General features: G+C 72.6%; 74 protein-coding genes (2 of these 74 running past the window's edge). 36 read left to right on the top strand and 38 right to left on the bottom strand.

Annotation, left to right across the window (positions count from 1 at the left end):
* The 3 genes from POL25_RS11185 to POL25_RS11175 all read right to left on the bottom strand — a co-directional run.
* A protein-coding gene (locus POL25_RS11185; RefSeq protein WP_272085947.1) for a DUF3616 domain-containing protein crosses the window boundary here: on the bottom strand, positions 1–1,174 show its 5' portion. Its footprint begins 524 nt before the window's first position; 1,174 of the gene's 1,698 nt are visible here — the first part of the coding sequence; it begins with the start codon at positions 1,172–1,174; the stop codon falls past the left edge of the window.
* 408 nt (positions 1,175–1,582) lie between these two features.
* Complete coding sequence (locus POL25_RS11180) at positions 1,583–1,975, bottom strand: hypothetical protein (RefSeq protein WP_272085946.1); 393 nt, start codon at positions 1,973–1,975, stop codon at positions 1,583–1,585.
* Positions 1,976–3,035: 1,060 nt separating this feature from the next.
* On the bottom strand, positions 3,036–4,055 hold the full coding sequence (locus tag POL25_RS11175; protein ID WP_272085945.1) for a DUF4215 domain-containing protein: 1,020 nt from the start codon (positions 4,053–4,055) through the stop codon (positions 3,036–3,038).
* Here POL25_RS11175 and POL25_RS11170 point away from each other — a divergent pair.
* Together POL25_RS11170 and POL25_RS11165 are read left to right on the top strand one after the other, a co-directional pair.
* Positions 4,054–4,263, top strand: coding sequence for a hypothetical protein (locus tag POL25_RS11170; RefSeq protein ID WP_272085944.1), 210 nt, complete (start codon positions 4,054–4,056; stop codon positions 4,261–4,263). The genes POL25_RS11175 and POL25_RS11170 overlap by 2 nt on opposite strands.
* Positions 4,264–4,640: 377 nt before the next feature.
* Entirely contained in the window at positions 4,641–5,795 is a 1,155-nt protein-coding gene (locus POL25_RS11165) for a PQQ-dependent sugar dehydrogenase (protein WP_272085943.1), read from the top strand.
* Positions 5,796–5,977: 182 nt separating this feature from the next.
* Here POL25_RS11165 and POL25_RS11160 read toward each other — a convergent pair whose 3' ends face one another.
* The 4 genes from POL25_RS11160 to POL25_RS11145 form a co-directional block, all read right to left on the bottom strand.
* Positions 5,978–6,571, bottom strand: coding sequence for a protoglobin domain-containing protein (locus POL25_RS11160; protein ID WP_272085942.1), 594 nt, complete (start codon positions 6,569–6,571; stop codon positions 5,978–5,980).
* A 123-nt stretch (positions 6,572–6,694) separates the two neighbouring features.
* Positions 6,695–7,582, bottom strand: a complete 888-nt coding sequence (locus tag POL25_RS11155; protein ID WP_272085941.1) for an SRPBCC domain-containing protein — start codon at positions 7,580–7,582, stop codon at positions 6,695–6,697.
* A 592-nt stretch (positions 7,583–8,174) separates the two neighbouring features.
* Positions 8,175–8,768 carry an alpha-ketoglutarate-dependent dioxygenase AlkB family protein gene (locus POL25_RS11150; protein ID WP_272085940.1) on the bottom strand — a complete coding sequence of 198 codons (594 nt, stop codon included), beginning with the start codon at positions 8,766–8,768 and terminating at the stop codon, positions 8,175–8,177.
* Between the two features lie 120 nt (positions 8,769–8,888).
* Positions 8,889–9,662, bottom strand: a complete 774-nt coding sequence (locus POL25_RS11145; RefSeq protein WP_272085939.1) for a DUF72 domain-containing protein — start codon at positions 9,660–9,662, stop codon at positions 8,889–8,891.
* 114 nt (positions 9,663–9,776) lie between these two features.
* Here POL25_RS11145 and POL25_RS11140 point away from each other — a divergent pair, with 114 nt between their 5' ends.
* A complete protein-coding gene (locus POL25_RS11140; protein WP_272085938.1) occupies positions 9,777–10,496 on the top strand; it encodes a hypothetical protein in 720 nt (239 codons plus the stop codon).
* 95 nt (positions 10,497–10,591) lie between these two features.
* On the opposite strand, the gene POL25_RS11135 is transcribed toward POL25_RS11140, so the two are convergent.
* Positions 10,592–11,659 carry a fibro-slime domain-containing protein gene (locus POL25_RS11135; RefSeq protein WP_272085937.1) on the bottom strand — a complete coding sequence of 356 codons (1,068 nt, stop codon included), beginning with the start codon at positions 11,657–11,659 and terminating at the stop codon, positions 10,592–10,594.
* 128 nt (positions 11,660–11,787) lie between these two features.
* On the opposite strand from POL25_RS11135, the gene dusB reads away from it, so the two are divergent.
* A complete protein-coding gene (dusB, locus tag POL25_RS11130) occupies positions 11,788–12,954 on the top strand; it encodes a tRNA dihydrouridine synthase DusB (protein WP_276593735.1) in 1,167 nt (388 codons plus the stop codon).
* 231 nt (positions 12,955–13,185) lie between these two features.
* Positions 13,186–14,442 (top strand): radical SAM/SPASM domain-containing protein, encoded by a 1,257-nt coding sequence (locus tag POL25_RS11125; RefSeq protein WP_272085935.1) that lies wholly within the window; start codon positions 13,186–13,188, stop codon positions 14,440–14,442.
* A gap of 154 nt (positions 14,443–14,596) precedes the next feature.
* On the opposite strand, the gene POL25_RS11120 is transcribed toward POL25_RS11125, so the two are convergent.
* From POL25_RS11120 to POL25_RS11105, 4 genes are all read right to left on the bottom strand, one after another.
* Positions 14,597–15,154 (bottom strand): paraquat-inducible protein A, encoded by a 558-nt coding sequence (locus POL25_RS11120; RefSeq protein ID WP_272085934.1) that lies wholly within the window; start codon positions 15,152–15,154, stop codon positions 14,597–14,599.
* Positions 15,155–15,186: 32 nt separating this feature from the next.
* Positions 15,187–15,591 (bottom strand): hypothetical protein, encoded by a 405-nt coding sequence (locus POL25_RS11115; RefSeq protein WP_272085933.1) that lies wholly within the window; start codon positions 15,589–15,591, stop codon positions 15,187–15,189.
* A gap of 310 nt (positions 15,592–15,901) precedes the next feature.
* A complete protein-coding gene (locus tag POL25_RS11110) occupies positions 15,902–16,411 on the bottom strand; it encodes a hypothetical protein (protein WP_272085932.1) in 510 nt (169 codons plus the stop codon).
* 112 nt (positions 16,412–16,523) lie between these two features.
* Positions 16,524–17,675 (bottom strand): serine hydrolase domain-containing protein, encoded by a 1,152-nt coding sequence (locus tag POL25_RS11105; RefSeq protein ID WP_272085931.1) that lies wholly within the window; start codon positions 17,673–17,675, stop codon positions 16,524–16,526.
* Between the two features lie 47 nt (positions 17,676–17,722).
* Here POL25_RS11105 and pyrF point away from each other — a divergent pair, with 47 nt between their 5' ends.
* Positions 17,723–18,454: an orotidine-5'-phosphate decarboxylase gene (gene pyrF / locus POL25_RS11100; RefSeq protein ID WP_272085930.1), complete on the top strand. Its 732-nt coding sequence runs from the start codon at positions 17,723–17,725 to the stop codon at positions 18,452–18,454.
* 195 nt (positions 18,455–18,649) lie between these two features.
* Here the strand turns inward: pyrF and POL25_RS11095 are convergent, their stop codons facing one another.
* Complete coding sequence (locus POL25_RS11095) at positions 18,650–20,158, bottom strand: hypothetical protein (protein WP_272085929.1); 1,509 nt, start codon at positions 20,156–20,158, stop codon at positions 18,650–18,652.
* Between the two features lie 615 nt (positions 20,159–20,773).
* Here POL25_RS11095 and POL25_RS44240 point away from each other — a divergent pair.
* Positions 20,774–21,907, top strand: coding sequence for a PcfJ domain-containing protein (locus POL25_RS44240; protein ID WP_272085928.1), 1,134 nt, complete (start codon positions 20,774–20,776; stop codon positions 21,905–21,907).
* An 86-nt stretch (positions 21,908–21,993) separates the two neighbouring features.
* On the opposite strand, the gene POL25_RS11085 is transcribed toward POL25_RS44240, so the two are convergent.
* Positions 21,994–23,613, bottom strand: coding sequence for a hypothetical protein (locus POL25_RS11085; protein WP_272085927.1), 1,620 nt, complete (start codon positions 23,611–23,613; stop codon positions 21,994–21,996).
* Positions 23,614–24,239: 626 nt separating this feature from the next.
* Between POL25_RS11085 and POL25_RS11080 the strand changes: the two genes are divergently transcribed.
* The 3 genes from POL25_RS11080 to POL25_RS11070 all read left to right on the top strand — a co-directional run bounded on the left by POL25_RS11080 (position 24,240) and on the right by POL25_RS11070 (position 30,488).
* Positions 24,240–26,378: an SIR2 family protein gene (locus POL25_RS11080; RefSeq protein ID WP_272085926.1), complete on the top strand. Its 2,139-nt coding sequence runs from the start codon at positions 24,240–24,242 to the stop codon at positions 26,376–26,378.
* Entirely contained in the window at positions 26,375–29,824 is a 3,450-nt protein-coding gene (locus POL25_RS11075) for a protein kinase domain-containing protein (RefSeq protein WP_272085925.1), read from the top strand. Before POL25_RS11080 ends, POL25_RS11075 begins: the two co-directional genes overlap by 4 nt.
* A 100-nt stretch (positions 29,825–29,924) precedes the next feature.
* Positions 29,925–30,488: a hypothetical protein gene (locus tag POL25_RS11070; protein ID WP_272085924.1), complete on the top strand. Its 564-nt coding sequence runs from the start codon at positions 29,925–29,927 to the stop codon at positions 30,486–30,488.
* Positions 30,489–30,549: 61 nt separating this feature from the next.
* Here POL25_RS11070 and POL25_RS11065 read toward each other — a convergent pair whose 3' ends face one another.
* From POL25_RS11065 to POL25_RS11050, 4 genes are all read right to left on the bottom strand, one after another.
* Positions 30,550–30,765, bottom strand: coding sequence for a DUF5989 family protein (locus POL25_RS11065; protein ID WP_272085923.1), 216 nt, complete (start codon positions 30,763–30,765; stop codon positions 30,550–30,552).
* A gap of 47 nt (positions 30,766–30,812) precedes the next feature.
* Complete coding sequence (locus POL25_RS11060; RefSeq protein WP_272085922.1) at positions 30,813–32,522, bottom strand: carbamoyltransferase family protein; 1,710 nt, start codon at positions 32,520–32,522, stop codon at positions 30,813–30,815.
* A gap of 7 nt (positions 32,523–32,529) precedes the next feature.
* Positions 32,530–33,237: a ferritin-like domain-containing protein gene (locus POL25_RS11055; RefSeq protein WP_272085921.1), complete on the bottom strand. Its 708-nt coding sequence runs from the start codon at positions 33,235–33,237 to the stop codon at positions 32,530–32,532.
* A 313-nt stretch (positions 33,238–33,550) separates the two neighbouring features.
* On the bottom strand, positions 33,551–35,878 hold the full coding sequence (locus POL25_RS11050) for an alginate O-acetyltransferase AlgX-related protein (protein WP_272085920.1): 2,328 nt from the start codon (positions 35,876–35,878) through the stop codon (positions 33,551–33,553).
* A gap of 407 nt (positions 35,879–36,285) precedes the next feature.
* Here POL25_RS11050 and POL25_RS11045 point away from each other — a divergent pair, with 407 nt between their 5' ends.
* Entirely contained in the window at positions 36,286–37,458 is a 1,173-nt protein-coding gene (locus tag POL25_RS11045; RefSeq protein WP_272085919.1) for a hypothetical protein, read from the top strand.
* Between the two features lie 256 nt (positions 37,459–37,714).
* Complete coding sequence (locus POL25_RS11040; protein ID WP_272085918.1) at positions 37,715–38,470, top strand: hypothetical protein; 756 nt, start codon at positions 37,715–37,717, stop codon at positions 38,468–38,470.
* A 209-nt stretch (positions 38,471–38,679) separates the two neighbouring features.
* On the opposite strand, the gene POL25_RS11035 is transcribed toward POL25_RS11040, so the two are convergent.
* Entirely contained in the window at positions 38,680–40,302 is a 1,623-nt protein-coding gene (locus POL25_RS11035; protein WP_272085917.1) for an ABC-F family ATP-binding cassette domain-containing protein, read from the bottom strand.
* A gap of 192 nt (positions 40,303–40,494) precedes the next feature.
* Complete coding sequence (locus tag POL25_RS11030) at positions 40,495–42,675, bottom strand: serine/threonine protein kinase (RefSeq protein WP_272087248.1); 2,181 nt, start codon at positions 42,673–42,675, stop codon at positions 40,495–40,497.
* A gap of 151 nt (positions 42,676–42,826) precedes the next feature.
* Here POL25_RS11030 and POL25_RS11025 point away from each other — a divergent pair, with 151 nt between their 5' ends.
* The 3 genes from POL25_RS11025 to POL25_RS11015 all read left to right on the top strand — a co-directional run bounded on the left by POL25_RS11025 (position 42,827) and on the right by POL25_RS11015 (position 47,679).
* On the top strand, positions 42,827–43,540 hold the full coding sequence (locus tag POL25_RS11025) for a hypothetical protein (RefSeq protein ID WP_272085916.1): 714 nt from the start codon (positions 42,827–42,829) through the stop codon (positions 43,538–43,540).
* 40 nt (positions 43,541–43,580) lie between these two features.
* Positions 43,581–44,564, top strand: a complete 984-nt coding sequence (locus POL25_RS11020; RefSeq protein ID WP_272085915.1) for an aldo/keto reductase — start codon at positions 43,581–43,583, stop codon at positions 44,562–44,564.
* Between the two features lie 253 nt (positions 44,565–44,817).
* Entirely contained in the window at positions 44,818–47,679 is a 2,862-nt protein-coding gene (locus POL25_RS11015) for a carboxypeptidase regulatory-like domain-containing protein (RefSeq protein WP_272085913.1), read from the top strand.
* Positions 47,680–47,695: 16 nt separating this feature from the next.
* Here POL25_RS11015 and POL25_RS11010 read toward each other — a convergent pair whose 3' ends face one another.
* The 6 genes from POL25_RS11010 to POL25_RS10985 all read right to left on the bottom strand — a co-directional run bounded on the left by POL25_RS11010 (position 47,696) and on the right by POL25_RS10985 (position 63,079).
* Positions 47,696–48,205 carry a hypothetical protein gene (locus tag POL25_RS11010; RefSeq protein WP_272085912.1) on the bottom strand — a complete coding sequence of 170 codons (510 nt, stop codon included), beginning with the start codon at positions 48,203–48,205 and terminating at the stop codon, positions 47,696–47,698.
* Positions 48,206–48,282: 77 nt separating this feature from the next.
* A complete protein-coding gene (locus tag POL25_RS11005; protein ID WP_272085911.1) occupies positions 48,283–49,134 on the bottom strand; it encodes a 3'-5' exonuclease in 852 nt (283 codons plus the stop codon).
* A gap of 60 nt (positions 49,135–49,194) precedes the next feature.
* Positions 49,195–50,655, bottom strand: a complete 1,461-nt coding sequence (locus POL25_RS11000; protein WP_272085910.1) for a C2 domain-containing protein — start codon at positions 50,653–50,655, stop codon at positions 49,195–49,197.
* 335 nt (positions 50,656–50,990) lie between these two features.
* The gene (locus POL25_RS10995; protein ID WP_272085909.1) at positions 50,991–51,662 is read right to left on the bottom strand and encodes a hypothetical protein; all 672 of its coding nucleotides are present in this window, start codon (positions 51,660–51,662) and stop codon (positions 50,991–50,993) included.
* A 47-nt stretch (positions 51,663–51,709) separates the two neighbouring features.
* Entirely contained in the window at positions 51,710–52,768 is a 1,059-nt protein-coding gene (locus POL25_RS10990) for a hypothetical protein (protein WP_272085908.1), read from the bottom strand.
* Positions 52,769–53,581: 813 nt separating this feature from the next.
* Positions 53,582–63,079, bottom strand: coding sequence for a DUF1508 domain-containing protein (locus POL25_RS10985; protein ID WP_272085907.1), 9,498 nt, complete (start codon positions 63,077–63,079; stop codon positions 53,582–53,584).
* Positions 63,080–63,742: 663 nt separating this feature from the next.
* Here POL25_RS10985 and POL25_RS10980 point away from each other — a divergent pair.
* From POL25_RS10980 to POL25_RS44235, 3 genes are all read left to right on the top strand, one after another.
* Complete coding sequence (locus POL25_RS10980) at positions 63,743–64,171, top strand: ABA4-like family protein (RefSeq protein WP_272085906.1); 429 nt, start codon at positions 63,743–63,745, stop codon at positions 64,169–64,171.
* A gap of 250 nt (positions 64,172–64,421) precedes the next feature.
* Entirely contained in the window at positions 64,422–66,533 is a 2,112-nt protein-coding gene (locus POL25_RS10975; RefSeq protein ID WP_272085905.1) for a hypothetical protein, read from the top strand.
* Positions 66,534–66,681: 148 nt separating this feature from the next.
* Positions 66,682–69,588: a serine/threonine-protein kinase gene (locus tag POL25_RS44235; protein WP_272085904.1), complete on the top strand. Its 2,907-nt coding sequence runs from the start codon at positions 66,682–66,684 to the stop codon at positions 69,586–69,588.
* A gap of 104 nt (positions 69,589–69,692) precedes the next feature.
* Here POL25_RS44235 and POL25_RS10965 read toward each other — a convergent pair whose 3' ends face one another.
* The 6 genes from POL25_RS10965 to POL25_RS10940 form a co-directional block, all read right to left on the bottom strand.
* Positions 69,693–71,327 carry a glycosyltransferase family 87 protein gene (locus POL25_RS10965; RefSeq protein ID WP_272085903.1) on the bottom strand — a complete coding sequence of 545 codons (1,635 nt, stop codon included), beginning with the start codon at positions 71,325–71,327 and terminating at the stop codon, positions 69,693–69,695.
* 262 nt (positions 71,328–71,589) lie between these two features.
* Positions 71,590–73,431 (bottom strand): WD40 repeat domain-containing protein, encoded by a 1,842-nt coding sequence (locus POL25_RS10960; protein ID WP_272085902.1) that lies wholly within the window; start codon positions 73,429–73,431, stop codon positions 71,590–71,592.
* A gap of 178 nt (positions 73,432–73,609) precedes the next feature.
* The gene (locus tag POL25_RS44230) at positions 73,610–75,019 is read right to left on the bottom strand and encodes a sensor histidine kinase (RefSeq protein WP_272085901.1); all 1,410 of its coding nucleotides are present in this window, start codon (positions 75,017–75,019) and stop codon (positions 73,610–73,612) included.
* A 165-nt stretch (positions 75,020–75,184) separates the two neighbouring features.
* A complete protein-coding gene (locus POL25_RS10950; protein WP_272085900.1) occupies positions 75,185–78,475 on the bottom strand; it encodes an efflux RND transporter permease subunit in 3,291 nt (1,096 codons plus the stop codon).
* Between the two features lie 18 nt (positions 78,476–78,493).
* Positions 78,494–79,915, bottom strand: coding sequence for a heavy metal-binding domain-containing protein (locus POL25_RS10945; protein WP_272085899.1), 1,422 nt, complete (start codon positions 79,913–79,915; stop codon positions 78,494–78,496).
* Positions 79,916–80,184: 269 nt separating this feature from the next.
* Positions 80,185–81,480, bottom strand: a complete 1,296-nt coding sequence (locus POL25_RS10940; protein WP_272085898.1) for a TolC family protein — start codon at positions 81,478–81,480, stop codon at positions 80,185–80,187.
* Positions 81,481–82,066: 586 nt separating this feature from the next.
* Between POL25_RS10940 and POL25_RS10935 the strand changes: the two genes are divergently transcribed.
* Complete coding sequence (locus POL25_RS10935) at positions 82,067–83,323, top strand: VWA domain-containing protein (RefSeq protein WP_272085897.1); 1,257 nt, start codon at positions 82,067–82,069, stop codon at positions 83,321–83,323.
* 104 nt (positions 83,324–83,427) lie between these two features.
* Here POL25_RS10935 and POL25_RS10930 read toward each other — a convergent pair whose 3' ends face one another.
* From POL25_RS10930 to POL25_RS10920, 3 genes are all read right to left on the bottom strand, one after another.
* Entirely contained in the window at positions 83,428–84,564 is a 1,137-nt protein-coding gene (locus POL25_RS10930) for a hypothetical protein (protein WP_272085896.1), read from the bottom strand.
* Positions 84,565–84,786: 222 nt separating this feature from the next.
* The gene (locus POL25_RS10925) at positions 84,787–85,755 is read right to left on the bottom strand and encodes a hypothetical protein (protein WP_272085895.1); all 969 of its coding nucleotides are present in this window, start codon (positions 85,753–85,755) and stop codon (positions 84,787–84,789) included.
* A gap of 40 nt (positions 85,756–85,795) precedes the next feature.
* On the bottom strand, positions 85,796–87,130 hold the full coding sequence (locus POL25_RS10920; protein WP_272085894.1) for a hypothetical protein: 1,335 nt from the start codon (positions 87,128–87,130) through the stop codon (positions 85,796–85,798).
* Positions 87,131–87,213: 83 nt separating this feature from the next.
* Between POL25_RS10920 and POL25_RS10915 the strand changes: the two genes are divergently transcribed.
* From POL25_RS10915 to POL25_RS10900, 4 genes are all read left to right on the top strand, one after another.
* A complete protein-coding gene (locus tag POL25_RS10915; RefSeq protein WP_272085893.1) occupies positions 87,214–88,401 on the top strand; it encodes a lycopene cyclase family protein in 1,188 nt (395 codons plus the stop codon).
* A gap of 284 nt (positions 88,402–88,685) precedes the next feature.
* Complete coding sequence (locus POL25_RS10910) at positions 88,686–89,192, top strand: hypothetical protein (protein ID WP_272085892.1); 507 nt, start codon at positions 88,686–88,688, stop codon at positions 89,190–89,192.
* Positions 89,193–89,398: 206 nt separating this feature from the next.
* Positions 89,399–90,388, top strand: coding sequence for a DUF5914 domain-containing protein (locus POL25_RS10905; RefSeq protein ID WP_272085891.1), 990 nt, complete (start codon positions 89,399–89,401; stop codon positions 90,386–90,388).
* 316 nt (positions 90,389–90,704) lie between these two features.
* Positions 90,705–92,015 carry a serine hydrolase domain-containing protein gene (locus POL25_RS10900; RefSeq protein WP_272085890.1) on the top strand — a complete coding sequence of 437 codons (1,311 nt, stop codon included), beginning with the start codon at positions 90,705–90,707 and terminating at the stop codon, positions 92,013–92,015.
* A gap of 125 nt (positions 92,016–92,140) precedes the next feature.
* Here the strand turns inward: POL25_RS10900 and POL25_RS10895 are convergent, their stop codons facing one another.
* Positions 92,141–93,880 (bottom strand): IgGFc-binding protein, encoded by a 1,740-nt coding sequence (locus POL25_RS10895; RefSeq protein WP_272085889.1) that lies wholly within the window; start codon positions 93,878–93,880, stop codon positions 92,141–92,143.
* Between the two features lie 386 nt (positions 93,881–94,266).
* On the opposite strand from POL25_RS10895, the gene POL25_RS10890 reads away from it, so the two are divergent.
* The 6 genes from POL25_RS10890 to POL25_RS10865 all read left to right on the top strand — a co-directional run bounded on the left by POL25_RS10890 (position 94,267) and on the right by POL25_RS10865 (position 101,870).
* Positions 94,267–94,929, top strand: coding sequence for an SDR family NAD(P)-dependent oxidoreductase (locus POL25_RS10890; protein ID WP_272085888.1), 663 nt, complete (start codon positions 94,267–94,269; stop codon positions 94,927–94,929).
* Between the two features lie 128 nt (positions 94,930–95,057).
* A complete protein-coding gene (locus POL25_RS10885; protein WP_272085887.1) occupies positions 95,058–96,263 on the top strand; it encodes a hypothetical protein in 1,206 nt (401 codons plus the stop codon).
* On the top strand, positions 96,260–97,012 hold the full coding sequence (locus POL25_RS10880; protein ID WP_272085886.1) for a ferritin-like domain-containing protein: 753 nt from the start codon (positions 96,260–96,262) through the stop codon (positions 97,010–97,012). The genes POL25_RS10885 and POL25_RS10880 overlap by 4 nt, the downstream gene beginning before the upstream one ends.
* 328 nt (positions 97,013–97,340) lie before the next feature.
* Entirely contained in the window at positions 97,341–98,732 is a 1,392-nt protein-coding gene (locus tag POL25_RS10875) for an adenylosuccinate synthetase (RefSeq protein ID WP_272085885.1), read from the top strand.
* Between the two features lie 44 nt (positions 98,733–98,776).
* Positions 98,777–100,465, top strand: coding sequence for a hypothetical protein (locus POL25_RS10870; RefSeq protein ID WP_272085884.1), 1,689 nt, complete (start codon positions 98,777–98,779; stop codon positions 100,463–100,465).
* Between the two features lie 601 nt (positions 100,466–101,066).
* Positions 101,067–101,870: a PPK2 family polyphosphate kinase gene (locus POL25_RS10865; protein WP_272085883.1), complete on the top strand. Its 804-nt coding sequence runs from the start codon at positions 101,067–101,069 to the stop codon at positions 101,868–101,870.
* Between the two features lie 19 nt (positions 101,871–101,889).
* Here POL25_RS10865 and POL25_RS10860 read toward each other — a convergent pair whose 3' ends face one another.
* Positions 101,890–102,975, bottom strand: a complete 1,086-nt coding sequence (locus POL25_RS10860; protein ID WP_272085882.1) for a CapA family protein — start codon at positions 102,973–102,975, stop codon at positions 101,890–101,892.
* A gap of 842 nt (positions 102,976–103,817) precedes the next feature.
* Between POL25_RS10860 and POL25_RS44225 the strand changes: the two genes are divergently transcribed.
* From POL25_RS44225 to POL25_RS10830, 6 genes are all read left to right on the top strand, one after another.
* Positions 103,818–105,302, top strand: a complete 1,485-nt coding sequence (locus tag POL25_RS44225) for an NlpC/P60 family protein (RefSeq protein WP_272085881.1) — start codon at positions 103,818–103,820, stop codon at positions 105,300–105,302.
* Positions 105,299–106,018: a metallopeptidase family protein gene (locus POL25_RS44220; RefSeq protein ID WP_272085880.1), complete on the top strand. Its 720-nt coding sequence runs from the start codon at positions 105,299–105,301 to the stop codon at positions 106,016–106,018. Before POL25_RS44225 ends, POL25_RS44220 begins: the two co-directional genes overlap by 4 nt.
* A gap of 138 nt (positions 106,019–106,156) precedes the next feature.
* Positions 106,157–106,999, top strand: a complete 843-nt coding sequence (locus POL25_RS10845; RefSeq protein ID WP_272085879.1) for a bile acid:sodium symporter family protein — start codon at positions 106,157–106,159, stop codon at positions 106,997–106,999.
* Between the two features lie 287 nt (positions 107,000–107,286).
* Positions 107,287–108,873: a response regulator gene (locus POL25_RS10840; protein WP_272085878.1), complete on the top strand. Its 1,587-nt coding sequence runs from the start codon at positions 107,287–107,289 to the stop codon at positions 108,871–108,873.
* Between the two features lie 7 nt (positions 108,874–108,880).
* A complete protein-coding gene (locus tag POL25_RS10835) occupies positions 108,881–112,078 on the top strand; it encodes a response regulator (RefSeq protein ID WP_272085877.1) in 3,198 nt (1,065 codons plus the stop codon).
* Positions 112,079–112,225: 147 nt separating this feature from the next.
* Positions 112,226–114,769, top strand: a complete 2,544-nt coding sequence (locus tag POL25_RS10830; protein ID WP_272085876.1) for a DUF4185 domain-containing protein — start codon at positions 112,226–112,228, stop codon at positions 114,767–114,769.
* Positions 114,770–114,785: 16 nt separating this feature from the next.
* On the opposite strand, the gene POL25_RS10825 is transcribed toward POL25_RS10830, so the two are convergent.
* On the bottom strand, positions 114,786–114,929 hold the full coding sequence (locus POL25_RS10825) for a hypothetical protein (RefSeq protein WP_272085875.1): 144 nt from the start codon (positions 114,927–114,929) through the stop codon (positions 114,786–114,788).
* A 77-nt stretch (positions 114,930–115,006) separates the two neighbouring features.
* On the opposite strand from POL25_RS10825, the gene argS reads away from it, so the two are divergent.
* Positions 115,007–115,343, top strand: the 5' end (the start) of a protein-coding gene (argS, locus tag POL25_RS10820) for an arginine--tRNA ligase (RefSeq protein ID WP_272085874.1). The gene runs 1,475 nt beyond the window's last position; 337 of the gene's 1,812 nt are visible here — the first part of the coding sequence; the start codon lies at positions 115,007–115,009; its stop codon lies beyond the right edge, outside the window.

The following is a 115,343-nucleotide window of genomic DNA, read 5'->3' as shown; positions in this document are numbered from 1 at the left end:
TGGTCTTGCTCAGGTTGGTCGCGGCGGCCAGCGTGGCGATCACGCTGGCGTTCGGCGTCAGCCAGTTGGCGGCCTTGACCATGTCGTCGAGCAGCTTCGAGGTGTAGCCGACGGTCGAGAGCGACACGTTCGGCGCGGCGCCGGCGACGTCGAAGGCGAAGAACCGATAGCGCATGCGCTCGAGCTTGCCGCTCTTGTTGCGCCCGTGCGAGCTGACGACGTAGATCCGGTCGCCGATCCGCGCCGCGTCCTCGAGGTCGGCCTCGTCGGAGCTCGACAGCCCGATGCTCGCCGAGACGTCGATCGTCCTGGCGGCGTTGGCGTCGGCGCCGCGCCGGTAGACGCGCAGGCCCTGATTCTCGTCGTTGCCGTCGAGGAAGTAGGTGCCGTCGAGGGCGACGGCGAACGAGCCGTCGCAGCTCTGCTTGTAATTGCCGGGCGTCGGGTCGAGCGCGCCGTCGGTGTCGCCGGCGTCGGCCTCGTGCCAGGTCACGGTCAGCCTGGGGCGCTTGGCCCTGGTGCCGTACTCGCTGGCTCGGAACTCGAGGCGATTGCTGGTACCCGCGCCGTCGAGGAAGAAGCCGCGGTTGCTGGCGGGGCTCTCGACCCATTGCTGGACCAGCGCGACGCCGGCGGCGTTGAGCGAGAAAGTGACGGCGCCGGTGTCGGCCGCCGAGAACGAGCCGAGAGCGACGCTCCCGCGGTCAGCGGCGCCGTGGCCGCCCGCAGTCTGCCAGTTGCTGCCGGTGTTCCACACCTTCCAGGTCGCGTTCGCCTCGTTCCACGCGCGCCTGGCCTCGTACAGCGAGAAGACCTCCGGGCTCTTGTCGGAGATCTCGAGCGTGATGGTGACGGACTCGACGACGGCGGTGGTCGGGATCGCGGCGCTCAGATCCCACGACAGCAGGGCGACGAGCTCGGTGTCGGCCTCGACCGAAAGCGCGGTGTCGGTGCCGTGCGTGGCGCTCGGCGAGTCGCCGTCGAGCATCGTGTCGCGGGTGCCGGCGTAGCTGCTGGTCGGGGCCTGGCCGTCCTGAAAGCTGACGCTCACCGGGCCGCCGGCGCGGGCGAGCACGGCGTCGTCGTCGCCGTCCTCGCAGCCGGTGAGCATGAACGCGAGCGCGCCGCTGGCGACGAACGAGAGGACAGAGTGAATGCAGCGAGGATGATGCATGAGAGAATCGACCACCGGGCCGGACAGGCCGGCGCGGCGAGCATCATAAGGATCTCGCGTGAAGAATGCGGTGACATGTCGGTCACAGCGCAGCGGCGCCGCGTCACGGCGAGGTGAGCAGGTCGTCACGCGCCCTGGTGGGCGAGTGCGTCCTCGTGGTCGCGCTCGCGGGGGCATGAGGGTCGGCGAGGCCGAGGCTCACAGCCAGGCCGGGCCGCGCAGCAGCGCCAAACTGACGTGAGCGCGCGACGAACCGCGTCGTGATCAGTTCGGCCTCGAGGCGCTACCAGGCCTCTTGGAGGCTGGGCTCGCTGTTCGCGCGCGACGGCCTGGACGAGCGGTGCGATGGGCCTCGGTGAGCGAATTCGCCGGCACCCGTGCCGCATCTCGAGCCCGGGACGCTCCGGTCTAAGCTTGCTGTTTTGTGTTTAGATGTTTTAATAAGTTCTCCAGATCCTCTTGGAGATCCTTGTTGGTGGTTAATATATCTTTGATCGTATCTTCTATCGATTGCCTGAGTTCTTGCGGGTCGCCGAGGTTTGCTAGTCCGAGGGTAACCACGTTTTGAAAACAATGGACGATTTTTCTTAATTCATCCAGGAGTTTACTGGCGCCTTGGAGGCTGGTGACCTCTTTCATGAGAGATAGGAGTTCCGAAATGTGAGACTCCAGGTGTCGGAGTACATCTGGCACTGCGCCGCCGACCGCTGTCGTGGATAGACGCTCCAGGGCGTCAAGGAGTTTTTGAGCCTTCGCGATGATGGTATCGATGAGTGCTTGTGCGTCGATTCGTGACTCCATTGTTCTCTCCTCTTGAGATTCGGTCTGGAATGCGTGGGTGGGCTACGTACGGTGTGGTTAGCGGACCGACCCGGGGAGCGGGTCGCCGGGTGCCCCGGTGAGCGCACTCGCTGGCTTTGAGACCTTGGTGGCGCGCGCTACGTGGAAGGTCCCGCGTTGGCATGAAGGTGCTCCCGAACCGCGCGCCAGCGGGACTCCTCCGGTGTCGTGTGCTCTGTCTGCACCTACTGCGCCTATTTGGGGCATTTTTGGGGTTGTACACATTTGCCCGACTGGTTCCGGACAAACCCCGACTTGCAGAAGCAGGCGCTCACGCATTGCTGAGTGCATGGCCCCGGATTTAGAGCTTTACACGTGGGGGGGCACGCTGAACCACATTCTTTGTACTCCTCATTTTTTCCACAAGCCGGCGTTGCGCCCGCGGCAACAGCCAGGTCCAAGCCCGCCCCGACGTCCAGCACTGCGGGCGAGACGCGTTCCTCGCCGAAAGCGCGGGGGGCGGGGCCGTGCGGGCCGGTTTCGTGCACCGACAGCGCCGAGTCGAGGGTCTGGGCGGGTGCGCCGTACGCCGGCATCAGGAACAGCGAGCTGGATGCGAGCAGCAGGGAAACGATCAGAGTCTTGCAGAAAAGTGGCATGTTCTCTCTTTGGTCTCGGGCCCGCACAGAGGGTCGCCCACGGGCAGAATGAATGTCAAGAGGGCGGCGGATGCCTCAAGGTAGCGAAGCCCCTGGTCACCGAGCCGTGGGTCGTGGCGTCGCGCTTGGGGTTGAGCTGGCTCCCGCCTTCTGGAAGCAGACCCCGACCACGAGGACACTCAGCAGCGTCTCGCCGCCAACATCTCCCGCGCCGTCACGCTCGCCGACCACGCCCCGCCGGTGTAGTCCGAGCGCGGCCGTCCCGTCACGACGCGGTTCATCGTACGGATACAACTGACGCCGTGGCCGACCAACCACGCGAGCGAGCGCAGCGGGGCGATGTCGGCGAGGTAGAGCCCCGCTATCGTCTGGATGTTCGAGAGGATATGTCTATAAAGACATGTCCTCGCGGATATTTCGAATCACTGGCAGGTGATCGAGGAGATCTGGGTGCCGTCGTTGCACTGGTGGTAGTTCAGCGCCCCGTTGAGCCAGTTGCCGTCCTGCCAGTCGCACCAGTGCCACGCGACCTCGTCGTAGCCGGTGCAGCCGAACAGCCGGCCTTGCGGCGGGTCGCACGGGCGGCTGCCGTAGCCGACCTGGCCGCTCCAGCCGGAGAAGCCGAGCTGGACGCACCAGGCGTTGAAGTCGTTGCCGCCGTGCTGCGCGGGCACGCCGTTCTCGACGGTGCCGTACTTGATGAACGGGTTGTTGCAGGTCTTGTTGCCGTTCGACACGCTCTCGCAGCGGGTGAACTGCTGGTTGGTGCCGTTCTGCGGGCACCAGCCGGTGGTGAAGTTGCCGCCGCACTGGGGCGCCTCGACCTGGCACGAGGCGCTGCAGCCGTCGCCGCCGTTGGCGTTGCCGTCGTCGCACTGCTCGACGCCGGCGTGGATGAAGGTGTCGCCGCAGACGGCCGCCTGGCAATTGATGCAGGCGTCGGTGTTGTCGGCGTTGCCGTCGTCGCAGGCCTCGCCGACCTGGACCACGAGGTCGCCGCAGGTGGCGGCGATGCAGGCGTTGGAGCAGGCGTCGTTGTCGACGGCGTTGCCGTCGTCGCACGCCTCGCCGGGGCCGAGCGAGCCGTCGCCGCACTTCTGCAGGGTGCAGTTCGCCTTGCAAGTGGCGGTGTCGGCGTTCTCCGCCCCGTTGTCGCACTCCTCCATGCCGGCCAGCATGCCGTCGCCGCACACGGCCTCGGACTCCGGGACGCACAGGTCGTCCTCGCAGGCGAGGCCGGGGTCGCAGGTGGCGTCGTCGTTGCAGGGGCAGAACAGGCTGCCGTCGGGACAGCCGCCGGTGCCGGCGCTGGCCGTGGCCTCGGTGGTGCCGGTGGTGCCGGTGACGGGCTCGTCGGTGTCGGCGTCGGTGGTGGCGTCGGTGGTAGTGACGGGTTCGCCGGTGACCTCGCTGCCGCTGGACGGGCTGGAGGTCGAGCCCATGCCGTCAGTCGCAGGCATCGACGAGGCCATCGACATCGAACCCGACACCTGGGCGCTGGTGAAGCCGGTGCTCTGGGGGTCCTCGCCGCTGGCACAGGCGGTCGCCCCGAAGACGCACAGAACCAAGTTCAAGGGCCGAAATGCGCGCGTCACGACGATCGACGGTAGGGCGGAGCGCGAGCGAGGTCAACGTGAGGCGCGCGCTTGAAGTCGAGCGCGAGCGCGAAGCCGACCGCGCGCACGGGGGAGGATGTCCCGAAGGACAGGTCGTGCGTGCGCCCGCAGGCGCTCGTCCGACGCAGACCGGGGAGCGTCAAAGGGGCCGTTCGCGCGGCGCTGGGGGGTGTTCGGGGGCAGACGCGGGCGCGGGGGCCGAGACGTCGCCGTCGAGCAGGGGCTCAGGCCGGGACGGGGGATCTCGGCTGCGAGAGTCCGGCTCTCGCGTGCGCGCGGGGCCCGGGCGACCGCAGCGCGTGCACCGCGGCCGCACGCGAGCCCCGCGGCGAGCGCGAGGAACCGGGCCTGCCCCCGTACGAGGGGCTCGCGCTTGCCGGTCGGGCGGCATCTCCAATGCTCGCTTTGCCGATGTCTCTCACGCGCCGCTCGCTCGCCGTCCTCACGCTGCTCGTCGCCTGCAACGCCACGCAAAGCGACCTCACCGACGCGCCGACGCCGGCCGAGACCGCGGAGTTCCGCGTCGAGGAATTCGCGGTCGGCCTCGACCGTCCGTGGGCGCTCGAGTTCCTGCCGGACGGGCGCATCCTGCTGACCGAAAGGCCAGGTCGATTGCGGATCGTCGGGCTCGACGGGGCGCTGTCGGAGCCGCTGGCGAACGTGCCGGAGGTGTACGCCCAGGACCAGGGCGGGCTGCTCGACGTGGCGCTGGCCCACGACTTCGCGAATTCGAGCCGGATCTACCTGAGCTTCGCGGAGCCGCGCGAGGGCGGGTCGGGCACCAGCGTGGCCGCGGCGACGCTCGTGCTCGAGGGGACGCCGCGGCTCGAGGATGTGTCGGTGATCTTCCGCCAGCTGCCGACGTTCGCCAACGGCAAGCACTTCGGCTCGCGGATCGCGGTGGCGGACGACGGGGCGCTGTTCGTCGGCCTCGGCGAGCGCTTCACCGACGAGACCCGCGAGCAGGCCCAGACGCTCGACAATCACCTCGGGAAGGTGGTCCGGATCCGCGGCGACGGCTCGGTCCCGGACGACAACCCGTTCGTCGACGAGCCGGGCGCGCTGCCGGAGATCTGGTCGATCGGCCACCGCAACATCCAGTCGGCGGCGATCCACCCGGAGACCCGCGCGCTGTGGACGGTGGAGCACGGACCGAAAGGCGGCGACGAGGTCAACCTGCCCGAGGCGGGCAAGAACTACGGGTGGCCGCGCGTCAGCTACGGGGTCGATTACGACGGCTCGCCGGTCGGCAACGGCGAGTCGAGCGCGCCCGAATTCGTGGAGCCGAAGTACTACTGGGTGCCGTCGATCGCGCCGAGCGGGGCGATGTTCTACACAGGCGCGGCGTTCCCGGCCTGGCAAGGCGACCTGTTCGTGGGGGCGCTGGTCGAGGAGCACCTGAGCCGCCTCGAGCTCGAGGACGGCCGCGTGGTCGGCGAAGAGCGCCTGCTGGGCGACCTGGGCCAGCGCATCCGCGATGTGGCGCAAGGGCCCGACGGGCTGGTCTATGTGCTGACGGACAAGGAGAACGCGAAGATCCTCCGGCTGGCGCCGAAGAGCGAGTGAGCGGCTCGCCCCCATGCGCTGAATGGCTCCGCGTATTCGTGTCGCGAATCGACCCAGACACGCCTGCTGTCGTTATGGTCCTGGCCTGTGGGCGAATGCACCGTTCGTCGCACTCGCCCGAAAGTCGGGGAGCAGGCGGCGCGGCCTAATCCTACGTGTCGCATCGCCGATGCGCGAGCGGATCAGAACACCGAGGCGGCGACGTAGGGCTCGCTCCACAGCGTGACTTGCAGCGTCACGGCCTTGAACCACGCGGCGTGCATCGCCTCGACGTCGGCGGCGCTGTGGCCCTTGTTGGCCAGGAAAGGCTTGATGGTGGCGGTGATCGGGACGATGAAGGCGATGAGGTAGCGGAGGTGGATCTGCGGCGCGGCCGAGTTCACCGCGTCGGTGCGGTTCTTCTTGGCGGCGGTGTGGCGCAGGCCGATCTCGTGCTGGTAATCGAGCCAGGCGCGGTCGTACTGGGCGGCGCAGGTGTCCCGGATCCACTGGCCGAAGCGCAGGCGCACGCGGCCGAGGTACTGCGGGTCGGGCCGGCCGTCGGCGCCGCTGAAGTAGTGGACGAGGTGCGGGTGGGCGCCGACGAAGCCGTACCAGACGTCGAGGATCGCTTCGATCTGCTCGCCGAGCACGTCACCGGCCATGCGCAGGGAGCGGAGGTCGTCCTCGCCGAGCAGCACGGTCTGCTTGAGCAGCGCGAACTCGGCGTCGGTGACGGGGGAAGGCGCGACCTGCGGGGTGCCGTAGGTATAACCGGGGATCGAAGTCTGGCTCATGCTCGGTCGATATGTCCGAGTTCGTCGACGGCGAACATCCGACCAAGGTCGGGTGCTCGCGCGCGGGCGGTCCGGCAATTACCGAGAGCGATTTCTTGCGGTGATCCGCCGCGTGACGCGTCGTCAGCCATCGTCGGGGCGCAGGTCGAGCCTGGCCTGGGCGGTCGCGGGATCGTAGGGGAGCGAGACGTGTTGATGGACGAGCTGCCACGCGCCGCCCACTCGTTTGAACACCCGGGTGCCGCGCGACCAGCTCTCGACCGGCGGTTGGCCCGGCTGCTGGGTCTGCACGCGATCGAGGCCCCAAGTGACGGCGAGGTCGCCGGACACGTGGATCTGCAGGTCCGGCACGTCCCAGCGCAGGTCGCCCTCAGTCGCCTCGAAGCCGCGCCGGCACACCTCGCGCACCGCGTCGGCGCCGACGACCTGCAGCGGGGCCGCGTGCTCGTAGGAGACGACGCCGCGGGCGATCGGGGTCATCGAGGCTTCGAGGTCGCGGGCCGCGGTGGCGCGCCACCACGCCTCGAACAGCGCGCGCAGCTCGGCCGCGGTGCCGAGGTGGCCGACCAGGTGACGCGCGAGCTTGGTGAAGCAGCCGGACCAGCCCTCGGCGTTGCCGTCGCGCCGCTCCGCCGATTCGAAGCCGGTCTGGTGAAAGCGCATCTGCGTGGTCCCGCCGAGCTCGGTGAGCCCGAGGGTCACGGTGGTCTCGGGACCCGCGCTCTGCTCGCTGACCTGTGTCAACGTGAACGACAGCCGATCGGGCCGCGAGACCTCGATGAAACGGCCGTGCTCGCTGTACCGCGCGCCACGGTCGGAGCGGTAGTCGACGCGCCAGGCGCCGCCGGGGGTCGCGTCGACCTCGCTGTCGGTGGTGGTGTAGCCCGGAGGCGCGAACCATTCGCGCAGGTTCTCGGCGCGGGTCCAGTTCTCGAACACCAGCTCACGCGGGGCGTCGAACACGCGCACGATCTCGATCTCTCGGTCCTGAGAATCATCCGGTCGGGTCATGGTGCTAGGCTTTCTGCCGGCGCTCGGGCCATTCGTCCAGCCGAGCGCCCGGGCGATTCCACAACTGCCGGTAATTCGCCAGGAAGCGGGCAGAGGCTCGCGCCAGATCTGGCCCGGCCGTCGCGGCGCGTCGCACTCGCGCAGGACGAGGTCGGCGAGCTCAAGCACGCGGAGGTGCTGTCTGGCGTGATTCGGAAGCGGAAGGCTGGGCGCGTCGATGCGGCCCGGGCAGCGCGTGGGCGCGGGGTTCGCTGGCCCTTGGCGGCGCAGCGGTGGGGTCCGCGAGCGTCAGGCGATGCGGAGGAAGCGGCGAGCTCGGCCGCGTTCAGCAGAGGCACCCGCACTCACGCTCGCGGGCACGAGCTCGCGGCGACGGGCCCTGCGAGGCGTACGTACCTCGCAGGGCCGTCCGCGAGACCGGCGGGGCGCACGAGGCGGCGCATGAGACATGTCCCGATGATCATGTCGATCGGCCTTTGGTCTGGCACCGACCTTGCGGCGCGGGGTATGTGACGTGTCCTATCGAACACGTCTATCGAGACATGTTCAGAGAGACATGTTCAGAGAGACATGTTCAGAGAGACATTACGGCTCACGACGCGCGCACGTGGCGGAAGGTGACGTTGAAGCGGGACTCGGTCACGCCGCGCCGGCGCGGCAGGGCGTGCTTGTAAAATTGCTGGGTGGTGCCGCGCATGACCAGCAGGCTGCCGGACGCGAGCAGGACCTCGTGTTCGATGTCCTGCTGCTTGTGGCGCAGCTGGAACGGCCGCGCCGCGCCGAGGCTGAGGCTGGCGATCGCCGAGCCGGGGGCGAGGTCGCTGACCTTGTCGGCGTGCCAGCCGATGTAGTCGTCGCCGTCGCGGTAGAGGTTGACGAGGGCGTAGTTGAAGGGGTGACCGCAGAGGTCGGCGATCCGGTCGCGGGCGGCGCGGAGGTGCGGCGGCCACGGGTGGGTGGTGCGGTCGACGCCGGCGTAGCGGTAGTGCAGGCCGTCGTCGCCGAAGGCGCACACGAGCCGCGGCGAATCGAGGGTCTTGCCGTACATGCGCACGCGGTCGCGGTCGAAGCGGTCCTGGACCTGCGCCAGCTCGGCGAGCAGGGCCGACCGCGGACCCGGGTCGAGGAACCCGGGGTCGTACTCGACGATCGCGCCGTCAGCGTCGGCGATGATGATCTGGCTCATGGGACATGTCCTCGGGGGCAGAGGATACGCGCGCGGCGACGCGGCCATCGTACGCGTCGCACGGGCCGGTGGACAGGTCGAGCCGAGAAAGAACGCGCATGCCCGGGTCCGCGGTCGCGCTCAGCCGGGCGTGACGTCGCGCGCTTCGGGGGTGCGGGTGCGGTGGCGGCCGGCTGTGTCGGCGAGGCGGCCGAAGCGGGCCGCGTTGGCGACGGCGCACGCGCGTGGGTCATTGTTAAAAAACACGAAGACGTCGCGGCGGTCGGCGTAGAGCTGGGAGATCCGCACGATCCACGAGGACAGCGCGCCGTCGCCGTAGCAGGGGCGCGGGGCGGCGGTGCCGCGGTGCAGGCGGACGTAGCCCCAGTCGGCGGTGCGCTCGAGCGGGCCCTGCGGGCGACCGTCGACGTCGGTGAAGCACAGCGCGACGTCATGGCGGCGCAGCGCGGCGTAGGTATCGGCGGTGAACCACGACGGGTGTCGCAGCTCGAGCGCGAGGCGGTGGTCGTCGGGCCACACGGCGAGCAGGTGGGCGAGGCGGTCGGGGTCGCAGGCCATCGTCGCCGGCAGCTGGACCAGCACCGGGCCGAGCTTGGCGCCGAGGCGACGGGCGGCAGCGAGCAAGCGCGCGACCGGCTGCTCGGGGTCGCGGAGCCGCTTCATGTGCGAGAGGTAGCGGCTGGCCTTGGTGGCGAACACGAAGTCGGCGGGCGTGTCGCGGGCCCAGGCGGCGAAGGTGTCGCCGGCGGGCAGGCGATAAAAACTGCTGTTGAGCTCGACCGTGCGGAACGCAGCCGCGTAGTGCGAGAGCCATAGCCGCGCAGGCGAGCGTTCGGGGTAGAAGCGGCCGCGCCAATCGTCGTATTGCCAGCCCGAGGTGCCGATCCACAACACGCGACCGGGCCTGGTGGCACGGGTCGCGCGGGCGGCAAGGCGAAGTGATTGCGCGCCGGCATCGCGGCCCAGTTCGGTTGTCGCCGGCCCCGTGTTTGCTATCTCGAGCTCGTGATGGCGCGTGGTCTCTCGCTCGGGTTCGTCGCGTTCGTGCTGGTCGCCTGCCAGCGCGAGCCGCCGGTGCTGTCGGAGCGGCAGGCCGATCCGTTCGCGGTGGTGGCGGCGCTCGACACCCGCGCGTCGTCCTACAAAGATCCGCGGCCGCCGACGACCTCGCCGCCGCCGGGCATGAACCCGCGGACGCCGCGGCCGGCGATCGACGCCCGGGAGATCGAGATCAGCGGTCGCACGCGCGTCGAGGCGGTCGACCGGCTGTTCTTCCGCGTGCCCGTGGAGTGGCTGGCGGCCCCCGGCGCCGGGCCCAATGGGGGGCCGGGGTTCACGCTGTCGGGGCCCGGCGGCGACGCGCACCTCGAGGTCTCGCGCTTCGCCGCGGCGGGGGTCGAGCCGACGGCGTACGTGCGCCAGTGGCAGGCGCAGTTCGTCACGGCCTCGGGGGCGCCCTTGGCAGATGAGCAGGTGCGCGTGCAGGAGATGGTCCGCGGGCCGCTCGCGGTGACGCTGGCCGACATGGCGGGGACCTACGCGGCCCCGGTCGCGGGGGCCGAGAACGAGCGCTACGACGACCCCAACTACCGGATGATGGCGGCGATCGTCGAGCACCAGGGCGAGACCTATTTTTTCAAGGTGGTCGGGCCGGCGTTGACGATGGCGATCTGGGAGCACCCGATCGCCGACTTCGCGGCCTCGTTCGCGCCGCAGTACCAGCCGTGAGCGCGAGCGCGAGCGCCCGCGCGGGGGACGGCCGGTGAAATAAGCTGTCCTGGCGAGCATGTCCTGGGGGACATGCTCGTTCGGCCAGGCTGCGGTCACATCGGCACGAAGCAGGCGATCGTGGTGTCGATGCGGAAATTCGACTCGTTGGTGTGGCGCTCGGCGTGGAACACGTCGAGCGAGTAGGACATGCCCTTGGTGATGCCGAGGGCGGCCGCGCTGTTGTCGAGGTTGACCGAGGCCTGCAACTGGGAGTGGAGGCCGCCGAGGTCGAGGGCCAGCTTGCCGTTGATGAACACCCACACGTCGTCGTCGCCGGTGAAGGTGAAGACCTCGCCGCCGTTGTAGAAGAAGGTCGTGTGGATCTCGGTGGTGAAGGCGAAGTTGTTGGGCTGGCCCTCGTTGCCGAACCCGAGGTTGTCGACCGGGAAGAAGGTGTTGTCGGCGAACTGGTAGATGCCGGGCTGGACCTCGGTGAGCGGGAGGTCGACCTGGAACGTGTGATTGACGCCGGGCACGTCGTTGTACCACTGGGCGAACGCCGCCGGCCCGCTGGTCTGCGGGGTCGGGCCGGGGTGGGCGTAGACGGGCTTCTGATCGGGGCCGAGGTCCTGCTGGACGAGGCCGAGGTAGGCGCCGTTGCCGGAGTACTTCTCGAAGTCGGGGTGCGAGAAGGCGAAGTCGCGGATCGTCGCCTTGAGCACGGTGCCGCACGGGAGGTCGCCGGTGGTGGTGTCGGGCTCGGTGGTGCCGAGAGTCGAGCCGCCGTCGGTGGTGCTGCTGGTGTCCGTGTCCTCGACGCCCATGGTGGTGGTGTCGGTGGTCGCGGTCTCGCCGGTGGTGGTGGTGTCGGTGGTCGCGGGCGACGTGGTCGAGGTCGTGGTGTCGGGCCCGGTCTCGCTGGTCGTCGAGGTGGTGCCGGTCGACGCGGTCTCGCCGGTGGTGGCCGTGGCGTCGCTGTCGCTGGCAGAGTTGCTGCCGGCGGTGGTCGTCGGCGTGCCGGTCTCGCTGTCGCTGACGCCCCCGGTCGGATCGCCGGCGGTGGCGCCGCTGGTGTCGGTGGTGCTGGCCTGCGTGTCGGTGCCGTCGACGCCGGCGGTGGTGTTGTTGCTGCCGCCACAGGCGGTCGCGAGCAGGAGCGCGAACGCGGCTTCCCGGGCCATCAATTCAATTCTCATGGGGCGTATCGTGACCGCGGCCGGCGCGGACCGTCAACGGTGGATGTATCACCGCACGCCACCTACGTGGGCCCCGTGCGCGTCGCGCGGTGCGGAGAGGAGGGCGCTGTGATATGAGCGCGGCCGTGACGACGACGGAGGCGAGGCGCGAGGCGGGTGATGCGTCGGCGCTGCAGTTAGGTCCGCTGCGCGTGTGGCCGCCGGTGGTGCTGGCGCCGATGGCGGGCATCACCAACTATCCGTTCCGCGCGCTGTGCCGGCGCTTCGGGGCGGGCCTGTATGTCAGCGAGATGATCACGGCGGGGCCGCTGGTGCGCGGCGACGCGCGCAGCCTGCAGCTGTCGGACTTCGGCGCCGACGAGTCGCCGCGCAGCCTGCAGCTTTACGGCGTCGACCCGGCGACGATCGCCGGCGCCGTGCGCGTGCTGGTCGGCGAAGGCAGGGTCGATCACATCGACCTGAACTTCGGATGTCCGGTGCGCAAGGTGACGCGCAAGGGCGGCGGCTCGGCGATCCCGGTCAAGCCCAACCTGCTGCGCGCGATCGTGCGAGCGGCGGTGAAGGCGGCGGGCCCGGTGCCGGTGACGATGAAGTTCCGCATGGGCATCGACGAGTCGCTGCTGACGTACCTGCAGGCGGGGGCGATCGGCGAGGCGGAGGGCTGCGCAGCGGTGGCCCTGCACGCGCGGACGGCCGCGCAGCTGTACTCGGGCTCGGCCCGCTGGGAGGCGATCGCGGCGCTCAAGCAGGCGGTGCGCACGATCCCGGTGCTCGGCAACGGCGATATCTGGGAGGCCAGCGACGCGCTGCGCATGGTCCGAGAGACAGGTTGCGACGGGGTGGTGGTGGGGCGCGGTTGCCTGGGTCGGCCGTGGCTGTTCGCGGAGCTGGCGGCCGCGTTCGCCGGCGCGCCGCCGCCGGCGCCGCCGACGCTGGGCGAGGTGTGGGCGATCATGCTGGAGCACGCGGAGCGGCTGTGCGCGTGGATGTCCGAAGAGCCAGCCATGGCGGCGTTCCGCAAGCACGCGCGCTGGTACACGCTGGGGTTCGTCAGCGCGGCGCCGGTGGTGCCGAAGCTGATGCAGGCGAGTCGACTGGCGGAGCTGCGGGCGCTGCTGGGCGAAGTCGACCCGACAGAGCCGTTCCCGGCGGCAGCCCAGATCGTGCGCGGCAAGAGCGGGCCGCCGCAGAAGGTCGCGCTGCCCCACGGGTATCTGGATGATCTCGACGACGCGACCCCGCCCGGGCCGGACGCCGAGGACGCCGACTCGGGCGGGTGAGCGCCGGCACGACGTCGATGTCGCGGGGGCGAGCTCGCGGTAGCGAGGGCGGTGCTCGCCACGTGGAGGGAGAGGAGGTGTGATTGCGCGAGGTCGCGGTGCTGCGCCCCCGACTTCGCTGCATGGGCGGCGCCAGACATGGCCGGGCTCGCGCTTGCGATGCCGCTCCTGGAGACGCACAGAGATCCGCGACCCGAGGCGAGCGGCGAGGCGATGGGGTAGCATCGCGGCATGAACTCGCCTGCACGCGCGCTGCGTCCCGACGACCTGATGCGGCCGCGGCCGATCTATGTGGTGTGGGAGACGACGCTGCGCTGCGACCACGAATGTGCGCACTGCGGGTCGCGAGCCGGCGACGCGCGACCGGACGAGCTGAACACCGAGGAGCTGCTCGAGGTGGCCGACGCGCTGGTGCGCCTCGGCAGCCGCGAGGTGACGCTGATCGGCGGCGAGGCGTACCTGCGCGGCGATTGTTATCGGCTGATCCAGCACATGACGCAGGCGGGGATCCGCGTGACGATGCAGACCGGCGGCCGCGGGCTGACGCAGGACCGCTGCCGCAAGCTGCGCGAGGCAGGGCTGGCGGCGATCGGGGTGTCGGTCGACGGGCCGGAGGGGCCGCACGACACGCTGCGCGCGAGCCCGGGGAGCCACGCGGCGGCGCTGAAGGGGATCCGCAACGCCCGCGCGGCGGGCATGCTGGTGACCTCGAACTCGCAGATCAACCGGCTCAACAAGGATGTGCTGCGCGAGACGGCGGAGCTGCTGGCAGACGCGGGGGTGGCGGTGTGGCGAGCGCAGATGACGGCGCCGATGGGCCGCGCGGCCGACCGCCCGGACTGGCTGCTCGAGCCGTACATGGTGATGGAGGTGATCGACACGCTGGCCGACATCCAGCGCTGGTGCCAGGAGCGCGCGGCGGCGCAGGGGATCGCGTGGGAGCGGGCGTTCCACGTGCGGCTCGGCAACAACCTCGGTTACTTCGGGCCGCACGAGCAGCTGCTGCGCACCCGCCCGGGCTCGCCCGACAGCTACTGGCAGGGCTGCTCGGCCGGCAAGTTCGTGATGGGGATCGAGTCCGACGGGACGATCAAGGGCTGCCCGTCGCTGCCGACGGCCCCGTACACCGGCGGCAACGTGAAGACGGCGGCGATCGAGGACATCTGGAACGACGCGCCGGAGATCGCGTTCGCCCGCGAGCGCGGGACGGACGAGCTGTGGGGCTTCTGCAAGTCCTGCTACTACGCGGAGGTGTGCCGCGCGGGCTGCTCGTTCACCGCCCACAGCGCGATCGGCAAGCGCGGCAACAATCCGTTCTGCTACTACCGGGCGGCGCAGATGAAGCGCAAGGGGCTGCGCGAGCGGGTGGTCCTGCGCCAGGCCGCTCCCGGCGATCCTTACGATTTTGGCCAGTACGAGATCGTCGAGGAGCCGTGGGACATGGCGCCGCCGCGCACGACGGTGCGGCTGCCCGTGCTGGCGGGGTGAGGATGGTTCGGGACATGCCCCGAGGGCCATGTCCTCGGGGGCATGCTGCGAGGAGCATGTCCGATCGGGCAGGCGCGTGCGACGGATGTTCAGAACATGTCCGTGCGCGCATGTGGCGAAGGACAGGGCCTTTGGGACCTGTCCTTCGGGGCGGTCACGCGCCGGTGGTGCCGGGGACGCCGTAGTCGGGCTCGAGGGAGGTGTTGGTCTGCGGCACGCCGTACTCGGGCTCGCCGACGGTGGCGGTGTCGGTGTCGTCGGTGGTGCTGCCTTCGGTGGTCTCGGTCGTGTTCTCGGTGGTGGTGCCGGGGACGCCGTAGTCGGGCTCGAAGGTGGTGTTGGTGGTGGTGCCGAGAGTGTCGGTGGCGGGCACGCCGTACTCGGGCTCGGCCGAGGTCGGCGACTCGGTCATGGTGCCGGAGTTGCCTTCGGTGGTGCTGCCGGTGGTGGTGTCGGTGCCGGTGCCGGTGTCCGTGCCCGAGGTGGTGTTGCCGGTGCTCGAGTCGCTACCACCCATGGTGTCGTCGCCCTTGTCGGGGCAACCCGAGAGCGCCAGGGTCACCATCACCGCCGAGGCGGCGCGAGCCAGCCGACCCTCGCGGTGCAGCTCGGCGCCGCAGTGAGGGCAGCTCGAGGTGTCCGACTTGATGTGCTCGCGGCAGGCGGGGCAGGCGTAGAGGCGCGTCGTAGGCAGTAAGGGCGGCGGGGCCATGCAGCGATGGCACCACGCGGCCGCCCGCCCTGTCAATGCGCGCGGCCGCGAGGGCGGGCCCGCATCGGCCGCAGGGACCGGAACACGAGGCCGAGGCCACCCACCAGCAGGGTGAGGATGACGAGGGTGTTCCACAGGGTGGTCGGGCGGAAATGGATCTCGAGGTTGGCGATGATGCCGACGAAGATGAAGACCGCGCCGAGGCCCGTGAGCGCCCAGCCGAAGAACGAGCGCGCGCTGTAAAACAAAAAGCCGATCCCGAACAGCAGCGGCAGGAGGGTCAGGCCGAAGGTGTTGTCGCCCCAGAAGCCCCAGTAGCCGCTGTGGACCATGACCTGGTTGAGCAGCAAGTAGGCGCCGGCGCCCACCATGCCGAGGCCGAGCAGGAAGACGGGGAGACCTCCGGGGGTGCCGCCGACGTCGCGCAGGTCGTGCATGGCCGGGAGCGTAGCATCCAGCGAGGGGCCGCGCGCGGGCGCAGGCGCGCGGGTCGGGGCGACAGGGGTCGCGTGGGCTCCGGGGCCGTGTGCGCGGGACATGACCCGGCGGAGGCGCGGTGCTCTTCGGGGCCGGGCAGCGTGTGCGCGTCGGTCCGGGCGGTCGAGTCGCGCGTCGTGCCGGGGCGGGCGACGACCGCAGAAGGGGCGCGATGTCGCCACGAGCGACGCGGCGGCGCGCGCTCGTGGTCCTCGGGCTGAGCGGGCCCGAGGGACATGTCCCTTGCGACAGGTGCGAAGGGACAGGCGATCAGCCGGCCGGCTTGGCGTACTTCTCGATGCAGACCCGCATGATGTCGGAGATCGACGCCTTGAGGGTCTTGTCGGTGGCGGCGTCGAGGGCGGCGACCTGGCAGGCGGCGGCCTCGAGGCTGCCGAGGCCGGTGCAGCCGCTGACGGTCATCGGCCGCTGGGTGCCCTGGGCGGCCTTGAGCTTGTCGAGCTCGGCGCCCTCGTACATGCGCTCGAAGAACTTGAGCTGGGCGTCGGCGACGGCGTCGCAGGCCTTCTTGATGTCCTTCGGCAGCTTGGGCGGGAGGGTCGCCAGGGCAGCGACGGCGGCGACGCGCGCGTCCTCGGCGTCCTTCTCGGCCTTGGCCTTGGCCTCGCGCTCGGCCCGACGCTTGGCGATCGCGTCGTCCTCGGCGGGCTTGGCCGGCTCCGCGGCCTTGACCTCGGGCTCGGCCTTCTTGGCCTCGCCGCCGCAGGCGGTGGTGATGAAGAGGGCGAGGGCGAACGGGACGGCGCGGCGGACGGGCATCGTGGCGCGGAGGATCGCACGCCCGCGGGCTGGGGTGAAGAGGGGACGGCGGGCCGCTCGTGGGGTCTGCGCGGCCGCGTTCGGCGGGCCGTTTGCGGCGGGTGACTCGCGCTCACAGGCGCACGGCGGCGCGGTGGAACTGCTGGCGGAGCTGCAAGATCGGCGGGCCGTTGCGCGTCGGGTGGACCCGGTTCGTCAGCAAGATCGCAATCAGCGGGCCGCGGCCGTCCGGCGGGCTCGGGTCGATCCACAGGGTCGTGCCCGTGAAGCCGGTGTGGCCGGCGGCGTGGGGCGAGAGCACGTCGGCGGCGGTGCCGCTGCCGTCGGGGGTCGGGCTGTCCCAGCCGAGCCGTCGCGTCGAACCTGGTACTTGGGACAGGGTCCAAAAGACATCTCGCGTGCGAGCGTCGAGGCCGGGCAGGGTGCAGTCGAGCCAGGCGCGGGCGAGCTCGAGCACCGCCGCGGCCTCGCCGAACAGGCCGGCGTGGCCGGCGACGCCGCTCATGACGAAGGCGTTGTCGTCGTGGACCTCGTAGTGGGCGCAGCGGACCGGGGCGCGGCAGGCGAACCAGCTGGGCACGCCGTCGGGGTGCAGCGCGGGGTCGTAGACCTCGGTCGGGGCGACGCGGTGCTGCTGGGCCGACGACGGGCCGCGGGCGCCGAGCAGGCGGTGGAAGCCGATGCGCGGGACGTCGCCGCGGTGGAGGTCGAGCGGCCAGGCGATCTTGTCGTCGAACAGGCGGTCGAGGGCCTGGCCGAACAGGCGCTCGAGCCAGGCGCCGAGGATCATAAAGCCGAGGTCGCTGTAGACGGCCTTGGTGCCGAGCGGGTACTCGGGCGCGGTCGCGGCGATGCGGTCGAGGACCCGCTCGGGGCGGCCGGGCTTGAGGTCGACGAAGAACTCGCGGTGCGCGGGCAGACCTGAACTATGGGACAGGAGGTGGGCCAGCGTGGCGCCCGGGCAGGCGCGATCCCACTCGGCGGGGACGGGCGTCGTGAGTTCGACCCGGCCCTCGGCGACGGCCAGGGCGGCGAGGCTGGTGGTGGCCAGGACCTTGGTCAGCGAGGCGAGGTCGTAGACGGTGTCGCGGCTGACCGCGCGCAGGTAGCCCGGGGCGCCCTCGTGGCTCCCGAGGTCGCCGTGGGCCTCGTGGTAGATCTCGGCGCCGTCGCGCCAGACGAGGGCGACGCACCCCGGGTAGAGGCCGGCGCGGACGCCGTCCTCGAGGAGGTCGAACAGGACGCGATGCGGATCTTCACGCACGCCGGCGAGCTTGCAACACCTGCGGCGCGCTTGCTAGATCGCCGCCCATGCCGCTGCCCGTCGCCTCCGAGTCCGAACTGCGCCGCCGCCTGATCGTCGCGCTCGACGTGCCCGACGCGCGGGCCGCGGTGGCCGCGGCGCAGACGCTGCAGGGTCACGTCGGGATGCTGAAGGTCGGGCTCGAGCTGTTCGTGGCCGAGGGCCCGGACGTGGTGCGCCGGCTCCGCGGCGAGGTGCCCGAGCTCGAGATCTTCCTCGACCTCAAGCTTCACGACATCCCCAATACGATGTGCGGGGCGATCCGCTCGGCGCGCTCGCTGGGCTGCCGCTTCATCACGGTGCACGCCGGCTCGGGGCTGGCCCACCTCAAGGCGTGCGTCGCCGAGGCGGGGCCGGAGCTCGGGGTGCTGGCGGTGACGGTGCTGACCAGCCAGGACGCGGCCGCCTGCGCCGAGGCCGGGCACACGCGCGCGCCGGCGGAGCTGGTGGCGATGCGGGCGGCGATCGCCCGCGCGGCCGGGTGCGCCGGGGTGGTGTGCAGCGGGCAAGAGCTGGCCGGCGTGCGCGCGGCGGCCCCGGGCATCGCCTGCGTGGTGCCGGGCATCCGCCCTGCCGGGGCCGAGGTCGGCGACCAGAAGCGCGTGATGACGCCAGGGCAGGCGATCGCCGACGGGGCGGCGTACCTGGTGGTCGGCCGGCCGATCCTCGGCGCGCCCGACCCGGCCGCCGCGGCCGACGCGATCGTCGCCGACATGCTCGATGGCGCCCAGGCGAACTGAGGCTGCAGTGTGCAGGATGCGTCTGTCCGAAGGGACAGGTGCGCATCTGCGAAGCAAGGGCCGTCGCGGGCCGAAGCGAGGCGGCTGGGAGGCCGAGCGCCAGGGTGACGGCGCCGGGCGGCGTTCAGGACATGTCCCGAGGAGCATGCCCGCGGGGACATGCCCTTTGCGGCATGTCCTGGATAACATGTCCCATCAGTAACCTTGCATGGGGATGCCGAGGGTGACGCGCTTGTTCGGGTGCTCGGCGGCGGTCCAGATCAGCTCGAGGTCGCGCTCGACGTAGAGGTCTTCGGGGCCGTCGGGCCAGGCGGTGATCTCGCTGGTCGAGTCGGGGAGGTTGCGGTAGAGCCGGCCCCACTGCTGGGCCTGGCTCGAGCACGACATGTAATAGACACCCTCGTAGGTGACGGCGCCCTGGGTGCGGGACTGGCCGGTGATGGCGGCGTCGTGGGCGAACACATGGCCGCCGCTCTCGACCAGCGCGGCGCTGGCGAGGTCGATCGGCCAGCGGGCGAGGCGGCCGGTCAGGTCGGTCTGGTACTCGGCGGTGACGAGCACCGGCGGGTCGGCGCTGCGGTCGAGCGCGACCGAGGAGAAGCGGAACTTGCACGAGTCGGCGGTGAGGGCGTAGCGACCGATCTCGGGCACCGCGTAGCGATAGCTGTGAGCGTTGACCTCGCCGCCGGCGATCCCGATCGCCGCGTCGTCGTCGGTGGCGGTGGCCTCGAAGATCCGCGACATGTCGTAGACGCGGAAGCCGGCCGAGGTCTCGGCGACGTAGAGGCGGTCGCCGACCCAGGCGATCCCGCCGGCGTGCAGGGCGTCGCCGCTCTTGGTGTTGGCGGCGACGAAATTGACGTCGGGGCCGTCGCCGGTCGGCGTGACGAGCAGCAGGTGGCGGTAGCGGATGGCGTCGAGGTCGGTGATGTCGACCAGGCTGAGGCGCACGCCCTTGGCCGGCGGGTCGTTCGGGCCGAGCTCGATCTTGTGGTACCAGGACACCAACAGGAGCCGCTTGCCGGCGATCTCGTGATCGGCCCGGGCGTCGCTCGAGCCGGTGATGCCCTGCGGGTACCAGTAGTCGACGGCGCCGTCGCCCGCGTCCCAGCGGAAGCCGACGTAGTCGTGGTTCTTCATGCGGTCGGCCTGGTAGGCGGAGAGGCCGGGGACGCCGGTGCGGTTGAGCTGACCGAGGACGGCTTCGATGTCGACGGCCGTGCCGGTGCGCGCGAGCAGGGCGTCGGCGCGGGCGATGCCGGCCGCGAAGTCGTTCGGGGCGAGGGCAAAGGCGCAGCCGTCGAGCAGACCGAGGTGATGCTCGGTGGCGGCGGGGGCGACGGCGGCGCAGGCGGGCGGGTCGGTGCAGATCGGGTCGGGCAGGGGCTCGGTGGTGGCGGTGGTGCCGTCGGTCTCGAGGTCCGGCCCCGTGGTGCCCGGATCGGTGGTGGTGCCGGTGACGGGAGCGTCGGTGGTGGCCGGTCCGGTGGTGGTGCCGGGCTCGGTGGTGATGGTGCCGGTGGTGGTGGTGACGGGGTCGCTGCTCGTGCCGGTGGTGGTGCCGGTGGGGTCGTCGCCGCCGGTGCCCGTCGTCAGCGCGCCGCTCGAGGGGCCGGGGCCGCTGGTGTCGCCGGTCGAGGTCGCTGGGTCGTCGCCGCAAGCGACGAGGAGGAGGGCGAGGGTCGCGAGGGCGAGGCGAGGCATCGCGGCGAACGTAGCATCAGCGGCGCAGGGGCGGCACGTCGCAGTTCGCAGATCGGCGCATCCTGGTGCGGCGATCGTGCGGGTGCCTGTGGGCGGGGTGGGTCGCACGGGCGACGCCTGGTGAAGACGATGCGCATCGCTCGGGGGTCGATCGCGGCGAGGAGCCGTGACGCTCATGGCGAGAATCAGCAATATGTCCTTTGGAACATGTGGCGTGGACGGGCGGTCGACGGATGCGGATGCGGTGAGCGGGGGCGCCCATCGGCGAAGGATGCTTGACAGGGGTGGGGGGTGCATGCATTCTCCCGGGATGTTCGTTCGGTTCTCCTGAGACCGGCTGATCGCGCTCGACCTCGTTCAGGGGGCGCGGCGCCGGTCCTACGAAGGGTCCTCGACGGGTCGTGAGCGCCGCTTTTGCGGCGATCGGCGACGATTGGGTCGGCTGCGCGCGCCTTGAATGGCCGGCGCAGCATCGACGCCCGAATCGGTACGCCTGCACACGATGCGTCGAATCGTCGGTTCGTACGGCGCGCGGTGATGGCCGCGCGCAGGGAGAGTCGTGTGTCCAATAGGATTTGTTTCCGTCGCCACGCGCGACGGGCGGTCGATCATGCGGTGAGTCATGGTTTCGCGGCGCTGCGCGCCGATCTGGCGGCGCAACAGGTGTTCGCGCGGGTGCTGTGGGTGGCGAGCGAGGTCTCGAACCTGCTGGACGGCGGGGCCGCGGCGGTGCAGGCGATCGTCAACCTGGCCCGCTTCCATGAATGGCACGGGGCGCCGGTCGAGACCTGGCAGGGCGGCCGCGGCCACCCGAAGGCGTTGATTCACTCGCTGGCGCAGCACTTGCTGGGACGCTACCCGGTGCCGCGCATGATGGCCTCGGCGTGGTTCGGCGACGATTCGCCGGACCGCGACGAGGAGCGCGGGTGGTTCATCGAACACGCGGGCGGGCGGGCGTTCCGCAAGCTGACGGGGCTGCCGCTGCAGCTGACGCGCAAGATGGAGCGGATCTTGCTGAAATCACCTGCGGACCTGCCGGTGCGCGCGGCGATCCGCCGGGCCGAGCTGCTGGCGCTGGAGGCCGAGCCCGAGCTGGTGGCGGCGGTGTTGCAGACGGAGCTGGCGACCGATCTGCGCCACGGCGCATTCTGGCGCGAGGCGCTGCAGTGGATGATCCGCCGCTGGGACGAGCTCGCGGTGCAGCAGGTGGGGCCGATCGTGCAGTACCTGCGGGCGACGTACATCGGTGAAGGCGAGGGCTCCGCGGTGCCGCGGTTCTCGGGCAATTCGGCCAATACGATGTGGATGCAGGTCTGCGGCTGGCGGCGCGAGCAGGCGCTGGCGCGCCTGCGCGAGCAAACGGCGGGGTCCCGGGCGTTTCGGACGTGGGGAGCCGCGGGCTGGGCGGGGCTGGTGCTCGCGGACGACACCGGCGATCCGAAGGTGCTGCAGTGGGAGATCGGCGAGCTGCTCTCGAGCGACGTGCTGCGCGCCGAGGGCCGGGCGCTGCGCCACTGCGTGGGGACCTACGTGCGACGCTGCGTCCGCGGGATCTCGAGCATCTGGTCGCTGCGCAGCGCCGGCCGCGACGGAGCGCCCCAGTCGCGGTTCACGATCGAGGTCGAACCACAGACGCGGCGCATCGTGCAGATCCGCGGGTTCGCCAACTGCAGGGCCGCGGGGCTGCCGCTGCAGATCATCGCCCGCTGGGCCCGACAGGAGCAGCTCGATCTGCCCGAACCTGCGTGAAACAGAGGACGGGGATCCGGGCGAATCGAAGGATATGTCCTCGGGGACATGTCCTGCGATTCGCTGGCGGAGCCGTGCCTTCGGGCTCAGCGGCCGAGCAGCGGGCGCAGCGGGTGGCCGGGGGCGTGGGCCTGCGCGCGCAGCTCGTCGAGCACGGGATTGGGCTCGGCGGGGGCGTAGCCGGCCCCGCCGGCGTCGGTCGGGCACAGCCACGGCAGGCCCTCGAGGTCGGTGGTGGCTTCGACCTCGAGGCCGGCGAACGTCAGCTTCGCGGTCGCGGCGGTCGCCTTGTCGGCGGCGACCTGGAGGTCGGCGGTCGGGATCGTCAGCACGATCGCGTTGCCGGCCGCCAGCGCGCACGGGGTCGACACGCCGGTGAGGGCGGTCATCTGGGACACCGAGATCGCCACGCCCGAGGGTGGATCGAGCTCGGCCGAGAACGTCAGCAGCACCTCCGGTTCGGCGGGGTCGTCGGCCAGGTAGTAGAAGCCGCCGACCCGGAAGGAGCCGGCGATCCAGTTGAAGGACACGGGGATCCGGGTGTACTCGGGGCTCTGCATGTGCTCGAGCATCGGCTCGATCTCCGCGCCGAGCTGCTCGTTGCGGGCCGCCACCACCGCCTGCACGCTGGCCTGCAGCGCGGGGTCGTCGGGCTGCGGGGCCGGGGCCACGCCGGCGAGCGCGAGCTGGACCGGGGGCGTGCCGTCCTCGACCTCGAGCTCCCATCCGGGCGCCTGCTGGCCGCGCAGCAGCAGCCCCGCGAGCACGCCGAGGTCGTAGAACTCGCGGCCCGGATCGTACTGCTCGATGCCGAGGAACAGCCCGTCGTCGGCGCGCGAGCGGGCGAGCTCGAGCAGGTCGGCGTCCGTCGCGTCGCAGCCGAGCTCGACCAGCGCGCTCATCATCAACGAGGCGTACTCGGCGCTGCCCTCGGTGCACTCGTAGCGGCGGCCCGCGGCCAGCTCCGCGGCGAAATCGGCCTGCAGCAGCGCTTGCCAGTGGGCCGCGGCCGCGAGCGCGTCGGCGTCGCCCTGCACGGCGGCGAGCAGCGCGTGCAGCAGCGCGGCCCGCAGGTAGCGCGGCTGCCACGGCTCGGGGTACGGGGCGGTGCGGCTGCCGTTGCCGACGTTCCAGTCGCTCTGCGCGCTGAGGAAATGAAAGCCCTCGTGGAAGCTCAGCAGGATCGCCCAGTCGGGCCAGACCTCGATCCCCGCCTGCTCGAGCGTGGCGTTGTGCGCGGCCGTGATGTCGAGGGAGATCCCCAGCGTCGGCGCGCCCTGCAGGGTGCCGACGTTGAAGGTCGACGACCACTCCGGCGGCAAGCTGTCGAGCGGGCCCTCGGTCACGTTCGGCGGGGTGCCCTCGCCGAGCTGGTCGTTCCATAGCCAGGCGCGGTTTTCCTCGACCGACGCCAGCAGCACCTGGCTGGCGCGGTAGCTGGCCTGCACGTCCGGCCACACGCGCTCGGGGCAGGCGTACATGGCCAGGTCGAGCGCGGCGAGGATCTGCTCGATGCGGGTCGGGTCGGGCTCACCGGTGGTGCTGGTGCCGTCGGTGGTCGTGGTCCCGGTGGTCGGCGCTTCGGTCGAGCTTCCGGTGGAGGTCGGCTCGAGGGTGTCGCCGGTGCCGGTGTCGCTGGCGGTGCCGGTGTCGCTGGCGGTGGTGTCGCCCGGCTCGGCGGGGCAGGCCGTCAGCGTCGCGCTCACGAGCGAGGCGAGGGCGAGCGAGGGACGACGCGAAAATCCGAATACGTGGACCATCTTTAAAAATTGAACCTCCGAAGGGGGTATCGTCGCAGAGGCGTTCGCGCGGGGGAAGCCCGATCGCCGGGGGGCGCGCGCCCGCTCCGGGGGCGCGCTTCGGCGTCGCGGTCGACATGACTCTCGGGCCATGTCTTTCGGTCAGGGGCCATGAGCGAATGTCGTAGCGCGGGGAGCGAGTGTCATGGCCTTGGGGACAGGTTGGCGAGGTGGCGTGAGGGATTGTCATGGCCTTTTGGACATGTATGAATAGACAGGCGAGAGGCGCGGGGCGGGCGCGGCGGCTCGCGGCCTCACGCCGGTGGCTGCGGTCGGAGGTCGTGCCCGTTCGCGGCGAGATCGCGGGGCCTCGCCGGACTCGAGCGGCGAGGTGGGCGAGGCAGCGACGGGGGAAGCGCGGGCCGCCCGGGCGGCCGGGAGGGCGCGGCGGGCCTGGCGGCGGCCTCGGGCGAGCGGGGCGGAATCGCACGGGAAAGCGGCGCGGCCGGGTTGCTGCACCCGGCCGCGGCCCTCGCTGTCGCCTCCGTCATGCGGGGGCGGTGGCCCGGCGTGGGGTATTCTCGGGTGACACGATGCCCGCCGATCCCTTCGCCGGCCAGATGGCGCCCGAGTTCGCGAGCGACGAGGACCTGCTGGACCGGCTCTCGGCGCGGCCGCACGAGCTGGTGTACCTGGTGGGCTCGGCGATCACGGCCCCGGTCCGCGCGGGCGAGCCGGGGGTGCCGCGGGTCGACGGGGTGATCGCGCTGATCCGCGGCGAGTATCAGCGGCCGAGCGAGCTGCAGCGGTTCGAGGCGGCGCTCGAGAAGGAGCCCCACAACCGCTACCAGGCGGCGTTTCGCCACCTGCTGCGCACGCGCGATCAGGACGTGGCGAACGCGGTGATCCGGCAGGCGGTGCTGCTGGCGCGGCGGCCCTCGCCGCGGTTCCCGGCGCCGCCGCGGGTGGTCGACGACCACGAGGTGTGCCGCGCGCTCGAGGACGATGTCGAGGGCTGGCACCTGCCGCCGGCCGCGGACGCGCTCGGGCAGGTGCTGGCGCGCGCGCCGGCTGCGACCCGGCCGCTGGTGCTGACCTCGAACTTCGACCCGCTGGTGTCGATCAGCGTGCGCCGGGCCGGCGGGCGCGCGTACATGACGGCGCTGCACGGCGACGGCAGCCTGTCGGGCGTCGACGGCCAGGGCTGCCTGGTGGTCCATTTCCACGGCGACTGGTTTCGCACCGACACGCTGCACACGCCGGCGCAGCTGGGGCAGGACCGGCCCAAGCTGTCGGCGTCGCTGGCCCACCTGATCAGCGCGCGCACGCTGGTGGTGCTCGGCTACAGCGGCTGGGACGACGTGTTCACGCGCTCGCTGATTGCGACGATCCGCGGCGGGCTGGCGCCGATCAAGATCGCGTGGGCGTTCTATCCGGAGGACGAGGCAGCGATCGTGCGCGGGTCGAGCCGCCTGCTCGAGGCGCTGCGCCCGGGGATCGAGCTCGGCCGGGTGGTGCTCTACAAGGGGATCGATGCTCACGCGTTCCTGCCGCGGCTGGCCGAGCGATTGGCGGAGTCGACGGACAGCGGGGCGCGGGCGGCGGGCGACAGCGGGGCGCGGGCGGGGGTGAGCGGGGCGCACCCGGCGGGCGACAGCGGGGCGCGGGCGGGGGTGAGCGGGGCGCGGGCGGCCGGTGACAGCGGGGCGCGGGCGGGCGAGAGCGGGCCGTTCTTCGCCGGCGAGAGCGGGCTGCGGCCGATCGTGCTGCCGGTCGAGCCGGACGCCTCGTCGTCGCACACGGCCGGGTCGATCGCCGCCCTGCTCGGGACCCACGCCGAGGCCGCGTGCGCGCCCGGGGTCACGCCCGCGGGCATCGCGGACGTGTCCTCGGGGACAGGTGCAAACGGACAGGTCGCTTCAGGCATGCCCGTGAGGACAGGTCCTTCGGACCATGTCGTATCGGGCATGTCCCCCGGGACCAATCCGTTCCAGAAGGCCGGCATGCTGGGGCTGGCGGCGCGCTCGTACGTGGCGCGGGCGGCCGACGCGGCGCTGGCCGAGGCGCTGGCCGACGGGGCGCAGGTGGTGGTGGTGCGCGGCGACTTCTCGATCGGCAAGTCGAGCCTGCTGCTGCGGGCCGACCGCGCGTGGCAGGCCGGGACCGGCGCGGCGGTGTGCCTGCTCGACCTGCAGATGATGCGGGTCGACGACGTGAACCTGTTCCTCGACGAGTTCTTCGCCGAGGTCGGGCGCGCCTATGGTCAGAGCTTCAAGGGCTGGCGCGAGATCCAGACCGCGGCGGGCCAGCGCCCGCTGCTGCTGACGCTCGACGAGTTCGGCGGGCTGACGCCCGAGGTGGCGCAGCGGTTCGTGCCGGCGCTGTACCGCGTGGTCACCCAGCTGGGCGGGGCGCTGCGGCTGGTGGTGACCACGCGCGACCCGATCGCCGAGGTGCTGGCGAGCTTCGAGCTGTCGAACCCGAACCTCGGCGACTGGACGGAGGTCGAGCTGCGGCCGTTCTCGGAGGCCGAGCTGGACCGGCTGCTGGCCCTGCTGCCGCCGCGCTCGCAGGCGGTGGTCCTGCGCGAGCGGGCGGCGATCCGCGAGCGGACGGGGATGCTGCCGAAGCCGGCGCAGTGCCTGTGCTTCAACCTGTGGAAGGACGAGGCGGCGGGGGCGAGCGACGCCGACCTGGCGGCGCGGGTGCGCAAGAAGGAGAGCTACCGGTGACGGTCGATAACCCGTACCGGGCGGCGGGAGCGTTCGCCGGCAAGGCGTACATCCGCCGCGGCGCCGACGCCGAGCTGGTCGAGCAGATCCGCGACAACCAGTACTACCCGTACTTCGCGGCGCCGCGGCAGAGCGGCAAGTCGAGCCTGATCGCGCGGACGATGGCGTCGCTGCCGGCGCCGGAGTTTCGCTGCGCGCTGGTCGACCTGTCGCCGTTCGTGGTCCGCTCGTACGACGACTTCTGGCGCCAGTTCCTGCACGAGGTGGCCCGCAGCGCCAACTTCGACCCGGCGCCGATCGGCAAGGGCGAACCGCGCGACGTGTTCAAGGCCTGGCTGACCGCGTACCCCGGCCGCCTCATCATCTTCGTCGACGAGATCGACGTGCTCCTCCACGTCGAGTGCCGCGAGCAGATCTTCAGCAAGATCCGGACCTTCTTCAACCTGCGCGCCCACGAAGAGGCGCTGCTGCGGCTGACGTTCGTGCTGGCCGGGGCGGCCCACTCGTCGCGCTTCATCTCCGACCCGCGCTGGTCGCCGTTCAACGTCGCCATCGAGATCGCGCTCGAGGACCTCTCGACGGCCCAGGTCAGCCAGCTGGCGTCGTACCTGGCCACCGCCGGCGCGTTCGCGGGGCCCGACCTGGTGGGGCGGGTGTTCGAGCTGACGGGGGGCTCGGTGTTCCTGTGCCAGCTGGTGTTCGAGGCGCTGTGGAGCCGCGCCGCCCGCGGGGCCAAGAAGCTCGACGCCAGCGATGTCGACGCGGTGGTGGCGACGATCGTCGCCGAGAGCCCGCGCAACATCCACTTCTACAACATCTTCCGCCTGGTCACGCAGGACAGCCGCCTGGCGATGCTGTTTCGCCGGCTGGTCGACGGGGAGGAGCTCGGCGAGGCGGACCGCCAGGAGCTGCAGCTGACGGGCCTGTGCCGCGGGATGGACCCGTTCCGCAACGAGGTGTACGCGCGCGTGTTCGGGACCGGCGGGCCGCTCGACCTCAAGGTCGCGGGCGCGAAGGCGACGCTCGGCCGCAAGCTCGAGGTGGCGCTGACGAAGCGCCAGCAGCTCAGCGACGAGGGCGGCGCGACGACCGAGGTCGAGATCGAGATCGCGGCGCTGAAGCGGGAGTTTCGCGAGGGGGCGCAGCTGCGCGAGGGCGACGTGCTGGGCCGCGGCCGCTACCGCCTGATCGCGCAGATCGGGCAGGGCGGGTTCGCCACGGTGTGGCACGCGCGCGACGAGAGGAACCAGCGCGAGGTGGCGCTGAAGGTGCTGCACGGGCAGTTCGCGGAGGACAAGACCCGCCGCGACCGCTTCTTCCGCGGGGCGTGGAAGATGTCGGAGCTGCAGCACCCGGCGATCGTGCAGGTGCTCGAGCCGTACGGGGAGGAGGCGGGCCGCCACTTCTTCGTGATGGAGTACATGGCCGGCGGCACGCTCCACGAGGCGGTGCTGGACCGGAAGCTGACGCACGACCAGGTGGTCGCGGGCATCGTCGCGGTCGGACAGGCGCTGGTCCACGCGCACGCGCGCGGGCTGGTCCACCGCGACGTGAAGCCGTCGAACGTGCTGCTCGGCGACGTCGGCGCGGCCAAGCTGACGGACTTCGATCTGGTCCGTGAACAGGACTCGCCAGGCTCGACCCGCACCGGGCCGATGGGGTCGTTCATCTACGCGGCGCCCGAGGTGCTGAACCGACCGCAAGACGCCGACCACCGCGCCGACATCTACGGGCTGGCGATGACGGCGGTGTTCGGGCTGCACGGGGCCGAGCTGCCGCTCGAGGTGGTCCGCGACGCCGACCGCTTCATCGACCGCCTGCACTGCGGGGGGCTGCTGAAGGACGTGCTCAAGAAGGGGGTGGCGTGGGAGATCGAGCGCCGCTTCACGTCGGCGGCCGAGTTCACGCAGGCGCTGGCGACGGCGTGGGCGGACAGCGAGGAGCGGTCGCCGGCTCCGCCGCCGAAGCAGCAGGAGATGGCGCCGACGTGGACGGCGATGTTCGCGACGCTGCCGCTGCCGGAGTCGGGGCCGCTGGCGGCGGCAGGACCCGTGACGCCCGCGCGGGCCCAGGGCGCACCGCCGCCGGTGAAGTCGGCGCCGCTGGCCCGACCGCGCGAGATCGCGGCTTCGACGAGCCCGCCGCCCGTGGCCGCAGGACCGATGGCGGCCGCGCCGATGAAGCCGGGGCGAGTGGAGAAGGCCGAGCTCGAGCCCGAGGCGCGCAGCGAAGCCATGAGGCCGGAGCGGCCGGAGCGGGCGGAGCTGGCGGCGCGCAAAGAAGCGGCGAGGCGGGCGTGGCAGGCGGAGCTCGACGACGACGACGCGCGCACGAACGAGGAGACGCTGACGACGGCGGCGCTGTCGGCGACGGCGGTGCAGGCGACGGCGGCGGAGATGGCGAGGGACGAGCTGACGGTGACGGGCGCGGAGATCGAGGCGCCCGAACGGATCCTGCACGCGCCCACGGGGGCCGCGCGGATGCACGAGCAGACGCTCGCGCAGGCACGAGCCCCTTCGCCTCACGAGCGAGCCTCGACGCAGTCGCAGGTCACGCCGCCGTCGGTGCCGATCGCGGCGGCGCCCGGCCGCGGGGTCTATGCATTGCTGGGGCTGTGCGCCAGCGCGGCGCTGATCTTGCTGGTGCTGCAGCTGGCAGGGCCGAGCCTGCGCGAGGCGGCGCAGGACGGCGAGCGCGGGGCCAACGATGCGCGCGGTCTGACGGAGATCGAGAGCGAGGGCAAGCGCGACGTGCCGGACCGCGAGCCGGCGAAGCAGGACGATCCGCGCTTCGAGACCAAAGATCCGGCGCCGCCGCTGGCGACGGTGACGAACGCGACGAGCACGCCCGCCGGTGACAAGCCGCCCGAGCAGGCGACGGCCGGGGCGGAGGCGAGCGACACGACCGCGGGCACGACGACCGGCGGGCCGGAGCACGATCTGCCCGACGAATCCGGGACGGCCGGCAAGGCGACCGGCGCGACCACGGCCAAGCCGATCGACAAGCCGCCGCAGAGCCCGAACGTCGGGCAGAAGCGGAAGAAGACGATCGAGGAGCGCATCGACGAGGGCTGCTTCCAGGTGCGGGCGCGCGACGCGGAGGCCGGCGCGAAGATCTTGCAAGCGGTGCTGGCAGAGAAGCCGTTCCAGGTCGAGGCGCTGCGCTGCCTGGCGCAGGGGCTGAAGACGATCGGCGACTTCCCGCAGTCCGAGGTGTACTTCGAGCAGCTGATGGCGGCGACGAACGAACGCAACCTGACGGCGCTGCTCGGGCTGGCCCAGGTCAACGAGGCGATGACCCGCTACGACCGCGCGGCCGATTACTATCAGCGGGTGCTGAAGATCGATCCGGACAACAAGTCGGCGCAGGCCTTTCTCGGCAGCAAGAACGGCGCGTCTGCACCGGCGCCAGCGCCCCCGGCGGGGATGTTCCGGCTCAAGCGCTGAGGTCGAGCTCGCCGCGGAACGCGGCGCGGACGAGATCGCGCCCGACCGGCGGCGCGACCCCCATGCGGGCCGGCGAACGCGTGGGTTATAAACGGACCGCGTGAACGCGGCGACGAACCCGATCCTGGCGTCGGTCCAGGAGCTAATCGACGGTCTCGACGACGAGACGTACCGCAACGTCGAGCTCAGCGTCCGCGACCACGCGGTCCACGGGCTGGGGGCGGAGATCAGCGTCGAGACCGAGCTGCACCTGATCTTGCTGTCGAAGTACATGGCGGCGGCCGACGGGGTCAGCGGCGCGGAGGTCACGGGGCTGAAGCGGTTGATGGACCGCCACGGCCTGCCGGAGGTGGCGCAGCGCCACCTGCTGGCGTTCGACGTGTCGGAGGTGCGGCCCGAGCACGTGGCCGAGGTGGTGCAGCCACACAGCTCGCTGGCGCTCTACGTGCTGTCGGGCGGGACGCTGCTGGCGGCCCTCGACGGGCTGTCGCCGGCCGAGCGCTCGCGGGTGCGGGCGGTCGGTGAGCAGCTGGGGCTGTCGCCCGAGCTGGTCGAGGTGGTGCTGGCCGAGGCGTGCCTGACGGCGGCGGCGCTGCTGAAGGGCGACGAGGCGATGATCCAGCTGATTCGCCCGCTGCGCCACGCGATCTATCGCCTGGTCTGACGGCTTGGCGTCAGTCGGTGAGTTGCGCCAGCGGAAAGCGGGAGCGTCCTGGTTTCCAGGATCAGAACAGCGTGTAGACGAACGGGGCCACGTAGGCGAGGCCGCCGGTGAGCCACAGCAGCACGCCCGCGAGCAGCAGGACGATCAGCAGCGGGGCGAGCACGAACCTCGCCGGGTGGAGGAAATGGAGGATGAGGCCGCCGATGGTGCGCAGGCGAGCGGCGAGGCGGCGCAGCAGGCCGGGGCGCGGCGGACGGGTCACGACGGGCGCGGTCATGGGGTCCTCTCGCTCACGAGCGACGCGAGCACCGCGATCATGCGCGGTCATGGGGTCCTCTCGATCAGCAGGTCGTCGACGAGCAGGGCGTCGACGCCGTGGCGCAGCCAGAACGCCAGCGCGTCCTCGGCCCCGGCGACGATCGGCTCGCCGGCGCCGTTGAGGGAGGTGTTGAGGACCACGGGGTCGTGGCCGAGAGCGGCGAGCTCGGTGAGCACCGCGTGCAGCTCGGGGGCGCGCTCGGCCGCGACGGTCTGCAGGCGGGCGGTGCCGTCGCGGTGGGTGACGGCGCCGAGGCGCTCGCGCGCGGCCTCGTGCACGCGCGCGGTGGTGGTCATGAACGGGGTCATGTCGTCGGGCTCGGCGGCGAAGAAATCACCTGTCTTTTCGGCCAGGACGGCGGGGGCGAACGGGCGGAACGGCTCGCGCTCCTTGATCAGCCGGTTCATGCGCTCGCGGGTGGCGGGGTCGCGCGGGCAGGCGAGCAGCGAGCGCTGGCCGAGGGCGCGCGGGCCCCACTCGAAGCGGCCGCGGGCGTGGGCGACGATCTTGCCGGCGGCGACGAGGCGGGCGGCGTGGGCGGCGGGGTCGTCGACGCGGCGGGCGGGCAGGCCGAGCTCGCGGGCGATGGCGTGGGCCCGCGAGGCATCGATCGGCAGGCCGAGAGCGGCGCTGCGCAGCGGGCCAGGGCGCGGATCGCCGCGGTCGCGGGCGGCCAGCAAGGCGGCCCCGAGCGCGCCGCCGGCGTCGCCGGCGGCCGGCTGGACGAACACGCGGGCGAACCCGGCCTCGGCCTGGATGCGGGCGTTGGCGAGGGCGTTGAGGGCGACGCCGCCGGCGAGGCAGAGGTGGTCGGCGCCGGTGAGGGCCCGGGCCTTGCGGGCGAGCCCGAGTAAGATGTCCTCGAGGACAGCCTGCAAGGTGGCGGCGACGTCGGCGTAGTGACGGTCGTCGTCGCGGGTGAAGTCCCACGGGCGACCGGGCGGGCGCCGCGGGCCGAGCAGGCGCTCGAGCGCGGGGCCGAAGCCGAGGTCGGCGTCGCTCATGTGGGCGAAGCAGGCCAGGTCGAGCTCGTAGGCGCCGTCGCCGGTGAGGCGGACAATTTTGGCGAATGGTTCGCGCAGGCGCGGCTGGCCCCACGCGGCCAGGCCCATGACCTTGTACTCGCCCTCGTTGACGGCGAAGCCGAGGTACGCAGTGAGGCCGGCGTAGAGGAGGCCGAGCGAGTGGGGAAAATCCACGCTGGCGAGCAGGCGCAGGTCGCCGCCGCGGCCGTCCCAGATCGTGGTGGCGTGGGCCTCGCCGACGCCGTCGACGACGAGCACGGCGGCGTGCTCGTAGGGCGAGACGAGCAGGGCGCTGGCGGCGTGGCTGCGGTGGTGGTCGAAGCAGACCACGCGATCGCGAGGGACGCCGAGCCCTTCGGAGAGGTGATCGAGGACCCAGATCTTGCTGCCGAGCTGGCCGGCGAGGGCGCGCGGGAAGGCCCGCCAGGTCCGCGGGAGGTGGCGCAGCAGGTGGACGAGCACGCGCTCGAGCTTGGCGAACGGCTCCTCGTAAAAGGCGACGGCGTCGAGGTCGGCGGGCTGGAGGCCGGCGTGCTGCAGGCACGCGAAGGCGGCGGTGAGCGGCAGGCCGGGGTCGTTCTTGATCCGCGACAGCCGCTCCTCCTGGATCGCCGCGACGACCTCGCCGTCGACCACCAGCGCGGCCGCGGCGTCGTGGTAGTGGGCGGAGATGCCGAGGACGCGGGCCATGAGGCGATCACTCGGGCAGGATGCGGGAGCCCTCGGCGCGCAGGCCGGGGCGGATCGGTCGGACCAGGCGGACGAGCAGGGCCAGCGGGGCGGCGAGCACGTAGAGGGCGAGGGTGAGGACGAGGTAGACGCGCTCGGCGACGAACCGGCCGGCGCGCAGCCACCGACGCCCGAGCTCCCAGCGGCCGACGCGGCGCAGGGCCCGGCGGGCCTCGAGGTCGCCGGCGAGCTCGAACAGCAGCTCGCGGGTGTAACGGCCGTGGCGCCGCTCGTCGCCGAGGATGGTCTCGAACAGGGCGGCGTCCTGGTCGCGCGCCTGTCCCTTGAACCATGTGACGTAGGCCTCGAACTGCCGCCGGGCCCGCTCCTCGCCGACGTGCACGAAGGCGAGGAATTCGCGCTCGCCGAGCAGCTCGAACAGCCGCTCGGAGTCGGCCCGCAGCGGCGGGAGCACGAACGGCCGGGCGGCCTCACCGGCGAGCCTGGCGGCCCGCCGGGCGAACATCTGCGCGTGCCGGGCCTCGTCGTCGGCGTGGCGCAGGTAGGCGGCCGCCCGCGCCGGCGAAGGAGTGCGCGCGGCGGCGAGCCGGAGGTCGAGCATGCTGCCCTGCTCGGCGAGGGCGAAGGCGTACAGCTTGCGAGCGCTGCGCGTCGGGCCGCGCCAGGCGAGGGGGCTGAGCAGGCGGGCGAGGAAGCCGGTGAGGTCGCGGCTCATCGCGGGCTCCGGGGGCGGCGGGACATGTCTACAAGGACATGTCCGCTGGGGAATGTGAGGCGCGGGGAGCCGGAGCCGGGGCGAGGCGCGAGAGCGCGGGATGATTCGGGAGACATGTCGCTCGGGACATGTCCATCGATGACGACGGTGCCGCGTGTGACGTGCCCTGCAAGCGGGTTGCCGAGGTATGGCGTGTCCCGTGGGACATGTCCTTCGGATAATGTCACGAGCCGAGCGCGGTTGCGCGGCACATGTCCCTCGGGACATGCCCAAACGGCCAACCCCGCCGCGCCGGCTGGCGACGCGTCTGCCGTCACAGGCACACGCCTCCGCCGTGCCAGGGCATGCAGCGGGCGCCTTCCTGGCACGGGTGGGCCTCGTCGCAGGGGCTCCGGCAGGTGTTGCTGGCGAACGCGAGGATCTGTCCCTCGGGACATGCGGGCGCGAACAGCGGGTCGTTCTGGACGCAGGCCAGGCGGGCGGCGCAGTCCTTGTCCGCCGGGTGGGCGCGGGTGCAGGCGGCGATCAGCGAAGGATCGCCCCACAGGTCGCTGCAGACGTCCTTGCAGTCGTAGGCGTAGTCCTCGTAGTCGTTGTCGAGCTTGCCGGCCTGGGCGCACAGTTGCTCCTTGCGGGTCTGCTGGTGGCAGGCGCACAGGCCGGCGATCGCGGCCTCGGCGGCGGCGTCGGCCGGCGGCATCGTCAGCTCGGCCTTGACGAACTCGCCGGCGAACCGCGGCTTGCCGTCCTCGCCCGCGGGCCAGCGGATCTGCAGATCGTGCACCTCTTTTTTCCAGTAGAAGCGGGCGGTCAGCGGCTCGCCGACGGTCAGCGGCGTGACCAGCGACAGGCCGTCGAGCGTGCGCATCGCCATCGTCGCCGGGGTCGCGCCCTCGCTCACCACCACGCCGCCGAAGCGGTCGCCGGCGGCGCGGCGGCGGCACTGCACGCGCAACCACTCGCGCTCGATCTGGGTCGAGCAGCCGAGCGCCGTCGAGCCGCTGACCTTGACCTCCGGCGCGGCCGGCCACTCGGCGGCCGTCGGCACGAACGAGCGCCCGGGCGGCAGGCCGTCCTTCGGGGCCTCGAGCGCGACCGGCAGGGCGGTCTCGAGGCGATCGGCGAGGGCCACGGCGAACGCGGCGTGGCCCTTGGCGGTCATGTGAATGTCGTGATCGAGGAAGGCGCCGGGCTGGGCCGCGCGCAGGGCGGCGGTGACGTCGAGCGCGCGCAGGCCCAGCGAGGTGGCGTCGGCGACCAGGTCGTCGAGCAAGATGAGCGAGTCCTGCATGTCGGGCGCGTCGCGGACCTCGTACTTGGCCCACTCGCCGGGGTCGACCTGGACGTCGATCGGCAGGGCGACCACCACCAGCTCGGCGCCGTATTCGTCGCACATCGCCTTGAACTGCTGCAGGTAGTCGTGGAAGCGCGACGGCGGGCGGCCGGGCGGCTTGACGCCGGCGGCGATCTGCTTGCGCAGGCGCTGCTGCTCGGCGACGAGGCCGGCCTCGGCCTTGATCAGGTCCTGGAGCTCGGTCTTGCCGGCCTTCTCTTCCTTCTTGAGCTGGGCGGCGAGTTGGTCGTTGCGCAGCTTGGCGGCCTGGCGGATGAGGCTGGCGGTGACCTGGACCGAACGGCTCGATTCGCCGTAGTCCTCGCGGACGATGTCGCCGGGCTTGCCGCGGGCGACCTCGAGCTGGAAGCTGCCGAGCTTGCCGTCGTCGCTGGCGGCGGCGAGCTTGCGGTCGATGGTGACGCGCTGGTCGGTGAGCTGCTTGTCGAGGTCGTCGAGGCGGGTGCGCGAGCTGGTGAGCGCGGCGACGGCGGTCTGATGCTCGGCGTCGGCGGCGGCGCGAGCGGAGCGGCTGGCGAGCACGAGGTCGTCGAGGCCGCCCTCGGAGGGGGTGCCGGCGTCGACGGGGCTGCCGAGCTCGGAGTCCTCGGGGATCTTCACGGTGCCGCGCGCGTGCAGCCAGCGGCGCAGGGTGTAGAACGCGTGCGACTTCGAGAACAGCCACTTGCGGCCCGGGAACTGGGTGACGCTCGCCGGCGCCGTCTCGCTGCGCACCGCCCAGCCGTCCCACACCGCGTGGCGCTCGTGGTTGGGCCGATCGATCTCGAATGGATCGTTCACGAAGTTGAGGACGACCACGACGGTCTTGGCCTGACGCTCGGCCAGCAGCTCGCGCGCGACCGCGAGGTACTCCTGCGGCCCGTAGGTCGGCACGCCGCCGTTGACGACCGGGCGGCCGCTGAGCTGCGCGAGCTGGGCCGCGAAGGTGCGGTCGTCGTCGACGCCGAGGCCGAACACCTGCGAGTCGCCGACCACGATCACCTCGTCGCCGCCGGGCGCCGGCCACTCGTCGCCGCGGTAGCCGCGGCTGTTGACGTGGATCGTCGTCGAGGGGTTGGGCTTGAGCCGGAACTCCATCGTCGCGCCCGGCTCGAGGCGGACGCCGAGCTCTGGGTCGGCGACGTAGAAATTGACGTGGGGGAACGCGCCGCCGTCTCGCACCGAGAAGGCGACCTCGGTCAGCGCGGCGCCGAGGCCGAGGCCGAGCAGCAACTGGGCGGTGATCGAGAGGGCCCGGCGGCCGCGACTGCGCGGCGGAGGGCTGGGAGATTCGCCTGGGGTGGCCATCGTCGCCTCGCTCGGTCGGCGGACAACGGCCGACCACGATGAGGGTATTCCGGATCGACGGCCGACGGGTAACCTTGCCGCGGCGGGCGCGGAAACGGGCGTCATGCGCGCTTTGGCGCCCGAACGCGCCCCCGGGCCGGCGCCCAGCCGCGCCCGCGACCGCTCGCGCGCGACCGACATGACCGTTGCGACATGTTGATAGGGACATGGCGATGGGGACATGTCCTTGCGAGCACGCGGGGAGGCTCCGCAGGTGCGGGTGCGGGATCGGGTGCGACATCGCGGCGCTTCGGCGTGACGGATCGCGGCGGCGGCCCCGCGGGGCGAGAGCAATCGCAAGCTCGCTCCGCGGCATGCGGCGGAATCGTCACGTGGCCGCGCGAGGTCGCCGTGCTAACCCTCGCGGCATGCAGCGTTCTTGGCATGTACATAGAAGTTTCGTGGCCCTCGCGCTCGGCGGGGCGCTGATGGCCGGATGCAGCTCCGACGGCGGGGCGACGACCGACAGCGCGACGACGGACAGCGCGTCGACGACCGGCTCGACGAGCGGGCCGACGACCGGGCCGACCACGGGGCCGACGACGGAGGGCACGACCGAGCCGACCACCGGCGCGCCGACCAGCGGCGACACGAGCGAGGGCACGAGCGAGGGGCCGCCCGAGACCGACCCGCGGGTCGAGGACTGCCTGCGCATCAACGCCTGCGAGGCCGACGGCGGCACGCCGATGGGGCTGCAGGCCTGCCTGGCGCACGCGCTCGAGGTGCCGTGGACGTGGTCGTCGACCGGGACGATGCGCATGTCGATCGAGGCGATGGAGTGCAAGCTGGCGGCGCCCGACTGCGCGACGGTGCGGGCCTGCTCGCCCCCGCCCGAGGCACACGCGGACGCCTGCAAGGACAAGCCGGGTGACAGCCTGTGCGTGAGCGATCAGTGGGTCGCCTGCGACTTCGAGGGCGCGCCGATCGCCGCGATCGACTGCGCGGCGGCGGGGCAGCAGTGCGGGGTCGACATCTGGGCCGGCTGCGGGCTCGAGCCGTGCGAGTACGGGGTGACCGAGGCCAAGTGCGACCCGGACGACCCGGCCGTGCTGATCGAGTGCGACCCGGACGGGTTCCTGTCGCGCGTCGACTGCCGCACGCAGAACGGCTTCGTGCTCATCAACGGCCAGGACGGCGAGCAGCGGTTCACGATCGCCGGCGAGACCTGCGGCTTCGACCCGATGCGCAACGCGACCGCCTGCATCGGCACCGGCGAGCCGTGCGACTTCTTCTCGCAGGAGTGCGACGGCGACGTGCTCGAGACGTGCGCCGGCGGGCAGCTGAGCCGCCGCGACTGCGCGACGGTCGAGCCGCTCGGGCAGGGCTGCGGCTACGTGCAGGCGGGGCCGTTCGCCGGCGGGGCCTCGTGCGGCTTCGTCAACACGCAGTGCGAGCTCGATGGGCCCGAGAGCTGCGACGGCGCGACGATCTCGTTCTGCGAGTGGGACCAGCCGGGCATGATCGACTGCGTGGCCGCGGGCTACTCGGGCTGCGCGACGACCGAGTACGCGGGTCGCACGGTCGCCTACTGCACGCCCTGACGGGGCGGCTGCCCGCGGGCTCGCGCGACCGCGCGGGCCCGGGCGGGGCGGCCTGTCGCTGGTAAGGGCGGTGGGCGGCCAGGCGCGACTGTCAGATGTCTCTCGGGACAGGTCCGGTCCGGCGGCCGGCAAAGGCTCCAGGACCCGGCGAGGCCCCGCCGGCGCTTGCGAGGGGCGGATGTGCTTGGTAGAAGCGCCGTCGATGTCCCCCGCGTCCCTGTCTCGTCCCCTCGCTGGTTTGGTCTCTTGCCTGGTCGTGTCCGCGACGCTCGTCGGTTGCGGCGAAAGCAAGGACCCGCTCGACACGATCGGCAACCTCACGGCCTCGGCCGGTCCGAGCGGCGGGCCGACCAGCAACCCGAGCGGCAACCCGAGCGGCGGCGACCCGACCGGCGACCCGACCGAGGGCGGCACCGGGACCTCGGGCGTGACCGAGACCGGCGGCCCGACCGAGGGGACCACCGGGACCACCGGGGAGTATGGCGACTGTCCGCAGTACATCCTGTGCGTCGGCGCGATCAACCCCGACTCGCTGGCGGAGATCGAGATGGCCTACGGGCCGGAGGGGACGTGCTGGGCCACGCCCGAAGTGACGGAGCAGTGTCTTCAGGCCTGCGCCGACGGGCTCGCCAGCTACGGGGCGATCTTCCCCGACGAGCCGGCCTGCGGCGGCACCGGCTCGACCACGAGCGCGAGCTCGACCGAGCCGGAGCCGAGCACCGGCTGGGTCACCACCGAAGACCCGGACACGACCTTCGGCACGACCGAGCCCGAGACCACCGGCGGGGCGTACGGCAACTGCGGCTGGGACGCGAGCTTCGAGTACTACGGCTGCGGCGGCGCGGGCGAAGACCCGGGCGGCGTCAACCCGATCGACTGCCCGCCCGACGCAGCGGAGGGCGACCCGTGCAGCCCCGACACGGCGGTCAACGGCATCGGCTGCTGCATGCCGAACGGCGACAACTACTACTGCAGCGCCGAGAACGTGGTGGTCGTCGAGAGCTGCGGCTGAAGCCGACCGGCGCGGGCGCCTGAACGTCGGGGCATGTGCCGACGGACAGGTGCGATCGGACATGCCCTCAGGGGCATGTCCATCGAGTCAGGTAGAGCCGGGCGGCGGTCCGGCTTCGTGTCCTGTCCGAACGGTCAGGCAGCGGGCCGGGCGCGCAGGCGGCGGGCGAACAGCGTGACCGCCGGCAGCGACGGTCACGCCGGTCGGGCTCAGGCGCGCATACCTGGCGCCTCGTGGCCGCTCTGGGCCACGTACTCGTTGTAGCCGCCGCCGAACACCCGCGGCTCGCCGGCGCCGAGCTCCAGGACGCGGTTGGACAGCGCGGCGAGGAAGCGGCGGTCGTGCGACACGAACACGATGGTGCCCTCGAAGTTGGAGAGCGCGCCGACGAGCATGTCCTTGGTCGCCATGTCGAGATGGTTGGTCGGCTCGTCGAGCACCAGCAGGTTCGGCGGGTCGTAGAGCATGCGCGCCAGGACCACGCGGGCCTTCTCGCCGCCGGAGAGGATCCGGATCGGCTTGTCGGAGTCCTCGCCGGAGAAGCCGAAGGCGCCGGCCAGCGCCTTGAGCTGGCCGATCGAGGCCAGCGGGAACGCGGCCATCAGCGAGTCGATGACGGTGCCCGTGCCTTCGAGCAGGTCCATGGCGTGCTGGGCGAAGTAGCCCAGCTTGACGGCGGCGCCGATCGTGACATCACCGCGGTCTGGCTGGGTCTGGCCGGCGATCAGCTTGAGCAGGGTCGACTTGCCGGCCCCGTTCTCGCCCATGATGCACCACCGCTCCTTGCGGCGGATCATCAGGTCGAAGCCGGCGTAGATGATCTTCTTGCCGTAGGTCTTGTGGACGCCGGCGATCTTGACGACGTCGTTGCCCGAGCGGGGAGCGACGCGGAAATCGAACGACAGCACCCGGCGCCGCCGCGGCGGCTCGACCTTCTCGATCTTGTCGAGCTTCTTGACCCGCGACTGCACCTGCGCGGCCCGCCCGGCCTGGGCCTTGAACCGCTCGATGAAGCGGATCTCCTTGGCCAGCATGGCCTGCTGGCGCTCGTACTGGGCCTGCTGCTGGGCCTCGCCGAGGGCCCGCTGCTGCTCGTAGAAGTCGTAGTTGCCGCCGAAGGTGGAGAGCTCGCCGCCGTCGATCTCGAGGATCTTGGTGACGATCCGGTTGAGGAACTCGCGGTCGTGGCTGGTCATGACCAGCGCGCCCTGGAAGTCCTTGAGGTAGCCCTCGAGCCACAAGATCGACTCGAGGTCGAGATGGTTGGTCGGCTCGTCGAGCAGCAGCACGTCGGGGCGCATGAGCAGGATGCGGGCCAGCGCGACGCGCATCTTCCAGCCGCCCGAGAGCTTGCCGACGTCGCCGTCCATCATGTCCTGGTCGAAGCCGAGGCCGGCGAGGATCTCGCGGGCGCGAGCGTCGAGGCCGTAGCCGCCGAGCTCCTCGAAGCGGCCCTGGACCTCGCCGAAGCGGGTGACGAGGGCGTCGAGCTCGTCCATGCGCGCGGGGTCGGCCAGGGCCAGCTCGAGCGCGGCCAGCTCGGCGGCGATCGCCGCGACCGGGCCGGCGCCGTCCATGGTCTCGGCGACGACGCTGCGCCCGCCCATCTCGCCGACGTCCTGGCTGAAGTAGCCGAGCGAGATGCTCTTCTCGACCCGCACCTGGCCCTCGTCAGGGCTCTCGGTCTGCATGATCATGCGGAAGATGGTGGTCTTGCCGGCGCCGTTGGGCCCGACCAGCCCGACCTTCTCGCCGCGGAATACGGTGGCGGAGGCCTCGACGAACAGCAGCTGCTTGCCGTGCTGCTTGGAGATGGCGTCGATGTGGATCACGGGCGCGGAGACTACCCGAGCCGCGGCGGCGAGGCGCCGCGCGGGCCGTGCGGTGGTGCACGGCGTGAATGGCGCTGGACGGCGAAAGCCGTGAATTCGCGGCCCTGGAGCCGGCGGCGGTCAGGTGACCAGCTCGAGCGCCTCGCGGGTGGCCGCTGCTCTCGCGGCCGGGCTTGAGCGTGGCGGCCGCCCTCAGGGCCGAGCTTCGAAGCGGGTGATGACGCGGGCGAGCTCGTCGCGCAGGCACTCGATGCACTCGAAGCGCATGGTGCCGACGCGGCAGTCGCCGGGCGGGGTGGCGGCGATGCGCAGCAGGCCAGGCAGGGCCCGCGGGTCGCCGGCGTCGCGGATCTTGTCGAGGATCGGGCGCTTGTGGGCGCACTCGGTGACCTGCTCGAACCATGCGAGGTTGCGCAGGTACTCGGGGATGGTGGGCTTGTCCTCGGGCGGGGCGAGGGCGATGGCCGTGCCGGCGCGCTCGCGGGCGCGGGCGTCGTCGCTGGTCAACAAGGTCCGCGCGTGGTCGACGTAGAGCTCGGGGACTTCGGCGAGCTGGGCCTCGAGCGCGGCCCAGCGCGGGCGCGAGTCCGGCGAGGCAGGATCGCCGGTCGTGCCGCCAGCGGCGACGACGGGCGCGGCGGCTGCGGCGATGGAGCTGTCCTCCCGGCCAGCCAGGTCGGTGGCGACGAAGACGGTGACGACGATCAGCACGAGGCCGATGAGCCCGCCGAGCCAGACGATGCGAGGGATCGCCGTGGCGGTGGCGACGGACTTCGGCTGGGGAGTGGCGCGGCTGACCCTGGCGGGGGCACCGGTCGCGGGCGCAGAGGCGGCGGCGCCGGAGGTGCTGACATTGCTGACGGCGGCGGTGGTACCGACAATGGCGGGACCGCCGACAGCGGGATAGGAGGCGGAGGGACCGCCGCCAATGTTGGGACCGCCGCCAATGTTGGGACCGCCGACGGCGGGATAGGAGGCGGAGGGGTTGCCGCCGGAATGGGCGGCGGCGGTGGTGCCGACGATGGTGGGGCTGCCGACGGCGGGATAAGAGGCGGAGGGGCCGGCGGTGACGACGGGATGGGAGGCGGAGGGGCCGGCGGCGCGGGCGGGTGTCGGGCTCGTCGCCGGCGCGGGGCGGGCGGCGACGGGCGAGATGCCGCGGGGAGGCGTGAGGCGGCTCGCCGCGGCGGGCGGAGTCGACGAGACGCCGGGAGGGACGGGGGCCCCGCGTGCTGCGAGCGGGGAGATGCCGCGGGGCGGAGTGACCGCGGCGTCCCGGGCCGGGGCGACGTTGCGAGAGGGAGAGGCGGGGCTCGCCGCGGGGCCGCGGGCATTGACGGGACTCGCCAGGCCGCGCGGGGGAGTCACGGGGCTCGCGGCGATGTTGCGAGCGGGCGTGACGTTCGCCAGGGGAGCGATGCCGCGGGGTGGAGTGACGGGATTCGCCGCGGGTGAGGCCTTTGCCGCCGGTGGTCCGGCGGGCACGGGTGTGGCGATCGCGGACCCGGGGCCGGGCTTGGCGGCGAGGATCAGGTCGACCTCGGCGCTGAGGGCCAGCCGTCGCAATTCGTCGCGCACGGCGGCGGCGCTGGCCGGTCGCTCCCCGGGCTTGCGCGCCAGCAATTGATTGACCAGCGCCGCGAGCGGTGGCGGGATCTCCCGGCGCGTCGCCGCGTGCAGGTGGGGCGCAGGGGTCGACAGCTGGGCGGCGAACAGGTCGGTGAGCGCCTCGGCGTCCCACAGATAGCGGCCGGTGCACGCCTCCCACAGGATGACGCCGAGCGCGTAGAGGTCGACGCGGGTGTCGACCTTCTCGCCGACGGCCTGTTCGGGCGCCATGTAGCCCGGCGTGCCGACGACCGCGCCCATGCGGGTGATCGGTCGGCCGATGCCGGCGATCGTGCCGGTGCCCTCGCGGGCGGGCACGCGGGCGATGCCGAAGTCGAGGACGCGGGCGTGGAAATCGTCGCCTTCGCGTGGCTCGAGCAGGATGTTGTCGGGCTTGAGATCGCGGTGGATGATGCCGAGGCCGTGCGCGGCCGCGAGGGCGTCGGCGATCTGGGCGCCCAGCTTGCACGCCTGTTGCCACGGCAGCGGGCCTTGCTGGATCCGCTTCGTCAGGCTGTGACCGCGCACCAGCTGGATCACCAGGTAGGCCCCGCCCTCGGGCAAATGGCCGTAGTCGATCGCGCTGACGACGTGCGGGTGATCGAGCTGCGCGGTGGCCAGGGCCTCGCGGGTGAACCGGGCCTCGGCCTGGCTGTTGGCGGCGAACTGGGCCCGGATCGTCTTGAGCGCGACGTGCTTGTGCAGCTTGAGGTGCTCGGCGACGTACACCGCCCCCATGCCGCCCTCGCCGAGCAGCTCGACGATCCGGTAGCGGCCGTCGATGATCCGGCCGACCCACCGGACCGGCCGGTCCTCGAGCGGCGGCAGGGTGTCTGGGCGCGTGTTCGCGATGCTGCGACACTACACCGGGCGCGGTCGCGATTGGCTGGCGTCTGCAGGCGTGTCATCCTGGGGAATGCGACGAAGCTGGCTGGTCTGGGTGGTGATGCTCGCCTGCGAGCACAAAGACGGCGACCCGCAGGGGGAGACCCAGGCGGCGGCGTCCACGGCGACCGACGCGACCGGCGCTCCGAACCCGACAGAGGTTTCGGGTTCCGGGGTGTCGACGGGCGGCACGACGAGCGAGGGCGAGCCGACGAGCACGACGAGCACCGCGAGCACGACGGACACGGCGAGCACGGCGAGCACGGCGAGCACCTCGGGCCTCGAGGACGATCCGGAGGTGTTGTGCCAGCAGTTCTGCGATCGCCTGGTCGCCTGCGGGCTCGACGGCGTGTTCGATGGTTGTCCGTGTCAGCCGGACCAGGTGAGCGGCACGCAGTGCGTGCACCACTGGGGGCTGACGGTCGAGTGCTTTGCGACCAACACCTGCGAGTCGCTCGAGTCGGAGGCGTCGCCGTGCTGGAAGGACTTTCAGAACGCGGTGGACTGGTGCCGGTACGGCGAAGATGGTTGTGCGATCTTTCAAGAGTTCGGCGGCGAGGAGCCGTCGGACGGCTGCGTGTTCGTCGACGAGTGCCTCGAGGCGCCGAGCCGCCGCCTCGAGTGCGACGCGGTCTCGTGCGCCTGCGAGGTCGACGGGGCGCCGGCGGGGACGTGCGCGCCCGAGGGGGTGTGCGACGACTTTGATCTGGCACCGGCGCGCTTCGACGCCTGCTGTGGCCGCTGAGCGGGTTGCGAGGGCGCGTGGGCTCCCGTAGGCTTGCGGCATGCTGAGCCGTCGCGCGCTGCTCGGGGTCGCCGGCGGGCTCGTTGCTGGCTGTCGTAAAGGACAGGTCGATCCGGCGGGCGAGCAGCGGGCATCGGTCGTGATGCCGCCCGCGACGAGCGAGCCGCCGCTCATGGATGCACCGAAGTCAGGAGACACGACCATGAAGACGCGCGCTCATCCCCGCACGCACGAGGCCCTGCCGGTGATCGGCATGGGCACCTGGCAGACCTTCGACGTCGGCGCCGACGCGGGCGAGCGGGCGCCGCTGCGCGAGGTGCTGCGGCAGTTCGCGGCCGCGGGCGGGCGGGTGATCGACAGCTCGCCGATGTACGGGCGGGCGGAGGAGGTCGCGGGTGACCTGGTCGCAGAGACAGGTGCGCCGCCGCGACCGTTCTGGGCCACGAAGGTGTGGACGCGCGGGCGGGCGGAGGGTGCGGCGCAGATCGAGGCTTCGATGCGGCTGCTGCGGACGGACGAGCTCGACCTGCTGCAGGTGCACAACCTGCTCGACTTCGAAGCGCACATCGCGACGCTGAAGCGGCTGCGCGACGCGGGGCGGGTGCGCTACCTCGGGGTGACGCACTATACGCAGGCGGGGCTGGACGAGCTCGAGCGGGTGCTGCGGCGCGAGCCCCTCGATTTCGTGCAGCTGCCGTACTCGGCGGCGGTCCGCGCGGCGGAGCAGCGGTTGTTGCCGACGGCGGCGGAGCTGGGGGTGGCGGTGCTGGTGATGCGGCCGTTCGACGGCGGCTCGCTGTTCGCAAAGGTGAAGGGCCAGCCGCTGCCCGAATGGGCGGCCGAGCTCGAGTGCACGAGCTTCGGTCAGTTGTTCTTGAAGTTCATCCTCGGCCACCCGGCGGTGCACTGCCCGCTGCCGGCGACGAGCTCGCCGAAGCACATGGCCGACAACGTGCGCGCGGGGTTCGGCCGCATGCCCGACGCCGCGGAGCGCGAGAAGATCGCCGCGCTCGTGGCGGGGTGACGGCGGAGCTCGACGTGGGAGAGCCCCCGGGGTCTCTGCGGCTTCGTGGCTCGCGAGGATCGACAAAATGTCGTGACTCGTGAGGAGCGAGGGTCGACAAAATGTCGCGGTCCGCACACCCGGAATGCGACGACCGAGCGCCGGGTATGGACCCACACGATGGATCGCGGGGATGTCGAGGGCAGCGGCCTCGCGATCGGGTTGACGCGCCGTCGGGCGCGCTCGTAGGCTGCCCCGTGTTTCGGAGGTGCGGGTGCGCAAGCGGAGTCTGATCCTGGCGGCGACGGTGACCGTGGCGGTGTGGGCGTGGTGGCGCTGCGATCGGGGCGAGCCGGCGGGCGAGGCGGGTGTCGAGAGACATGGCTTCGAGGACATGTCCCCGAGGACATTTCACGCGCCGACGCCGGCACCTCTCGGCGCGCCCACGGCGATCGCGGGGCGCGTGCGCGACCCGAAGGGGCGGGCGATCGCGGGCGCCCGGGTGTGCGCGACGGTCCACCGCGCCGGGCCGGCGCGGGCCGGCGACTGGGTGCCGAGCTGCGAGCTTTCGCGGGCCGACGGCGGCTATCGACTGACGGGGCTGGTGCCGGGGCGCCACGCCGTCGCGGCGAGCGCCCGCGGCTACTTGCCGGGCCAGCACGGCGAGGCGCAGGGGGGCTCGGTGACGGTGCGCGCGGCGGAGCAGCTGGGTGGCATCGACCTGGTCTTGTGGCCAGGTGGGGTGGAGCTGCGCGGGACGGTCTCCGACGTGTCGGGCGGGGAGATCGAGGGGGCGATCGTCAGCACCGGCGGGAGCGTCGATTTCTCGGGGCCGGACGGGAGCTTCGTGCTCTACGTGCGGCCCGGCCGTCAGGGGGTGACGGCGCTGGCCGAGAACTACGCGGCGGGCGGAGACTGGGTGACGGTGCCGGGGCAGACGGCGCACTTCAAGCTGTTGCCGGAGGCGGTGCTGGTCGGCCGGGTGGTGCGTGCGTCGGACGGCCTGCCGGTGGCGGACGCGACGGTCAAGGCCGAACGCGGCGCGCCGCAGGGGACGACCGACGCGAACGGCAACTTCCGCATCGGTCAGCTGCGCCCAGGGATGTTCAAGCCGTACGTCGAGGCGGACGCGTACACCGGGATGGCGCAGGACAAGGTGTATGTGGGGATCGGCGAGACCTCGACGCCGGTGACGATCCGCGTCCACCCGGCGACATCCGTGCGCGGCAAGATCGTGGGGCCAGGCGGCGCGAGCTGCGAGGAGGGGACGGTGTCGCTGTCGGAGCCGACGACGCGGCGCTCGGCGTCGGCAGGGGTCGAGGTCGACGGCGAGGTGACCGTGCGTGGGCTGCTGCCGGGCATGTACGCGGTGAAGGTGCAGTGCGCCGGATATGTCCCCGAGGACAGCTACGAGGCGATCGTGGTCGGCGAGGCGGCGATCGAGGGCGTGCGCTGGCCGGTGCGGGCGGGGCAGGCGATCCGCGGCAGGGTGGTCGACGCGCGCGGGGCGGGGGCGCCGGCCGAGGCCGTGCTGGCGCACTCGCAGGGGGCGTCGTCCGGCAGGGGCCGGGCGAGCGACGCGGCGGTGGCGGCCGACGGCAGCTTTCACCTGCGCGGGATGAGGCCGGGTGCGTACGCGCTCGAGGTGTCCTTTGGGCCAGGTCGCCCGCCGCCGCCGCGCGTGCCGGTCGAGGTGCCGGAGGGGCGCGACGTCGAGGGTGTGGAGATCCGCCTGGCCGAGGGCAGCGAGGTGCGCGGGAAGGTGATCGACGGCGCGGGCCGCCCGGTCGCGCGAGCCACGGTGAGCCTGCGCGGGGCCCAGAGCGGCGGCAGCCAGGAGACTGGCGACGACGGGCGCTTCGCGGTGCAAGGGGTGCTGCCGGGCCAGTATCGGGCGACGGCGTATATCGACGCGCGGCCGCTGAAGCGGGCGGGAGAGCAGCTCGGCGACGCGCTGGGGGTCTCGGTGGAGGTCCGGGCCGGCGCGGCGACGGAGGTGGAACTGGTGGTCGAGACGCGCGACGGGCGGATCACCGGGCAGGTGGTCGATGGTTCAGGCGAGCCGGTGGCGGACGCGTTCCTCGACTGGCTGCGCGAGGCGGAGCCGGGGGATTCGGGCTCGTACGTGATGGCGCCGCAGCAGCCGACGTTGAGCGACGGCGAGGGCCGCTTCGAGCTGTCCGGGCTGCCCCCGGGCAGCTATACGATCACGGCGTCGCGGCACGACGTGCCGGGGCAGGGGACGGTGGAGCACGTGGCGCTCGGCGGCACGGCGGTGGTGACGATCCCCGCGACCGGGGAGATCGGCGGGAGCGTGCGGATCGCCGGCGGCGGCGCCCCGGAGTGGGTCAAGGTGACGGCCAGAGAGGCCCAGAGCCGCGGCTGGGGCGACGACGAGTTCTTCCGCACGGAGGGGCGCTTCACGCTCGCGGGCCTCGGGCCGGGGACGTACTCGCTGCGCGCCGAGTCCAGCGAGGGCGCGGCCGAGGCGACGGTGACGCTGGCCGCGGGTGAGGTGCGCCGCGACATCGCCCTGGTGCTGGCGCCGCGGGTGACGGTGCGCGGTCGCCTGGTCGACGTCGAGACCGGCGCGCCGGTGGTCGGGATGTCGGTGGGCGTGGCCCCGGCGCAGGGTGGGCTGGCCGTCGGAATGGGCTCGCGCAGCGTCACCGATGCGCAGGGCAGCTTCGAGGTCGTGGGCGCGACGACCGGACCGGCGGTGGTGTCGGTGACCCCGGTCAATCACGACTACCAGAGCGGCGAGTATGCGATCGCCGGGGTGCCGGTGCTGCTCGAAGGGACAGGTACGATCGAGCTGGCGCCGATCGCGATGGCCCGTCGGCGCGCCCCGGCCGATCGGCCGGCGGGCGACCTCGGGTTCTCGGTGGCGCCGGCGCCGCGCGAGCAGGCGCCGGCGGCGAGGCGGGTGATCGTGGCGCTGGTCCGGCCGGAGGGTCCTGCGGGGCGGGCCGGGCTGCGCGTCGGCGACGAGATCGCGGCGGTCGATGGGCACGCGGTGTCGGGGCCGGGGTCCCACCTGTTTCGCCAGCTGACGACGGTGCCAAGCGGTCGCACGCTGCAGCTGACGCTCGGCCGCGGGGAGACGATCGCGGTCACGGCCGAGACGCTGCGGTGATCTTTGTAAGGGGGGTTCAGGCGAAGTTCCACGCGCGCGGCAGCTCGGCGTCACAGACGGCGCACGCGAACCATTCGTCCTTGACGAGGTTGATCTGCGCGCACGCGGGGCAGCGGCGGAACACGAAGGCGAGGGTGAAGCCGGGCGGGTGGTCGATCCCGGCGGCGGTCAGCGCCGCGGCGACGGCGGGCCAGCAGTCGGGGTCGGGGCAGTAGCCGGTCGATTGATTGCTGACCTCGCGCACGACGAGGCGGCGGTCGGCTCCACGGGCGAAGCGCAGCTCGCCCGCGGCGAGCACGGCGTCGCCGCCGGCGCAGTCGATGTGCTCGGAGCGGCGCGGGGCGACGCGCAGCCGGCCCTGCAGGTCGACGACGTAGGTGAGGCTCTCGCGCCCGGCGTCGGAGTCGGCGCTCAGCCAGCGCTCGAGCGCGGCGGCGGTGTCGATGACCGCGCCGGGCTCGCCGCGGGCGCGGTCGCGGAGCTCCGGCGGGCCGACGTAGGCGTAGCGGGTCGGCGAGGCGGTCATGGCGAGGGGATGGTCGAAGCGACATGTTCTCGTGAACATGCTCGATCGGGCATGTTCGATGAAGCATGTCCCCGGGGTCATGTCGCTAGGTCGCGGGCGCTGAGGACCCGCAGGCGCGACTCGGGGGGCAGCTCGGCGAGCGGGTCGTCGTCCTCGATGGCGGCGCCGTCGGGGCCGAGGACGCGGACCATGCGGGCGTGGAAGACCCCGCTGGCGAGGCCGAGCAGGCTGGCGAGGTGGCGCTTCTTGAGGAAGACGCGCTCGACGCGGTCGCCCCACTGCAGGTCGAGCGCGAGCTCGGGGTAGTGCGAGGCGGCCAGCTTGCCGGTGAGGTCGAAGCGGGCGCCGCGGTCGGCGAGGGCGAAGACCAGGCGGGCGATGTTGTGACAGTCGTCGATGCCGCGGTGGTGGGTGCCCTGCAGCTCGAGGCCGAGCGCCTGCAGCATGGCGGGCATGCCGGTGGTCTTGGCCTTCTTCATGACGGCGAGGAAGACCTTCTTGATGTTGATCCACCGGCGATAGACGGGCGGCAGGGCGGAGATCGGGATGCCGCTGGCGCCGCACTGGACGGGCAGCATGGTCTGCAGGTCCCAGTCGCCGCAGGTGACGAAGGCGAACCGCTCGCGGCCCTGGCTGTCGAAGAGGCCATGTCCTTCGAGCCAGGCGCGATGGGCGGCGAGGACTTCGGGGAACACGGGGGCGGGGTCGACGTCCGCCTGGCGAATGGTGGTGAGCTCGGTGCAGAAGGCGCTGAGCGTGGGGTGGTGGACGGGGCGCACGAAGGTCGAGAAGCTGTCGACGACGGCGCGATCGGTCAGCGAGACGAGCACGGAGGGGAACTCGATCACCTCCTGCGGGACGGGCGGGTCGCTGTTGTCACAGGTGGCCTCGAAGTCGAGGACGACGAGGCGGTCGAACGCGGCGGGCATGGCGAGCCGCGATGGTGACACAGGTCGGGCGCGGCGGTCACGAGTCGGCGACGGCACGGCTCAGCGGCGCGGGGCGGGCTCGCCGGCTTCGCGGATCTCCGAGCCGTCGAGGTCGAGGCGCTCGACCCAGCCCGCGGACAGCGGGGCGTGGTCGCGGACGGCGGCGCGCAGCTGGTCGAGGCTGACGCTGAATTTGGCGAGCGGCTCGTTGTCTCCCACGTCCTCGTCGGCGAGGTGGAGCGTGAACGAGTCGCCCTCGGCGAGCGGGAACCATGCGGTCGGCTCGGTCCAGCGCGGCGAGAAGGTGCTTCGTCGCGCCTTCGAGCGGTGGTGGTGACGACCGGCGACGAGCACCCAGAACGGGTCTGGACCGAGCTTGGGGCGCGAGAAGAGGGCCGAGACGCCGAAGGTGAGCGCGGCGGCGGTGTTGCGGCGGCGGAACACCTCGCGCTGGATCTCCGCGCGGCTGACTCGCAGGCGGACCAGGGCGACGGCGGGCATCTCGAACTCGGCCGAAGTGCGGAGCTCGGCGGCGCCGACGTGCGCGCTCCGGGGCGTGCGGTCTTTCGCCGGGCGGGTGGCGAGCTGCAGGCTCAGCGCGTGGGGGCCGGGCGGCAGATCGAGGTCGCCGAAGGGCACGAAGATCATGCGGTCCTCGTCGCGGCACGGGACGCGCTCGTCGACGGCGGTGAACACGGCCGGCCGGGCGCGGCGCGGCGGGAGGCGAGCGCGGACCGGAGCGCCCGACGGGCCCGTGAGGCGGAGCTCGACGTCGAAGGGCTCGCAGGTCGGTGAAGCGCCGACGCCGAGGTGATAGTAGACCCGCAGACCTCGCAGGCCCGACTCCTCGCCCGGGAAGACGATCGGGTCGTCGAGGTGGACGCTGCCGGGCGCGGCGGTCGGGAGCAGGAAGACGACCGCGAGCGCCCAGTCCTTGCGATCGAAGCGGACCCGCAGGCCGTGCGCGCGGAAGGTCCGGCCGCCCTCGATCGCGGGCCGCATCAGGCGGGTGTCGTCGCGTCGGCCGTATTCGCGGTTGGGGATCTCGACGCCGAGGCTGCGCGCGACGAGGTACGCGGGCATGCCGAATTGCAGGCCGCCGGGCAGAGCTCCGCGATAATGGCCTGAATGAGCGTCGCGGGGGCCGATCAGCGCCACCTCGAGGACCCGGCCGTCGCTGCCGAATCGCAGGCCCACCGCGTGGGCAGGAAAGATGTGGGTCGAGTCGCCGCCCAGTTCGCCGACGATCGGCGCGCCCATACGCTCGACCAACTCGCGCACCGCAGGGCTCTCCGCGGTCTGGCCGAGCGCCGCCCGCAGCGCGGCAATCTCGACCGGTTCGGGCGCTGGCGGGGCCTCGGCGGGGGCCGCCGGTGTCGCGCTCACCGGCGGCGCCGGGCCGGGCTCCGGTGCGGCCGGCTGTGGCTCGGAAGGGACCGCCGCCGGCCCTGGCCCCGCGAACAAGGCACAGCCGAGCACGAGGACGGTGGGCAGCACCAGGACCATGCGCGTCGGCAGCACGGCGAGCAGGCTACCCGCATCTCGCCGATTTGGCATCGGGGCGCCCGGGTCGTGCCGCGCCGACGCCGACGATGCACGAAGATCGACCGGGTCACCGATTCCGCGCGTGTCCGTCGACACGAGAGGGCGAGATGCAGGGCGCCTGCGCCATGCAGGCGGAGGCATTGACTACAGGATCATTCGTCGATCGTCAGGCAGAACGATGGCGAGATGCAAGGAGCCTGCGCCATGCAGGCGGAGGCATGGACTACAGGATCATTCGTCGATCATCAGGCAGAACGATGGCGAGATGCAGGGAGCCTGCGCCGTGCCAGCGGGAAGCATTATTTGAAGAATCATTCGTCGATCATCAGGCAGAACAGCGGGTCGCCGGGTTGACCGATCTGGGGCAGCAGGCGGCACTCGTAGCCCTCGCGGGGGCATTGGCTGTTCTCGGTGCATTCGATGGCGCAGGCCTCGAAGTAGCCGGAGGCGCCGATGCACATGGCATCGGGGGCGCAGGTGGGGTTGCCGGGCTGATAGAAGGTCATGGCGTCGGGGAGGGTGCACTCCTTGGTGCAGTAGCCGCCGGGCAATGTGTAGAAGCCGAGGATGTCGGTCATGCACACGGCCTTGTCGCCGAGGATCGCGGCGCAGTCGTCGTCGCTCTCGCAGGCGTGGCCCCATTCGCCCATGAGGCCCGGGTCGGGCTCGCCGGTGGTGCCGGTGGTGCCGGTGGTGGTCGTGTCGTCGCCGGTGGTGGAGGTGGCGGTCGTCGCGGGCTCGTCGGTGGTGGCGGGCTCGCCCGTGGTGGGGTCGACGGGGCCGGTGGTCGTGGTGGTGGGCTCGCCGGCGGTCGAACCGAGAGTGGTACCGCTGGCGCTCGGGTCGGCGGGCTCCGTGGTGGCGGGCTCGCCGGTGGAGGTGCCGGCCTCGGTGGTGGTGCCCTGGGTGTAGACCTGCGGGCAGCCGGCCAGCACGCACGCGAAGAGCGGCAGGTGGCGCCACGGACGGGAGAGGGGCGACATGGTCATGCGTTGGTTCCGCGGGGTGGGGGGCTCACGAGCGCGTCGATTCAGGCGGGGTCGGGTGGATCGCGGCGGGGGTTGGTGGTGTCGGGCGGGGGCGGCATGCGACCGGCGGCGCGAAGGCTGCTGACCTTCTTGAGCACGTCGAACCAGAAGGGGGCGCCGAGCGAGGCGGCGAGGCCGGTGAGCAGCAGGCCGAGGACCTTGTTGATCCACCACCAGGTGCTGGGCTGGGGCGGGTTGTCTTCCCAGCCGACGGGGATGCCCAGTTGATTGATGGTACCGATGTCGGTCTGCAATTGCCGCAAGGCGCCGGCGGTGGCCGAGGGGGCGGTCTCGGCGGGAGCGCTGGGCAGACCGGCCCGCGGCGGGGCGGCGGCCGGGGTGGGCTGCGCGGGCGGGGTCTCCTGCTTGACGGCCTCGGTGGCCTGGGCGATGAGCGAGGCGCGGAGGACCGGGTCGTTGGCGAGCGAGCGGGTGATCCGGATGGCGTCGAGGTTGAGGGCGGCGACGAAGAAGAAGGCCAGGAGGGTGCTCCACAGCTGGGCCCGTCGACGGTAGACCTCGCTGACGCGGCCCATGCCGGCGTTGAACCAGGTCTCGACGTCGCGCTGAAGATGGTCGAGCTGGTTGACGGCGGTGCGGGCGTCGATCTCGGCGTGATTGACGAATGTCAGCAGGGTGTCGGTGACGCGATTGCCGAGCTCGGGGCGCTTCGACTCGATCTGGGCCCGCATCTCGGCGATGTTGCCGGCGACGAGCTGGCCGGTGCCGTCAGCCGGGCGCAAGGCGATGTCGAGCAGCGCCATGGCGAACATGCGCGGCGGGATGTAGGAGGGGGCCTTGCTGTCGCCACCAGTGGCGGCGTCGCGGTGGAGGCCGCGCAGCAGCGGGTGCTGATAAAGGGCGCGGGTGATGTCGGGCTGGCCGGTCCGGGCTTCGCCGTCCTCGCGGCCGACGAGCAGGCGCAGGCCGGCGGCGAGGTCCTTGGCGCGCCACTTGAAGAGCGAGGCCAGCAGCTCGTTGCCGGCGGTGATCGCCAGGCTGGTGGCGAGGAACACGAAGATCAGTCCGATGGCGATGTCGAGGACGACAGAGTCGAACACGGCGGCCTCCTACCAGGCGCGTATGCTTGTTACTTTTTAAGAGGGTGCCAGGAAGGAGGGCGTGACGGAAGCCGGCGCGGGCGCGCGGAACGGTGTGCCGATTGACGGTTGCACGAGTGGAGACGTGCGCGGCGACGAAATCGCTCGGCGACGGGGGCTCGGGGGAGTGGGTTCGCGCGCGGGAGAATGATGGGTGGGTGACCTGCGGTTCGGCCGGCGGCGCGGCGACGGTCGCGGACGGCTCGCAGGCGCGCGTCGAGGCTGGAGCGGCGGGCCGGCGGGAGCGGCTCGCGAGCGGCGACCTCGAGGGCTTGTCGGATGGCGATGTCCCAGGGGACATGTGATGGGATTCGACCACGCGGGCGCGCAGGTTCGGCGCCGGCCAGGGTTTTTTATATGTCCCATCGAGCATGTCCTAGGAGACATGTTGAAGGAGAATTCTCCCGCGAGGGCGCGCAGGTGCCGGCGCCGGCCAGCGTGGGTGACATGTCCAATCGAGCATTTTCTGAAGAATGTTGCAGGGGATTGGGCCGCGCGGACGCACAGGTGCCGGCGTCGGCCAGTGTTTTACATGTCCCATCGAGCATGTCCTATAAAGCGTGTCGCAGGGAATTTCGACCGCGCGGACGCACGGGTGCCGGCGTCGGGCAGCGTGGGTGACATGTCCAATCGGGCATTTTCTTTAAAAAAAGTCGCAGGGGATTCGGCCGCGCGGACGCACAGGTACCGGCGTCGGCGCGGCGTCGATGTCCCATCGAGCATGTTCAATGAAACATGTCCTATGGGACATGCGCTCAGCCGGTCGGCGCGGCCTCAGGGCTTCTTGTCGCCGCGCAGGGGCGGGCGGCGCTCGTGCAGCCAGGGGCGATAGGCATTCATGCGGGCGCGCTGGTCGGCGGGGGCGCGGAAGCTGCAGGTCGAGAGCTCGTCGCTGCCCTCGGGGGCGCCCCAGCGCAGCTCGGGGCAGTCGTTGGGGTTGTAGGCGGCCTCGAGCGCGGCCTCGCGGTCGACGAGGTCGCGCAGGTGGAGGGTCCACGGGCTGCCGTCGCTGCGGGTGTAGGTGATGGCGTATTGCGGGTCGCGCAGCAGGGCCTCGAGCTCACCTTCGAGGGCGCGGGCGCGGGCCTCGGGGTCGCCGTCGGTGGCGTAGAGGTTGGGTCGCTCGCGCACGCGGTCGGGCAGGCCGCGCACGACGTCGAGGGCGAGCAGGAGGCGGAGGTCGCGGCCGGGGGTCGAGTAGCTCTCCCACGCGCCGGTGGCCTCGAACACCTGCCAGCCCTTCGGCATGGCGATCGCCCGCTTGCGATCGCGGGCGAACTCGGCGGCGCGCGCGACCGGGTCGATGCGCTCGCGCGCGAGCTCGGCGAAGGCGGCGACGGCCTCGCGCTGCCGCCGCGAGGCGTCCCACGGCGGCGGCTCGAGCAGGGCGGTGACGGCGTCGTAAAAGGCGGTGCCGGCCAGCTCGGCGTGGCCGGTCCAGATGTCCCCGAGGTCAGGTGCTTCGAGCAGCGCGGCGTTGTCGAGCTGGACCAGGCCGCCGCCGGGCTGGCGCACGACCGGGCGGAACTGCTTGAAGCCGACGCCGCCATGCTCGGGCGCGGTGTCCCACAGGAACAGGCCCTCCCAGAACTGGCGCGGGACGATGCTGCCGTCAGGCCCGCCATCGACGGCCAGCAGCGCGCCGGGCCCGTCGCCGTGAGCGGACACGAGGTCGACGATCAGGAAGACGCGGCCGTACGGGTCGGCATAAACGGCGCCGGGTCGCAGGCCGCGATGGTCGAGGCGCACGGGGTAGAGATCGGAGACGGAGTCGGTGACGGCGGTGCGCGGATTGCCGGCGTGCACGCCCCAGCCGAGGTTGCGGTGGAGGAACCGCTGGACCCGCGCGAGCTCGGTCGCGGGCATGGTGAAGCCGGAGCCGGGCTCGAGGTTGGTGCGGGCCTCGCCGCAGCGCGGAGCCTTGCCCTCGCCGCCGCGCTGGCACTTGCGATAGGCGAACGGGAGCCGGCGCTTCCACGACCAGTAGGCGCGCACGACGTAGGGGAGGTCGGCGCCGTCGGGATCGAGGCGGAGGGCGAGCGGGTTGTCGGCCCGATCTTCGCGGAGGCCGAGCGCGTCGTGGAGGAGGTTGCGCGCGGGGTCGGTGGTGGCGACGTCGAGGCGAGCGAGGCCGGCGGGGTCGGCGGTGAAAAGCTGGCGCACCCAGGCGCTGTAGAGGGCCTCCTCGGCGGGGCTCCAGGCCCGCTCGACCGCCCAGGCGCGGCCCTTGGCGGCGAACGGGGGCCGCTGCGGCGGCTCGGTGAGGACCTGTACTTTGGAGCAGGTGACGGGGCGACCGTCGCGGACGACGGCGACGGTGTACTCGCCGGCGACCGCGGGGGTGTACTCGGCGACGGCGGAGGACGGGGTGCCGAGGTGGACGCGCACGTCGAGCGCGCGGCCGGGGGCGTCAGGGGCGAGCAGGTGGAGGTCGAGCGAGATGTCGTCGGCGAGGGTGGCGGCGAAGATCCGCAGCGGCTCGCCGGCGAGCGGGGCGAAGGGGGCGACGAGCAGGCCGATCGCGGGATCGGGGGCGTCGGGGCAATCACCGAGAGCGAGCGCGGGCGGGGTGACGACGGCGGGCTCGCGCGGCTCGGGCGGGACGACGGGCGGCGCGGGCGGGGGCTGGCTGGGCGGCTCGGCGGGGGGTGCATCGCCAGCGCGCCCTTCGACCCCGGCCGCGTCGCCGCGGAAGAGGAGGCGCGAGGCGACGGCGCCGAGGAAGGCGAGGGCGGCGAGCACGACGCCGAGCCTCAGCCAGCGGTCGCGCGTGCTCGGGGCCAGGCGCAGCGGCGGCAGGCGAGGCGGCGGGAGGTTGGTCGGCTGGGCCGGGGCAGGCTTGACGGCGGCGGGCTGGGTGACGGCGAGGCCCATGCGCAGGAGGGACGGGAGGCCCTGCGTGGGCGCGGATGAGATGTCCTTGAGGACAGGTGTGTCGCGGGGGCCAGGGACCGTCTCGCGCGGGTCGAGCAAGGTGTCGCGGAGGACGAGCGGGATGTCCCGAGAGACAGGTGATATGTCCCTGGGGACAGGCGTGTCGCCGGCGGGCGGATCGCGGCGGGCAGGGTCCGAGAGCAGCAGGGGGCGCTCGAACGGCTGCGGGGTGGTGGCGCCGGGCTCGGGGATCAGGTTGGGCAGCAGCGAGGCGCGCCGCGGGATGTCGGCGAGCGGGCGGTCGAGGCTGACGGTGATCGGCGTGCCAGGCTCGGGGATGAGGTTGGGCAGCGACCGCTTGGGGCGCGGGCCGCCGGGCGAGTCGAATTCGAGGGCGTCGAGGGTGGGGACGAGGGCAGGAGCGGCGTGGGCGCTCGAGGGCTCGCGGCGGGTGAGCGAGGTGGGGACGGCGTGGGCGCTCGAGGGCTCGCGGCGGGCGAGGGAGGTGGGGACGGCGTGGGCGCTCGAGGGCTCGCGGCGGGCGGGGGCGACCAGCGGGGCGGAGCCCTCGCGCCGGCGCGGGCTCGGGATGGCGGCGTCGCGCAGCAGGACTTCGAGCTCGGGGACGAGAGAAGGGGCCTCGCCGCGCGGGGCGTCGGGCTCGGGAGGGGTGAGCAGGCCGAGGTCGGGGAGGGCGGTGGGCTCGGGGGGCGCGGGAGGCTGCTGAATGACGATCGGCGTGACGAGCGGCTGTGGGGTGTGCGTCGGGCCAGCGCCGGGAATGACGGCAGGGCCGGGCCGATTGGCTAGACCGATGGCAGCGAGGGTGCCGGGCGGAATGAAGGGCCGCGGGTACGGATTGGTGATCGGCGGGAGCGGGCCTGCAGGGCCGGGCTTGGCGAGGATCGGGTGGGGAAGGATCCAGGCGGAGGGGGCGCCGGTCGGCGTGGTGGGGGTGAGGAGCGGGACCGGCGAGGGGATGAGGTGAGGGGCGGACCAGCGCGGGAGGGCCGAGGCGAGCGGCGAATCGTGGCTCGAGGATTCGGTGGGCGGTGGCTGGGGGGTGGAATCGTGGGAGTCGAGCGATTCGCGGGAGGGCTGAGGCTGAGCCGGCGAATCGACGGGGGCGGGAGAGGGCGAGGATTCGGGGGCGGGCTGCGACTCGGTGGTGATGGTGGTGCCGAGGGAATGGGAGGATGGGTGCGGGGCGGAGGCGGGGGCTTCGGGGAGCGGGGCGGAGGCGGGGCGAGAGGTCGCGCGCGGGGCTCCGGGGACCGGGGCTTCGGGGAGCGGGGCGGAGGCGGGGCGAGAGGTCGCGCGCGGGGCTCCGGCGGAGGGCGGGCGCGGCGGCTGGCGGACGGAGGGCCGTGACTCGGGGCGCGGGGCGGGCCCGGGTGGGGCGGCGCGTGCGTCGTCGAGGAGGGCGTCGTCGCCGTACGGAGCAGTGGCAGTCGCGGTGAGATCGACGAGGGGGATGCTGAGGATCAGCGGGCCGTCCTGGACGGGCTGTGGGGGGGCGCTCAAGCGATAGAGGGGGGCTGCGTCCTCGAGCGCGGGCAACATCGGCGGCTGGACGAGCAGAGGCGGATCGGAGGAGCGATGGGCGGCGTCGCTGACGATCGATTGATCGGGCTGGGGGGCGGCGAGGGTCGATTCGAGGCGCGGAGGGGCGGTCGATTCGTCGGCGTCTTCGTCGATGAGGTAGGAGAGCAGCCGGGCGGGCCGCGGAGGCGGCGTCGGGGTCTCAGGGTCGCCTTCGTCGTCGTCGTCGTCGAGGACGGCGAGAGAGGTGAGGGACTCGGCAGGAGAAGGGTCCTGCGGGGGCAGGGCGGCCGAGAGGAGGCGCGAGAGGGGGGTCGCGTCGGACGGGGCGGTGTGCGAGGCAGAGGAGGCGCTGGCGGGTTCGTGTGATTCGCGGGGAGCGGCGGGCAGGGGGGCGAGGACGCCGGGCGAGGACTCTGGCGAAGAAGATGAGAGGCGCGAGTCGGCGCTGGCGGAGTCGTGCGAGGCGAGGAGCGGGTCGGGCGGGTCGCTCGAGAGAGGGGGGCTGGCGGAATGTTGGGAGGCGAGCGCGGGGAGCGAGTCGGAGGGGTCGCTCGGAGAGTCGGCTGCGCTGTCGGGGGCAGGGAGCGAGTCGGAGGGTTCGCTCGGGAGGGGGTCGCTGGAGGCGGGTGAAGCCGGGTTGAGCGAGGCGGCGGGGTCGCTCGAGGAGATGGCAGCGCCGGCGGGGTCGAGGGCGGTGAGCGAGTCGGGGGGGGCGCTGGGGAGAGCTTCGGCGTCGAGGGACGCGTAGGCGCCGGAATCGCTGGACTCGAGCTCGGCGATGGCAGTAAGCGAGTCAGCCGGGTCGAGGGAGGCGGAAGCGTCGACGGCCTCGAGGTGGTGCGATTGCAAGCCGGTGAGGGAATCGGCAGGGAGGCCGATGGCGGTGAGGGAATCGGCGGGGTCCGTGGCTTCGGCGGGGCGCGAGGGCCGGCTCAGGTCGTGGGCGGCGAGGCTGGTCAGGGAGGTGAGCGAGTCGCCAGGCTTCGATGCTTCGTCGTCGGCGTAGTCGGGCGGAACGGCCGAGAAGGGGAGAGCAGGGGGCGTCTCGCGGTGCGGAGGCGGCCGCGGGGGGGAGATGGCGGAGAGGCGGGAGGGGGGTTCGTCGCCCGGCGGGAGGGCGGAAGAATCGCCGGGGTGCGCGGGCTCTGGGGTAGGAGCGGTTGCCGCGGAATCGGCAGGTCGAGGAACTTCTGCGAGGTCGTCGGCGGGAGCGGGCGGGGAAATGCCGAGAGGGTGGTGAGCGCTCGAAGCTGTTCGGTCGTCCGGCGCAATGGAGGGATCGGTGTCGATGCCGAGGCTCTGCGCGGCGTGTGGATCGTCGGGCGCGACGGGGGATTGGACGTCGCTGTTGTCGAGGGCGTCGAGGACTCGGGATGCTTCTCGATCGGCATCGAGATCGATCGTGAGAGCTTCGAGGGATGGAGTCGAAAGGTCTTCGTCTCCGGTCGAGGCGGCGGGCAGATCGGCGAGGGACTGCGTCGGCGAATCGTCGCTGGCAGGAGACTCGGCGGAGAGCGGTAAGGCGTCGGCGGGAGACTCGGCAGAGAGCGGTGCGGTGTCGAGAGGATCGCTCGGGGCGTTGAGGTCGGCGAGGGGCTGCGGCGGCGAATCGTCGCTGGCGGGGGTCTCGGCGGAGAGCGGTGAAGTAGCGAGGGGATCGCTCGTGACGGGGAGATCGGCGAGGGGCTGCGGCGGCGAATCGTCGCTGGCGGGGGACTCGGCGGAGAGCGGTGAAGTGCCGAGGGGATCGCTCGTGACGGGGAGATCGGCGAGGGGCTGCGGCGGCGAATCGTCGCTGGCGGGGGACTCGGCGGAGAGCGGTGAAGTAGCGAGGGGATCGCTCGTGACGGGGAGATCGGCGAGGGGCTGCGGCGGCGAATCGTCGCTGGCGGGGGACTCGCCGAGGGACTGGCTCGGGGCGGTGAGGTCGGTGAGGGGCTGCGGCGGCGAATCGTCGCTGGCGGGGGACTCGATCGGGGCGGTGAGGTCGTCAGAGTCTTCGAGGGTGGTGAGAGCTCGCGTGAGGGAATCGTCGCTGGCGGGGGGCTCGGTGGAGAGCGGTGAGGCGCCGAGCGGATCGCTCGAGGCGGTGAGGTCTTGGCCGACGGGGAGGTCGAGGGCGGCGAGAGCTCGCGTCAGCGAATCTTCGCCAGAGAGGAACTTCGATCCGGTGCTCGGCGAGGCGAGGGCGTCGAGAGGTGTTCCTGCCTGGAGGGGGGGGCGTGAGGCAGCTTGTCGAGGCTCGGGGATGGCGAGCGCTTCGAGGGCGGCGAGTGATGGCGTCAGTGAATCTTCGCCGGTGGCGAGGAGCGGGGCATCGAGAGGATGCGAAGGAGCGGGGCTCGTCGGCGTGTCCTCGCGGAGCTCCGTGGTGGCGGGCTCGAGCGAGGGAGCGGGCGCAGGAGGCGGTCGAAGGCTGGAAGTGGGCGCGGCAGGTTCGGCGGCGTGCGGTGATTCGAGCGCGTCGAGGGCGAGGGTCAGCGAATCTTCGCGGCTGTTCGAAAGGACAGGTGATAAGTCGGGTTCGTCCGGGGCGTCGATGGCGTCGATGGCGATCTCGGTGAATCCCGAGCCGGAGCTGCGGACGAGGCTCTCGGCGAGGAAGGGGACCTCGTCGGCGACGGCGAGTGAAGCGGCGCCGTCCTGCACGAGGTCGGGGGTGAGGGCGAGGATCGAGGCGGCGCGGGCGGTGTCGGCGGCGGCGAAGGTCGATGCGTCGGGCGAGTCGAGGGCGATCGTCAGCGAGTCCTCGGGTTCGCCGGCCGCCCCGAGGTCGGACGGATCGATCGGGGTGGGCGTGAACGGGGGCGGGAAGGTCGAAACCGGCCGGGGGTGCGAGGGCGCCGATGCGGTGCGGTCGGTGAAAGGGGGCGACTGGGGCGGCGCTGGCTGGCGATCGAAGGAGGCGGGGCGCGACGACTGAGGGGTGCGGAGATCGAACGGCGCCGGGCCCGGTGGCTTGGGAGCGCGGAGATCGAACGGGGCCTGGGAGGCGGGAGCAGAGCCGTCACGCTCGAGCCGGAGGGAGCTGGGAGGCGCGTCGAGGGGGAGCGGGGAATGGTGGGGCGAGGCAGGCGCGAAGGTCGAGAGTTCGGTGGAGTCGAGCTCGATGGTCAGCGAGTCTTCGTTGGCCGGCGGGACGTGGGGGAGGGCGTGGGCCGAGGCGGCGGCGAAGGTGGCGGAGTCCTGGCGATCGAGGGCGATCGGGATCGCTTCGTCGAACTCGAGGGCGTCGAGCGGGGCGAGAGCTTCGTCGAGCTCGTCGGCGGAGAAGGGGCCGCTGGGTCGACTGGAGACGTCACGGGGAGGAGGAGGCGGGGCTTCGCTGGCGGGCGACGCGGCGGGAGCGTGGGCGCGGCCGGTGGGCTCGGCGCTGGCTGGTTGCAGCTCGAGGTCCGGCGAGGATGAGGCTTGCTCTTCCGGTGAATGCGCGGAGGCGGCGAGCTCGGGAGAAGACGAGAAGGCAGTGGGCGCGGAGGCTTCGGGAGAGTCAGAAGGGGCGGTGGGCTCGGACTCGTCGAGAGGGGCGCCGGGTGGGGTGATTTCGGCTGGAGGGGGGAGGGTGTTCGGGGCGAATGCTTCTTCGGCGGGGTCGTCGGGTGATTGTTTGGATTCGGCGGACTCGGGCTCGTCGGGCGAATCGGCGGAGGGCGCGGGAGCGTCGTCGCGGCCGATGGAGGCGGGCGATTGCGACGCGGGGGGCTCGACGGGTGGATGTGAGGCGGGGACGTCGGGCGGATGGGGGGAAGGGGCTCGCGCGCTCGCAGAATGCGCAGAGTCGGGAGCGGCCGGCGCATGTACGGAGTCGGGAGCGTCCTGCGAATGCTGGAGGACGGTAGAAGCGGGAGCGTCTGGCGGATTCGTGGCAGGAGCGGGAGCGTCTGGTGAATGCGCAGAGGTGACGGCGAGCGTGTCCGGCGAATGCGCGAGGGCGGGGGCTTCCGAAGGATGCGTGGATGCCGCGGGGGGCTGTGGTGAATGTGAGGTGGTTGTCGGGGAGGGCTGTGAAGGCGCGGATGCTGGAGGCTCGCCCGACGAATGCGAGAGGTCGGCTGCGTGTGCGCCGTGCGAATGCGCGGGGTCATGCGGGGCGACCGGCGAAGCAGCGGATTCGCGGGCTTCGGTGGTCAGGGAACCGGTGCGGTCGACCTGATCCGACGATTGCGGCGAGGCGTCGGGGGAGAGGGCGGAGACGGCGCGGGCGGTGGAGGCTGGTGAATGATCGAAGGCCGCGGGGGTGGGGGCGTCGGCAGAAGCGGGGAGCGTCGGGGACGCGGCGGCAGGAGTGGGCGAGGTCGCGGCGGGCGAGGCGGTTGCAGGAGTGGGCGAGGTCGCAGGAGTGGGCGAGGTCGCGGCGGGCGACGCGGGCGAGGTCGCAGGCGAGGTCGAGGTCGCGGCGGGTGGCGAGGTCGCAGGAGTGGGCGAGGTCGTGGCGGGCGACGCAGGCGAGGTCGTAGTGGGCGAGGTCGCGGCGAGGGTCGTGGGCGAGGTCGCGGCGGGCGACGCGGGCGAGGTCGCAGGAGAGGGCGAGGTCGCGGCGGGTGTCGGTGACGTCGCGGCAGGAGCGGGCGAGGTTGCGGGGGGCGAGGGTGGGGCGAGGCGGGCGAGGGAGGTGTCGCGTGAGGCGTCGAGGGCCTGGCGGGCCAGCGCGTCGGGGTCCGGGGATTGGCCGGTGTCGCCCTCGCCGCTGGCGAGTTCGTGCGGGAGCTCGATGAACGAGGACTCCCACAGGCGGATGCCGTACTTGCGGCCATGTTGGAGGATCTCGCCGCGGATCCACGCGACGGCGCGGTCGAGGGCGGCGCGGCTGCCGAACAGGCGGCTGCGGGTCAGCTCGCGGCCGTTGACGGCGGAGACGGCGAAGCGCAGCTCGTCGCCGGCGACGCGGTAGCACACGGGATCGCCGGCGCCCTTGAGCAGGCTGCGAATGCCGTGATCGCGGGCCTTGGGGGTGCTGTAACCGTGGCTGAAGAGGAGGGCTTCGCCGCGCTCGTCGTTGAGGTGGAAATAATGATGGCCGTCGTTAGCCTTGAAAGCCTCGAATCCGGCAGCTCCCGAGGTCGATCTGCGGGTGAGGTCGTAGCCGGATTCGGCCACCTTGCGGCGGGTCCGCGCACCCGCAAACTCCTTGGCCTCGATCGGGGCGAGCCGCACGAGCTGGGTGATGGCGGCGTCGCACTCGGCTTCGCTGGCGAGCCAGGGGCCGCGGGCGATCTCCCGGCCGTTGCGGGCGGTGAGGACGAAGTAACGCCGACCCTCGGCCTCGCGCCGATCGAAGCGCCGCGGGTCGGCGGCGGCGGCGAGGACCGATTCGACCTGCTCGTCGCGCGCGGAGCGGGTGGTGAAGCCGCGCAAGTAGAGCAGGACTTCGCCGCGCTCGCCGTGGAGGTGGGCGGTGAAGAGGCCGTCGCTGGCGCGGCTGAGCAGCTCGAGGCCAGGCCTGTCGGCGCGGCAGGCCGCGAGGTCGTAGCGCACGGCGACCTGGATGGTGTCGACGGGCTTGGCGCCGCTGCGCTGCGGGCGGGCGAGGTTGACGATGCGGAACCGCTCGGCGCCGACGACCCAGCGCTGGAGCTCGGCGAGGTTGGCGTCGGCCTCGGCCGGGCTCGGGCAGGCGATCCCGCGGGCCAGGAGGCCGCCGTCCTCGCCGCGCAAGGTGAAGTGATAGCTGTCCCCCTCGACCTGCAAGGAGGCGTCGACGCCCTCGCGCAAGCTGGCGATGACGGCCTCGATCGCGCGCTCGACCGCGGGCTGATCGCGGAACTCGACGCTGGTCAGGCCGATCCGCTCGCCTTCGAGGACGACCTGGAACGCGAGCGCGTCGCGCGTTTGCTGGACGACACGGAAGTACACGGGGCTCGCTCCCGCGGTGACCGGCGCCCGGTGCGGCGGCAGGCCGGAGCACCGCCAATCTATCACGGGAGGGCGGCGCGGCGCGCACGATCGCCGAGAGCGAGGGGTGCGAGGGGTGCGAGATCGTATGCCGCGCAGACGCCGGCGAAAATGCCAGCCTGGACGGATCCGCGCGCTCCGCGGGGCTCCCAGACCCCACCGCCGCGAGTCGGTGTGCGCGCAAGGAGATGTCCCTCAGGACAGGGACGGTGCGTGGGGCGAGAGAGGCGAACGAGAGTGTCGGAAGGCGGGGAGATGGCAGGAGGGTCAGGGACGAATCAAATGGAGGCAGCGGATGCGGGGATGCTAGATGGCCGAAGGGACAGGTCTTGATGGCCGAAGGGACAGGTTTTGATGGTCGAAGGGACAGGCATTGATGGCCGAAGGGACAGGTTGGAGAGAGAGGACGCCGCGCGGGCCGGGTCGGGGCGGTGCTGGGCGGAGCGATCTGCGCGTGGGGCGGGAGCGTGGTGGGCCGGGCGGCTGCTCGGGTCGAGGAGGGGCGACGCGAGGTGATTCCTGGGGGGCCGGGATCGTGGCGAGGTGGGGCTGCCGGAGGGTTCAGGCGAGAGCCGGTGCGGATCGGGGTGCGCGGCGGGGCGGGATTGTGAGACGCTGCGGGTCGTGGATCCGCATCGACTGTTCACAATCCTCAACTCCGCGACCCTGGCCGGCTGGGTGCTGCTGTGGTTGGCGCCGCGGGCTCGCGTGACGCAGCGGCTGGTGTACAGCGGGGTGTTCTCGCTGCTGCTGTCGGCGATCTACCTGGCGATCCTGCTGCCGCACTTCACGACGGAGGACCTGCGGGCCTTCAACTCGCTCGAGGGCGTGATGCGGCTGTTCCAGAACCCGTGGGTGATGCTGGCCGGGTGGGTGCATTACCTGGCGTTCGATCTGTGGGTCGGCGCGTGGATCGGTCGCGACGCGGCGGCGCGCGGCAGCTCGCGCTTGCTGGTGGTGCCGTGCCAGGTGCTGACGCTGATGCTCGGGCCCGTGGGGCTGCTGGTGTACGTGGCGCTGGTGCGGCGGGCGCTGCCGTCCGGGCGGCCGTGAGCCGGCTCGGGCCGGCGTTTGTGGCCCGTGCGCGAGGTGCGTGAGGCGGCGGAGGTGGTGCGGTCGCCCTGGGGCGCCCGAGGGCGCGAGCCCGGAGAGCGAGAGCCTCGGGCGCATGGTTTGGCGCGGAGGCGGGCCTTGGCGTCGTCGGCCCGATCTTCGCTCCGGCTCGCGGGGGCTGGCGAGGGTGAGCGGGCCCGCGAGGGCGGGCGCGCCGGATTTGTCCGCCGGCGCTTATGATCGGCCGATCATGAAGCACCCGCGGTCCTCGTTCCCCTGTTCGTGTCTGGCGTCGCTGGCGGCGCTGATGGTGCTGGCCTGCGGCGACGCCGGCTCGGCGACGACGGAAGACGCCAGCTCGACGAGCGCGGCGACGACGACCGGGACGCCGACGACCGACGTGACGCCGACGACGACCGAGGCGACGACGACCGAGACGAGCGCGACGACCGAGGAGCCGACGACCGGCGAGCCGCTGCCGCCGGCGGAGGTGCCGGAGGGCTGCAACCCGATCGCGTACGCGGCCGACTGCTTGCTGCCGTACCCGTCGGACTTCTTCCTGGTCGAGGACGCGGGGCTGCCGAACGGGGTGCGGGTGGCGCTGACGGAGCAGGCTGTCCCAAAGACCATGATGGGCGCGTCGATCGACAACCTGGCGGCGCACCCGACCGACGGGTTCTCGCACCACATGCCGATCCTGGCGCTGTTCCCGGAGGGCATCGACACCAAGAACCTGACCTTTCATACAGGTGACGGCGACGCGACGCTGACGGCGAGCAGCCCGACGCTGCTGATCGAGGTCGAGACCGGCGAGCTGGTGCCGCACTGGGTCGAGCTCGACGCGATGACGGACGACCCGACGCGGCAGGCGCTGATCGTGCGGCCGTTCGTGCGGCTGAAGGACAGCGCGCGCTACGTGGTGGCGTTCCAGGGGCTTGTGGCGGCCGATGGGACGGCCGTGGCGCCGCCGCTGGGCTTCGCCCACGTGCTGCAGGGCGATGTCGCGGGGCATGCGGTGCTGGAGCCGCTGGCGCAGCGCTACGAGGAGCAGATCTTCCCGGTGCTCGAGCAGGCCGGGGTGGCGCGCGCGGGGCTGCAGCTGGCGTGGGACTTCACGACGGCCTCGGAGGCGCGCAACACCGATGACCTGCTGGCGATCCGCGAGGACGTGATCGCGACGCTGGGCGCGGCCGGGCCGGCGATCGAGTTCGACAACGTGATCCCCGACTACAGCGAGGAGTTCGCGCTGCGGGTCGAGGGCAAGTTCGAGGTGCCGCTGTACCTCGAGGCCGACGAGCCGATGGCGCGGATCCACCGCGGGCCCGACGGGAAGCCGGCGGCCAACGGGACGATCTGGGTCCCGTTCACGCTGCAGGTGCCGAGGTCGGTGTGGCCGCTCGCGGCCGACTTCGAGCCGGCGCGCATCATCCAGTACGGCCACGGGTTCTTCGGCGAGCGCGAGGAGATCAACTGGAGCGCGATGCGGGCGTTCTCGACCGAGCGCAAGTTCATCATGGTCGCCACCGAGTGGGCCGGGATGGCGCTCGAGGACCAGGGCGTGGTGGTCGAGACGATCTTCGAGGACCCGTCCGACCTGTTCCTGTTCACCGACCGGCTGCACCAGGGCTTCGCCAACCAGCTGGCGCTGTCGTACGCGATCCAGACCACGCTGGCGGACAGCGCCGAGCTCGAGGCGTTCGGTCAGCTGCTCTACGCGCCGGACGAGGTCTACTGGTACGGCATCTCGCAGGGCTCGATCTTCGGCCTGACGTTCATGGCGCTGTCGCCGGTGGTCGAGAAGGCGGTGCTCGACGTCGGCGGCGGGCCGTATTCGCTGATGATGACGCGCTCGGGCTCGTTCTCGATGCTGTTCGACATCGTCAAGGTGGTGATCGGCGACGAGCCGCTGCTGATCCAGAAGTTCATCGCCCTCAGCCAGCACACCTGGGACCGCGTCGACCCGCTGACCTACGCGCCGCGGGTGTTGCAGCAGCCGTACGAGGACAGCCCGGCGCGCAAGATCCTGTTCTCGTATGGCATCGGCGATCACTCGGTCAACAACCTCGCCAGCGAGCTGCTGATGCGGGCGACGGGGATCGATCTGCTCGACCCGCCGGCCCGGCCGGTCTACGGCCTGCAGACCACACCTGCGCCGTCGGCGGGCTCGGCCGGGGTCAACGTCGACTATCACGTGCCCGAGCTGCCGGGGATCGAGGCGGAGATCCCGAAGGAGCCGCCCGGCGAGTACAACGTGCACGAGAATGTCCGCCGCAACCCGAAGATCCGGACGCAGATCGACATGTTCCTGCGGCCAGGTGGGCAGATCGAGAACTTCTGCGACGGGGCCTGCGATCCCGAGTGACGGCGGCGCGGGCGCACGGCTCGAAGGCGCGCGCCGGCTGGGCGAGGGCCCGATTCGCACTTGCGCGGCGAAATGTCGCCGAATTGCGGGACAGTGATCCGTCGGCGTTCCCGTCGCGGGACCGGCTCGGTACGCTGGTGCGGCCAGGGTGGAACCGGCGGCCACAAGCGACCCGAGCGAGGTCCCGACGCGGCACGAGTCGGGGCCGCCGGCGCGAGACGTCGCGGCGCCGCAGCCGTTCCGCATCGACCGCTACACGGTGATCCGTCAGCTCGGGGTCGGCGGGATGGGGGCGGTCTACCTGGCCTACGACGAGGAGCTCGACCGCTGCGTCGCGCTCAAGTGGATGCACGCGGGCGAGCACGAGGGCTCGTTCGGGCGGGCGCGGATGCTGCGCGAGGCGCAGGCGCTGGCCAAGCTTTCGCACCCGAACGTGGTCCAGGTCTACGCGGTCGGCAGCGCCGACGGGCGGGTGTTCCTGGCCATGGAGTTCTTCGACGGCCTGACCCTGAGGACATGGCAGAAGAGACAGGCGAGGAAGTGGCGCGAGATCCTGGCGGCCTACCTGCAGGCCGGCCGCGGGCTGGCAGCGGCGCACGCGGCCGGGCTGGTCCACCGCGACTTCAAGCCCGACAACGCGATGATCGACGCCAGCGGGCGGGTCTGCGTGGTCGACTTCGGGATCGCCCGGGTGCCGGCGCTCGGCGACGAGGAGCCGGGCGCGTCGCCGCGGCTGCCGCTGGCGCTGACCGATACGGCGCGGCTGTTCGCGGCCGACGCGTCGGCGCTGTCAGGGCCGCTGACGGAGGCCGGGACGCTGCTCGGGACGCCGGCGTACATGGCCCCGGAGCAGATGATGCGCGCGCCGGCCGACGCCCGCTCGGACCAGTTCGGCTTCTGCGTGTCGCTGTGGGAGGGGCTGTACGGGGCGCGGCCGTTCGTCGGTCGCCGGGTCGAGGAGCTGGCGCCGCAGGTGTTCGCGGGCGAGCTGCGGGCGCCGCGAGGCCAGGTCCCGGCGGCGGTGGCGGCGGTGCTGCGCCGCGGGCTGACGCTCGACCCCGACGGCCGCTTCCCCGACATGGCGGCGCTGCTGGCGGCGCTGACCGAGGCGGGCCAGCGGCGCACGCGGCGGCTGATCGCGGCCGGGGCGCTGGCGGCGGTCGCGATCGCGGCTGGCTTTGGGTACATGGCGGCAAGGACAGGTCCTGAGGGCCAGGTGGCGGCGCAGTGCCGGACCGCGGCGGGGCTGGTGCCGGGCTGGGACGAGGGCGGGCGGGCAGCGGCGCGGGCGGCGGTGCTGGCCACGGCGGCGCCGTTCGCGGCCGACGCGTGGGCGGCCGCGGCCCACCGGCTCGACGCGTACGCGGATGAACTTCAGGACATGACCGAAAGGGCATGTCTCTTGCGCCATGCGGGCGGGCTGGCGCCCGAGGTCCAGGCGCTGCACGAAGGCTGCCTCGAGCGCCGGCGGGCCGAGCTGGCGGCGGTGGCGGGGGTGCTGCAGGCGGCCGACTTCGACGCGGTCCGCGGGGCGGCCCAGGCGGCCTCGGGGCTGACGCCGCTGGCCCGCTGCGCCGAGCTGGCGACGCTGCGCGCCGAGGCGGAGCGATTGCCGCCGCCGCGCGAGCCGGCCCAGGTCGAGGCGGTGGCAGGGCTGCGCGACCGGCTGGCGGCGGCCAAGGCGGAGTTCGACGCGGGCAGGTTCAAGACGGCCCGCGACGCGGCGCGCGGGGCGGTGGAGGCGGCAGAGGCTGTCGGCTACGCGCCGGCGCTGGCAGAGGCGCTGGTCCGCCACGGGTCGGCGCAGGCGGCCGCGGCCGAGTACGCGGAGGCGCGAGCGACGTTGCGGCGGGCGTTCGCGGTGGCCGAGGCGGCCGGCCACGACGAGGTGGCCGCGACGGCGGCGACGCAGCTCAGCCACGTCAACGGGGTGCGCCTGCGCGAGCCGGCCGAGGCGCTGCTGTGGAGCGATGTCGCCGACGCCAAGCTGCGACGGATCGGTGACCCGCCGACGCCGCGGCTGGCCCAATTGATGGCGCTCGGGCTGACGCTGTCCGGCGCGGACCGGCTGGTGGAGGCGGCCGAGGTGCAGACGCGGGCGCTGGCGCTGGCCGAGTCGCGCAAGCGCGAGGCGCCGCTCGACTTCGTGCGGGCCGCCAACGCGCTGGCGTCGTCGCGCATGGACCAGAACCGGCTCGACGAGGCGGAGGCGCTGCTGCGCGAGTCGCTGGCGCTGCGCCAGCAGGTGCTGGGCCAGCACCACCCGGACGTGGCGGTGGTGCTGCACAACCTCGGGCGGGTGGCGGTGCAGCGGCTCGAGCACGAGGCGGCGCTGGGCCACTTCCGCCGGGCGCTGGCGATCCGCGAACGCAGCCTGGGCGGGGCCCACCCGGCGGTGGCCGAGACGCTGGCCGGGCTGGCGGTGGCGTCGTGCCAGACGGGGCGCGAGGCGGAGTGCCTGGGGCTCAACCGTCGCTCGCTGGCGGTGGCCGAGGAGGCGCACGGGAGCGAGGCGATGGCCCTGCTGACGCCGCTGTGCAACCTGGCGCTCGAGCTGGCGTCGCGCGGCGAGTTCGCGGCCGCGGAGGCGCACCTGCGCCGCGGCGAGGCGATCGCGCAGGCGCGCGGGGAGCAGGCCAGCAGCGAGGCGTCGTGGATCTTTTACGACCTGGGGATCGTGCTGCAGATGGACGGGCGCCCGGCCGAGGCGATCGCGCCGCTGCAGCAGGCGCTGGCGATCCGCGAGCGCGTGTTCGGGCCGGAGCACGTGGAGGTGGGGTTCGCGGCCCACCTGCTGGGCGAGGCGCTGGTGGCCAGCAAGCGCGCGACGGAGGCGGCGCCGCTGCTGGCCCGCGGCCGCGCGATCGTGGCGATGAACCCCTCGGCGGGGCTCGAGATCGTGCTCGACCACCTGGGGACCGCGACGGCCCGCTGGCGCCGCGATCGGCCGGCCGGCCGGGCGCTCGCCAGAACCGCGGCCGAGGGGCTGCCGCTCGCCGATCCGGCCGAGGCGCAGCGGCGCATCGAGGCGTGGCTGGCGTCGCACCCGGGGTGAGGCTGTTCTTCAGGACATGTTTTTTAAGACATGTCGATTTGGACATGGTCTTGTGGGCATGCCCGTGAGGACATGCCCGAACCGCCACATCCCATCGGGCCCGGTCAGGTGGACTTGCGGCCGGCGAGGGCCAGCCACAGGGCGGCGGCGTAGACGAGGGCCTGGACGACGAGGGCGAGGATCGCGACCGGCTGGGTCGCGGAGGGGATCATGATCATGATGGCGATCCAGACGGCGACGACGGCGACGACCTCGCGGCGGCGCTCGGCCGCGGCGGCGCGGAAGGCGAGGGCCCAGACGAGGGGGATGATCGCCTCGGGCGGGGCGAACGGGCTGCGCATGGCGCCGAGGGCGAGCAGGCCGAACCACTCGCCGAGCATGACGGCGCGACCGCGCGGGGTGGTCGGCGCGGGCCTTCGCCAGCCGGACGAGACAGCGACGACGAACAGGACGAGGGTGTAGCCCCAGGCGAGCTGACGGGCGAGGGCCCAGGCGTCGGCCTCGCTGCCGCCCCAGCCGGCGATCCGCGCCTTGAAGGGCACGCCGAACACGCCGAGGTTGGACATCGAGGGCAGCGGCTGGCTGAGGAAGGCGAAGGTCTCGCCGCTGGCGAGGCGCGGCAGGTGGTAGCCGAGGAAATCTTCGTAGGGGCGGGCGCCGAACAGGAGCAGGGCGAGGAGGGCGTAGAGGCCGGCGAACAGCACGGTCCAGGCGGCGGCGGCCCAGCGGCGCGAGGCCAGCAACCACACGCCGAGGATGCCGGGGAAGATCTTGGCGCTGATGACGAAGGCGAGCAGGGCGGCGCCGCTGCGCGTGCGACCCTGGACGATCGCCAGCATGGCCAGCGCCGACAGGGCCATGGCCATGATCTGGAAGTTGCCGAAGTAGGCGGTGATGAGCAGCGGCGGCGACAGGCCGATGGCGATGACGAGGAGGCGGGCCCGCCGCTCGGCTTCGCCGCCGAGCCAGCGCGCGAGGGCGAGGCTGACACCGACGAACACGACTGCGGTCAAGGCGAACCACAGGGCGCGGATGGCCATGAAGTCGGAGGTGAGGGCGAGCATCAGCCGCGGCAAGGCGAGGAACTGCGGCGGGTACTCGTAGGTGTCCATGGTGAGCGGGCCGATGTCGATCGCCGACGGCAGCTCGGGCCCGGGCGCCGCGGGCTCGAAGCCGTAGCGGTCGTCGTAGATGTTGGCGTCGCCGCGCCGGGCGAGCTCGGCGCCGTGCACGTAGCTGGTGAGGCAGGAGTGGCGCGAGATGAACTCGGCGTCGGCGAGCGCGCCCCACCGCTGGGTCGGATCGGCCATGAAGACGCTCATGCGGGCGAACTGCAGCAGGCCGATGGCGGCGAGCAGGGCCCACAGGGCGGCCGTGATGCGGCCGCGCGGGAGCGGGGCGCGGGCGGCGAGCGGGAGGCCGAGCACGAGCAGGCCGCCGAGGCTGGCGGCGGTGGCGAGGGCGGCCAGCGGGGCGCCGGTGAGGACGAGCAGGAGGCCCCCGGCGAGCCCGCCGGCGGCCCATGCGACGAGCGGGTGGAAGGCGCGGCGGACGAGAGCGACGGCGGTGGCGAGGGCGACGGCGAGCAGCGCGGCGAGGGTGACGGGCAGGGCGAGGTGAGGCTCACCTGTCCAGGAGGACAGCAGGCGCACGAGGCCCTGGACGAGGATCGGCGCGAGCAGCAGGAGCATGACGCCGCCGACGAAGAGGCGCGGACGCGAGACCGATCCAGTCGACATGGCGAGGGTGTACCGAAAACCGGCGGGGCTTTCAGGGGCGATCGCAGCGTGCGGCGCGGCGACGCAGCCGGGCGGCGGCGCTCGGTGTGAGCCTGGTCGCGGGGGCGGCCGGACCGTCACGCCGGACGGCCGGTGACGGACGAATCGGCGGGCGGGACCGGACATGTCCTCCAGGACACGCGTGACGTCGCGCCTGGGACCGAGATGTCTCTAGAGACATGTCTTTTGAGGAATGTCCACAGGGACATGTGCGATCGAGCCGCTATCCGCCGAGGTCGCCCCAGCGGAGGATCGTGCCGTCTTCGCCGCTGCTCCACAGGCTGCCGTCGTGCCAGGCGAGGGCGCGGACCTCGTCGGTGTGGGCGTGGTGGGTGGCGACGAGGGCGCCGGTGAGGACGCGGTGCTGGGTGATCGCGCCGGAGGGGAAGCCGAAGAACAGCCACACGCCGCGGTCGTCGAAGCAGACGCACTTGGGCCACTGGCGCTCGCCGGGGACGCCGTGCGGGAGCTCGGTGACGACGCCGGAGGCGACGTGGACGAGGCGGGATTTGTCGTCGCAGGCGAGGCCGACGTGGGCGCCGTCGCGGCTGAGGGCCAGGTCGCGCACGGTGTCGGCGATCGTGACGGTCAGGAGGGGCTTGCTCTTGCCGAGGGCGACGACGGTGAGCTCGGGGCCGATCATGACGGCGGCCGCGGTGTCGCCCAGGTCGAGGGCGTGGAAGTAGCTGCGGGCCTTGATGGTCTTGGCCCACTTCGCGGCCCCGAAGGCGCGCCACTGGGCGTGCACGGTGGGGTCGGCGCTGCTGGCCCAGGTGTGCGAGGTGACGGCCCAGGTGCTGGCGTTGGGCGCCAGCGCCAGCTCGGCCGCGGCCTTCTGCACCGGAAAATTTTCGCGCGGCTCGCCGGCGGCGTCGAAGTGGGTGACCGACGAACCGCCGGCCTCCTCCTCGTGGAGGACGAGCATGCGCTGGCCGTCGGCGGTGCGGACCATGTCGTGGACGCGCCGCTCCCTCAGCAGCTGCGCGGCGCCGCTCTGCAGATCGATCTCCATCACCGCGGGGTGGGTGTTGGCCGGCTGCAGCGTATGGGCCGTCAGCGCGCCGCCGTGGAACTGCAGGCGGCGTGCGCCCTGGCTGTAGCCGTGCAGCCGCGCGCTCGGCTCGCCTGGCTGGTCGATGCGCCAGATCTCCACGCTCGCGTCCAGGTGCTGGATCGCCGCCACGTGCGTCGCCCCGGCGGCCGCCGACTGGCCGCGCCACCACGGGGTCGTGCCGTTGGCGCCGCGCTGCTCGGCGGTGAAGATCACGCAGCGCGCCGTCACGTCCCACACCTGCACGTGGCGCAGCGGCATGTGGAAGGCGAGGTGGCGCCGGTCGAAGGTGATGCTGGCCTGGCGGGCGCCCTGCGACAGGCCCGCGAAGGAGTCGAGCTTGCCGTCGACGAGGCCGAACCGCTTGCCGTCGATGGTGAGCACGGTCCCGCCGGTGGCGAAGAACGGGGCGGAGAAGCTGTCGAACACGGGGATCCCTTCGACCTGGCCGTCCGGGTGAACGAGCTGCCCGCTGCGGCCGGCGCCGGCGATGTAGACCGCGCCGTCGGGGCGCACGGCGAGGGTGGAGGCGCCGTTGAGCTCCAGCGGCAGCTCGAGCTCGCGGACCTGCGCGCCGGTCGCGAGGTCGACGGTGCACAGGCTCGGCGGGACGCCGTTGCGACGCCAGACCAGCTGCGCACCGTCGGGCGAGAGGTTGGCGGTGAACACCCAGCCGAAGCTGGGCTCGGTGAACAGGCGGACGAGCTCGCCGGTGGCCGGCCAGACGCGCACGACGGCGCTGCCGCGCGAGCTGCGGACCGCGGCGATTACCGAGACGCCGTCGGGGTGGGCGGTCATCCACTCGACGCCGCCGCCGAGGTCGAAGGCGGCGCGCGGAGGGGTGGGCGCCGATGGATCGTGCGTGGTGAGCTCGCGGCTGCCGCCGACGACGAGGGTGCCGTCGGCCAGGAACGCCAGCGCGTGCGGCTTGCCGGCGAAGATCTGCAGGCTCGGCGCGCCGGGGACGGGCTCGCGGCGCGTGATGGGGGCGGGGTCGATCGCTAGCCAGGACATACGGGGGGTCGTCCCGGCATATCAGCGCGGGCGGGCGGCTCACAAGCCCGATGAAGCCGGACGAGCGACGGGTCCGGGGCCGGCGTAGGGACATGTTCCAGGGGACATGTCGCAAGGAAAAGGCATGAGGCGATATGTCGTATGGGACATGCCCGCGAGGACATGTCCCAAAGGCGGGTCATGTCGCGCGGTCGGGCAGGGTCGGATGGGTCGGCATGACGACGGTGAAGGCGGTGCCGTCGCCGATCGCGCTGGTGACGGCGATCGTGCCGCCCATCATCGTGCACAGCTCGCGGGTGATGGCGAGGCCGAGGCCGGCGCCCTCGTAGCGGCGGGTCGAGGTGGCGTCGATCTGGGTGAACTTCTCGAAGATGAGGTTCAGCTTGGACGGGTCGATGCCGATGCCGGTGTCGCGGACCTCGAACACCAGGCGGGCGGGCTCGCGGCGGGCGCGGAGGAAGATCTGGCCCTCGCTGGTGAACTTGGCCGAGTTGCCGAGCAGGTTGAGCAGCACCTGCTTGAGCTTGCCGCGGTCGGTGACGATCCAGCCGATCTCGCCGTCGCACTGGACGTGCAGCTGGTTGTTGCGCCGGCGCACCGCGGGCAAGATGGTCTGCTCGACCTCGCGGACGAACTCGTCGAGGTCGAATTGTTCGGGGACCAGCTCCATGCGGCCGGCCTCGATCTTCGAGAGGTCGAGCACGCCGCCGATGAGGCCGAGCAGGTGCTTGGCCGCCAGGACGACGTTGCGCAGGTCGGGCAGGACCCCGCTGATCGGGCGCTGGCGGTCCTCGCGGGCCTCGTCGATGATCATCTCGGTGTAGCCGATGACCGAGTTGAGCGGGGTCCGCAGCTCGTGGCTCATGTTGGCCAGGAAGGCGCTCTTGGCCCGGTTGGCCGTCTCGGCGCCGTCGCGGGCCCGCTCGGCGTCGATGCGCGCGGCCTCGAGGCTGCGGTTGGTCAGCTCGAGCAGCTGGTTGGAGACCGCCAGGGCGTTGCGCGCGCGCTCGCTCTCGGCCAGCGCCTCCATGATCCGCTGGTTGAGGGCGCGCGCCATCAACCACTGCAGCCAGAAAGCGGTCGGGGGCACCAGCAGCTTGATGGCGATGTCGCCGAACTGGGTCGCGGTCTCGTCCTCGCGCAGGACCAGGCGGGCGATCACGCTGACGATGTAGACCGCGCTGATGGTGACGATGTGGGCGATGCCGGAGCGGCCGCGGGTGCGGATGGCGATGCCGGGCAGGAACACGACGAGGGTCAGGGCGGCGACCCCGGCCAGCAGGGCGGTGTCGGGCTTGCTGGTGATGACGACCCCGGCGGTGCCGCCGTACGCGGTGCCGAGCATCATCAGCTCGGAGGTGCGGGTCAGCTTGGTGCGGGTCAGCGAGCAGGTGGCGAAGCAGAACGCGGCGATGACGACGTAGACGACCCCGGACAGCCGGTCCCAGTCCTGCTCGGGCCCGGCGGTGCTCAGGATCGCCGCGCCCACGAGGGTCGTGGTCAGCCCGACGAAGGCCATGATGGCGAGGCGGATCTGGCGGATCCGTGCGTCGCCGAGCGAGGCGGACGCAGGCGAACGTCTCGCCACAGGAGCGGAGCCTGCTCCGTCCGTGATGGCCGTCGGCACTTCAATGACTGTAGCGAAAAATCGTCAGCGACGGATCACGCCCACGTGTAGGCGGCGCCAGAGCCGCCGGGGCGGGGCGCGCGGGCAATTTTGCGCGCCTTCGCATGCGTACGGGGGTCTGCGCGCTCAGGGGGGCAGTCCGCAGATCTCGGCCAGCGGGCGACCTGTCCGTTGAGACCGGCGGAGCTGTGCGTAACGCCAGTAAGTGTAGACGACGGGGATCAGCTCGAGGGTCAGGAAGGCGCTGGACACCAGGCCGCCGACCATCGGCGCCGCGATCCGCTTCATCACGTCGGCGCCGCTGCCGGTGGCCCACAGCAGCGGCACGAGCCCCAACATCATGGAGGCGACCGTCATCAACTTGGGGCGGACCCGCTGGACGGTGCCCTCCATGTGGGCCCAGATGATGTCGTCGAGGTCGCGGATCTTGCCGGCCCGCAGCCGCCGATAGAAGGCCTGGTCGATGTAGACGATCATCACGACGCCGGTCTGCGCGGCGAGGCCGACGAGGGCGATGATGCCGACCCACACGGCGGTCGAGAGCCGGTAGTCGAGCCACCAGAGCAGCCAGGCGCTGCCGACCAGGGCGAACGGGATCGACAGCAGGACGATGAGGACCTCGGTGAGGTCGCGGAACTGCAGCCACAACAGCAGGGCCACCAGCGCGAGGGCGAGGGGGATGAGGACCCGCATCCGCGCCTCCATGGCCTGCATCTGCTCGTACTGGCCGGTCCACTTCAGGTACATCCCGGGGCCGAGGACGAGCTCCCCCGAGGCGAGCGCGGCGTCGACGCGGGCGCGGGCGTCGCTGACGTAGCCGCCGAGGTCGCGCCACGGCTCGATGTCGACGTAGACGTAGCCGACGAGCAGGCCGGCCTCGCTGCGCAGCATCGGCGGGCCCTCGGCGAGCGCGACGTCGGCGACCTCGGCCAGCGGCACGGTGCGGGTGACGGCGCTCGCGGGCCCAGGCACGGCGACCGGGAGCTCGCGCAGGCGGTCGAGGTCGCCGCGCAGGTCCTCGGCGATCCGCAGCTGCACGGTGTAGCGGCGCCGACCGTCGATGGTGGCGGCGATCGGCTCGCCGCCGATCGCGAGGTCGACGAATTCACCGAGATCGGCGACCTGCAGGCCGTGGCGGGCGAGGTCGTCGCGGCGCGGGACGATGTCGACGTAGACGCCGCCGAGCGAGCGCTCGTAGAGGATGCTGCGCGTGCCGGGGAGGTCGCGCAGGATGGCCTCGACGCGGGCCCCGGCGGCCTCGATCGCGGGCAGGTCGCGGCCGAACACCTTGACGCCGACAGGGGTGCGCACGCCGGTGGTGAGCATGTCGACGCGGGCCCGGATCGGCATGGTGAAGGCCTGCGTCCAGCCCGGCATCTGCAGGTCGGCCGACAGCTTGGCCACCAGCTCGTCCCAGGTCTCGGGCGTCTCCTCGGGCCAGACCCGCGTCAGCGGGCCGCGCAGGACCGACGGGGCCCAGCCGCTCCACCAGCGCTCGCGCGTGACCTTCGGCCACTGCTCCGGCGGCCGCAACATCACCACGGTCTCGACCATGCTGAGCGGCGCAGGGTCGGTCGCGGTCTCGGCCCGCCCGACCTTGCCGAACACCCGCTCGACCTCCGGGAACGCGGCGAGCCGGGCGTCCTGGCGCGCGAGCTGCCGCTTGGCCTCCTCGATCGAGAGGCCGGGGAAGGTGGTCGGCATGTAGAGGATGTCGCCCTCGTTCAGCGCCGGCATGAACTCGCTGCCGAGCCGCATGAACACGGGGATCGCCGACAGCACCGCGAACAGGCCGATCGCCAGGGTGGTCCGCGGCTTGCGGAGGGCGACGTAGACGAACGGCTCGTAGACGGCGCGGATGAGGCGCGAGATCGGGTGGCGCTGCTCGCTGTAGATCTTGCCGCGCACCAGCAGGTCGCGCAGGGCCGGCGCGAGGGTGACGCTGAGCAGCGCGGCCGCCAGCATGACGAAGGTCTTGGTGTAGGCGAGCGGCTTGAACAGGCGCCCGGCCTGACCCTCGAGCCCGAACACCGGGATGAAGGCGACGGCGATGATCAGCAGGGAGAAGAAGATCGCGGGGGTGACCTCGCGCGCGGCCTCGGCGAGCAGGCTGCGGCGTTGCTCTTCGGACATGTCCTTGGGGGCATGTTCGAGCCGCTTGTGGCAGGCCTCGACCATGACGATCTCGGCGTCGACGGTGGCGCCGATGGCGATGGCGATCCCGCCGAGGCTCATGATGGTGGCGGGGATCCCGAGCCAGGCCATCGGCAAGAACGCCAGCAGCACCGCCAGCGGTAGGCCGACGATCGGCAGCAGAGCGCTGCGCACGTGGAGGAGGAACAGCAAGATCACCAGGGCGACGACGACGCCCTCCTCGACCAGCGCGGCCTTGAGGGTGTCGATCGCGCGGTCGATGAGGCCGCTGCGGTCGTAGGTGGTGACGACCTCGACGCCCGGCGGCAGGCCGGCGGCGACCTCGTCGAGGCGGGCCTTGACGCGCTCGATGACGTCGCGGGCGTTGACGCCGTAGCGCGCGACGACGATGGCGCCGACGACCTCGCCCTGGCCGTCGAGCTCGGCCAGGCCGCGGCGGATGTCGGGGCCGAACCGGACGTCGGCGACGTCGCCGAGCCGCAGCGGGGCGCCGAGTTCGGGGCTGGCCTTGAGGACAGCCGACTCGAGGCCGGCGAGGTCCTGCAAGTAACCGCGGCCGCGCACGAAGGCCTCGCGCCCGCCGAGCTCCAGGATCCGCCCCGACGACTCGCCCGAGGTCCTGCGCACGGCGTCGGCGACGTCGGCGACGCCGAGGCCGTGGGCGCGCAGGCGCTCGAGGTCGAGCTGGACCTGGAACTGGCGCTCGTAGCCGCCGACGCTGGCGACCTGGGCGACGCCCTGGACGCTCTCGAGCGCGTAGCGCAGCTCGAAGTCCTGGAGGGCGCGCAGCTCGGCGAGGTCGTGCTGACCCGTGCGATCGACCAGGGCGTACTCGAACACCCAGCCGATGCCGGTGGCGTCGGGCCCGAGAGTGACGCTGGCGCCCTCGGGCAGGCGCGGGCCGATGCCGGCCAGGTACTCTTGCACCCGCGAGCGGGCCCAGTAGACGTCGACGTCCTCGGCGAACAGGACGTGGACGAAGGACATGCCGAACATCGAGTAGCCGCGCACGGCCTCGACGCCGGGGGCGGCCAGCAAGGAGGCGGTGAGCGGGTAGGTGACCTGGTCCTCGACCAATGTCGGCGAGCGCCCGCGCCACTCGGTGAAGACGATGACCTGCGGATCGGAGAGGTCCGGCACGGCGTCGATCGGGACGCGCTCCAGGGCGCGCAGGGCCAGCCAGCCGAGCACGAGGTAGGCCATGATCACGAGGCCGCGGTGGTGCGCGCAGGCGTCGATCAGCTTGCCGATGGCGGTGATCATGGCGGCTCGAGGAAAGGGCTACGGGGCGTGGCCGGCGTGCTGCGCGTGCGGGTCGGCGTGCGCGGCGGTGGGCTGCGCAGCGGCGGGGATCAGCGCGGCGCGCAGGCGGCTCTCGGCGTCGACGAGGAAGGTCGCGCCGGCGACCACGCGCTCGCCGGCGCTCACGCCCTCGCGCACGCGCACGAACTCGGCGTCGCGCCCGCCGAGCACGACGGGGCGCGGGACCAGGCGGCCGCCGCCGGCGTCGACGAACACGTAGGGCTGCGCGCCGGCGTCGACGATCGCGTCGCGCGGCACGGCCACGCCGGTCTCGCCCGCCAGCGCGAAGCTCACGGTCGCCGGCATGCCGGCCACCAGCGCGCGGTCGTCGTTGGTCAGCGGCATGCGCACGCGGACGCTGCGGCTGTCGGCGGCGACGCTCGGGTAGACCAGGTCGACCGCGACGTCGCGGCCCTGCTCGGGCCGGCTGGTGAATCGGACATGTCCCTTGGTTCCTGTCCTGACGGACACGGCGCGCGCGGCCGGCAGCTCGGCGACCAGATAGAGCGCGTGGTCCTCGCGCAGCTCGTAGAGCGGCTCCTCGGGGCGCACGTAGGCGCCGAGCACGGCGGCGCGGGCGACCACGACGCCGCTCGCGGGCGCGACCACCGGGGTGGTGCGGTCGGGCTTGCCGGTCCTGACGACCCGGTCGATCGCGGCGGTCGAGAGGCCGAGCAGCTCGAGCCGCTGGCGGGCCGCCTCGACCACCGGCCCCGACCACCCGCGCGCCGCCACCAGCTCGGCCTGGGCTTGATAGATCTCCGGGCTGTAGTACTCCGCCAGCACCTGACCCTTGCGCACCCGCACCCCGGTCTCGGCGACGGCGATGCGCTCGATGAAGCCGGCCGCGCGCACGTGGACCCGCGCGGCCCCGTCCTCGGAGAACTCGGTCAGGGCGGCGCTGCGCAGCTCGCCCGCGAACTCGTGCTCGCCAGCGACGACGACGCGGGCGCCGATCGCCTGCAGGCGGTCGAGGCCGAGGGTGATCGCGGCTGTCCCTGCGGGCATGTCCGGAGAGACAGCCACGTCGGCGGCGGCGACGGGCTCGAGGTCCATGCCGCAGATCGGGCAGTCGCCAGGCTCGGCCTGCTGGATCTGCGGGTGCATCGGGCAGCGGTAGACGGTCTCGGGCGGTTCGTCGGCGATCGGCTCGAGCGCCATGTGGCAGATCGGGCACTCGCCCGGCTCATGAGCCGTGATCTGCGGGTGCATCGGGCAGCGGTAGCGCGGGGCGTGCTGGACCGCGGCCGGCTCGGCGCTGGCGTACGACCACCAGGAGAAGCAGGCCGCCGCGAGGGTGCCGAGCAGGAGCAGCCAGCGCACGCCCGCCATCACGGCGACGCCAGGCGGCGGGGCCTCGGCGCCTTCGCGCAGGTTCTCGGGGTCGTGAGGGTGGGGCACGGGGAGTCCTTGAGAGGTGGCTGGTCTCGGAGACAGGTAGAGGAGCGGGCTGGTCTCGGGGACAGGTGGGCGGACGCGGAGGGTCGGGCGGGCGACGGGTCGTGGGAGCGAAGGGCTGGTCTCGGGGACGGGTGTGAGGCGCGATGCGTCCGGATCGGTTGACGGGACGGCTGGCTCAGGTGTGAGGCGCGGCGGGGATGGACCTTGCTGGGGCGGGCGGATTTCGCGGATGGTCTTCGGGACAGGTGATTGTGGTCTTCGGGACAGGTTCAGCGGTCGGCGGGGCCGGGGACCAGCGGGCGGCGGGCGACCGGGGAGCCGACGGCGCGGTCGAGGTCGATGAGGGCGTGGTCGAGGTCGGACTTGGCGGCGATGACGTCCATCGCCACCTCGACGTGCACGGCCTCGGCGGCGAGCAGAGCCGAGAAGTCGCCGCGGCCGGACTCGTAGCCGGTGAGGGCGACCCCGCGGGCGCGGGCGCTGGCGGGCCCGGCCTCGCGCACGAGCGCCTGGTAGCGCTCCGACGCGCTCTGCACGGTCGCGAGCGCGCCCGAGACCTCGCCGGCGATGCCCAGCTTGACCTGCGCGACGTCGCGGGACGCCGCGGCGCTGAGCTCGGCCTGGGCGTCCCTGCGCTTGCGCGCCTGTCCCGAGAGCCAGGGCAGCTGGAGGTCGATCATCAGGCCGTAGCCGTGCATCGGCATCGGCCGGGTGGCGGGGAAGTAGGCGACGCCGAGCATCGCGCTCGGCAGGTTGGCCTCGCGCTTGCTGGCGCGCAGGTCGAGGGCGGCGGCCTCGCGGCGAGCGTCGGCGGCGCGGGTCTCGGGGCGGCCGCGCTGGGCGTCGGCGATGAGGCCGCGGGCGTCGACGGCGACGGTGGCCGCGACCGGGTCCTGCGGGGCGCCGAGCGGGGCGTCGGCGTCGCGGGCCATCAGCGTGTTGAGGCGGGTGCGCGCGGCCTGGGCGGCGGTGGCGTCGGTGGCGACGTCGGCGCGGGCGCGGGCGACCTCGGTCTCGGCGCGGGCGATCTCGAGGAGCGTGCCGCCGACGACCTGGCGGGCCCTGGCGAGGCCGAGCACGTGCTCGCTGACCCGCTGGTGCTCGAGATGGACGCCGTGGCGCGCGATCGCGGCGGCGTAGTCGATGAAGGCGTGACGCACCGCGGTGGCGAGGTCCTGGGCGACGGCGTCGCGGGAGGCGGTGTCGGCGTCGGCGTCCTTGCGGCGGGCCGCCGAGCGCAGCTTGAGGCTGCCCGCCGCCGGGACCGGCTGGCGCAGGCCGAGCATGACCATCGGCGACTCGTTCCACGCCCACGGCCGGGCCAGCGGGACCTGCCAGATGTCGAAGGTGAGGCGCGTGGCCTCGGGCCGGCGCTCGGCCTCGGCCAGGTGCAGGGCTGCGCGGATCCGGTGGGCCGCCGCCTGCAGGCCCGGGCTGCGCTCGAGGGCGACGAGCACCGCGGTGTCGATGTCGAACGATCCGCTCAGGTCCGAATCGGCCGGCGCCGCGCGCACGGGGCCCGCGAGCAGGGCGAGGACCAGGCAGACGCTGCGCGCGAGAGGCACGCGGCGTGCGCATGCATGCGGCGGGTCAGGGGAGAAAATCGAGGATTTTCAGCCGGGGGCGCGGCGGCCGCGAGGTGGGGTCGCGAAGATTCTCAGGCGCGCTCGCGAAGATCGTGAAGGGCGTCATCGGCCGCGATCGGCTTGCCGATCGCGGCAAGCTCGGAAATGCCGGACGCTCGCGCTCGCTTTGCCGGGGGCGGGCGGCATGCCTTCCGACTCGGCGAGAGTGCGCCTGTCCTCGGGGACATGTCCGAAAGGAGGGGTCAGGGCGTCGCGTGCCGAGGCCGGCGATGCGTATGACCTGTTCCCGGAGACATGGGCGGCGAGCGAGCTGGACCGTCGCTGCCGAGGCCGGCGAGAGGATGACCTGTCCCGGGGACATGTCGCGGCGAGCGAGCTGGACCGGCGCGGCCGAGGTCGGCGAGAAGCTGACATGTCCCCGGGGACATGTCGTTGCGAAGCGAGCTGGGCCGTTGAGCCGCGCGCCGGGATGGGGGATTGTGCGTCGGAGGACGGCTGATTGACACCTGTGCGCGCGCTCCGGTAAGAGGCGATTCTGGCGCCAGTCGCGCCGGAGGAGTCGGTCATGCACGCGCGGACGGGTCGAATCTCGAGTTGGCTGGTGGCAGGAGCGCTGGTCGTGGGCTGCGGCGACGACGGCGACGACGGCGAGACCACGGCCGGGGCGACCGCGCCGACCAGCATCACGGGGGCGAGCGGCGCCACCGGCGTGACGGCGGGGACGGGCGGCGAGACGACCGGAGGCGACAGCGACGCGACTACCAGCGTCGACCCGAGCGGCTCGCCGACCAGCGCGCCGACGACCACCGGCGGCCCGGGCTGCAGCGGCGACCAGGACTGTCCCGAAGGCCAGCACTGCGGCTCGTGGTCGGGCCAGTGCCTGCCGGCGGGCGGCTGCGTGTTCGACGAGGACTGCGACGGCGGCCAGACCTGCAACGACGGCGTGTGCGAGATCGGCGGGGAGTGTGGGGCCCAGGAGTTCGCGCTGACCCAGGTCGTGCCCAACGTGATGATCGTGCTCGACCGCAGCGGCAGCATGGACGGCGACGTCCAGGACTCGGACAAGAACCGCTGGGAGGTGGCGAAGGACGCGATCTTCAAGCTGGTGACGACCTTCAACGAGGAGATCCGGTTCGGGCTCGTGACCTACTCGGCGTGCGTCGGCAACGGCTGCTCGGCCGGCACGATCGTGGTGCCGCTGGCCGAGTTCAACGGCGGGGCGATCCAGCAATTCCTGGCGGACAAGGGCAACGGCTACCTGTGCGACTCGGGCGACCCGGAGACGAGCACCGGCAATACGCTCAAGGCGCTGGTCGGCGAGCCGCAGATCCAGGACCCGACGCGCGGCAACGCGGTGCTGCTGATCACCGACGGCAACGAGAGCGGCGAGTGCCAGGACCCCAACGACGGGCCGTCCGCGGCCGCCGAGCTGTTCGCGCAGGCGATCTCGGTGCCGACCTACGCGGTCGGGTTCTCGGACGGGATCCTCGGCTCGCTGGCCGAGATCGCCACGAGCGGCGGCACGGGCATGCCCTACAACGCCAACAACCCGGCCTCGCTCGAGGCGGCGCTCGAGGCGATCGCCGGCGCGGTGGTCTCGTGCACCTTCGAGCTCGACACCGTGCCGGACGACCCGAGCGAGATCTACGTGTTTTTTGAGGACATGATCCCGGGGCTGCCGAACGACGCCGGCAACGGCTGGACGTACGACCCGAGCACCAACACGATCACCTTCCATGGCACCGCCTGCGACGCGCTCAAGGACGGGCTGGTCGACGACGTCGACGTGGTGTTCGGCTGCGACGTGCCGATCCCCGGCTGAAATTTCTTTTTATATAGTGGACATGCTCATGGGGGCATGTCCGAATGGTCATGGCGCGCCGGACATGTCCTTTAGGGCATGTCCGCATGGACAGCCGCGATCGCTCAGTGGTACACGGCCGGCTTGCAGGCGGCCTCTTTCATGCGGCAGTCGTCGCGGCACGAGTCGCCGGCGCCGGTGCAGGTCAGCTTGCAGGTCGCGCGGTCGGTCTCGGACATCTTGCCCCCGTCGCACTGGTTGCTGCAGGTCGTCTGCTCGCTGGCGCAGCTGACCTTGCAGTTCTGGGCATGGGCGGCGCAGTGGGGGTTTTGCGGCTGGGCGGGGACGGTGAAGGTGGCCTGGCCCGGGGTCGCCGGGGTGGGGGTCGGGCCGGCGGCCGGACGCGGGCCGGGCTGACTCGGGGCCGCGGTGACCGGGCGCGGCGCGCCGCCCTGGACCACGCCGTTCGACGAGCGGATGACCGCGGCGCGCTGCTCGGCGTCGGTCATGGTCGGCGCCGGGCCGAGGACCCACTGGCTCGGGGCCGCGGGGCCGACCACCGTGCCGACCGCGCCGCAGTTGTTGCGGCAGGTGGCGCGGTCGGTCGCCGAGGCCTCGCGGTCGCAGGTGGACTGGCAGGCGGCGATCTGCTGCTGCTGTTGCTGCGCGGCCTGAGGGTTGTACGTGGCCGCCGTGGTGCCCGGCTGCGCGGGGGTGTAGGCGGGGCCTTGCGTCGTCGTCACCGGCACCGAGCCGCCGCCGGGGGCGAAGCTGTAGGTCGTCGTGCCGCCGACGCTGGTGCTCGACACCGGCGCGCCCGGCTGCGGGGCGCGGTAGGTCTGGCCGCAATGCAGGCGGCAGGTGGCGCGGTCGCCCGGGGTCGCCTCGCGCTCGCATTGCGACTCGCACAAAAATCGCTGCTGTGCGGGGTCGGGAGCGGGCTGAGCCGCGCGCGGCGGCGGAGACGCGGAGGGCGAAGACGCGGGCGGGGTGGCAGGTCGGGCGGCGGGCGGCGTCGCAGCGGACCCGGCCGCAGGGGCGGTTGCAGGCGGGGTCGCGGGTTTGGCCGCGGGGGTCGCCGTCGCGGACTCGGCCAGGCGGGCGCACTGGAGGCGGCACGTGGCCTGGTCGTCCGCGGACAGGCCCGGCGCGGTGCAGCCGGCGAAGCAGGTCTCGCTCGCCGGGGCGGCGGCGCGGGCGGGGCCGAAGCCGAGCAGGGCCGCTGTCGCGAAGGTCAGGCTGAACAGAGCGAATGGACGCATGACAGATCCCCCTCGTACGCGAGCCGACGATAGCATCCGTGCGACAGCCGGCAAGAATGGTGCGTGGGCGGACACGGACCGCGAAGCCGATGTCCGCACTGCGACTGCGCGTGGCTCGATCGCCTCGAAGCGAGTCTCGTGACGCTCGTGGTCACAGCCGGCCCTCGCCGGGGCGGCTCGACGCTCGTCACGCTCGCGGCGCCGGTCGCATGCGACTCGCGGTCAGCACGGGCCGTCGATGCAGCAGTCGCCGTAGAAGAAGCAATCGGGGTCGCAGGCGCAGGCGCCACTGAAGCCGCCGCACTCGCAGTCCGAGCACGAGTACGGGTCTTCGGGGCAGTCCTGCGGGCAGCTGCAGTCGTCCTCGCCGCCGCTGCACACGCCGTCGCCGCAGACCATGTTGACGCAGCCGGCGGTGTTGTGGGTGCAGTTGGCGTTGCAGCTCAGGGAGCCGCCGCTGAACCCGAGGCCGTTGCAGGTCTGGCCGCCGAGGTCGCCGCCTTCGCACGACTCGGGCCCGTTGCGCACGCCGTCGCCGCACCAGAAGCAACCTGTCTTGTTGAACAGGCAGCTCTGCGGGCTGCCGCAGGTCAGCGTGCCGCCGTGGTAGTTGCCATTGGCCGGGGCGACCAACTGCGCGCACACCAGGTTGCCGAGCTGCGCGGCCGAGCACTGGGTGCCCTGCGCGCCGCAGTCGCACTCCTCGCCGCCGTTCTTGGTGCCGTCGCCGCACGACTCGCTCAGGCACTGGCTCTTGTCCCACGTGCAGGTCGCGGCGGCGCAGGTCAGGACGCCGCCGTTGAAGCCGAGGCCCTGGCAGGTCTGCCCGTTGACGTTGGCGCCCTCGCACTCCTCGGGCGGCTCGATCGCCCCGTCGCCGCAGGACGTCGCCGGCTCGGTGGTGGAGGTGGTGCTCGGATCGCTGGTGCCCGACGGATCGACGGGGCCGGTGGTCGGCGCGTCGTCGGTGGTCGGCGCTTCGTCGCCGAAGTCGGGCCGGATCATGTCGGTGGTGCCGGCCGAGTCGTCGTCGGTGGTCGGCGCGGAGGTGCCCGACATGCCCTGGGTGGTCGGCGACGCGGTGGTCGGCGGTGGAAACGAGCCGCCGAAACCTGAACTTTGAGTCACGTCCTCGCCGCCGGCACAGGCCGCGAGGGTGACGAGCGCGAGGAACGAGAAGCGGCGGGCCATCCCGCGATCATAGGGCGGGGCGGCGGCGCGTCGCAATTTCTCAGGCGCGCAAGGTAACGGCGGGCTCTGCGGCTTCGGCGTGAGCCGGCCGAGGGTCATCGCCCTCGACCTCGAGATCCTCGAGGACCAGCTTCAACATGCGATCGAGGACGCCGGTCCACGCGTCGCGGCGGGTATCGACCCGCGCTTGCGGACCGAGGCGACCGAACCTCCGCAGGTCGGGCTCGCGCGCGCACGGCTCGTCGACGAACGCGGCGGCTCGCAGCTCGGCCGCGACGGCGCGCACGGCCGCGGCGACCTCGGGCCCGCCGACGTCGATGGCCCAGGCGACCGTGGCCCAGGCGAGTTCGGCGTGGCGGGTTTCGTCGGCGGCGATGCTCGCCAGCGCGACTTCGGCGGCCGGGGCTTCGCAGTCGCGGCGGCTGCGCAGCGCGGTGAGCGCGGCGATCGTCTCGCCGACGCAGCCCTCGCGGAAGGTGTCGCAGGCGAGCGCGACCAGACCGCCGGCGCGGGGCTGCACCGGCGGCAGCGGGCCCGGCGCGAGCGCGACGCCGCCGTACGCGGCCGCGAGGGCGAAGCAGGCCTGCGCGTGCCGGACCTCGTCGAGCCCGGCCTCGGCGCAGCCGCTCAGCAGCTCGGGCGGGGCGCCGACAGCCATCAGCTCGAGCGCGGCGCGGGCGAACGCGGCGACCGAGGCGTGCTCCATCTGGGCGTCGACGAGCCAGGCGGCGGCCAGCAGCGCGCGCTGCTCAGCGTCTGGCCCTCCGAGCATGTCCTCAGGGACATGCTCCGAGAGCCATGTCCTTCCGGGCAGGACCGGCGCGAGCATGGCGTCGTCGCTGCCGGCCAGCAGCGGGCGGCCGCTGCAGTAGTCGAACCAGTGGTAGCAGCAGACCTCGCCGTCGCCGCTGGCCTTGCGCTTGTCGTCGGTGGCGATCTTGCGCAGGCGGCCCATCATCATCGGGTTCATCGAGAGGCCCTTGAAGACCTTCTCCTTGGCGCTGTCGCCCGGGTCGGGGCGGCCGATGAGGCGCGTGGGACAGCCGATCTCGTCGGTCGCCTGGGGGGCGCGGAACTTCTCGGCGGCCGTGGGCGGGCCGCACCAGTCGCCGTTGTTGCAGCCCTCTTCCTCGAGGCCGTCAGGGTCGTACGGGTCCATGCCGGTGCGCGCCGGGTACTGCGGGCCGGCGGGCGCGGCGTCGGCGACGACAGGAGCGGGCTCGACCTTGGCGGGCGTGGGCTCGGGCGTGGCGGCCTTGGCCGGCGCGGGCTTGGTGGCTTCGGCGGGCGCGGGGGCCGGGCCGCAGGCGGCGAGCAGGAGCCCCGAGGTGAGGGCGGTGTGCAGGCGTCGGCGGAGCAGCCGGAGGTCGCGCATGCGGCCGACGTTATCATGAAGGCCCGTGCGCCGTGCTCGCGGAGATCGCCGCGGCTTGAGATCTGCGCCCGCATGGGCCATAGATGCCGCCAGTGCGCGCGGACTACGTGATCGCCGGCGCCGGCTGTGCGGGCCTCAGCCTCGCGGTGCAGATCGCCCTGCAGGCCCGCCGCCGCCAGGTCGCCTGCCCGCGGATGGTGTTGATCGAGCCGCGCGCGCGGCACGCCCGCGACCGCACGTGGTGCTACTGGCGCTTCGTCGACCACCCGTTCGCGGCGGCGGTCCGCCACCGCTGGACCCGCTGGCGCGTGGCCGACGCCGAGCGCTCGCTGGTCCGCGGCACCACGCGGCACCCCTACGAGCACGTGCCGTCGGATGTCTTTTACGACATGGCCCTCGGGACACTCGCGGAGTTCCCCGAGATCGAGCTGCGCCGCGGCTGCGCGGTGCGGGCGATCCGCGAGGTCGGCGACGGGTGCGAGGTGGTGACCGACGCCGAGGTGGTGCGCGCGCGGCTGGTGTTCGACAGCCGACCGGCGCCGGCCCCCGCGCCCGGCGGCGACGAGGTCGACCTGCTGCAGCATTTCGTCGGCTGGGAGGTCGAGGCGCCGGCGCCGGTGTTCGACCCCGAGGTCCCGACGGTGATGGACTTCGCGGTCGACCAGGCGCGCGGGATCCACTTCATGTACGTGCTGCCGTTCACGTCGACCCGCGCGCTGGTGGAGACGACGTACATCTCGCCGGAGAGCCTGCCCGACGCGACCTACGAGGACGACCTGCGCGGCTACCTGCGAAGTCGCTACGGGCTGACGGACCCGACCGTGCGCTGGCGCGAGCGCGGGGCGATCGCGATGACGAGCCGGCCGGCGGCGCTGCGCGACAGCCCGCGGGTGATCCACCTCGGCCTGCGCGGCGGCCTGGCCAAGGGCTCGACCGGCTACGCGTTCCAGGCGATCCAGCGCAGCTCGCAGCTGCTGGCGCACGAGCTGCTCGAAAGGCCAGGTGCGCCGCCGCGGGTGCCCGCGCCCCGGCCGGCGGCGGCGGTGGCGATGGACCGGGTGCTGCTGGCGCACCTGCAGCGCGCCCCCGGGCGCGGGCCGCCGCTGTTCGTCGACCTGTTCGAGCGCCTGCCGCCGGACCTGCTGTGTCGCTTCCTCAGCGACCACGCGGGGCCGCTCGATTACCCGCGGGTGATGCTGGCGTCGCCGATGGCGGAGATGACGGCGGCGGTGCTGCGTTCGCGCTCGCTGTGGCTGCGCGCGGCGACCTGACGGCGCGTCCGGGGATCACCTGGGACGCGCGGACCCCGAGTCGTCGCATTGGCGGTGACGGCGGGGAATCGGTCGACTCGGACACCGCGTACGTCGCCGCAGAATGCTGCGAGACGCTCTTGACGCCGTTCATACGAATGCGCCGACGGTGCCGCAGGAAACTTCGAAGTCGCCGCAATTGGTCCGCAGGCCGCGGACACCTAGCCGATCGGGCGCGACGAGACGCGGGACCGCGTGGAGCCCGGACGGGCGCGCTCATGTATCGGCAAACAGAGAAGATCATCATGACCATCACATCGCGTATCCATCGCTTTGTCTACCGCACGTCATTCGCGCTGGCCCTCCCGGGCATGCTGCTCGCCGTCGCTTGCGACGACCCCGATCAGGAGGCCGAGCTGGCCCGCCTGGGCGAGGACGACCTCGAGCTCGCGGCGGAGGACGCCGAGGCCGAGGAGGCCGCCGAGGGCCTCGCCGACCACGACCTCGCCGAGCTGACGGACCGCCCCGACGTCGCCGAGGGCTTCGTCCCCTTGTGTTGCACGATCACCTCCCCGTCGATCTTCAACTTTGACGCCCGGCTCTCGACCCTGTCCTCCGAGGGTTGTGCGGTGCCCGGGGGCATCCCGGCCGGCGCCATCATCTCGTACACGGTCCAGCACTACTGGGGCAGCCCGGCGCCCTACACCGGCTATACCACCGGCCCGATCGCCAACAACTCCACCAAGTCGGTCCCGCTGACGCACGGGGGTTCGCTGGACGCCCTGAGCTGCAGCGCCTTCGCGGTGTGGTAGCGCGGCGGGAGGCGCTCGAAGCTTCGTGCGTGCCCGCGGACCTGCACCGGTCCGCGGGGCCGTGCTGGTTCGGCGTTCGGTCCGCGATCGCCGCTCGATCTCGACGTCTCGCACGCGCTCGCGGCGAGGCGCGGGGCGGGCCCTCGCGCCGGGCGTTCGTGCGGGACGAGCGGACCCGTAGTACACTGGCGCTCCCTGCCGCCCCGATGACGCGCCTCTACACTTTCGGCACTCCTCCCGCCGCGCCCGGCGAGGCGCACAGCGAGGCGCCCGATTGGGTGCAGGCCAACCCCGCGCGGATCGAGAAGGCGCTGCAGCGGGCGCTGGCGCTGCCCGGCGGCGGCTGGTTCGCCGTCGACGCGCGCGAGCAGATCGTTCGCACTCCGCGCGCCTATACCATCGACGGCCACGAGCTGGTGCTGTGGCGGACCCGCGACGACAGCGTGCGCGCGGCGCCCGAGGCGTGCCCGCACATGGGCGCGTCGCTGGCCTGCGCGAAGGTCCGCAACGACAACCTGGTCTGTCCGTGGCACGGGCTCGAGCTCGGCGACGAGCCGCACGGCCGCTGGCGTCCGCTGGCGACGCACGACGACGGCGTGCTGGTGTGGGTGCAGATGCCCGAAGAGACAGGTCATGCCGGCGCCGAGGCGAGGACGCCGGCGCCGATCCTGGCCCCGCGCCCGGACCGGTTCCTGGCCGGCGTGGTGCGGATGGAGGCCGAATGTGACCCTTCGGACATCCTCGCCAACCGCCTCGATCCGTGGCACGGCGCGCACTACCACCCGCACTCGTTCGCCCGCCTCAAGGTCCTGGCCGACGAGCCCGACCACCTGCTGGTGCGCGTGGCCTACCGCTTGTTCGGGCCGCTGGCGGTCGAGGTCGACGCGACCTTCCACTGCTCCGACCCACGCACGATCGTGATGACGATCGTCGGCGGCGAGGGCGTGGGCTCGGTGGTCGAGACGCACGCGACCCCGCTCGGGCCCGGCCGCTGCGCGGTGATCGAGGCGACGCTTGCGACGTCGGATCGGCCCGGCTTCAGGTGGGCGCTCGGGTTCGGTCGGCTGGTGCGCCCGATGATCGAGGCCCGCGCGGCCCGGCTGTGGGTCGAGGACGTCGCGTACGCCGAGCGTCGCTTCCGCCAGCGCGCCCGCGCCCCCGTGCGCCTGCGGACGATCCGCGGCGAGGCGGAGTAGCGGCGCGTCGATGCGTCTCGCGCGGGCCGGCGGGTGCGCGCTCCTGCTCGCGTGCGGCGAGCCAGGGGTTACGGAGAGGGCGTCGGGTCAAGGCCCGAGCGACGCGTCGATCGATGGGCGCCAGGAGGCGGCGTCGCGGCAGTCGGACGCCGAGGGTAATGCGCACGACGCGACGCGCACGGGGATCGATGCGCGAAGAGAGGATGCGACGGCTGCGGGCTCCGATGCGCGAGGAGAGGATGCGACGCCTGCGGGCTCCGATGCGCGAGGAGAGGATGCGACCTCGCGGCCCGGTGACGATCGCCGGGCTGCGTGCTTGCGGCGCAACGCCGGCGCGCCGGCGCGCTACGCCCGGATCGTCGCGGCCTTTTGCGCCGAGCATCACAACCTCGCGGGGGTCGGCGCGAGCCTGGCGATCGTCGAGGGTAACGGCGCGCCGTTCGTCGCCACCGCCGGCAGCGCCTGTCTCGAAGGACAGGCCGTCACCGCGACCACGCGCTTTCGCGTCGGCTCGATCACCAAGCTGTGGACCGCGGCGCTGGTGCTGCGGCAGGTCGACGCCGGGCGCCTCGGGCTCGACGACGAGGTAACGCGCGTGCTGCCCGAGCTGGCCGCGGGGGTCGACGAGCGGGCCGCGGCGATCACCTGGCGGCAGCTCTTGACGCACACCGCCGGCGTGCCCGACCCGTCGCCGCTGGAGCTCGGCGCCGACTGGTTGCTCGGGCTCGGCGAGCGGCCGCTGTGGCGCGAGCCCGGGGCGCTGTGGAGCTACTCGAGCGACGGCTACGCGCTCGTCGGCGCCGCCCTGGCGCGGCTGCGGGGGGTCGAGTTCTCGCGCCTGCTCGTCGACGAGCTGCTGGCGCCGCTCGGGCTCGGGGACGCGGTGATCGATCCGCACAGGGCCCTGCAGACCGGTGCCGCCTGCGGCCACCTCGGGCGCGGCCAACAGGCCCGGGCCTTCAGCGTCGTCGAAGACCTGGCCCTCGGGACAGGCGCCGCGCGCTGGACCATCCCCGCCGGCGGCGCGATCGTCTCGGCGGCCGAGCTCGTGACGGCGGTGCAGGGCCTCTTCGATCCCGGCCGCTCGCCGCTGTCGCTGGCGGCGCGCGGCGAGCTGCTGGCTGCGGAGGTGCCGACCGGCGAGCGGCCCGGCGAGCGCTACGGGCTCGGCGTGCGCGTGCGGACAAGTACCGGCGGGCCGGCGATCTACGGTCACAGCGGCGCGACCGGGGACTTCGCGGCCGACCTGATCTTCGTGCCGGAGCGAGGGTTCTACGCCGCGGTGCTGAGCAACGACGGCGTGCCGCTGCGGGCGACCCTCGTCACCATCCTGCAAGAGGTCCTGGACGTGGCGCCCGAGCCTGCTGCGCCGATGGGCCCCGCTGGACGCTACGCCGGCACGTACCGCGCCGATCGCTCCGGCGCGGCCGTGACGATCGCGGCGCACGGCGCCGGCCTGCGGCTGTCGGGGCTCGGGTTCGAAGTCGGGCTCGAGCACGCGGGCGACGATCGCTTCGTCGCCGCGGGGCGGCCGGAGCTCGGCGGGTTCACGTTCCTGTTCGCCGACGTCGACGCGCCCGCCAGCGACCTCCGGGGTCACGCGTTCGTCGGCGCGCGGGTCGAGTGAACGCGGATCGGACGCGGGTCTCGTCCCGCTCGCTCGGTCATGCACCGAAGAGCATGTTCAAAAGAGCATGTCACATTGGACATGCTCTCGGGGACATGCTCCGAGGAGCATGTCCTTGGGGGCCGCTACTCGGGCGCGAGCAGGCCGCCGGTGCTGTGCCAGAAGCTGCTCGCGGGCGCGTCCGAGCGGGTCGCGTAGACGCTCACGAAGATCGGTTGGTCGGCGGCGATCTCGACCAGCCCGTCGTCCTCGTCGAAGCGGACGTGCGCGGTCTGGTAGGGCGCGTCGCCGAGGTCCTGGAAGCCGGCCACCGGCGCGCCGTCGACCATGACCGTCGCGCCGGTGGGCGCGACGATGTCGACGTCGACCGGGAGCCAGGCGGGCAGGGCGTGCACGTAGTGCGTGCCGTGCCAGCGGGTCACCGGCAGCGTCACCAGCATCGCCGGGTCGGTGAAGTCGCCCACATGGGTCGAGCCGACCATGTATTGCGTCACCAGCACCGGCGCGCTGCTGACGAGCGCGAAGTGTTCGCTGCTCGGCCCCAGCTCGACGAACTCGCCCGCGCCCGCGATCGTCATCGGCGGGAAGATCGGCGGCTCGAACGTCAGCTCGGTGTTCGGCGCGCTGGCCACCACGCGCACCACCTGGTCGCGGCGCAGCGTCGGCGGGTTGTGCCGCGACGGGGCCACGATCACGTACTCCGTGCCCAGCTGCGGCACCGACAGCATCATGTCCTCGAGGTGGTCGCAGTAGCCGACGCCCACCGGCATGAAGCTGCACTCGTGGCCGCCGAGCACCTGGATCGGCTTGTCGGCGACCAGGCGCGTGCCGGTGAGGTCGCCGTCGTCGTCGCTGACGATCTGCAGCACGTCGCCGGCGTTGAGCGGCGCCTTGCCGCTGCCGTCGACGCCGATGCCCGGCCCGGCCTTCGACTTGGTGCCCGGCAGCGCGGTCGCCTCGACCGACAGCTTGTCGGCGCCGGCGACCACCGCCCACGCCCCGTGATAGAAGCCGCTCGGGACCTCGGTCGCCGGGTACGACGACACGAAGTAGTCGGTGCCCCACGTGTGCCGCGGCCACAGCAGCGCGCTGTCGGCCGAGGCTGACAGGTTGAACGTGTTGTACTGGACCACCTGCACCGGCAGGTCGCTCTCGATGTGGTAGGCCCCGTCGAACTCGAGCTTGCCGACCAGCGCGGTCGACAGGTTCAGCGTGAAGGGCAGCTCGATCACGCGGAAGCTGTCGGCGTCGACCGTCTCGATCACCGGCGTGAAGTCTTCGTTCTGCGAGATCGTGACGGTGACCGGGCTGTCGTTCGGGTTCTCGATCACGACCGCGAAGATCGAGCCGTTCTCGCCCAGCTGCAGCGCGGTCAGGGCGTAGAACTCGCAGCCCGAGGCGGTCCGGGGCAGCAGCTCCGGCGCGCACGCGCCCGCGCAGGTCATCGCCGCGGCGTCGCAGGTCAGCCCCTGGGCCGCGCTGCAGGTGAGCTGGTCCTCCCACGCGCCGGCCTCGCTGCACTGCTGCAGCGCGTCGCCCTCGCAACGGACCGCCCCGGGCTCGCAGCCGACGCAGCCGCTCCCGTCGACGCAGACGCCTCCGTCGGGGCAGGCCACCGGCGCGCCGAACTGGCCGTCGGGCCCGCACTCGGCGACCTCGGTCTCGCTGACGCATTCGAGCACACCGGGCGCGCACGCAGCTGGCCCGGTGGTCCCGGTGGTCGTCGGGGTCTCGACCGTCGTCGACGACGAAGACGAGGGCTCACCGGTCGAGCTCGTCCCCTCGCTCGTGCCGGTGTTTGCCGTCGAATCGCCGCAGCCGGCGATGAGTATGAACGCTGCGACGAGCCGCGAACGGATACGCATCCCCGCACGATAGCAGGCCATAAACGGCCGCCGTGGGGTTGGATCCGCGGCGGGCGCTGAGGTCCGTGAGTTATCCCGTCCCTCAGCGACCGCGGGCTCATACGCCGCGAGTTGTCTATCCCGCTTGCATGTCCTAACGGACATGTCCCATACGAATAGCGCCGATCCGGAGCCGCAGATAAAATAGGGGCGGCTGTTCGACGATGGCCGGGATAGTCGCCCGGAATACCACCGGTGCGGCGCACGACCGCGCCCGGCTCGGTCGTCGCAGGAAGGTAGTGTCACGAGGGTACGCAACGGATCACAGGCCCCTGCGCTTTTCCTTGCGAGGCCGTCGGACCCCGGCCAAAGACCCGTATATGGACGATCCCGCCGAAATTTCCGCCGTGGACCCGCCGCGCCGGGCCTGCGCGCGCGAGCCCTCGTCGCCGGCGGCCCGGCGGGGCCGCGCTCTGGTCGGCAAGGTCGCGCTGATCACGGGGGGAGACACCGGCATCGGCCGCGCGGCCGCGATCCGGTTCGCCCGCGAGGGCGCCGACGTCGTCTTCACCCATCTCGCGGGCCACGGCGACGCCCAGGCGCTGGTGCGCGCCGTCGAGCGCGAGGGCCGGGCGTGCCTGGCCGTGTGCGGCGACGTCGACGACCCGGGCTTCTGCGAGGCGCTGGTCGCCGGGGCGGTCGCGCGGTTCGGCGGCGTCGACGTGCTGGTCAACAACCTGGTCGCGCGCCGGGCCCCGCCGAGCTTCTTCTCGCTGTTCTTCTTGACCCGCCGGCTGTTGCCGTACCTGCGCGATCGGCCAGGTGCGAGCATCGTCAACACCGCCTCGCCGCGATCGCCCGACGACCCGGTGCGCGACGACGAGGCGATCCGGGCCGCCATCGGCACCTGCACGCGCTCGCTCGCCAACAACCTCACGCGCGTCAAGGTCCGCGTCAACGCGGTCGTGCCCGACGACGACCCGGAGCTCGGCGCGGGCGACCTCGTGTTCCTCGCCAGCGACGCGGCCGCCGGCATGAGCGGCGAGCTGCTCGACCGCCGCGCGCGATGACCGCGGCGTCGACCTCGCCGGCGTCCGCCGCCGCGGACGCGGTCCGGACCTCCGGCGCTCGCGCCGTCTGCGGTCGCCTGCCCGCGCCTGAGCTTGCCTGAGCGAACGACCCGGTCACACCTCTCGCCATGACCCTCGATCTGCTGCGAGAGCATGGCACCCCGCTCGCGCGCCAGGTGTTCACGTGGAAGGACCTGGTGCGCGAGCCGATCAGCAAGCTCGACGACGAGGCCTTCACGCGCGTCCGGCTGATCGTCGGCTACGCCGGTGAACAGGCGGCGGTGCGCTTCCAGCACGCCGCCGTGCACTTCGGCGCCGAGCACCGGATCTTGCTCGCCGACCTCCGTCGCGTCGAGCACCACCAGGCCACGCTGCTGCGCTGGCTGCAGCCCGCCGACCAGTCGCCGCTCGAGTGCTCGATCGCCATGGCCCAGGCCGCGGTCGAGGTCGGGGCCCAGATGGCCCGCTGCGAGCCCGACCCATACGTCGCCCAGGCGCTGCGCCTCGGCCTGCTCGAGGACTTCGATCACCTCTACCGCCTCGCCGCGCTGATGGATCGCCTCGAGGGCCGCGACGCCAACGCGATCCTCCAGTCGTACACCGACATCCGCCCGGGCCGGCCGACCGCCACCCAGCACCGCGCGCCCGAGGACGACCTGCGCCGCTGGTACGACCGCTGCGCGACCGCGCCGACGACCAAGCTGCACGCGCGGATCGCCAGCGCCCTCGCCTACCAGGTCCGCGATCACTACCTCGACGTCGGCCCGACCTTCGCCGACCCGGTCGCGCGCCAGCTCTACGCCGAGCTCGCCTCGGTCAAGGAGCAGCACGTCACGCAGTGCGAGTCGTTGATCGATCCGGCCGAGACCTGGCTCGAGCGGTGGCTGTTGCAGGAGGCCGCCGAGGTCTACTTGTACTGGGGCTGCCTCGCGTCGGAGACGAACCCGCGGGTGCGGGCGGTGTGGGAGCGCTTCCTCGCCTACGAGATCGAGCACTTGCGGCTCGTCCGCGAGCTTTACGAGAAGACCGAGCTGCGCGACGCCTCCGAGGTCGTGCCGACGAGCTTCGGCGACCCGCTCGCGTTCACCGGCGAGCGCGCGTTCATCCGCGAGGTCCTGGCCGCCGAGCTCGAGCTCGGGGCCGCGGGCACCGAGTTCGTGCCGCGCGACGCCGAGTCGCGGGCCACCCAGAGCTATCGCGCCCAGCTGGAGCGCGAGGGCTCGCCGTCCGAGACCGTGGCCGCCGGCTATCGCTGGTCGCCCGGCACCGAGCTCGCGGACCCGCGGATCCGCGACGCCTCCGTCCTCCCCCCGCTGAAAGCGACCGGATCATGAACCGCGTCCAAAGACCCACCGACCTCGCCCTCAACCGCACCGGCATCTACCTCTCGCCGACCGACGGACCCGCCGTGGTCGAGGGAGCGCGCGAGGCCCCGAGCTCACCCGGCTGCGCCCGCGCGCTCGCCGAGGTGCGGCGCCAGTACGCCGGCGAGGTCGGGCTGATCGGTCACATGCCGGCGCCGGCCAGCCTGCGCGTGGTCGAGAACGCCGGCGGCACGCCGGTGCCGCGGCACCGGGTCCACCTGCTGCTCGACAAGCTCGGCGAGCGCCTCGCGTTCGAGCGCACCGGCGTGCGCCTGTTCGACGCGCTGATCGCCAAGTGCGAGGCGCAGGGCAGCTGGGAGGGCGGGCCGACGCTCGCGGAGCTGGCCGAGTTCCGCGCCGACGAGGCCCACCACTTCGCGCTGCTGCAGGACGTCCTCATCAACCTCGGCGCCGACCCGACCGCGGTCACGCCCTCGGCCGACCTCGCGGGCGTCGAGCTGGCCGGCATCGTCCAGGTGGTGTCCGACCCACGCACGACCCTGCCGCAGGCGCTGCACGCTCACCTGGTCGCCGAGCTGGTCGACAGCGCGTCGTGGGAGCAGCTGGTCGACATCGCCGACGACTTCGGCGAGACCGCGCTGGTCCACAAGCTGCGCGAGCCGCTGGTCCAGGAGCTGCACCACCGCGACGCGGTGACGGCCTGGCTCAAGCGCCACGCGGCGCTGGTGGTCAGCGGCACGCTCGACTACGGCGCGTGAGCGCGGCCGCGGCGAGCATGGCCTGCTGCATGATTGCGACATGTCCTGATGGACATGTCGCATTCATCATGTCCTGATGGACATGTTATCGAACCGTTCACGATTCATCATGTCCCGAGAGACATGTTACCCGTGACTCGCGCGCCGCCGTCTCCGCATCGACATGTCCCGAGAGCCAGGCAGCCCTTCGACGTCCCGCTGCGCTCCCCCGCGCCGCTCGCGCTGAAGACTCGTTCACCTGGCCGTCGCGGCGCCCCAGATCGCGCACGGGGCCGCGCGGCTTGACCGGCGCGGCCGGCTCGTGCCAGCCTGCCCCGGCGCGTCCGTGGTGGGTGACCTGGCACTTGGAACCTGTCCCGAAGGACCTGTCGCCGTCCTCGGCTGCGGCTTCGGCGACGAGGGCAAGGGCGCCGTCGTCGACGCCCTCGCGCGCCGACGCGGGCGGCCGCTGGTGGTCCGCTTCAACGGCGGCCCGCAGGCGGCCCACCACGTCGTCGACCCCGGCGGCCGTGTCCACTGCTTCGCCCAATTCGGCGCCGGCGCGCTCGCCGGGGCGCGCAGTTGCCTGAGCCGCTTCATGCTCGTCGAGCCGCTGGCGCTGGCGCGCGAGGCCGAGGCCTTGCAGGCGGCGGGCCTCGTCGACCCCTGGTCCGGCCTCGTCGTCGACGTCCGCTGCGTCGTCGTCACCCCGTTCCACCGCCTGCTCGGCCGCATCGAGGAGCTGTCCCGAGGGACAGATCGCCACGGCAGCTGCGGCCTCGGCGTCGGCCCGGCCTGGCGCGACGCTCACAACCCGCACGCCGTGGTCCTCCGCGTCGGCGCGCTCAAGGGCGACCGTCCGGCGCTGGTCCGCGCGCTGCGGCAGATCCAGCTGCTCAAGCTCGACCGCGCCGAGCAGCTGGCCGAGCGCGCCTCCGTGCCCGCGATCGCCCCGCTCGTCGCCGAGCTCGCGCGCCCCGACCTCGCCGACGTCGTCGCCGACGCCTACCTCGCGATCGCCGCGCGGCTCGCCGTCGACGAGGGCGAGCAGCTGCGCGCCGCCCTCGCGGCTGACCCGTCCGCGGTCGTGTTCGAGGGGGCCCACGGCGCGCTACTGGACGCCGAGCACGGCTTCTTCCCCCACGTCACCCCTTCATCCGTGCGCTTCGCCCAGGCCGAGGCCCTGTGCGCCGAGGTCCCCGCGAGCGCCCCGCTGCGCCGCCTCGGCGTCCTGCGGGCCTACGGCACCCGCCACGGCCCCGGGCCCTTCGTCGCCGAGGACCCCGCGCTCGCGCTCCCCGAGCCGCACAACCTCCCGGGTCCGTGGCAGGGCCCCATGCGCGTCGGCTGGTTCGACCTCGTCGCCGCCCGCCTCGGCCTCGCCATCGCCGGTCGCGTCGATGGCCTCGTCGTCACGCATCTCGACAGCCTCGCCGGGCGGCGGCAGATCTCCGTCTGCGACGCCTGGGTCTTCATCGACGGCGCCGTCGTGCGCGAGTTCGCCCCGGTCACCGGCAGCCTCGAGCTCCGCGCCGAGGCCACCCGCGGGCTCCTCCAGGCGCGCCCGCGGTGGCGCCGGCTGCCGGGCTGGGACGGCCCGGATAGCCCTGAAAGCCGAGAATTCCTCGACTTTGTCGCCCTCGAGCTGGGCGTCCCGATCGCCGCCGCGGGCTGGGGACCGCGCGCGGGCGACCAGCGAGGGTGGTCCGCCTTCGAGGACCGAGACGTGGCCGGGAAGTGAAGGCGATCATGAACAGTTTTTCATTCTCGAGAGTCGGTCAACACATGAGTGGTTCTCGGTTTCGGTTCCTCTCGCTCGCCGCGATAGCCGTCGCGGCCCTCCTCGGCAGCTCCGGCTGCACCTATTACAGCGTCTATCCCCAGGCCCGGGACACCCGGGTGACCGCGGTCGGCGGGTACCACAGCACCAGCACTGGCACATGCGAGTCGGTGTGCGGCACCCGGACCAGCGCGGTCGTCGGCTACGAGCTGTACGACAGCCAGCAGCTCGAGCTGGTCGAATACACCCACCTGTCGACGATGCCCATCGACTCGTACCCGCGGGTCACCTGGGCCGGGCGGCCCTACTACAACATCGAGGGCCATCTCGTCTTCTTCAGCCCGGAGATGCACACGTGGGTCTACTACTGGACCCCGCCCACGCCGCTGATCTCCGTGTGGAACGGCGCCTATCCGGCGCGCCAGTACAGCTGGGCCGACGGCTGCTACGGGGCAGGCTGGTACTGGGGCGGCGCGCGCACCGACGGCTTCCACAGCTACGCCGACCACAGCTATCGCCCGGTCGTGCCGATCCCCGGCGGGCGCCCCGGCGTGCGCCCGTACCCGCGCCCCGGCGGCCGGCCGTACCCGGACCGCCCGTACCCCGATCGCCCGTACCCCGACCAGCCGTACCCGGACCGCCCCGATTTCCCGGGCTCGCGGCCGATGCCGGGCCCCGGCGGCCAGCCGTTGCCCGAGCCGGTCCCTCCCGGCACGCGCCCGGTGCCCGGCCCCGGCGGCCAGCCGATCCCGCCCCCGCCGCCGAGCACGCGCCCGGTGCCCGGCCCCGGCGGCCAGCCGATCCCGGTCCCGCCGCCCGGCACGCGCCCCGTGCCCGGGCCCGGCGGCCAGCCGTTGCCCGATCGGCCCGATCCGGGCACGCGGCCCGATCCGACGCGGCCCGATCCGACGATCCCGGGCACGACCCCCGATCCGGGCCGGCCGATCCCGCGGCCCGATCCGACGCGGCCCGATCCGACGATCCCGGGTACGACCCCCGATCCGGGCCGGCCGGTGCCGATCCCGCGGCCCGATCCGACGCGGCCCGACCCGACGCGGCCCGATCCGACGATCCCGGGCACGACCCCCGATCCGGGCCGGCCGGTGCCGATCCCGCGGCCGACGCCCGGCTCGCGGCCGGACCCGACGTACCCGGACCGGCCGGTGCCGATCCCGCGGCCGACGCCTGGCTCGCGGCCGGACCCGACGTATCCGGACCGTCCGGTGCCGATCCCGCGGCCGACGCCCGGCTCGCGGCCGGACCCGACGTATCCGGACCGTCCGGTGCCGATCCCGCGGCCCGGCTCGCGGCCCGACCCGCGGCCGGACCCGGGCCCGAGCACGCGGCCGGACCCCAGCCCGCGGCCGGACCCCGGCCCGAGCACGCGGCCGACCCCGCGGCCGTTCCCCGAGCCCGGCTCGAGCCCGCGACCGGAGCGGCCGCAGCCCGAGTCGCGGCCGACCCCGCAGCCGCGCCCGCAGCCGCGCCCCGTGCCCGAATCGCGGCCGCGGCCGCAGCCCGAGTCGCGGCCGATGCCGCAGCCCGAGTCGCGCCCGCGTCCGACCCCGCGGCCGCAGCCCGAGTCGCGGCCGACCCCGCGTCCGAGCCCGCGCCCTGAAGCGCGCCCGACCCCGCGACCGTCGGCCCCGCGCCCCTCGGCCCCCCCGCGCCCGCCCCGGGCCGGTCGCCGCTAGCTCGAGAGGGCATGCTCGAAAGAGCATGCCCTATCCGACATGTTCCAAAGGGCATGTTCTAAAAGGCATGTCCTTTGGGGCACCATCGCAGAGCGCCGACGCCGGGCGAGGCTCCGCGCCTGCGCATGACCTATCGGAGAGGTCAGCCCCGCCCCACGCGTTCGCGCCTGCGCCGACCTGTCCGAGAGGCCAGCCCCGCACCACGCGTTCGCGCCAGCGCCTGATTGTCCGAGAGGCCAGCCTCGCACCACGCGCCAGCGCATGACCTGTCCGAGAGGCCAGACCGCACAGGTCGCTCGCGCCTGCGCGTGACTGCCCGAGGGGCCAGCCCCGCACCATGCGTTCGCGCCTGCGCATGACTGTCCGAGAGGCCAGCCTCGCATCACGCGCCAGCGCATGACCTGTCCGAGAGGCCAGCCTCGCATCACGCGATCGCCCCTCATAAAAACTGTCCGTCGGGACATCCCTCTCGCCGGCGCGCGTCTGTCGCTCGACCTGTCCGCGAGGTCAGATCTGCTCACGCGGGCGCGTCCCCGCGCTCCGAGCGGGGGGGGTTCGCGGCCCGGGTGGACAATCCTCGTCGATCGCGCAAGAACACCGCATGGATCTCGACGACTACCGGGTGCGCGGCGCGGGTGGGGCCAAGCTCAGCGGGTACGAGCCCGACGACAACGGCGGCTTCGAGCGGTCCGAGGCCGAGGCCGAGCTGCCTGGCCTGCTCACGCGCATGCAGGACTTGCAGGAGCGGCTGTACGCCGAGCGCAAGCGGTCGCTGCTGATCATCTTGCAGGGCCGCGACGCCAGCGGCAAGGACGGCACGATCAAGCACGTCGCCGGCGGCTTCAACCCGCTCGGCACCCACGTCGTGGCGTTCAAGGCCCCCAACGAGCTCGAGCGGGCCCACGATTTCTTGTGGCGGATCCACCACCACGTCCCGCCGGCGGGTCACGTCGCCATCTTCAACCGCTCGCACTACGAGGACATCCTGGTGCCCACGGTCGAGAAGCTGCAGCCCAAGCAGGTCGTCGAGCCGCGCTACGACCACGTCCGCCGCTTCGAGGAGCTGCTGCACGACAGCGGCACCTGCGTGCTCAAGTTCTTCCTCCACATCAGCAGGGACGAGCAGCGCAAGCGGCTGCAGGAGCGGCTCGACAGCCCCGAGAAGCACTGGAAGTTCGACCCGCACGACCTCAAGGCGCGGGCCGCCTGGGACGAGTTCACCGCCGTCTACCAGCAGATCTTCGTCCGCACCTCCACCGACGACGCGCCCTGGTACATCATCCCCGCCGACCGCAAGTGGTTCCGCAACTTCCTGGTCGCCCGCATCGTCGTCCGCGAGCTCGAGCGCATGGACCTCGAGTACCCCAAGAGCCCGCCCGGCCTGGCCGGCACCAAGATCATCTGACGGGCCCGCGCGCTCGGTCTCACTCGCGTCGTGGGCACTGCGGCGTCACCTCGATCGGCGCCGCGGCGGCCAGCAGGTTGGCCGCGCCGAAGTTGGCGACCACGTGCGCGCGGCTGTCGGCCGGCCCGCCGACGCGATCGATCGCCTCGGCGAAGAACTCGTCGCCCGTCTGGCGCACGTGCACCGGCACATAGCCCGCCCCGGTCACGAACGCCGGGCCCGTCGCCGCCCGGCCGAGGCCGAAGTACAGGATCGCCGTCGAGCGCTTGGGCAGCTCCGGCTGGTGGCTGACGAAGTTGCCGAGCGAGTAGGCGACCAGCACCTCGCGGCCGTCGCCGGTCGTCAGCGACTCCCACGGCTGCAGCACGTGCGGGTGGTTGCCGACGATCGCCGTCGCGCCGGCCTCGGCCCAGCGGCGGGCGAACTCCGTCTGCTGCTTCGTCGCCGTCGGCGCGTACTCCTTGCCCCAATGCGGCGTCACGATCACCGCGTCGATCCCCGGCGTCCGCGCCAGCGCGCGCACCATCTCGGCCACCGCCGTCGGCGAGTCGAAGCAGCGCAGCACCTGGCCCGCCTCGTCGGCGACCTGGTTGGTGTGCAGCGTGCAAGCCAGCCACGCCACCGTGAACTTGCCCGCCTTCGTCACCGCGTGCCATGGCCCGGCCCCGCCGCGCGCGCGCGTCCCCGTGTGCGGCAGCCTGGCCGCGCCGAGCGCCGTCAGCGTCTTGTCGACCCCGAGCGCCCCGCGGTCGAGCGCGTGGTTGTTCGCGGTCGACACCACGTCGAAGCCGCTCGCCACCAGGTCGAGCGCCAGCGACGGGTGGACGTTGAACCGCGGATACGCCGTGTAGACCTTGCGGTCGAACACCAGCCCCGGGTCGGCGACCTCTTCGCCCGAGCGCAGCACCCCGGCCGCCAGCGGCACCTCGAGGTTGGCGTAGGTCAGATCGGCCGCCGCCAGCAGGTCCTCGACTCCGGCCCACAGCACGCGGAACCGATTCGTCGCCACTGTCGCCTGGATCTGCAGCTCGTGGTGCAGCAGCAGGTCGCCGACCGCCGCCACCACGATCCGCTCGCCCGGCTCGCACGCCCGGGAAAATTTCAAAAAGTCGGCCGGCATCGGCCCCGGCGAGGGCAGGGGAGGGGCCTTGCTCGCCGCGCCCTCCGAGCCTGCCTGCGACGGAGCCTGCGCGTCGCTCGCGGCACCCGTGCTTTCAGACTCTTTTTCAAGAGGCCGCGGGCCGCTCATGCCTTCGCCGGGTGCCGTCACCGAGGCTGTCTGTTCGGACATGTCCGATGAGTCATGTTCCGCAGCAACCTGCCCGGAGCCCGCGCCCGGCCGCGCCTCGGTGCGCCCGCGCTCCTCGGGCGGCCGCCCGGCGCAGCCGGAGACCAGCGCCAGAGCCAGCGCCGCACGCCCGGAGGACAGCCTCACGCGCGCGCCTCCGCCGACCGGCCCACGAGGCTGACCATGTCCGCAGCGACACACCCGAAAGACCAGCAATCACCTCGCGACAGCACGGCCTCGTACTCTCGCGTCACGCCCGAGAGCCTGCAGCTCAATTTCGCCGCGATCCTTCGCATGTCCGAAGAGACACGCGGTCGCACCTCGGTCTCCCGCGTCACCGCCGCGTTCCGTCGCATGTCCGAAGAGACATGCGCGAAAGACCAGACCCTCTCTTCGGGCCTCACCCCTCGCGTATCCCGAAGGACATGCCCGACCGCCCTGCCGCAGCCGCCTGCTTCGCCTCTCGCGCCCGGTCGCCCGCTGCAGCGCACCAGCGACCTCATACCAGCTTTTCCCGCCCCCTCGCGCTCGCGCGGCCGCGCCCACGCCTCGCGCGCCGGGCTCCCTGGCGGCCGATCGCGTGCTCCGCCCCGCGCGCATGTGCTCGCTCGGCCGCGAATTTCTCCTCGTCCGGCCGCTTCGCGTACACTCCGCGGCCCGTGCAGTCCGCCTTCTCCCGCGGTGCTCTCCTCGGCGGCCTCCTCGGGCTCGCCTGTGGCGCCCCGCCGCCAGAGCCGGCACCTCGGGCTCCGCCGCCGGCCAGCGCCGCGTCCGCCCCCGAGCCCGTCGTCCCGGCAGTTGCCTGCCCGGCGAACGGCGTCGCCGTCGATCCGCTCCCGCGCACCGGCCCCGAGCACGAGCAGCTCGACTACTGGCTCACGCGCACCGCGGCCGTCGCCGACCTCGACCGCCCGCTCTTCAGCGCCCGCGAGCTCGCCGCCCACAACGCCCGGATCGCCCGCCGCGACGTCTTCGGCGCCAGCGCCCGCGCCGACCTGCTCGCGCCCGTCGACCCCGCGCGCCTCGCCGACGACCTCAACACCCGCCTCGGTTACCTGCGCGGCAAGTTCGTCGCGGCCGCCTACGTCAACCCCGACGGCGCCGCCATGGCCCCGGCGCAGGTCGCAGCGCTCACCCCCGTGCTCGACGCCGGCGCCTTCGCCGAGCTGCCGTCCGAGGTGCGCGTCGCCCTCGACCTGATCCCGATCCGCTGCGCGCCCCAGCGCGAGCCCTACTACACCCCGAGCCGCGACCTCGCCTTCGACCGCAACCTGTGCAGCATGGCCCGCGCGCAGGAGCCGGTGCAGATCCTCCGCGCCTGGGACGGCGGCCTCGCGCTCGCCCGCACCCCCTACGTCATGGGCTGGATCGACCTCGCCACCGCCGCCCTCTCGCCGCCGATCGCCGCCGAGCACGTGCGCCGCTTCACCGGCGGCCCGTTCGTCCGCGCCGCCCGCGACTTCGATGTCCTCGAGGACATGTCGAATCGGGCAGGTCCGAAGATACATGTCCCATTCGCCAGCCTGCTCCCGACCGCCGGGCGCCGCGGCGAGGTCCTGCTGGCCGGCCCTGGCGGCGTCGTCACCCGGCCCGTCGACGCCGCCGCGGTCTCGGCCCCCGAGCGGCCGCTCACCCGCCGGGCCGTGCTGACCGAGGCCTTCTCGTTCCTCCACCGGCCCTACGGCTGGGGCGACTACGCCGGCGGCCGCGACTGCTCGCGCTTCCTCATGGACATGTTCGGCGGCCTCGGCCTGGTGTTGCCGCGGCACACCAGCGACCAGGCGCTGGCCGGCGTCGCCGAGGACCTCGCGCCCGATCTGCCCGAGCCCGAGCGGCTGCGCCGGATCGACGCCGCCCACCGGCGCGGCGTGGTCCTGCTGCACTTCCCGGGGCACATCATGCTGTACCTCGGCCGCGACGACGCCGGCGTGCCGATGGCGATCCACTCGTTCGCCGAGTACCTGGTCCCGTGCCCCGGCCGTCCCGACGGCGCCCCCGCCGGCGAGCGCGAGACCCTGCTCAAGGTCGACGGCGTGCACGTCAGCGACCTCGAGCTCGGGCGCGGCACCTCGCGCGGCGCCTTCGTCGAGCGCATCTCCAAGATCACCGTCCTCGCCCCGCCAGCCTTGGAGCCCCGCCCGTGAAGTCCCGGCCGCCCGAAGATCCCGCCCTCCACGCCTTCCTCGACGACGTCGCCGACGTCGCCGCCGACGACCCCGCCGAAGCGCTGGAGCTGCTGGGCGAGGCCAGTCCCGGCTGGCACGACCACCCCGAGATCCACTACTTCCGCGGCGACCTCGTGTGGACGCTCGAGGGCCCCGAGGCCGCCGGGCCGCACTTCCGCCGCGCCCTCGAGCGCAACCCGCGGTTCGCTGACGCTCACCACGCGCTCGCCCAGGTCCACGAGGCCATGGAAGAGCGCCCGAAGATGATCCGCCACTACCTCGAGGTCCTCCGGCTCGACGCCCACGACGACATCGGCGCCGGCATCGGCACCAAGGAGGACCAGCGCTTCATCGCCGGCGTCGCCGAGGCTGTCCTCGAGGACCTGCCCGAAGAATTCAAGGGTCGCCTCGGCAACGTCCCGGTGGTGCTCGAGGCCCGGCCGGCCAAGTACCTCGTGCAGGACGGCTTCGACCCGCGCGCCCTGGGCCTTTTCGAGGGCCCCGACCACTTCCATCAGCGCGGCCTCGAGGCCGCCGCCGCCCCGAGCCGGATCGTCCTCTACTACGCCAACCTGCTGGCGATGTTCGCCGATGAGGACGAGCTGCGCGAGCAGGTCGAGGTCACCATCCTCCACGAGATCGGCCACTACTTCGGCCTCGACGAGGACGACATGCAGCGTTTGGGTCTCGATTGACCCACCCCTGAGGTCGCGCGGACTCGCGCTGACCGCTCGTGGGCCCGTGGGTGCCCCGCTTGGGCGCGGGTGGGCGTCGGGGTATCGTGCGAACGTCGGAGGTCTCGCGTGGAGTCCAGTGTTCTTACCGCGGTTTTGATGCCCATCGCGCTCGGCGTCATCATGTTGGGCCTCGGCCTCAGCCTCACGCTCGAGGACTTCAAGCGCGTGGTCCTGATGCCGAAGCCGGTGTTCGTCGGCCTCTTCTGTCAGATGCTCGTGCTGCCGGTGGTGTGCTTCGCCATCGCCACCGGCTTCGACCTCCCGCCGGCGCTCGCCGTCGGCCTGATGTTGTTGTCGGCCTCGCCGGGCGGCGCCACGGCCAACCTGTTCAGCCACCTCGCCAAGGGCGACGTGGCCCTCAACGTCACCCTCACCGCCGTCAACAGCGTGCTGTCGCTGCTGACCTTGCCGTTCATCGTCAACTACTCGCTCGTGCACTTCATGGGCGAGGGCAGGGTTTTGCCGCTGCAGTTCGACAAGGTCGTGCAGGTGTTCGCCATCGTGCTCGTGCCGGTCGGCATCGGCATGCTCGTGCGCAGCAAGAAGCAGGACTTCGCCGCGCGGCTCGAGAAGCCGGTCAAGATCCTCTCGGCCGTGTTCCTCCTGGCCGTCATCGGCGCCACCGTGGCCAAGGAGCGGGCCCACGTCGTCGAGTACTTCCAGCAGGTCGGCCTGGCCGCGCTGGCCTTCAACCTCGTCAGCATGGCCGTCGGCTACCTCGTGCCGGTGGTGGTGCGCCTGCCCAAGCGCCAGGCGGTGGCGATCGGCATGGAGATCGGGATCCACAACGGCACCCTGGCGATCGCCATCGCCAGCGCGCCGACCCTGCTCAACAACACCGCCATGGCCGTGCCGCCCGCGGTCTACAGCCTCATCATGTTCTTCACCGCGGCCGCCTTCGGTTACCTCGTCAACCGCGGCACGAGCCGATCCGCCTGACCCGTGCGTGGGGGTCCGGAGGATCCGTTCAAGCGCGGACCTACGGCCCCTGTCGCACCGCCCTCGGCGGCCGCACCGCCGCGTGCCCCGGTTGCGTCGCGGCGCCGCGGAACATCGTCGTATCACCACGGAACGGTGATTCTCTCGCGCCGCGGGGAGCGCGCCACCCCCGCACTCGCGGCCGTCGTGCGTGCTGACCAGGGCGTGTGCGTGAGGACCCCGCGGAGCCGCAGCCGCCATCTTGGAACGAACACCGATAGGCTGCTCTCACGAGGGGAGCACACCCGGTGGAAGCGCCCGTAGACATCCTGCTGGTCGACGACAACCCGAACAACCTCCTCGCGCTCGAGGCTCTGCTGTCGGACATCGGGGCTCACTTCGTCAAGGCGCGTTCGGGCGTCGACGCCCTCAAGTGCCTGCTCGAGCAGGACTTCGCGCTCATCATCCTCGACATCCAGATGCCGGACATGGATGGCTTCGAGACGGCCGCGATGATCCGCGGTCGTGAGCGCTCGCGGCGGATCCCGATCATCTTCCTCACCGCCTTCAACCGCAGCGACACCCAGGTCCACCGCGGTTATGCCCTCGGCGCGGTCGATTTCCTGTTCAAGCCGATCGTCCCCGAGATCTTGCGCTCGAAGGTCGCGGTGTTCGCCGACCTCTATCGCAAGACCGAGGAGGTCCGGCGCCAGGCCGAGCAATTGCGGGCCGCCGAGCGCCAGGCCGCCGAGCGCCGCCTCGCCGTCGCCGAGCTCGAGGCGCGCGCGCAGGTGCTCGCCGAGGCCGACCGGCGCAAGGACGAATTCATGGCCGTCATGGCCCACGAGCTGCGCAACCCGCTGACGCCGATCGCCATCGCCCTCGAGACCCTGCGCCGCGCCCAGCCCGGCACCCTCCAGCTCGAGCGCGCGCGTCAGGCCATGGAGCGCCAGGTCCAGCACCTCGTGCGCCTCGTCGACGGCCTGCTCGAGGCCTCGCGCTACACCGCCGGCACCATCGAGCTGCGCCACCAGCCGCTCGACGTCGCCGCCGTCATCCAGCAGGCGGCGCAGATGAGCCAGCCGCTGCTGAGCGCCCGCCAGCACCGCCTCGACGTCCAGCTCCCCGAGGCCCGGCTCGAGCTGGTCGCCGACCCCGACCGCGTCGCCCAGATGCTGGTCAACCTGTTCAACAACGCCGCCCGCTGCACCGACCCCGGCGGCACCGTCACCCTCGCCGTCGAGCGCGACGGCGACGAGCTCGAGTTTCGCGTCCGCGACAACGGCCGCGGGATCCGCCCCGAGGTCCTGCCGCGGATCTTCGAGCTCTTCGTCCACAACGATCGCGCCCGCGACCGCGCCGAGGGCGGCTTCGCCGTCGGCCTGGCGATGGTCAAGCGGCTCGCCGAGCTCCACGGCGGCAGCGTGGCCGCGCACAGCCGCGGCGAGGGGCAGGGGTCCGAGTTCGTGATCCGCCTGCCGGTCCGCGCCGGCGCCCCCGTCACCGCCGCCGCGCCGCCGCGCGAGGTCGTCGCGCCCGACCTCTCGCGCCACATCCTCATCGTCGACGACAACCCCGACATCCGGGCCACGCTCGCCGACCAGCTCGAGCTGCTCGGGCACCGCGTCGAGGTCGCCGAGAGCGGGCACGAGGGGCTCGAGCGGATCCGGACCGCCCACCCCGAGCTCGCGCTCATCGACATCAGCCTGCCCGGGCTCGACGGCTATCGCGTGGCCCAGATCCTCCAGTCCGAGCCCGACGTGCGCACGCGCCTGATCGCTATGACCGGCTACGGCCAGCCCGAGGACCGCCGGCGCTCGCTCGAGGCCGGCTTCATGGCCCACCTCGTCAAGCCCATCGACCTCGACGATCTGTTCCGACTGCTCGCTACGTAGAGTCGCCATGTCGCGAGTCACCCTGCCGCGCAGCCTCGCCGAAGCCCCCGAACTGCGGCCGCTGCTCGACACCTTGCGCTCGCTCGACCCGGCGCGGCGCCTGCCGGTCGGCGAACCCGGGGTCGCCGGCGAGCTCTACACCGCCTGCAACGAGCTGCTCGACCAGAACCGCCGACTCACCCGCGAGCTCGATCGCGTCCGCGCCGAGGCCGCCCGCGCCGGCGGCTTCTCCTCCACCGACGGCGTCGAGAGCATGGTCTCCTCGCTCGGGAGCCAGATGCGGGAGCTCGCCGACGTCGTCGTCGCCGTCACCAACGGCGACCTCACCCGCACCATCTCCGGCGAGGCCCGCGGCCAGTTCGGCGCGCTCGCCCACAGCATCGGCCTGCTGATCGCCAACCTACGCGACACCACCCGCAAGAACAACGAGCAGGACTGGCTCAAGACCAACCTCGCGCGCGTCACCCGGCTGCTCCAGGGCCACCGCGACCGCGCCGAGCTGGCGGCGCTGATGCTGCGCGAGCTGGCGCCGCTGGTGCGGGCCCAGCTCGGGCTGTTTTACCTCGCCGAGGGCGGCGAGCCGGGCGACGAGCCGCGGCGACTGCAGCTGGCGTCGAGCTGGGCCGCGCCGGTCGAGGCCGTGCGCCAGGTCGTGCGCCTGGGCGAGGGTCTGGTCGGCCAGTGCGCGCTCGAGCAGCGGCGGATCTTGCTGGCCGACGTGCCCGACGGCTACCTGCGGATCGGCTCCGGCTTCGGCGAGGTCCGCCCGCGCCACGTCGTCGTCCTGCCGGTCACCTTCGAGGGCGAGGTCAAGGGCGTCGTCGAGCTCGCCTCCGTCTACGCCTTCGGCGAGATCCACCTGGCTTTCCTCGATCAGCTCACCGAGTCGATCGGCATCGTCCTCCACACCCTCGCCGCCAACGCCCGTACCGAGCAATTGCTGGCCCAGTCGCAGTCGCTCGCCGAGGAGCTGCGCGGCCAGCAGCGCGAGCTGACGGCGACCAACCGCCGGCTCGAGCAGCAGGCCCACGCGCTGCAAGCCAGCGAGGAGCGGCTGCGCCTGCAGCAGGACGAGCTGCAGCAGACCAACCGCGAGCTCGAGGCGCGCAGCGAGCTGCTGCAGCAGCAGAACCTCGAGGTCGAGCGCAACAACCGGGAGATCGAGCGGGCCAAGCTCGACCTCGAGGAGCGGGCGCAGCAGCTGATCCTGTCCTCGAAGTACAAGTCCGAGTTCCTCGCCAACATGTCGCACGAGCTGCGCACGCCGCTGAACAGCCTGCTGATCCTGGCGCAGCTGCTGGCCGACAACCCCGAGGGCAACCTCGCGGCCAAGCAGGTCGAGTTCGCCCGCACGATCCACAGCGCCGGCTCCGAGCTGCTGTCGCTCATCAACGACATCCTCGATCTCTCGAAGATCGAGTCCGGCACCATGGGCATCGACATCGACGAGGTCATGGTCGAGGCGCTGCGCGACCAGGTCGAGCGCGGCTTCCGGCCGGTCGCCGAGACCCGCCGGCTCGGCTTCGAGATCCTCGTCGGCGCCGACGTCCCGCCCGTCGTCTACACCGACCCGCGGCGGCTGCTGCAGGTGCTCAAGAACCTGCTGGCGAACGCCTTCAAGTTCACCGACAAGGGCAAGGTCGAGCTGCGCATCGAGCCCGCGCCCGACCGCCACGGCCGCGCCGGCCAGGTCATCGCCTTCTCGGTCACCGACACCGGCATCGGCATCCCGCCGCACAAGCAGCGCATCATCTTCGAGGCGTTCCAGCAGGCCGACGGCACCACCAGCCGCAGGTACGGCGGCACCGGCCTCGGCCTCTCGATCAGCCGCGAGATCGCCCGCTTGCTCGGCGGCGAGATCCTGGTCCGCTCGACCCCCGGGGCCGGCAGCACCTTCACCCTGTTGATCCCGCAGACCCCGGAGGCCGTGCTCGGCGGCGCGAGCACGCTCGACCTGCCCGGCGAACCACCCGCCGCGATCGCGCCGCCGACCCTCCACGACGACCGCGAGCGCATCGTCCCCGGCGACCGCACCCTCCTCATCATCGCCGACGACATCACCTTCGCCCGCCTGACCCTCGAGCTCGCGCACGAGAAGGGCTTCAAGGGCCTGGTCGCCCTGCGCGGCGACGACGGCCTCGCGCTCGCCAGCGATGTCCGCCCCGACGCGATCATCCTCGACCTCGACCTGCCCGGCCTCGACGGCTGGACCGTGCTCGACCGCCTCAAGCACGACCCGCGTACCCGCCACATCCCGGTGCACCTGGTCTCCGGCACCGAGGTCGACGCCGGCGCGTCCGGGCTCGAGCAAGGCGCGCTGACCGTGCTGCTCGAGCCGGTCTCGCGCGAGGCGCTGGCCGTCGCGCTCGCCGATGTCAAGGGCCTCGGCGAGCACCGCGTCGGCAGCCTGCTCCTGGTCGAGGCCGACCCGCACCGGCGCGACGCCGTGGTCGCGCTGATCGGCGGCGCCGACGTGGTCATCACCCCGGTCGGCAGCGCCGAGGAGGCGCTGGGCCTGCTGCGCCAGCGGCCGTTCGACTGCGTGGTGGTCGACCTCGAGCTGCCGGCGATGGCCGGCTTCGAGCTGATCCGCGCCGTCCGCCGCGACGCTCGCTTGCGCGGGCTGCCGCTCGTCGCGCACACCGGCCAACCGCTGAGCGCCGAGCAGGAGCAGGAGCTCGGCCGCGTGACCGAGGCCGTCGTCGTCGACGGCGAGCGGTCGCTCGAGCGCCTGCTGGGCGAGACGGCCCTGTTCCTCCACCGCGTCGAGGTCGACCTGCCGGCGCGCCGTCACCAGCAGCTCGCGCAGCAGCTCGACGTCGACCCCGTGTTCACCGGCAAGCGCGTGCTCGTGGTCGACGACGACGTGCGCAACATCTTCGCCATCACCAGCGTGCTCGAGCGCCACAAGATGCGGGTGCTGTACGCCGAGGACGGCCGGCGCGGCCTCGCCATCCTGCGCGACAACCCCGACATCCACGCGGTCCTGCTCGACGTCATGATGCCGGAGATGGACGGCTACGAGGCCATGCGAGAGATCCGCAAGGACCCGCGGTTCGCCGCGCTGCCGCTCATCGCCCTCACCGCCAAGGCGATGCGAGGCGACCGCGAGAAGTGCATCGGCGCCGGCGCCTCCGACTACATCCCCAAGCCTGTCGAGCCCGAGCGCCTGCTGTCGCTGCTGCGCGTGTGGATGTACGCCTGAGCGCGCCAGACCTTCGCCGCCTCGTCGAGCTGCATGACGTCGTGTTCACGGCGTCGTGAATGAAAGATCGCGGTGTGGCAAATCGCCACGCCCGCAAAACATCGGTAAGGCTTCGACAGCCGCGAGTCGTGCGGTTATGGTGGTGACATGGGACGTGTCTGGTTGATGGCATCCTGTGCAGTCGTGTTCACGGCCTGCGATCCGCCCGAGATGATCAGCGAGCGCGGTGACTTTCGCCTTTCGGTCGACGACCTCGATCTGCGCGGTGATTACCTCGCGGACACCTACTGGGAGGCGCCGTACCTGGTGCTCACGGGCACGCGGATCTGCCCGCAGCTCGCGTGCGACGCCTGCCCCGACGCGGCCACCTGCGACGACGCGGGCGTGCACGCCAGCGGCCCCGTCACGGCCGACGGGGGCTGCTTCGTCGCCGCGGCGCCCGGCGAGGTGGTGTGGACCGTCGACGCGACCTGCGGCGCCCCGGGGCAGCCGCCCGATCGCGTGACGATGCGCGTGGTCGACCCCGCCGAGGTCGAGGCTCGCGCCGCGCCCTGGCTCGACGGCATGGTCATGCGACACGCGGTGCGCGACAACCCGATCGTCACCACCTTCGGCGCCGACTGGCTCGAGTCGCTGCCGCGCGAGCTCAAGCTGGTCGCCGGCCAGCAGCTCGAGGTCGGCGTCAACCTGTTCGAGCGCGGCACCCGTCACGTCGTCGCCCGCCAGTCCGAGCCGGCCGAAGTCACCTGGACGACCACGCGCGGGCGGCCGCCGATCACCTACCCGAGCGAGCACCTCGCGATCGTCACCTTCGAGGGCACCGAGGCCGAGGCGACCTTCAACTTCGCCGGTCACAGCTGGCCGCTCGCGCGGATCACCGGGGTGGCGGCGGACACCGTCACCTCGCTCGAGCTGGCCGGCGCTTATCTCGTGCTCGAGGACTCGGACGCGCCGCTCATCGGCCGCACCTCGGTGCCGTTCGGGGCCCGCGCCGTCGCGCGCGACGCCGGCGACGACCTGGTGTTCGGCCTGCCGGTCACGTGGTCGGTGGCCGGTGGCGACATCGCGTACATTCCGGAGCTCACGCAGCCCGAGCAGATCGTGCTCGCCGACGACTGCGTCGCGCCGGAGGAGCGCGAGGGCCCGCGCGAGCTGGTGCTGCGCGGCAGCCTCGGCGATATGTCGGCCAGCCTCGAGTTCTCGTGGGCGGGCACCCGCGAGGTCACGCCGCTCAACTTCGTCCCCGTCGACTCGGACTGGCAGCCGCCCGCCACCTGCCTGGCCGCCGAGGGCTGCGGCTGCCGCAGCACCGAGCCGGGCGCCCCCGCGCTGCTGCTGCTCGGTCTGCTCGGGCTCGGGCGGCGGCGCCGCTCGGCGGCTCGTTCAGGCATGCGCGAAAGGACAGATTGCAATGGCGAGCCGAGCGGACCGACGCCGCCGCCCGCCTCTGCCGAGCGGCCGACCCCGTCGGCTCGTTCGGGCATGTTCAAAAGGTCGGGTCACGGCGCCGCGCCGGCCGGCCCGGCGTCCGGCTTGCGCGAGCGGGGGCTCGCATCAGCGGGCTGTTCGGACATGTTTAAAAAAGCATGGCGAAAAGGACATGCCCGATCGGGCATGCTCGCTGGGACATGTCTCGTGATGCTGGCGGGCTGCGGCGTTCCGCCGGCGCTGCAGGTGGCCGAGGCGCTCCCGCTGGGCGACCTTCCGCTGCGGGACGGGGGCCCCGCTGTCGAGCAGGGCGGCCACAGCGTGGGCCTCGGCTCGCGGGCGCTGTGGGGGTTCCGCGTCACCACCGACGTGGGCTCGCCGAGCCAGGACGTCACGGCCGCCGCGGTCACGGACGACCTCGACGCGCGCGACGGCCTGCACCCGTTTGCGATCCCTGCCGCGGTCGACCCGGAATTCCTGCCGTACGCCGCCGGGGAGGCCCGCTACGGGCTCGCGTACGACGACGGCGCGTGCCTCGCCAGCTACGATTGCCCGCGGGTGTCCCTCTGGCCAGGTCCGATGGTGCACGACCACGCGCGCCAGCGTGTCCTGATCTTCTACCGCAAGGTCATCCAGTTCGAGGACAACGCCGACAACCAGCACGTCGGCAGCTCGATCGCCGTGTGGCGCGACGACCTCGCCGGCCGGCCAGTCCGCCCCGCGGTCGCTGAAGGCAGCGCCGAGCCGACCCTGCTGTTCGGCGCCGACGAGCTGCCCGTCGCCGCGGCCCTCAGCGTCGGCGATCACCTGTACGCGTTCACCTGTGGCGGTCGGCGCGGCGCCTGCAACTTGATGCGCGCCCCGCTGGCGCACGCGCTGGAGCGCGGGGCCTGGCGCCACTACACCGGCGCCGGTTGGTCGGCCTCGGCGCGCCGCGCGAGCGCCGTGTTCGCCGGCGCCGGGGCGATGAGCGTGCACTGGAGCGACCACGCCGGCGCCTTCGTGGCGGTCTACGCCGACCGCGACGAACCGGTCGTGGTCCTGCGCACCGCGCCGCAGCTCGAGGGACCGTGGTCCGAGGCGGCCGAGCTGTACCGGCCGCCCGCGCTGCAGGGCGCGCCGCCGATCCAGGACGCGCTGCTCCACCCCGAGCTCGCGCAGGCCGGCGGCGCCGTCGACTACCTCACGTATTACGAGGGCCCCGCGTGGTCGGAGCTCGACCCGGGCGGCGCCCTGAAGTTGGTCGAGATCCACTGGGAGTGAGCGGCGGGCGGCCGGCTCACAGCCCGTGTTCCCACACGCGCGGGTCGCCCTCGCGGCGGCGGCGGGCCTGGATCATGAGCGTGCGGATCAGCAGCACGAAGAACGCGGCCAGCACCAGCCACAGGAGCCCGAAGGCCACGAGCGCGTAGACGTTGCCCACGCGCCGCTTCTACCACGGCCCGACGCGGCGCGCGCCCCGGTTGCAGGGGCTCCGGCGCGCGATTACCCTCGCCGGCCATGCATCCTGGCTCGCTCGTCGCCGCGGTCGCCCGCGCCTTGCACCCGGTCCTCCCCGCCGCCGCCGGCCTCACCGAGGACGAGGTCGCCGCCAGCCTCACGGCCCCGCCGGACCCGACGCTCGGCGACTTCGCGTTCCCGTGCTTCAAGCTGGCCAAGGCTCTGCGCAAGGGCCCGCCGCAGATCGCCGCCGAGATCGCCGCCAGCCTCGGCGAGCCCTCGGGCCTGTTCGCGCGCGCCGTCGCTACCGGCCCCTACGTCAACCTCACCCTCGACCTCGGCCGCGCCGCCGCGCTGGTGCTGCCGCGCCTGGCCCGCGGCGAGCCGGTGAGGCGCC

It is taken from the genome of Nannocystis bainbridge (assembly GCF_028368995.1).
Lineage (GTDB): Bacteria > Myxococcota_A > Polyangia > Nannocystales > Nannocystaceae > Nannocystis > Nannocystis bainbridge.
The sequence above is the reverse complement of the archived record's forward strand: the minus strand, read 5'-3'. Positions and strand labels throughout refer to the sequence as shown.

Bases quoted from the DNA above. Each gene is read 5' to 3' on its own strand.
- POL25_RS11165 (WP_272085943.1), top strand. From the start codon at position 4,641: ATGTCTCTCACGCGCCGCTCGCTCGCCGTCCTCACGCTGCTCGTCGCC.
- POL25_RS11110 (WP_272085932.1), bottom strand. From the start codon at position 16,411: ATGCCCGTCCGCCGCGCCGTCCCGTTCGCCCTCGCCCTCTTCATCACC.
- POL25_RS11140 (WP_272085938.1), top strand. From the start codon at position 9,777: ATGGCGCGTGGTCTCTCGCTCGGGTTCGTCGCGTTCGTGCTGGTCGCC.
- POL25_RS11115 (WP_272085933.1), bottom strand. From the start codon at position 15,591: ATGCACGACCTGCGCGACGTCGGCGGCACCCCCGGAGGTCTCCCCGTC.
- POL25_RS11180 (WP_272085946.1), bottom strand. From the start codon at position 1,975: ATGGAGTCACGAATCGACGCACAAGCACTCATCGATACCATCATCGCG.
- POL25_RS11020 (WP_272085915.1), top strand. From the start codon at position 43,581: ATGCTGAGCCGTCGCGCGCTGCTCGGGGTCGCCGGCGGGCTCGTTGCT.
- POL25_RS11050 (WP_272085920.1), bottom strand. From the start codon at position 35,878: ATGGCCACCCCAGGCGAATCTCCCAGCCCTCCGCCGCGCAGTCGCGGC.
- POL25_RS11120 (WP_272085934.1), bottom strand. From the start codon at position 15,154: ATGGCCCCGCCGCCCTTACTGCCTACGACGCGCCTCTACGCCTGCCCC.
- POL25_RS10845 (WP_272085879.1), top strand. From the start codon at position 106,157: ATGCCCATCGCGCTCGGCGTCATCATGTTGGGCCTCGGCCTCAGCCTC.
- POL25_RS11065 (WP_272085923.1), bottom strand. From the start codon at position 30,765: ATGACCGCGCCCGTCGTGACCCGTCCGCCGCGCCCCGGCCTGCTGCGC.
- POL25_RS11080 (WP_272085926.1), top strand. From the start codon at position 24,240: ATGCCCGCCGATCCCTTCGCCGGCCAGATGGCGCCCGAGTTCGCGAGC.
- POL25_RS11155 (WP_272085941.1), bottom strand. From the start codon at position 7,582: ATGACCCGACCGGATGATTCTCAGGACCGAGAGATCGAGATCGTGCGC.
- POL25_RS10935 (WP_272085897.1), top strand. From the start codon at position 82,067: ATGCACGCGCGGACGGGTCGAATCTCGAGTTGGCTGGTGGCAGGAGCG.
- POL25_RS10870 (WP_272085884.1), top strand. From the start codon at position 98,777: ATGAGTGGTTCTCGGTTTCGGTTCCTCTCGCTCGCCGCGATAGCCGTC.
- POL25_RS11060 (WP_272085922.1), bottom strand. From the start codon at position 32,522: ATGGCCCGCGTCCTCGGCATCTCCGCCCACTACCACGACGCCGCGGCC.
- POL25_RS10950 (WP_272085900.1), bottom strand. From the start codon at position 78,475: ATGATCACCGCCATCGGCAAGCTGATCGACGCCTGCGCGCACCACCGC.
- POL25_RS10910 (WP_272085892.1), top strand. From the start codon at position 88,686: ATGACCATCACATCGCGTATCCATCGCTTTGTCTACCGCACGTCATTC.
- POL25_RS11160 (WP_272085942.1), bottom strand. From the start codon at position 6,571: ATGAGCCAGACTTCGATCCCCGGTTATACCTACGGCACCCCGCAGGTC.
- POL25_RS10835 (WP_272085877.1), top strand. From the start codon at position 108,881: ATGTCGCGAGTCACCCTGCCGCGCAGCCTCGCCGAAGCCCCCGAACTG.
- POL25_RS11135 (WP_272085937.1), bottom strand. From the start codon at position 11,659: ATGGCCCGGGAAGCCGCGTTCGCGCTCCTGCTCGCGACCGCCTGTGGC.
- POL25_RS10965 (WP_272085903.1), bottom strand. From the start codon at position 71,327: ATGTCGACTGGATCGGTCTCGCGTCCGCGCCTCTTCGTCGGCGGCGTC.
- POL25_RS10880 (WP_272085886.1), top strand. From the start codon at position 96,260: ATGAACCGCGTCCAAAGACCCACCGACCTCGCCCTCAACCGCACCGGC.
- POL25_RS11095 (WP_272085929.1), bottom strand. From the start codon at position 20,158: ATGCCTCGCCTCGCCCTCGCGACCCTCGCCCTCCTCCTCGTCGCTTGC.
- POL25_RS10865 (WP_272085883.1), top strand. From the start codon at position 101,067: ATGGATCTCGACGACTACCGGGTGCGCGGCGCGGGTGGGGCCAAGCTC.
- POL25_RS10905 (WP_272085891.1), top strand. From the start codon at position 89,399: ATGACGCGCCTCTACACTTTCGGCACTCCTCCCGCCGCGCCCGGCGAG.
- POL25_RS10895 (WP_272085889.1), bottom strand. From the start codon at position 93,880: ATGCGTATCCGTTCGCGGCTCGTCGCAGCGTTCATACTCATCGCCGGC.
- POL25_RS10995 (WP_272085909.1), bottom strand. From the start codon at position 51,662: ATGTCGCCCCTCTCCCGTCCGTGGCGCCACCTGCCGCTCTTCGCGTGC.
- POL25_RS11170 (WP_272085944.1), top strand. From the start codon at position 4,054: ATGCCGTCAGTCGCAGGCATCGACGAGGCCATCGACATCGAACCCGAC.
- POL25_RS10830 (WP_272085876.1), top strand. From the start codon at position 112,226: ATGGGACGTGTCTGGTTGATGGCATCCTGTGCAGTCGTGTTCACGGCC.
- POL25_RS10925 (WP_272085895.1), bottom strand. From the start codon at position 85,755: ATGGCCCGCCGCTTCTCGTTCCTCGCGCTCGTCACCCTCGCGGCCTGT.
- POL25_RS11150 (WP_272085940.1), bottom strand. From the start codon at position 8,768: ATGAGCCAGATCATCATCGCCGACGCTGACGGCGCGATCGTCGAGTAC.
- POL25_RS11010 (WP_272085912.1), bottom strand. From the start codon at position 48,205: ATGACCGCCTCGCCGACCCGCTACGCCTACGTCGGCCCGCCGGAGCTC.
- pyrF (WP_272085930.1), top strand. From the start codon at position 17,723: ATGCCGCTGCCCGTCGCCTCCGAGTCCGAACTGCGCCGCCGCCTGATC.
- POL25_RS10930 (WP_272085896.1), bottom strand. From the start codon at position 84,564: ATGCGTCCATTCGCTCTGTTCAGCCTGACCTTCGCGACAGCGGCCCTG.
- POL25_RS10960 (WP_272085902.1), bottom strand. From the start codon at position 73,431: ATGTCCTGGCTAGCGATCGACCCCGCCCCCATCACGCGCCGCGAGCCC.
- POL25_RS10915 (WP_272085893.1), top strand. From the start codon at position 87,214: ATGCCGCCAGTGCGCGCGGACTACGTGATCGCCGGCGCCGGCTGTGCG.
- POL25_RS11005 (WP_272085911.1), bottom strand. From the start codon at position 49,134: ATGCCCGCCGCGTTCGACCGCCTCGTCGTCCTCGACTTCGAGGCCACC.
- POL25_RS11025 (WP_272085916.1), top strand. From the start codon at position 42,827: ATGCGACGAAGCTGGCTGGTCTGGGTGGTGATGCTCGCCTGCGAGCAC.
- POL25_RS10920 (WP_272085894.1), bottom strand. From the start codon at position 87,130: ATGCGCGACCTCCGGCTGCTCCGCCGACGCCTGCACACCGCCCTCACC.
- POL25_RS10885 (WP_272085887.1), top strand. From the start codon at position 95,058: ATGACCCTCGATCTGCTGCGAGAGCATGGCACCCCGCTCGCGCGCCAG.
- POL25_RS11125 (WP_272085935.1), top strand. From the start codon at position 13,186: ATGAACTCGCCTGCACGCGCGCTGCGTCCCGACGACCTGATGCGGCCG.
- dusB (WP_276593735.1), top strand. From the start codon at position 11,788: ATGAGCGCGGCCGTGACGACGACGGAGGCGAGGCGCGAGGCGGGTGAT.
- POL25_RS11175 (WP_272085945.1), bottom strand. From the start codon at position 4,055: ATGGGCTCGACCTCCAGCCCGTCCAGCGGCAGCGAGGTCACCGGCGAA.
- POL25_RS11045 (WP_272085919.1), top strand. From the start codon at position 36,286: ATGCAGCGTTCTTGGCATGTACATAGAAGTTTCGTGGCCCTCGCGCTC.
- POL25_RS11055 (WP_272085921.1), bottom strand. From the start codon at position 33,237: ATGAGCCGCGACCTCACCGGCTTCCTCGCCCGCCTGCTCAGCCCCCTC.
- POL25_RS10975 (WP_272085905.1), top strand. From the start codon at position 64,422: ATGAAGCACCCGCGGTCCTCGTTCCCCTGTTCGTGTCTGGCGTCGCTG.